The following is a 115,343-nucleotide window of genomic DNA, read 5'->3' as shown; positions in this document are numbered from 1 at the left end:
CCGCCGGCCCGCCTTCAAACAGCGGCGCTCACTTCCCCTACGTCTGGAACCGCCGATGTTCACTAAAGATTTCCGAATCCTGCTGGTAGAGGATCATCCGTTTCAGCTGATCGCCTTGCAGATCCTGCTGAACAACCATGGCCTGTACCGCGTCACGCCGGCGCTCAATGCCAGCGAAGCACTCGGCGCCATGGAGCGCAGCGCCGAGCCTTATGACCTGCTGCTCTGCGACCAGCGTCTGCCAGGCATGTGCGGCCTGGAGCTGATACAGACGGCGAACCGGCGCGGATTGATCCAGCGCGCCGTGTTGCTCAGCGGCCTCGATGCGGATCCGCTGGCCAATCTTGAGGCCGAAGCCAGAGCGATGGGCCTGCCTCTGCTGGGATGCCTGAGCAAACCGCTCAACACTCTGGAGCTGATCAGCCTGCTCTCTGCGCCCGCCTGACATCGCCCGCGTGCAACCCTTTCCGGGCATAGCCCGTAATAAGCCGGGCCGCTGCCGAGTATACTTTTCATGAGGCCTGTTGTTATCGGCGCAACCGATGACTTTAAACAGGTAGTCCATGATTCGAAAATGCGTAGGGTTATTCCGATTCGAAATAAACACGCGTTTTCACATAGCGTTAAATCAGCGGTAAACGCTGTTACGTATTAAACATTCATGACCGCCGTGTGCATCCATGTACGCACATACGCTTATTTCTGTAGGAACATTCCTATATAGCCCTTCGGGCATGATCTCTTTATGTGCGCCTTTGAACATCTGGGATAAGGTGCGCGCTTTCTTGCCACCCGTTATGGACTGATCATGAACTCAATTTTTATTATCGACGACCACCCGGTCATACGAATGGCCATACGTATGCTCCTGGAAAACGAAAATTACGAGGTGGTCGGAGAGACCGACAACGGCGTCGACGCGATGCAGATGGTCCGCGAATGCATGCCCGACCTGATCATTCTCGACATCAGTATCCCCAAGCTGGACGGGCTCGAAGTACTCGCCCGCTTCAACGCCATGAACCTGCCCTCCAAGATTCTCGTACTGACCGCCCAGGCGCCGAGCCTGTTCGCCATCCGTTGCATGCAGTCGGGCGCCTCGGGTTATGTGTGCAAGCAGGAAGACCTCAGCGAACTTGTCAGCTCGGTGAAGGCCGTATTATCCGGCTACAATTACTTTCCCAGTCAGGCCCTTGCCGCGACGATCAAAAAAGAAGGTGACCCCAACGAGCTTGAGCGCTTCAAACTCGTCAATGACCGCGAACTGATGGTGTTGCAACTGTTTGCCCAAGGGCGGACAAACAAGGAAATAGCCAAGGGTATGTTTCTCAGCAACAAAACGGTCAGCACTTACAAAACCCGTTTAATGCAAAAACTCAAGGCCAAGACTCTGGTAGAACTTATCGAGATGGCAAAACGCAATTCGCTAGTGTGAGAGACAGGATGCCAAAGGCGTTAAAGGACTATTGCATAGCAGCCGTCATTGTCTGCCTTGGCTTCGATACCCAGGCAGGCCCGCTGACGCCCGAACGCTACACGCTGCTGAGCCGCTCCAACCCGGCGCACATGGACGTGACGCTGGACCGCGCCCAGTGGCAATGGGTGCGCAACAAGCGCGAGCTGGTGGTCGGCACCTCCGCGCCAGACTATCCGCCGTTCGACATGACCCTGACCGGGCGCGACTACGAAGGCTTTACCGCCGATTACGTCGGCATCCTCGGACGCGTGCTTGACCTGCCGGTGAAGGTACTGCGTTTTGCCAGCCGCGACGAAGCGATTCAGGCGCTGAGCAGGGGCGAAATCGACCTGCTGGGCAGCGCCAATGGCTACGAGGCGGCGTCGCGCGGGATCATGCTGTCCACGCCTTACGCCGTTGACCAGCCCGTGCTGGTCACCCGCGCCGGAGAGGCGCGGCCACTGAACGGCGACCTCAACGGTTTGCGCCTGAGCATGGCTTATCACTACCTGCCCCCCGACGAAATCGCCGCGCTCTATCCCAAGGCGCGCCTGCAGACTTTCCCCTCTTTCCAGAGCGCGATCAACGCCGTGGCATTCAACCAGGCTGACGTGTTTCTGGGCGACACGATTTCCACCCATTACGTGATCAACAAGGGCTATCTGAACAACGTGCAGATGGCCAATTTCGGCAAGCATGAGGCGAACGGTTTCAGCTTCGCCGTAGAGGCTACCAACCCCATGCTGCTGGACATCGTCAACCGGGTGCTCAAAGGCATTCCGGTTGAAGAGCGCATCGCCATTTCCAAACGCTGGGGCGCTGGCAGTGACCTGATGCTCACCGACCAGAAGCTGCAGCTCAATCAGCGGGAAGAACGCTGGATCGCTCAGCATCCGACCGTTCGCGTAGTGTTCAACGAGGCCTATGCACCGCTGACCTTTTTTGACGGGGCCGGCAATTTCAGCGGCGTCACCGCCGATTTGCTCGAACTCATTCGTCTGCGCACCGGGCTCAGCTTCCAGGTGAGCCACGCCGCCAGCATGAACGACATGACCAACCAGCTGAGCCAGGGCCAGGCCGACCTGATCGGCGCGATGATCCCCAGCGAGGAGCGGCAGAATCGCTTCAATTTCAGCCGGCCCTATATGGACAACGTGTTCGTACTGGTCACGCGCAAGGAAACCTCGGCGCCCTCCAATCTCGATCAACTGGACGGCAAGCGCGTGGCGCTGGCCCTTAGCAGCCCGATCCTGCCCTTCCTGCGCGAACGGCACCCCGGCATTTATCCGGTGGAGGTCGACAACCCGGCGCAAGCCTTGGACCTGCTCGCCCACGGCCGGACAGAGGGCGCCATCACCTCATTGTTCAGCGCCAGTTATTTCCTTTCCTCCCGGGCGCTGAACGACACGCTGCAGATGCGCGTGACGGTCGGGCAGGAACCGGCACGCATCGCCATGGCCACGTCACGCAACGCGACCGAGCTGACCTCGATCCTCGACAAGGCGCTGTCGAGCATCGCCCCGGAGGACCTGGCGGCCATCAACAACCGCTGGCGCACCTACACGCCGCCGAGCAGCGGCGCCTGGCACGACTACCAATTGTTGATCTACCAGATCATCGGCGGCGCCAGCCTGTTGCTGCTGGGCTCGCTGGCCTGGAATGCCTGGATGCGTCGGCAGATCAAACAGCGCGAGCGCGCCGAGCGGGCGCTCAACGATCAGTTCGAATTCATGAGCGCGCTGGTGAACGGCACGCCGCATCCCATCTATGTCCGCGACCGCGACGGCCTGCTGCAAATGTGCAACGAGAGTTACCTCGCCGCGTTTGCCGCTCGCCGCGAGGACGTGATCGGACAAAGCATTCTCGACGGTGTGCTGAGCGACACCGAAGAGGCCCTGGGCTACGTCGAGGATTACAACCGTGTCATGGCCGAAAACGAACCGCTGATTCTCGACCGCTCGCTGCACATCGGCGGTCGCGAGTTGACGATCTACCACTGGATCCTGCCGTTCCGCGACTCCCTCGGCAAAGTGCAAGGCATCATCGGCGGCTGGATCGACATCAGCGAACGGCGGCAATTGATCGAGCAACTGCAGACGGCCAAGGACCTCGCCGATGATGCCAACCGCGCGAAAAGCACCTTCCTGGCAACCATGAGCCACGAGATCCGCACGCCCATGAACGCGGTCATCGGCATGCTCGAACTGGCCCTGAAGCGCGCCGACCACGGCCACCTGGACCGCCCGGCCATCGAAGTGGCCTACAGCTCGGCGAAGGATCTGCTGGAGCTGATCGGCGACATTCTCGACATCGCCCGCATTGAGTCAGGCCGTTTGAGCCTGAGTCCCGAGCGCGCCAACCTGCGCCAGCTGGTCGAATCCGTGGTGCGGGTGTTCGACGGGCTGGCCCGGCAAAAAAGCCTCACGCTGGCGCTGGATCTGGACGCGCGGACCAACACGGATGTGCTGATCGACCCGCTGCGCTTCAAGCAGATTCTCTCCAATCTCATCAGCAATGCCATCAAGTTCACCGAACTGGGTCAGGTCAAGATCACCCTCCAGACTGAAGCCGGCCGCAACCCGCAGCAAATGCGCGTGCAGGTGGTGATTCACGACAGCGGCATCGGGATCACCGAGCAGGACCAACAGCGGCTGTTTGCGCCCTTTGCCCAGGTGGACCAGTCAGGGCAACTGGCGCGAACCGGCGCCGGCCTTGGCCTGGTGATCTGTCGCAGCCTGTGCGAAATGATGGGCGGACACCTGACGTTGAGCAGCCGTCCCGGGGATGGCACGCGGATCGAGATGAGCTTCGAGTTCACCACCCTCGAGCCGCTGGATGCTAAAAGCATCGCCCGTGAAGCGCCGCCGCACGCGTCAGCCCAGTTGCACATCCTGATCGTCGACGATCACCCGGCGAACCGTTTGTTGCTATTCGAGCAACTGTGCTTTCTCGGGCATCGCTGCGACATGGCGGTACAAGGCGCCGAAGCCCTGGAGCGGTGGCAGGCTGAGCGATTCGATCTGGTCATCGCCGACTGCAACATGCCGGTCATGAACGGCTACGACCTGACCCGGGCGCTCCGCCAGCTGGAGCAAAGCGAGGCACGTCCGCGCTGCACCGTGCTGGGCTACACCGCCAATGCCCAGCCGGAGGAAAAGCAACGCTGCCAGGATGCCGGAATGGATGACTGCCTGTTCAAACCCATCAGCCTGACGGCACTGAACGACCGCCTCAGCAAAGTCATGCCGCTGCGGGCTGCGTCGACGCAAGGCGCGGTGATTACGGTGGCGACTGGGACCGCTAAACCGCCGCAGGAAGTGTTCGACCCGCTCACCATCGAAGCGCTGACCGGTGGCAGGGCCGACATGAATGCGCGGCTGCTCGATCAACTTATCGACAGCATTCGCCAGGATCGCGCCGAGCTGAATGCCAGCACGCTCCCGGAGCAGTTGAAAGACATCGGGCACAAGGTCCGCGGCGCGGCGAATATTATTTCCGCGACGGCTGCCATCGAAGCGTGCGAAGCGCTGGAAGCTGCCTGTGAAGCCGAAGCACCGGACGCCACTCTCGGCGAACGGCAGTCAGCACTTGATGCAGCGATGGGAGTCCTGGAGCAGGCACTGGTGGCTTATCGTGGGAAGACCCCCGCGCCAAAGGCGAGGCCGCTGGCATGAGGCTGATTCCAATGAGCGCTGCCGATTTTCGAGCATTTGCTGCCCGTTCGGTCGCCGGGTATGCCAGGGATATTGTTCGCACCTACGGGCTGCCTGAAGTGCTGGCCTTCGAAAGCGCCAGCGCTGACTTCAATGACCTGGTGGCGGATGGCCTGGAGACAGAGGGGCATTACTTCTACTGCTTATGCACCGATGAAGGCGTTGAGGTGGGCAGCCTGTGGCTAGGCGTGGTGGAGGATCATCCGTTGCCGGCCAAACTGTTCATCTATGACCTGGAGATTCATCAAGCCTTCAGACGTCAGGGCCTGGGCCGGCAAGCACTGCGCGCCGTCGAATCGTGGGGCATCGAGCGCGGCATTCGGCGCCTGGAGTTGAATGTCTTCGCTGACAACCATGGGGCGCGCAAGCTGTACGAGACGTCGGGGCTCGCTGTCAGTGAAGTGACCATGGGCAAGGATTTCTAGGCTGCCAGCATGCGTCGGCGGTCACGCCGGCGCGGTAGCAGAATCAACGCTGCCGTACGGCGCCAAGTGCTCGCTCAGGTATTTCAGTAAAATGCTCACCTTCGGCAGCGCCTCCCTGGTTTTCAACCAGACCAGGTTCATGGGCAGTCCGTCGGTGGCGAGTTCCGGCAGCACTTCCACCAGCCGCCCTTCGTTGAGATGGGTTTGCACCAGCCAGGTTGGCAACTGTGCGATGCCATGCCCGGCCAGCGTGGCCGACACTTCACCCTCGCCGTCCCCCACCGCAATGCGCGGATGAATGACCCGCCGCTCCTGGTCCCCCGGCACGCGCCCGCGAAAGTACCAAGGTTGGACCTGCCCGTCGGACTGGCCGTAGGCGATGCAATGATGATCCTCGAGATCAGCGTCAGTTTCAGGCCGACCGTGTTCGGCGATGTAACTCGGTGCGGCACAGAACACCAGTCGCTGGGCGCCAATGAACCGATGCCCCAGCCCCGCCGCCCAGGCATCGCGTCCGCCGATCCTCACCACAATATCGATGCCTTCATGCACCGGATCGATGAACCGGTCGGAGAAGGAAATGTGCGGTTGCAGCAGCGGGTACTCCCTGACGAAATTGAGAATCAGCGGCAACACATGGAGGCGCCCGTAAGAGGCGGGCAAATCAATTCGAACCCGCCCATGGGGTTCATGCCGCTCCGACGCGAGCGCCAATTCAGCTTCTTCGAGGTCAGCCAGCACGCCGCTGCAGGTGGCGTAGAACTTCACACCGGCCTCGGTGAGGGCCAAGCGGCGTGTGGTGCGATTGAACAGGCGCTGGCCCAATCGCTGCTCCAGCCGGGCGATGCTTTTGCTGACCGCCGACGGCGTCAGGTTCAGCTTCAGCGCGGCGCTGGCGAAGCTGCCGAAATCGGCCACGGCCACAAACACGTCAATGCCCTTGAGCCGCTCGGATGAGAACATTGCGATCACCACTAATGAACTGAATTCGCGATAGTAAGTCATTTATGTCGCGGATGAGAACGCAAATCTCCAATAGGCTATGGCTACGTCTCTTGGAGCTTCCTTTATGCAACCTACACACTCCGCAACGGCGTCCGCGCCGGATGCCACCTCTCGATCAGGGGTTCAGATCCTGATCATGGCGGTCGCTGCTTTCATCATCGTCACTACCGAATTCCTGATCGTCGGACTGCTTCCAGCCATGGCCAAAGACCTCGGCGTATCCATCGCCGTCGCTGGCCAGGTGGTGACACTGTTCGCCTTTACCGTGATGTTGTTCGGGCCGTTCCTCACCGCAAAACTCGCCGGTGTGGAACGCAAAAAACTGTTCACCATCATCCTGCTGGTGTTCGCGGCCTCCAACGTGCTGGCAGCGCTTTCCACCAACATCTGGGTCATGGCCCTCGCCCGCTTCATCCCGGCGCTCGGTTTGCCCGTCTTCTGGGGCACCGCCAGCGAAACCGCCGGGCAGCTGGCAGCGCCCGGCAAATCGGGTCAGGCCGTGTCGCGGGTGTACCTGGGCATCTCCGCCGCCCTCGTATTCGGCGTGCCGTTGGGCACCGTCGCCGCCGACACCCTCGGCTGGCGCGGCAGCTTCTGGGTGTTGGCCGTCATCTCGCTGGTGATCGCCATCCTGATGCAACTGTGCATGCCCACCTTGCCTTCCTCGCCTGCCAAGCACGGCGCAAAGCAGACTGACATCCTGAAACAGCCGCGCTTTCTCGCCCACGTGTTGCTGTCAGTGCTGGCGTTCACCGCCATGTTCACGGCCTACACCTACCTGGCCGATATCCTCCAGACCCTAGCTGACGTTCCGACCAATCAAGTGGGCTGGTGGCTGATGGGCTTCGGCGCCGTGGGCATGATCGGCAACCAATGGGGCGGCGCGTTGGTTGATCGCAGCCCGCTGGGGGCCATGGTCCTGTTTTTGGTGATCTTGAGTGTCGGCATGGCCGCAGCCATTCCCCTTGCCACCAACCACGTTTGGCTGATTGCCGCGCTGGTACTGTGGGGCGTCGCGTACACCGCGCTGTTCCCGGTGTGCCAGGTGCGGGTCATGCAAGCCGGCGCCAAGGCACAGGCATTGGCCGCTACCATGAACATCTCGGCGGCGAACGCCGGGATCGGTCTGGGTGCGATTTTTGGCGGCCTGGGGATTGGACACCTCGGACTCGGGTCGTTGGGATGGATTGCGACCGGGATTGCGGCCCTGGCGATTGTGGTTGCGCTGCTGATGATGCGCAAACGCTGAGTGCTGATAGGGGACTGATTCGTTGACACGCTTCATCGTGAATTAATCTGTCCCCTTTCTCGGATTATCGTCGTTCATCCCGGGCAGCGACGAAGCAGGCACCGTCAGGACGAAGCTGGTAGACTGCGCCCCGAAATTACTTAAGAGGAACGCTTCATGGCCACTAACCGCTCCCGCCGTCTGCGCAAAAAACTCTGTGTCGACGAGTTCCAGGAATTGGGCTTCGAGCTGAAGCTGGGCTTCAAAGAAGACCTGGATGACGAGGCCATCGACGCCTTCCTCGACGCTTTCCTGACCGAGGCCATGGACGCTAACGGTCTGGACTACGTCGGCGGCGACGATTTCGGCCTGGTTTGCCTGGCGAACCGTGGTTCGGTCAGCGAAGAGCAACGTGCTGCTGTCGAAGCATGGCTCAAAGGCCGTAGCGAGCTGACTGAAGTTGAAGTCAGCCCTCTGCAGGACGCCTGGTACCCGGAAAAGCCGATCAACGCGGCTGTCTGATCAGCGGGCGGGCCTTCCCGCCAAGCTGATACCCTCAAAAAGCCATCCTCAGGGATGGTTTTTTTGTGTCTGAAATTCAAGGTTTGGCGTTTCTCGCCCCAGCAAACCTCAGCCAGATCTGCGGAATTACACCGCCGAGTATCGTTTAGCGTCCGGCCCAACCGTAAAAATCACGTTTTAACGTGACTTTGAAGGAACAAGCGCAAAAAATAGCGCCGTTTGACGGCAGTGCCCCGGCGCAAGTCACGAAAGCTTGGGGCATAATGCCGCTTTACCGAAACGCCAGTGTCACGCCCTGCCATCGGGCATTTCTGGTGGTTCGTTCACCGTGCGAGGGAATTCACCCCCTCTTCATCTCCGCATTTGCTGCAGTAGGGTTTATTGAATGATCAAGTCTTTGCGTCCGCTATTTATCGCCACCCTGCTTTTGCCCCTCTCGTTCTCCATCGCCGCCGCCCCTATCAACACCGCCCTGCCGCCCAAGGTTCAGGAAGCACTCAAAGCCAGCAAGCTGCAGAACGATGCGCTGTCGCTGGTGATGCTGCCGGTCAGCGGCCCCGGCACCCCTACGGTTTTCAACGCTGACGTGTCGGTCAACCCGGCCTCGACCATGAAGCTGGTGACCACCTACGCCGCTTTGGAAATGCTCGGCCCGACCCACCAATGGAAAACCGAGTTTTATACCGACGGCACCCTCAGCAACGGCGTTCTGCGTGGCAACCTGTACCTCAAGGGCGGCGGCGATCCCAAGCTGAACATGGAACGCCTGTGGCTGCTGATGCGCGATCTGCGGGCCAACGGCGTGCAGCAGGTGACCGGCGATCTGGTGCTGGATCGCAGCCATTTCGTGCAACCGCAACTGCCCGTGTTCGACGACGACGGCAACGACAAGAACAAGCCGTTCCTGGTGCGCCCCGACTCCTTGATGGTCAACCTCAAGGCCCTGCGTTTCGTCACCCGCAACGACGGCGGCAGGATTCTGGTTTCGGTGGAGCCGCCCATCGCCGCCATCCACATCAACAACCAGGTGAAGGCGCTGTCGTCCAGCAAGTGCACCGGTGACGTGCTGTACAACCCGGTGCCGGCAGCCGATGGCGGCATCACCGTCACGGTGTCCGGTCAGTTGGGCGACGGCTGTAATTCCCAGACGTATCTGTCGCTGCTCGACCACCCGACCTACACCGCCGGCGCCGTGCGCGCCATCTGGCAGGAACTGGGCGGGACGATTCTCGGCAAAGACCGTCTGGACGTGACGCCAGGCAGCGCCAAGCTGCTGGCCAAGGCCTTTTCGCCGGACCTGGCGGAAATCATCCGCGACATCAACAAATTCAGTAACAACACCATGGCCCAGCAACTGTTCCTGAGCCTGGGGTCGGAGTTCCGTAACGAGGCAGACGGTGACGACGCCAAGGCCGCACAGCGTGTCGTGCGCCAATGGCTGGCGAAGAAAGGCATCATCGCGACGCACCTGGTGATGGAAAACGGTTCAGGCCTGTCCCGCGCCGAACGGGTCAGCGCGCGGGAAATGGCGCAGATGCTCCAGGCCGCGTGGAACAGCCCGTTTCAAGCCGAGTTCATGAGTTCGCTGCCGCTGGCGGGCATGGACGGCACGATGCGCAAACGGCTGAAACGTACGGCGCTGCGCGGTGAAGCCCACATCAAAACCGGCACCTTGAACACCGTACGGGCTATTTCCGGATTCAGCCGTGACAGCAACGGTAACACCTGGGTGGTGGTCGCGATCCTCAACGACCCGCGTCCGTGGGGTGCGTCTTCGGTACTGGATGAAGTGCTGGTCAGCCTGTACAACCAGCCAAAACTGGCAAACACGTCCATTTCGCTTCAGCAGTAATGGCCTGCGCCGGGCTGTGCGAAATCGTTCGACGACATGCCCACAGCCCGGCCGCCAACCCTTGCATAGCCGTTCTGCCTACCAGCTCTGGCCCAACCCCAACAAACCGAGAATCTGCTTGCGCAGGTCGACCAGATACGGGTCGTCACGGTGCCGTGGATAGGCACGATCAATGGTCAGTTCGGCCTTGATCTGCGCGGGCCGGTCGCTGAAGACAATGACGCGGTTGGCGACCAGCAATGCCTCTTCGACATCGTGGGTGACCAGCAGCGCCGTGTAACCCTGGCGCTGCCACAGATCGATCAACTCCTGCTGCATGGCGATCCGGGTCAGCGAATCAAGCTTGCCCAGCGGCTCATCGAGAATCAGCAGCCGCGGCTCGTTGACCAGCGCCCGGGCCAGCGCGACTCGCTGCGCCATGCCGCCCGACAACTGTCGCGGATAGGCCCGCGCGAATTGACTCAAGCCGACCTTCGCGAGCGCCTCATCAACTTTGCCCTTGGTGGTTTTGAGCAGGCCCTGGGCTTCCAGCCCGAGGGCAACGTTGTCCCACACCCGACGCCACGGGTAGAGCGTCGGGTCCTGAAACACCATCACCCGAGTGGGATCCGGCCCGGTGATCGCAGCGCCGTCCGCAGTAAGGCTCCCGCTGTCTGCACCTTCCAACCCCGCGACCAGCCGCAGGAGGGTAGATTTGCCGCAACCGGAAGGGCCCAGCAGGGCAACAAATTCCCCCGGTTCAATCTCCAGCGACACCCGCTCCAGCACCGGCAATTTGTGCCCTTCGAGGGAGAAACCGTGGCTCAGATTATCAATGCGCAGCGCCAGGCCACGACTCGGCTCTGCGCTTGCCGCTCTGGCTGCATTCACCATTTCATTGCTCCTTCCTGCCAGGCCAGCAGACGGTCACGAATCAGAAACAGCGCCGAGATAAGACCTGAACAGGCCAGCGCCATGATCAACAACGCCGCGTACATGTTCGCGTACGCCGCCCAGCCTTGGGCCCATTGCAGGTACCAGCCGATGCCGGACTTCACGCCCATCATTTCGGCCACTACCAACGTCGAGAACGAGGCGCCGAGGCCCATGAACAAGCCGACGAAAACGTGAGGCAGCGCTGCTGGAATCGCCACCTTGAAAATCAGAAACCCCTGCTTTGCACCCAAGGTACGGGCCACGTCGTAGTAGGCCTTGTCCACACTCGACACCCCTGACCAGGTCAGCACCGTCACCGGGAACCAGGTCGCCAGAGCAATGAGAAACACACTGGCGCTCCAGCTGCTGGGAAACAGGAAGAAGCACAGCGGCAACAACGCGGTGGACGGGACCGGGCCGAGAATTCTCAACACCGGGTGCAGCCAGTAGCCGATGCTGCGCGACCAGCCGATGGCGACGCCGGCGATGAACCCCGTCAGCGCACCCACTGCAACACCGCTCCCCAACAGAATGGCCGAATGAAACAGACTGTCGGCCAGGCGCGGCCAGTCTTCGACATAGACGTCCAGTAACGCCTGGGGCGGCGCGAAAAACGGCACCGGCAACACGCCGAATTTAGCGGTAAGCAGCTCCCAGATCGTGAGCAGAATCGGCAGCGCGATCAGCCAGGGCCCGAGTGTGTGCGTACGCGTGACAACGCGCCGAGACCAGCGCCCCGTCACCACCGCCAACAGGATCAGCCCGGTCATGATCAGGCACAGATTCGCCAGGCCCTGGGTCATCGGCCAGAGACGAGTGGCGTTGGGCAGATACACGATCAACAGCGCCGCCACGAACCAGACCACAGCCGCCACCACACCCTGCAGCCAAAATATTCTTGCAGGGAGTTTCGACCGTTCGAGGTCAACAACCAGATCAACTGAAGACATCGGCCGTAATCTCCGCAGCAAAGGCATTGGCATCGGTGCTTTGACGGATGACCTCGACGGTTTTCAGATCACGCACGTAGGTGGCGATCTCCGCAGTCAACGCCGCGCCGACGGCGTGGTGGCCATGGGTATGATCGTGAAGGATGGCGACAACTTCCTCGGTCGTGGTGTTCAGCGCATACGCCTGGAATCCCTTGGCCACCTCCTCCGGATGCTTGACCGAGTAATCGTGGGCTTCAAGAATCGCCTGCGTCAGCGCGGCCACCACGCGTCTGTCGTCCCGCGCCAGTTTGCCGGTCACGCCCACCACGCAGCAGCTCAGGTTGGCGTAGTCCTCCACCAGGTTGGACGACAGCTCGCGGGCCTTGCCGGCGTTGATCAATCGGTACATGAACGGGTCGCTGCCGCTGACCGCCTGCACCTCCCCGCGCTCCAGGGCCGTGCCCAGCAGGTCGGCCGGATACAGGCGCTACTCGACGTCGCGCACCGGGTCGACGCCATGTTTCTTGAGCAGGATGGAAAAGAAGTTGCGGTCAGGGCTGGCCATGTCGGTCACGCCGATGGCCTTGCCTTTGAGGTCTTCGAGGGTCTTCACGTTGCCACTGGCCGCCGTGAGCAAACGCAGGCAACCGCCGTGGGTTCCGGCCGTCAACTTGACATCAAAACCTTGCTCCAGCGCTTTCAGCCATCGCAATGCCATGCCGATCCCGGCGTCGGCCTTCCCCGTTGCGATGGCTTCCAGCAGCACCTCTGTTGAATTCCCGAAATTGACCAGCTCGACGTCCAGATTGTGCTTCTTGAAAAAGCCCTGCCCGTGGGCGATGACCACGGGGGCCAGGCACACGGCGTTCAAGTTGATCGCGAGCTTCAGTGCCCTGGGCTGATCGAGCTTGATGAACTCCCCCGTGCCCGCGGGCTCTATGGCCCCGCCACTGGCGTCGGTGCCATGCCCGGCATGCTCTGCGTGTTCGTCGGCAGCCCAGACGCCGCGCGGCAATGACAGCAGAAGTGGTGACGCCAGCGCGGCGCCGGCAAGGCCCAGCACCCGCCGACGGCTCAGTTGATCGAAAACGGCCATGGTGTTCCCTTACCCGGTGAGTGAAATGGTCGTCGCCGAACAAGAATTTTAATAACCAAATCCTGGGGTTTCGCCGACTGCTTAAAACATTAGCACCGACCTTTTAATTAATTAAATTCATTTTTGTTCTAGATGACTATGCAAATAGTCTATCTATCGAAGTGACTGAAATGCATCCCCGGCAACGTCAACGCCTCTAGTGGGTGCGTGCTGACGGCAATGTCATCCACCCTCTCGGGGACTCACGCTATGCTCCCTGTTCGAGCCATCACAGGATTCACGCCGCCCATGAAGACCTCCAGATCCCAGACCGTCCGCCACGCCCTCCTCCTATCGGGATTGCTCAGCGCACTGCTATCGGCAGCCGTGCCAGCCCACGCCGAAGACGGCAAACCCACCCGAGTGCGCGGCGCCATCACCGCGGTCGAGGGCGATGCGTTGAAGATTCACAGCAATCGCGGAGAGGACTTTCAAGTCGTGCTGACCCCCGACACTCAGATTCGCGGAGTGACATTGGCGCAGGTGTCGGAAATCAAACCAGGGAGCTACATCGGCTCCGCGGCGGTGCCGCTGCCGGACGGCTCGTTGAAGGCGCTCGAGGTGCACGTTTTCCCGCCGGAAATGGCGGGCACGGGGGATGGCCATCGGGCTTTTGACCTGACGCCAGAGAGCACGATGACCAACGGATCGGTCGGCGATCTGGTCGCCAGCAATGGACGCACCATCACCGTGAATTACAAAGGTGGACAGAAGAAGATCGTCATCCCTGATGACGTGCCCATCGTCAATCTGGTGCCAGGCGATCGCGGCCTGCTCAAGCCCGGTGTGAAGGTGGTGCTGCAGGCGCAGAAAGGCTCTGATAACACGCTGACCGCGCTGTCGATCTCTGCTGGGGAAAATGGCGTTGCTCCGCCGATGTGAAGCAGCCGATGTGAAGCGGGCCACCATGAAGCGGCCGATGTGGAGGGGCTGTCGCGATCAAACCTGGCGCGGGGCCGGCCGATGATCGGGCCGGACAGCACGCACAGGTCAGTGAATGGAGGCCTGACTCAAAGACAGGTCGCGAGCACCGCGCCACGCTGCTCAATGACCTTCGCGCCGGGCTTGGCGTAGAAATTGACCTTGGTTATGCCCGCCTTGCCAGCGACGTCGGCGAAATACTCGCCTTCGGTGGTATAGACCGTGAACGCGCCAGGGTCACCTTTGGCCATGAACACGTCGGCCACGTCACCGAACAGCTGCACGTTGGCCCACGTGACCTTGATGCACTCGGCAACGGCGACAGCAGGTTTCTGACTGGTGTAAACCTGCACCGGCCCGGCCGAGCGCGTCTGATTCAAGCTCATGCAGCCCGTCAACCCACCCGATAACATGATCAGCGCCACAGCGCCCGCCCAACGTTTCATGCCAGTCCCGTTCATCAAGCGCCCTCTTCCTTAAAAAAGGAGCGATGTTACCAGCTACGTCAAGCGAGCCCCATGGCAAAGCCGTCTGAGCGCTTAATCATCCAGCCCGGCGGGTGGTGCAGCGGGAGCGGCCTTGCCGGGCTTGGCCGGTTTGCCCGACTGGGTGGCGGCCTTCGGCTCGGCGACCGGCGCAGGCGGAGCAGCGGCGGCCGCTTCTTTCTCGGCCATCGGCATCTGGTCGATGGTGCTGAAGATGTCCTTCGGATCGATGGGACCGTTGTGAGTCATTTTCTTCTCACCGTCCTTGCCCACCAGAATCACCTGCGCCTGCTTTTCTGTCTGAGCGCCAAGCTTGAGTTCGCGGATCAGGGCCATGGTGGCCTGGGCATCGAGGTCCTTGCCGTTACGCTGCCCTACTGTGTTGATGATGGTGTAGAGCACCATGTCGCGCTTGGCGAATCCTTCCTTGTTGGCGGGTTCGTCCAGATTTTTCTTCAGACTCACCAGAGTCGGGTCCACCGAACTCGACGCGATAACGATCAATGGACGGGTCTTGCCGCGCTCCTGAGAAAGTGGGCCATCACCGTCGGCAGCCAGCAAGGGGCTCGACACGGCGAACAAAACGGCAAGGGTCAACGACCGGCTAAACATACACACCTCCTCTGGATTTCCATGCAGTCATGATCGCGCATCATGGGAAAAGGTCCAGACGGCAGCAGGAAAAAAACGGAATTTATTTCGCGGTGTGCGATGGCTCGAGGGGAAGAATCGGCCCGAGTTGTCCGGCCATAGGGGCTGTGGCTGACTTGAGGCAGGCTGGCGTGACATCGATATTTAAGGCAATAAAAAAGGGCGAATCTTCCGATTCGCCCTTTTTAGTTACCGCCCAGCAGAGCGGATTTGTTTGGTAGGCGCGATTGGACTCGAACCAACGACCCCCACCATGTCAAGGTGGTGCTCTAACCAACTGAGCTACGTGCCTGCTGTGGGTCGGCATTCTACGGATATTCAAATGACTGTCAACGTCTTTTTGCCCAGTAAGCCTATGAATATGCAAATTATTTAGGCCCGGCGCGAACACCCGCTGATCGACGTCAAAGGCGGCGCGTTAGCCCTCCTGTGCCGCCGCACGACCTCGGCCTGACGGGTCCCCATTACTGCAAACTGAATGGCACGTGCCGCTTGTCGCCGTAATGGCACTACTGCCGAACTCCAGATGCCGAATGAGTAAGGACTAACGACACGGAGATCACCCGATGAACAGATCACTTGCTGCACTCATGCTCGGCTGCGCCCTGACCTGCACCTCCCTCGCAGCGCTGGCGGGCGCCACTTCACCGGACATGGGGCCGCCCCCGTCACAGACGGGCATCGACCCGCGGGTCCAGGGCAGTGACGCCGCTCGCCAGGGCGCCGATGTGGACACGCAAACCAAGAAAGGCATCAGCATTGGCGGCGGCACGTCCATGAGCAACGGCACCGGCAATAATAACGATGCCGACCTGCCCGGTGGCGACACCACCAATGGCGGCGGCAGCAAAGGCTCGGGTTCGTCGAGCGCCGGCGGCGCAGGCGGTTGAAGCCTGTCGTACACCTGAGAAATGAAAGGGCGCTTGAACAGCGCCCTTTTCGTGCCTGGTTGTCGTGGCTGGCCGTCGTGTTTTGATATAGTGCGCCGCCGCCGCGCCTGAACCAGGGTCTCGGGCCCGGGCGTCATCAATCAGTGGAGAGCGGCACCGTGGGCATGAAGAAATCAGCGCTGGAACTCAAGCGTGACCTGAGTACGATTGCGGCGAATCTGGAAAGTACTGCAGGCGAAATCAGCCGGTTGGCCGAGCGGGTCAATGACGTCGATGTGGTCGCGGTACTGCACCTCATGAATCAGCAGTACAAGGACGCTGACCGGCTGCGCGCCTACGTGGACGAGATCAGAGCGGGCCGCATTACTCGTGCCAAAGCCGAGTGACGAGGGCAGCAGATGACCAAACGCCTAAGGTGATTCCGGCTTGAACAAACGAAAAAAGGGTGACCCTCTCGGGCCACCCTTTTTCGTTACCGCCCAGCAGAGCGGATTTGTCTGGTAGGCGCGATTGGACTCGAACCAACGACCCCCACCATGTCAAGGTGGTGCTCTAACCAACTGAGCTACGTGCCTGCTGTGGGGCGGCATTCTACCGGGAATCGAATCGCTGTCAACGTCGATTCACCCCTAAGCCCCTGAATGCCCGAGCTATTTGCGCCGACCGGAGCGAATCGGGTTGGGTGCATGCCCCAGCAACCGGCGCCGCGCCAGCACCTGTGGAGCTTCCAACCTGCGACCTCGGCTGGTCGGCCAATTTCATCTCAGGTAGGATCCGTCCATTCGTAAAAAATATAAAACAGGGCTTCCAGGATGACGAACACGGCATACCCCCACTCCTACTACGCCGCTTCCGCCAATCCGGTTCCGGTTCGGCCTCGGCTTCAAGGGGACGTCGAAACCGACGTGGTCATCATCGGTGCAGGCTACACCGGCCTGTCGAGCGCGCTGTTTCTCCTCGAACAGGGCTTCAAGGTCACGGTACTGGAAGCCGCCAAAGTCGGTTTCGGCGCCTCGGGCCGTAACGGCGGGCAGATCGTCAACAGTTACAGCCGCGACATCGACACCATCGAAAAGACCGTCGGGCCCAGGGAAGCACAACTGCTCGGCCACATGGCCTTCGAAGGCGCGCAGATCATCCGCGACCGCGTCGCCAAGTACCAGATCCAATGCGACCTCAAAGACGGCGGCGTTTTCGCCGCGATCACCCCTAAGCAGATGAGCCATCTGGAATCGCAAAAACGTCTCTGGGAGCGCTACGGCCATACGCAGCTTGAGCTGATGGACCAGCGCCGCATCCGTGAGGTGGTGGCCTGCGACCAATACATCGGCGGCCTGCTCGACATGAGCGGCGGTCACATCCACCCGCTGAACCTGGCGCTGGGCGAAGCGGCGGCAGTCGAGTCGCTGGGTGGGGTCATTTACGAACAGTCCGCAGCAACCCGCATTGATCGCGGTGCCAGCCCGATGGTGCACACCGCCGAGGGCAAGGTTCGGGCGAAGTTCGTCATCGTCGCAGGCAATGCCTATCTGGGCAATCTGGTGCCGGAACTGGCGGCCAAGTCGATGCCCTGCGGCACTCAGGTCATCACCACCGAACCTCTGAGCGAAGAACTGGCGAGCACGTTGCTGCCCCAGGATTACTGCGTCGAGGACTGTAACTACTTGCTGGACTACTACCGGCTTTCGGCCGACAAACGTTTGATCTTCGGCGGCGGCGTGGTGTACGGCGCGCGCGATCCAGCCAACATCGAAGCCATCATCCGGCCGAAGATGCTCAAGGCGTTTCCGCAACTGAAGGACGTGAAGATTGATTACGCCTGGACCGGAAACTTCCTGCTGACCTTGTCGCGGTTGCCGCAAGTCGGGCGACTGGGGGACAACATCTACTATTCCCAAGGGTGCAGCGGCCACGGTGTGACCTACACCCACCTGGCGGGCAAAGTGCTGGCCGAAGCGTTGCGCGGACAGGCTGAACGATTCGATGCCTTCGCTGGCCTGCCCCATTACCCGTTCCCCGGCGGGCAACTATTGCGCACGCCGCTGACGGCATTGGGTGCCTGGTATTACAGCCTGCGGGACAAGCTGGGATTCTGAATCAGAGGCGATGAACGGCCAACCGTTAACGAGCAGCCGAATTGTTCAGCGCCTTAACCGCCTCCCCCGCCGCCTGCTCCTGCCCGGCCTGGGCCAAATCATTGGCGGCTTTCAACCAGCGCTCACGGTCCACCGGCACCGGCACTTGTCGCGGACCCTGGATCAATACGGCCCAGTTGCCGGCGTCATTCCAGTCCGAAGTAAACGAATCGAAGCTCGTCGTCACGCGCCCCGGCCCGGTGTAGATCAGCACTGTGCGCTTATTCTGATCGAACCCGACCAGCACGCCGTAGCGCTGCTCTTTCCAGAACATGGAGCCGTCCGAGAACCGCACCATGACCGGATAACCCGCCGACACCTGGGCCAGCAGATCAGGCAGACCAGGGTCGACGGGGTACACCACAAACCCGTATTCCCGGGCCAGGTCCAACATGCTGCGGTCGAGCCTGTCTTCGGCGCCCGGCAGTTTCAGCGGTTTTTCCAGAAGGCCCGGCGTCGTCTGTACGCCATGCACGGTCAGCATACTGGCCAGTGCGAACGGCGCGCTTTGATAATCCTTGCCCCGGAACGACGGCACTGCGTTGATTTCCACCCGGTCAGGCAGCGTCTTGTACATCGGCGGGTAGCCCGGTTTCCAGTTGTGGGCATTCGAGCAGCCTGCCAAGACCAGCACGGCGGCGAGCGCCAGCCATTTGCGTCGACCTGCAACGCTATCCAATCGCGTCAATGCCCGCACGTTCTTCACTCACTTGACTGATGGCGAGGGATCACGAGATCCGGCCGGAACGCGGATGATAGAGCCGCCAATGGTTGCGGTATAGCCCGAAACGCTGTCAACGCGAGTGGATAGAACAAAACGGTCACGAGATTCCTACCACCGGTCAATTTTTGGCAACAACAGGGAGACTAGACTGTCGGTTACTAAGAGACGAAGAGAAGAGCCGGAGGAAGCCATGAGCCTCGGAATGACCATTGTGATGTTGATCGCTGCCTGGATGGCCGTTGCGGCCGCCATGTTGTGGGGGGTGATGCGGATCTCGCGTCGCCATCATCCGCATTATCGGGAAACCGAAGCCGCGAAGTCCGTAGAGCGTGCACAACGCAAGATCCGTCATGCCGCAGCGCACTGATACCGCCGTGGACTGATCAATCACCGTACAAATGAAAACGGTCGGTAATGGCATCCCATTCCCGACCGTTTTTTATTGACCTGCCTTTTACTGCTTCGCGGTTCCTGCCCCGCCCTCAACGCCAGGCGGAGCCTACTTCAGTGTCAGACCTTCTGGCCCTGCGCTTCAGCGTCCAGGCGGCGCTGGCGGGACCGACGAACCAGCATGTTCAGCACTTCGATCAGAGCCGAGAACGCCATGGCGGTGTATACGTAGCCTTTAGGGACGTGGGCGCCGAAGCCTTCGGCGATCAGCGTCATGCCGATCATGATCAGGAAGCCCAGGGCCAGCATCACCACGGTGGGGTTATCGTTGATGAACTTGGCGAGGGGTTCCGACGCCACCAGCATGACGACCACGGCAGCAATCACGGCGATCACCATGATCGGCAAGTGCTCGGTCATGCCAACGGCGGTGACGATACTGTCGATGGAGAACACCAGGTCGAGCATGAGGATCTGCCCGATAGCGGCAGCCATGCCCAGAGTGACGGTGCTGGACGCGGCTTTCTCGGCTTCGCTTTTGATGTCGACGCTGTGATGGATCTCGGTGGTAGCTTTCCAGACCAGGAACAGGCCGCCGGCGATCAGGATCATGTCCTTCCAGGAGAACGTCTGGCCGAACACCTCGACCACCGGCGCGGTCAGCTGGACAATCCACGCCACGGTGGTCAGCAGGCCCAGACGCAGGATCAGCGCCATGCTGATGCCGATCCGGCGCGCCTTGGTGCGCTGATGAACCGGCAGTTTGTTGGTAAGAATCGAGATGAAGATGAGGTTGTCGATACCGAGCACGATTTCCATGACGACCAGTGTCGCCAGAGCGATCCACGCCGTTGGGCTTGCGGCCAGTTCCAGAAGGTATTCCATATAACGAGTGTCCAGGATCAGTTCAGGGGATAGGGCGGCATTCTAGGGACGGAAACACTTCAGTAAAATTCGTATTTTCCAGGCGTATACTTCGGTTTTCGCGAAGTGACGTCCCCCATGCTCAATTATCGACAGCTGCATTATTTCTGGGTGGTGGCCAAGACCGGCAGTATTGTCCGGGCCTGCGAGCAATTGAACCTCACGCCACAGACCATCAGCGGGCAAATCAGCCTGCTGGAGCAGACCTACGGCGTCGAGCTGTTCAAGCGTGTCGGCCGCCAACTGGAACTGACCGAAACCGGCCGCGTCGCTCTCCCCTACGCCGAACAGATGTTCCAGCTGGGTGGCGAGCTCGAAGCGGTTCTGCGCGCGCAACCGGACGAACAGCAAATCCTCTTTCGCGTCGGCGTCGCCGACGTCGTGCCCAAGTCCATTGTCTATCGACTGATCGCGCCGAGCATGGCCCTCAACGAGCTGGTGCGCATCAGTTGCCGGGAAGACCAGCTCGAACGCCTGTTGGCAGACCTCGCGATTCAGCGCCTGGACCTGGTGATTTCCGACAGCCCGATGCCCTCTCATCTGGACATTAAAGGCTATAGCCAGAAGCTGGGCGAATGCGGCGTGAGTTTTTTTGCCACCCGCGCCCTCGCCGCCCTGTACGGCGAGAACTTCCCCCACGGCATGCAAGGGGCGCCGCTACTGGTGCCCGGCCAGCAAACGGTGGTGCGCAGCCGCCTGATGCGCTGGTTCGCCGAGCAGGATATCCAGCCGAAGATCGTCGGGGAGTTCGACGACAGCGCCCTGATGAAGGCCTTCGGCAAGTCCGGCAGCGGGATTTTCATTGCGCCGAGCGTGATCGCCGATGAAGTGATCGAGCAATATGACGTCGAGCTGATCGGCCATACCGACGCCGTGACCGAGTCGTTCTACGCGATCTCGGTCGAACGCAAGGTCAAGCACCCCGGCATCGTTGCGATCACCGAGGGGGCACGCCGCCAGTTGTTTCCGGATTAGGCGTCGCAGGTTGCCGGGTGTGGGCGGACTGTCATCAGCAGCAGGGCCAGCAGGATCGACAGCAGGATAATCCCGGCCGCCGCGAAGCCCAGGCTGCCAAGGCCCAGATGATCGATCACCCGGCCGCCAATGATCGCGCCAATGCCGATGCCCAGATTGGCCCCGGCGATGTTCAGCGATGCGGCAAAGGCCGGCGCCTGGGGCGCGGCTTTCATCAGCCGCACGTGGCTGACCAGAAACAGCGCCGCCTGGGTCGCGCCCCACACGGCCAGCGCCAGAGCCAGAGCAGGCAGGGAGTGCATGCTCGGCACCACCATGACCATGCCGCCGATCATGAACGTGCAGAAGGTCAGGCTGGCGATCAGCGGATGGCGATCCACCAGCCGCCCGCCCAGTGAATTGCCCAACAGGCCCACCGCACCGAAGCCCATCAGGCACCAGCCGACCACTGTGCCGTCGAAACCGGCGAGGCGCTCGAGCATGTCCGCCAGGTAGGTGTAAGCCGTAAACATGCCGCTGAACACCAGCACCGACAGCAGCACATGACCCTGCATCAACGGGCTGCGCAAAATACGGAACTGGCTGCGGAACGAGGCCTGATCCTTGTGCACGCTACGGGGCAAATAAATGAACAGCAGCAGCGCCTTGGCGAAAGCCACCACCGAGAGAATGGCGAAGGCACTGCGCCAGCCGATGGCGTCCGAGATCAAGGTGCCAACGGGGATGCCGAATACCGTGGCGCAGACGATGCCGAAGCCGATCTTGGCGATCGCACGGCCGGCATGATCAGGGCCGACGATGTCCACGGCGGTTTCGCTGGCCAGCGCCCAGAACACCGGCAACCCGAGTGCCGGGATCAGCCGCGCCGCCGCCATGACCCAGATATTAGGCGCCAGCGCTGCAGCGGCGTTGGAGACGCCGAACATGATCAGCACCGCAATGAACAGGCGCTTGCGCTCGAAGCGCGAAAAATACGCGGTCAGAAACGGCCCGAAGCAGGCCACCGTAAAGGCGAACAGCGTGACCAGCAGGCCGGCCTGAGGAATGGTGACGGCCAGGTCGCGAGCGATGGCCGGCAGCAAACCGACGATGACGAACTCTGTGGTCAGCACGGTAAACCCGGCGGCCGACAGCAGGTAGATGGGGAAAAACATGAAATCTCCAGAACGACGAAACGACCGGTCCTTGCGGAGCGGTCGATCGGATGTGGCTTGAATCAGGACGCGGAGGGTATCAGAACCAGGCGCTTGGGAGCCAGGCGCCGGACGAGCCAGGTGTCGCTGCCCGAGCAGAGCCGGGCAGCGAGGCCTGTCAGTAAGTGCCCATGTAGTCGCGCTTGCCGACTTCCACACCGTTGTGGCGCAGCAGGTCATAGGCCGTGGTGACGTGGAAGAAGAACTGCGGCAGCGAGTAATGCAGCAGGTAGGTCTGGGTGTTCAGACGCTTTTCCTTCTCGGTACCAGGGCGAAGGACGATTTCGCGCGCCTCGTTGCCATCGACCTGTTCGGCCTTGATCGTATCGAGGAACGCCAGCACCTTGGTCAGCAGCGCCTGCAGGTCGGCGAAAGTGGTTTCGGTGTCTTCATACTTCGGCGGCTCAAGGCCTGCCAGTCGTGCGCCGGCGCCTTTGGCGAAATCGACGGCGATCTGCACCTGACGCACCAGCTGAAACATGTCGGGGAACAGGCGGGCCTGCAGCAGGGCATCCGGCTGAATGTTTTTGGCGTTGGCATGGGCTTCGCCTTTGGCCAGAACGGCGCTAAGGGCGGTGAGCATTTGCTTGAAGACAGGAATCGAGGCAGCGTAAAGAGAAAGTGTCATGGCAGTTCCTGGGGGAAATGAGTCGCACGGAGGCGGACGCGAACGCGGCTTGTCTTTTACCTCATCCAGCCCCTACCCTCATAGCCTTTTCAACGTCTGGGAAATGGGTCATGTCTGACGAGCTGGATTCCGAAAACACCGTTGAAGCCTCGGGTGCGCTGCAGCTGAACAGCACCGAAGTGCGCATTCTGGGCTGCCTGATCGAAAAGCAGGCGACCCATCCCGAGACCTATCCCCTCACCCTCAACGCGCTGGTGCTGGCTTGCAACCAGAAAACCAGCCGCGAGCCGGTGATGAACCTGACGCCCGGCCAGGTCGGCCAGAGCCTGCGCGCGCTGGAAAGCCTGCAACTGACGCGCCTGGTGATGGGCAGCCGGGCGGACCGCTGGGAACACCGCGTCGACAAAACCCTGGAGCTGGTGCCGGCGCAACTCATCCTCACCGGCCTGCTGTTGCTGCGCGGCCCGCAAACCGCCAACGAGCTGCTGACCCGCAGCCACCGCATGCACGACTTCGAAGATACTGACGCAGTCGTGCATCAGCTGGACCGGCTGATCGGGCGCAGGCTGGCGGTGCTGATCCCGAAACAGGCAGGCCAGCGCGAAGACCGCTATATGCACGCGCTGGGTGATCCGGCCGACATGGAGAGCATCCTCGCCGCCCGCGCGAATCCGGCGGAGCGCAGCGGTAGCGCCGGCAATTCGGCCAATGCGGGCAATTCAGCGCTGGCCGAGCGGGTCGAAGCCCTCGAAGCCCGCATCGCCGCCCTGGAAGAGCGGCTGGCATTGCTGGAGGGTTAAGCGCGTTAACCCCGGGCGAATGCAGCCGCTGCCTGATACTGCGCCTCGGTGGGCGTCACGCCGGTATAGAGAATGAACTGCTCCAGGGCCTGTATCGCCGCCACCTGGTCGCCGGTGATCAGGCGCTTGCCGAGCCGTTCGGCCTCGACAACGAACGGCGTTCGCGCCGGCGTGGCGACGACGTCAAACGCGGTATCGGCCCGATCGATGGCGGACACGTCGAAGGCCAGCGTTTCGGCTTGATCACCTGCCATCCCCAACGGCGTGACGTTCACCAGCAGCGGCGGACGCTCACTGCCCAGTTCGGCTTGCCACTCGAAGCCGCAAGTCTGTGCAAGCGCCCTGCCGGCCTGCTCGTTGCGGGCCACGATCAGCCCGTCAGTAAACCCGGCGTCGCGCAGGGCACAGGCGACAGCCTTGGCCATGCCACCGCTGCCGCGCAGGGCGAAGCGGGTGCGCGGCACTTCATGGGTGTCGACCAGTTGGGCGATGGCGATGTAATCGGTGTTGTACGCTTTCAAGTGGCCATCGGTATTGACGATGGTATTGATGGATTGAATGGCGGCGGCGGACGCGTCCAGTTCATCGACGAGTGCAATGCAAGCCTCTTTAAACGGCATCGACACGCCGCACCCGCGAATGCCCAAAGAACGCATGCCGACGATGGCCGCAGGCAGGTCGTTCGGCGAGAAGGCCTTGTAATAGAAGTTAAGACCCAACTGTTGATAAAGGTGGTTATGGAAGCGCACGCCGAAGTTGCCCGGACGTCCGGCCAGCGACATGCACAACAGCGTTTCCTTACTGGCAGTGACCAACATGAAATCTCCCGAGTGGTATTAGAAGACGCCTGGGGAAAGGCGTAGAATCGCGGCGTTCTGGCGCTACACGTTTATAACCGCGTTACAACAGCGCCAGCCCTTGTCATGAAAGTTGTCGAATACCTTACACAAAATTTACCCAACGGCCTCGCAGATAATTCCGAAACCGTTGTCTGAGAAGTTATCCCGTGGCAGTGCCTGAGCGTAACGCAGGCTCGCGACAACGGGAATGAACACCGAGGAACAGTCATGATTCGTCAGATCCCCAAAGTTGCCTTGTTGTTAGGCGCCCTCGCCCTCGCAGGCCAGGCTGAAGCCCATGGCGGCGGCCCGGGCTGGGGTGGAGCCGCCGTGATCGGTGCGGTCGTCGGCGGTGTCGTCGGCGCGGCAGTGGCGTCCGGTCCGGTTTACGCATCGCCCGCGCCGGTGTACTACTCGGCCCCGGCGCCTGTTTATTACGCGCCACCGCCGCCACCGCCGGTTTACTACCAGCCGGCTTATGTCGTTGAACGCCCGGTTGTCTACGCACCGCGTTACTACGGTCCACCACGTTATTACGGCCCACCACCGGGCTACTACCACGGATACCACGGTGGCGGTCGCTGGTAACGGCGGTCTGCTCCGGCCAGCAGGGCTGTCGATCAGTGGTCGTCAGCCCTTACCCACTACTGACCCCGCCTCCCTGGCGGGGTTTTTGTTTCCGGGGCGTTTAGGCCGGAACGCACGGTGTGCGCACATCCCCCCATCAGCGTCCCTACCCGCTCATCAATGACAACTATCGAGAGCGGTGATTTTTGCCTCAAGCGATCGCGCCGTACAGTAGCGCCATAGATTGATGGAGGCACTTATGACCAAGGTTCAAATCATGTCGGTTGTCGGCAGCGCAGTTCCCCCTCAGCTTCGTGAGCGCGGGCTGTTGGCGTGCTGGTACCTGATGCAGAACGGCGAGCCCGTGAGTGGTCCTTTGCCTTCACTGCCCGCGGCGCAGGCCCTGTCCCAGCAACTTGAATGCCGCTCGCTCAACAGCTGAAATCCTATTCGCTCTTCCCTGTGAATCGTGCGTTGCTCCGCACACCCCTTTAGTCCGCCTCTTTAATGACGCGGGCTTTTTTTTGCGCGGTGATCCGGTTTTGATGCGAAACCCTGTTCGACAGGCGCGCCATGTAAGGCAATTTGACCCTTTTAAATACAGGCTTTTTGGATCCGCCACCTGAACCTGAGCTATACAATCGCTGTTTATTACCGAAACCCCGCACCACCCCATCGACAACTTCAGAAACTTGCTCCTAAAATGCGCCGAACTTGTTGTCGTGCTTGAAGAAAGTCCGACGTTCCACGCTATTTCCATCATTTAGTGAGCTTGGCTCTTGAAAATTCGCCCAACCGTCATCGGCCTATTATTTGCACTTACAGGCTGCGCACTTTCCACTGTCGCATTCTCCGCGACGGCGCTGGCCAATGAGCCGGCGGCGTTCAAGCGCGACCCGGCCAATCTGCATCTGGCCTCCGGCAGTTCCATGATCACCGACCTGCAAACCGGTCAGGTTCTGTATGCGAGCAACCCCGACATCGTCGTGCCGATCGCCTCGGTGACCAAGCTGATGACTGCGATGGTCACCCTCGACGCCAAGTTGCCCATGGACGAGATGATCAAGGTCGATATCTCGCAAACGCCCGAAATGAAAGGCGTGTTCTCCCGGGTCAAACTGGGCAGTGAGCTGAATCGCCATGACATGATGCTCATCACCCTTATGTCGTCGGAAAACCGCGCCGCGGCCAGCCTGGCTCACAGCTATCCGGGCGGCTATCCGGCGTTTATCCGGGCGATGAACGCCAAGGCCAAGTCGCTGGGCATGAACCATACCGTGTACATGGAGCCCACCGGGCTGTCGGTGTACAACGTTTCCACCGCACGTGACCTGACCAAGCTGGCCCTCGCCGCCCGCAATTACCCGATGTTGCGCGAGCTGAGCACAACGCCGGAGAAGACCGTCACCTTCCGCAAGCCGAATTACATCCTCGGTTTCAGCAACACCGACCATCTGGTGCGTAAATCCAACTGGGACATCAAGCTGACCAAGACCGGCTTCACCAACCAGGCCGGGCACTGTCTGGTGCTGCTGACCAGCATGGCCAATCGTCCGGTGTCCGTAGTCATTCTCGACGCCTTCGGCAAATACACCCACTTTGCCGATGCCAGCCGCATGCGCTTGTGGATGGAAACCGGCAAGAGCGGTCCGGCGCCGGAAGTCGCGCTGCAGTATAAGAAAGAGAAGAACCAGGTGATGAGGCAGAAGGGTTTGCAGGCGTCGGAATAAGCCTTCGCGCCGCATTCAGTGGGCACCCGCCGGGCGCCCACTGATCAATGACTTGCCCTCGCCATGCGCTTGAGTATCACCACCATCCCCACGCCCAGCCCGGCCATGCCCACCAGCAACGCCGGGTAGCTGATCCACCACGGGATCGGCGTGGTCATCATGCTGTATTCCGACATCCCGCCAATCCCCGCCACCAGATTCAACGGCAGGAACACCACGTTGATCAGCGTCAGCTTGCGCAGCAGGTTATTGGTGTTGTTGTTGACCAGATTGCCCCGCGCATCCATCAGGCTGGCGAACACCGTGGAATAAATGTTCGCCTGTTTGTGGCACTGCTCGTTCTCGATGATCATGTCTTCGATCAAGGCCAGGCTGTCGCCGGAAAACTGATGCTTGTGGGCGTGATTGCGCAGGCGGGTCAGCACCGAGCCGTTGCTGTCGATGGCGTTGATGTAATAGACCAGGCTTTCGCTGAGGTTGAACATCTGCACCAGATGGCGGCTGTCCATCGACGCATTGAACTGCTGCTGCAATTCCCGGGCGATCATCTTGATCACCTTCAGGTGACCCAGATAATGATGGATGTTGTGGAACAGCACCTCCAGCAACACGTCCAGCAGCGTGTGCATCGGCCGATGCTGTCCCAGGTCGCCGAACTGTCTCTCGTCGGCGCAGATCAGCACCATGTGATGGGGGCTGAGCAGCACCCCGAACGACGACACGTCAAAGGAAAAGGTGTCTTTGCCCGAGTAGTTCTCCGGCCGCTTCCAGATCATGAACAGCGCGTCCGGATGAAACTCGATGCGCGACACCTCGTCGGGGTCCAGCGCCGAGGCCAAGGCGTGGTCGTCCAGATTGAAGCGCTCCAGCAGCAGCGTCTTCTCCGCCGCGTCCGGGTCGCTGAACCACAGTACGCTCGCCTCGGCGTCAGAGCATTCCCATAACCTGCCCGCCTCCAGGCGGTGGCCTTTGATCACCGGCCTAACCGGCCAGACCGCGACGTTTGATGTCGAGGCGGCGAATGAATTCCTCCAGCACCAGCGCATACAGATCGTCCTGCAGCCAGGCGTCTTCGATGCCAGCGTCGAGGTTGGGGTTGTCGTTGACTTCGATGACCACCACGCGGTCGCCGGACTGCTTCAGATCGACGCCATACAGGCCGTCGCCGATCAGGTTGGCGGTCTTCACCGCCAGGTCCACCACGGCCCGCGGCGCATCATGAACCGACAGGGTCCGGCACTCGCCATTGACCTCCGCGTCGATGGCCTTGTGGTTGTAAATCTGCCAGTGCCCCTTGGACATGAAGTACTGGCAGGCGAACACCGGCTTGCGATTGAGCACGCCAATGCGCCAGTCGTATTCGGTGTAGAGGTATTCCTGGGCCAGCAGCAGCACCGAGTGCTCGAACAGCTCCCGCGCCGCGTCCTGCAACTGCTGCGCGTCCTGGACCTTGATCACCCCCTTGGAAAAACACCCGTCGGGAATTTTCAGCACCAGCGGAAAGCCCAGTCGTGCCGCGACGTACTCCAGGTCATCCGGTCGCTCCTTGTAGAGGATTTCGGTAGCCGGCATGCCGAGCTTGTGGCTTTTGAGCAGGTCGGTCAGGTAGACCTTGTTGGTGCAGCGCAGGATCGACGCGGGGTCATCCATCACCACCAGCCCTTCGCTCTCGGCTTTCTTGGCGAAGCGGTAGGTGTGGTTGTCGACGCTGGTGGTCTCGCGGATCAGCAGCGCGTCGTATTCGGCCAGCCGCGAGTAATCCTTCTTCTCGATCAGCTCCACATCAACGCCCAGTTGCTGGCCGACGCGGATGAAGTTGTCCAGCGCCTTGCGGTTAGACGGCGGCAACGCTTCCTGGGGATCGTGCAGAATCGCCAGGTCGTAGCGGTAGGTGCGGCGCGAGCGCGGCTGGCGCCAGATCTTGCGGCTGAAACTGTCGAGGGATTGAGCGAACTGGTCCTGCTGGTGATCGCGCAGGCGGGTCAAGGCGCCGGTCTTGATGCCGACGATGTGCCAATTGTCGCGCTTGCGAAACTCCACCAGCAGGATCGGCGCCGGAAACGCTTCGAACAGCTGACGAGCCAGATCCTGCAACGGCGCGAGATCGGTCTGACCGAAATACAGGCTCAGGGTGAAGCCTTCGGTTTCGTCATACGGATGGTCACGCAGCGCATGTTCGAGGCGCTTGTCGAGGTCATCCAACGCCAGGCCGTAAAGGGACTTGCGGGTCAGCTCGCTGATGGTTTTCACCGACGGGATCACATGGTGACCCCGGGCTTCGGCCAGCAGCGAGCAGTAATACCCGTGGCCCAGATAGCGGTAACTGCGGCACAGGTTGATCACCTGCACCCGTTGCCCAGCATTGTCCTGGGGCGGGTTTTCCAGATAATCCTGGGCGCTGATCAAATGTTCGCTGGGCAAGTAAGACGACCAGTCTTCGAGCCGCTCCACAACAATCAACAGTTGGCTTCGGGTTGAAACAGGTTTCAGCGGATTGACAATAAAAGTTGCCGAACGCTGAGGTTGTGCTGATACTTCGTCGGTCTTCACCGGCACCGCATTCATGAGTTGATCCTTCGGGAAACAGTCCTTTCTATAAAACATGGCTTTGTAGAAATGTCCCGTTTCGTTACTCACTCTTTACGGTGTCGGACATGAACTTTATATATCGCCTCGCCCAGCCTGCCGATGTGGATGAACTGTTGGTGCTGGAAAACCAGTGCTTCGAATCCGACCGCCTGAACGCGCGCAGCTTTCACTGGATGGTCACGCGGGCCAATGCGCGATTGATCGTGGCGCTGGGCGATCAGCCCGAACAACGCCTGGCCGGTTACGCGCTGGTGCTGTTTCATCGCGGCACGTCTCTGGGTCGGCTTTACTCCCTGGCGATCAGCGACGCTGCCCGGGGCCAGGGCCTCGGGCAGCAACTGCTGGCCCAGGCCGAACAGCATGCCCTTGAGCGTGAGTGTGCCTATTTGCGGCTCGAAGTCCGGCCGGACAACGCCCCGGCGATTCGCTTGTACGAGCGCAACGGCTATCGCCTGTTCGATCGCATCGATGATTACTACGAAGACCACGCGCCGGCGCTGCGCTACGAAAAACGCATCCGCGAACACGCCACCGGCGTCGCCCGCCATGTGCCCTACTACCCGCAAACCCTGGACTTCAGCTGTGGCCCGGCGTGCCTGCTGATGGCGATGAAAGCGCTGCAACCGCCACGCGCCATGCAGCGCCACGAAGAACTGCAGATCTGGCGCGAGGCGACCACGGTGTTCATGACCTCCGGCCATGGCGGTTGCAGCCCGCAGGGCCTGGCGCTGGCGGCGTTACGCCGCGGGTTCGTAGTCGGCCTGCAAGTGTCGGTGCGCGGGCCCTTGTTTCTTGCCGGTGTGCGCAGCGAAGAAAAGCGCGAAGTCATGCGCCTGGTGCATGAGGAATTCAGCCGCGAACTGGCCGGCAGCACGGTCCGGCAGCTGGGCAGTGCGCCGCTCAATCTTCGGCAACTGCAACAGGACAACGGCCTGGCACTGGTGTTGATCAGTAGCTACCGACTGACTCGTTCCAAAGCACCGCACTGGGTGTTGGTCACCGGTTGCGATGACGACTTCGTGTACTTGCACGACCCAGATATCGATCACAGCCAACAGCGTCAGGCCATGGATTGCCAATACATGCCGGTCAGTCATAAAGAGTTCGCCGGCATGAGTTGCTTTGGCGCCGACAAACTTCGCGCGGCCGTTGTTTTATATCGACACGGTCAGTCGCTTATATAAACGGCGTCAGGCAAAGCGCTGTTGGCGTAAAGATCCCGTCGTATTAACAGCAACTGCACAGGCACTTTCAACCCGTCAACTTACCCAGAAAAACATCAGGGTCAGGTTCGCGCCCGAGATCAGTCCGAACAGCCCCCAGGCCAGGGTTTTGGTCAGGCGGCTGTTGACGAAGGGGCCCATCAATTGTTTGTCACTGGTGAAGCGAATCAACGGCCACAGGGCGAACGGCAGCTGCAGGCTGAGGACGACCTGGCTGAGCACCAGCATCTTGCCCACCGCGCCATCGCCGAACCAGATCACGCCGATGAGCGCCGGAATCAGCGCCAACCCCCGGGTCGCCAGGCGCCGTTGCCAGCACGGGATCTTCGCTTTCAGGAACCCTTCCAGCACGACCTGGCCGGCGATGGTCCCGGTGAACGTTGAACTCTGCCCTGCCGCGAGCAGCGCGACGCCAAACAGCACGCTGGCCACGGCGCCGCCTACCAGCGGATCGAGCAAATGGTACGCGTCCTGAATTTCCACGACGTCGGTGTGACCGGTGCCGTGGAACGCGGCGGCGGCCAGGATGAGGATGGCGGCGTTGATCACCAGCGCCAGGCTCAGGGAGGCAATAGTGTCGACCCGGGCGTAGCGAATGGCACTGGCCTTGCTTTCGACTGACGTGCCGTTGACGCGGGTCTGCACCACCGATGAATGCAGGTACAGGTTATGGGGCATCACCGTCGCGCCAAGAATGCCGATGGCGATGTACAGCGGCTCTTGGTTGCTGAGCATCTCCCACGACGGCTTGAGCCCCGCGACGACGTCTGGCCAGAACGGTTTGATCAGCACCAGCTCGATAAAGAAGCACGTCGCGATGGTCGCGATCAGTCCCAGCACGATGGCTTCGAGACGCCGGAAATTGGCGCCCTGTAACGCGAGCACGATGACCGTATCGAACGCCGTCAGCGCCACGCCGGTGGTGATCGACACGCCCAGCAGCAAGTGGAACGCCAACGCCGCACCCAGCACTTCCGCCAGGTCGGTGGCGAGGATCGACAGCTCGGCAAGAACCCACTGCCCCATGCCGACCCGGTGGCTGTAGCGCTCGGAGGACAGCTGGGCCAAATCGCGGCCGGTGGCAATGCCCAGGCGCGAGCACAAATTCTGCAGCACCATGCCCGACAGACTGGCCAGCACAACCACGAACAACAACGCATACCCAAAGCGCGAACCGGCTTCGATGGCGGTGGCCCAGTTGCCGGGGTCCATGTAGCCGATGGAAATTAACAGGCCGGGACCGACGAACAACATCAGCTTGCGCAGGAAAGACGCATTGGCGGGAATGGTGACGCTGTCGGTGGTCGCCGACGGGCAGAATGGCGCGGTGGCGGTGGTCGGGAGTTTGTACTTCACGGGAATCCGAAACGTGGTGGCGGTCAGCCCCGGAGCTTAAACGCGCAGAAATGTTTTGTCTTGAATCTCTGGGGCACTAACATGCTGCGTCTCACCGATTCGGAAAAAACAATAATGCATGCCGCTTCTGATAGCCCCGATAACGCCCGCCCGACCCAGGACGGAATCGACCCGATACGCGCTGCGCAAATTTCCGCCCGCATCGACCGACTGCCCGCCGTCGCCACGATCTGGAAGCTGGTGGCGCTGCTGTCCATTGGTGGTTTCTTCGAACTCTACGATCTGTTCCAGACCGCTTACATCAGCCCCGGCCTGATTCGCGACGGGCTGTTTGCCACCGGCGCGCAGGGTGTCTTCGGCTTTTCCGATCAAGCGGCGTTTGCGTCGGCGACGTTTCTGGGGCTGTTCCTCGGCGCCAGCCTGCTGAGCCCGATCGCGGATCGCTATGGTCGCCGCGCGATCTTCACCTTCGCGTTGATCTGGTACACCGTCGCCACCGTTTTGATGGGTATTCAGACGTCCGCCCTCGGCATCATCTGCATGCGCTTTTTGGTGGGCATCGGGCTTGGCATCGAGCTGGTGACCATCGACGCGTACCTGTCGGAACTGGTGCCCAAGCGCATGCGCAGCTCGGCGTTCGCCTTCGCGTTTTTCGTGCAGTTCCTGTCAGTGCCGTCGGTGGCATTGATGTCCTGGTGGCTGGTGCCCCAGGATCCCTTCGGCGTCGCCGGCTGGCGCTGGGTGGTGCTCGCCAGTGCGGTGTTCGCGCTGTTCATCTGGTGGCTGCGCTCGCGCCTGCCCGAATCGCCGCGCTGGCTGGCGCAACACGGCCGCTTTAGCGAGGCGGAAAAGATCATGGATGCCCTCGAAGCCCGGTGCGTCAAGGACCACGGCCAGGCGCTGGACGAACCGGAAACCCACAATGTGGCCGTCGAAGGCCGAGGTCGCTTCGCCGACATCTGGCAACCGCCGTATCGTCGCCGCGCGCTGATGCTGATTGTGTTTCATGTGTTCCAGGCGATCGGTTTTTTCGGCTTCGGTAACTGGCTGCCTGCGCTGCTCTCGGGTCAAGGCGTGAGCGTGACCCACAGTCTGGCGTATGCGTTCGTGATTACCCTCGCCTATCCGCTTGGGCCGCTGCTGTTCGTGAAGTTTGCCAACCGTTTCGAGAACAAGTGGCAAATTGTGGGCTCGGCCCTGGGCTCGATGATTTTCGGCACGCTGTTCGCGCAGCAGACGACGGCGGCCGGTCTGATCTTTTGCGGGGTGATGATTACGTTCTGCAATGCGTGGTTGAGTTTCAGTTATCACTCGTACCAGAGTGAGTTGTTCCCGACCAATATTCGCGCCCGGGCGGTAGGGTTCTGTTATTCGTTCAGTCGTCTGTCGACGGTGTTCAGCAGTCTGTTGATCGGGTTGTTTCTGGATCACTTCGGCACGCCGGGGGTGTTGACGTTTATTGTGATGAGTATGTTGATTGTGATCATTACGATTGGCGGGTTTGGGCCGAAGACGCGGAATCTGGCGTTGGAAGATATTGCTCATCGCTAGGGTTCGCGGTGCGGCTGAGAGAACACCAAGATCTTTAGGATCAAGATCAAGAGCGTCTGCCTAACGGCAGACCGTTTCGCCTTCGGCGAGTTACTTGGAAAAGCACCCCAAGTAACCAAGGGTGCCTGCTCTCGGTTGGGCCCGACTTCGTCGGGTTCCTTCACTCCGGTCTCGCTCCGTGGGCCCGCCGCCATCCGCCATCCATGGCGGGGGGCGGCTCTCGCGGCATCCATGCCGCTCGGCCCACTCCACGAGACCTGCGTTCAGCCTGCACCAAAGTCGCGATTGGTGGTGTCTGGACTTTTTGGGTATGAAGATCAAAAGCAGATCAGGAGCAGATCAGGAACAGATCAAGGGCAGATCAAGGGCAGATCAGGCGCGGAGGACTTGTGGGAGTGAGCTTGCTCACGAAGAGGGCAGGACATCCACCGGATATCTGGTGTTTGAAATTGATCGTTCCCCCGCTCTGCGTGGGAATGCATCCCGTGACGCTCCGCGTCACCTCCACCGGCCTGAATGCGCGTCAAATGCGGGACGCGGAGCGTCCGGGGCGGCGTTGCCACGCGGAGCGTGGGAACGATCACACGGATATCTGGTGTTTGAGATAAAGCATTCGCGAGCAAGCTCGCTCCCACAGGAAGTGTGGCGGATCAGCAGTACTGTCGGCGCCTGGGCTGGCCTCTTCCCGGCTAAAGCCGGTCCCACTAAAAGCAGCGCGTGCATTCTGTGGGACCGGCTTCAGCCGGGAAGCTTTTGATCTTGATCGTTCCCCCGCTCTGCGTGGGAATGCATCCCGTGACGCTCCGCGTCACCTCCCCGGGCCTGAATGCGCGTCAAATGCGGGACGCGGAGCGTCCGGGGCGGCGTTACCACGCGGAGCGTGGGAACGATCAGAAATAAGTTTGAGATAAAGCATTCGCGAGCAAGCTCGCTCCCGCAGGAAGTGTGGCTGATCAGCAATACTGTCGGCGCCTGGGCTGACCTCTTCCCGGCTAAAGCCGGTCCCACTAAAAGCAGCGCGTGCATTCAGTGAGATTGGCTCCGACTGTAGGACCGGCTTTAGCCGGGAAGCTTTCGCTCTGCATCTGCATCTGCATCTGCATTTGCCTTTGATCTTGATCTTCAAACACAGGAAGTTCAGTCACCGCCAATCGCGACTTGGGTGCAGGCTGAACGCAGGTCTCGTGGAGTAGGCCGAGCCGCATGGATGCGGCGAGAGCGCCGTCAGGGCATGGATGCCCGTTCGGCGCGGGCCCACGGAGCGGGACCGGAGTGAGGGTACTCCGACGAAGGAGGAGCCCAACCAGGAGCACAAGCCCTTGGTTACTTGGGGCTTTATCAAGTAACTCGCCGAAGGCGAAACAGTCTGCCCCCAGGCAGACGCTCTTGACGTTAAGGATCTTGATCTTAAGGATCTTGATCTGAAAAAACCTACCGAATCCCCAATCGCCTGGCGAGCCGACTCAAATTCGCACGATCGACATCCAGCTCCCGCGCCACATCCGCCCATTTCCCGCCATGCCGCTCCAACGCCTCACCAATCAACCGCCTCTGAAACCCGTCCACCGCCCCCTTCAGCCCCTCGCCCGGCTCAATCGCCGGCAGGTCCTCGCTCACCTGCAACACAGCAGGCGCAGCCACCCGCAACTCATCCAGCCCCAAGGCATCTGCCTCGATCGTCAGAATCCGCGGCCGCTCGCGATGCACCGACAGCGCCTTGAGCACTGCCCGGCTGATCAAATGCTCCAGCTCCCGCACGTTCCCCGGCCATGAGTACGCCAACAGCACCCCCTGCGCCTGCGGACTCATGCGCAAACTGCGCAGCCCCATCCGTGCCCGGTTCTCCTCCAGGAAATAGCCCGCCAGCAGCAACACATCGCGACCCCGCTCGCGCAACGGCGGGACTACCAACGGGTAAACGCTCAGGCGGTGATAGAGATCCGCGCGGAAGCGCCCGGCGCGCACCTCCTCCGCCAGATCACGGTTGGTCGCAGCGATGATGCGCACGTCCACGCGATGCTCCTGATCGGACCCGACGCGCTGCAACTGGCCGCTCTGCAGCACCCGCAGCAACTTCGACTGGACTGGCAGCGGCAGCTCGCCCACCTCGTCGAGGAACAGCGAACCGCCATGGGCCAGCTCGAATTTGCCGCTGCGGCCGCTGACCGCCCCGGAAAACGCGCCTTTGACGTGACCGAACAACTCGCTTTCCACCAACAGCTCCGGCAGCGCGGCGCAGTTGAGGCTGATCAGCGGCTTCTGCGACCGGGGCGACTGCACGTGAATGGCCTCCGCGACCAGTTCCTTGCCAACGCCGGTTTCGCCGGTGATCAGCACCGTCAGCGGGCTGTTGCCCACCAACTGGATTTCCTGCTGCAAACGCTTGTGCACCGGACTCTGCCCGATCAACTCCCGGGGCCCGCGTCCGCCTGCGGCACGTTTGTAAATCTCGGCCAATTGGCGTTGATCCTCAAAACCGCGCGCCAGTTGGCTGATCCGTTCGCTGGCCATCACCGTGGCCGCCGCCAAGCTGGAAAACGCTTGAAGGTCTCTCAGATCGACCCGGCCAAAGCGCGCAGGATCGAGGGAGTCCAGCGTAATCACCCCCCACAGCGTGTTCTGCACATAGAGCGGGCAGCCGAGGCAATCGTGCACTTCCAGATCGCCATGCACGCCCTCGACCAGCCCGTCGTACGGGTCTGGCAAATCGCAGTCGGTGGAAAACCGCGTGGGTTCGCGGTTTTGCAGAATGATGTCCAGCCGCGGGTGCTCCCCCAGCCGGAATCGTCGCCCCAGCGTGTCCGGGCTCAGGCCCTCGACGGACAACGGCACCAGCGCCTCATCCTCCAGCTTGAGCAACGCCACCGCGTCGCAGGGGAATAACTGTCGCAACGAGCGCAGCAGCCGGCGATAGCGCTCATCGTCCGGCAGGTCCCGGGACAGGTCGGCGACCAGCGGAATCAGCGCCAATAGTAGAGGATGAGTCATCAAAGCTCCCGGTCAAGTCATGGGAAGGAGGCGCGGTGGGCGGGTCATTATGACGTCGGTGCGAGTCTAAACGACAACGCCCTGGCCGATCTTACCCCTGCCGACGCAATGGAGGGCGGTCTGAACACCGCCACGCAGAGATCGCCGGATTAAAGACGGCATTAAACCGTCAGTCTCTAGACGTCATTCGTTGGTCGCCAACGCTACGGCGGCGCCAGTCACAACAATCAAAAGCAACCCCCGCAGACTTTTGTAAAAGAAGCCCCCTGTCATTCTGACGCCACCCTACCGACGTATTGAACGAGGCCCTTTAATTTAAATGAAAGTGGTGAAAATCTTATTTTGTTTATAGTCCGTTGACCCTAAAGGAGCACTCACTATGGCCAGAATTCAGGGACGAGTTCTTGAAACTTCCCCTCCCTTGGTAGTTGATCTCGACGGCACGTTATTGCGCTCGGATCTGCTCATGGAAACGGCCATGGCGTTTATTCGAGGCCAGCCGCTGAAAGCCCTGAACATGCTCGGCTGGCTGTTCAAAGGCAAAGCCGCGCTGAAAGAAGGCCTGGCCCTCAACACCGAAATAGACGTCTCCGTGCTGCCCTACGATCCGCAGATCATCGAGATGATCCAGCGCGAACGAGACACCGGCCGCATGGTGGTGCTGGCGACAGCGAGTCATGTAAGCCTGGCCGAGCGCATCGCCGATCATCTTCAGTTATTCGATCTGGTGCTGGCGTCCAACACCAACCGCAACTTGTCCGGCCACAACAAGCGCGACCTGTTGGTGGCGCACTTCGGCGAGGGTGGTTTCGACTACATCGGCAACTCCAAAGATGACTTGCCGATATGGAACGTGTCTCGGCAGGCCTATGTGGTCAATCCCGACCGCGGGGTGGAAGCCAACGTAAAAGCGCAAGTCCGCGTCGAGCCAACCATTCGCAGCAACACGCCGAGCTTGAGAGACTGGCGCAGGGCGCTGCGCATGCACCAGTGGCTGAAAAACGCGCTGATCTTCGTGCCGCTGCTGGCGTCCCACCGGCTGGCCCAGTTCGAATTGATGCGGGACGGCGTCATTGCGTTTCTGTGCTTCGGCCTGTGCGCCTCCAGCGTCTACATCCTCAACGACCTGCTGGACCTGTGCGACGACCGCCATCACAAAAGCAAATGCAATCGGCCGTTCGCCAGCGGGCGTCTGTCGATCAAGGCCGGTCTGGTGATGGTGCCGACGCTGCTGGCGATGGCCTTCGGCGCCGCGCTGTTGCTCTTGCCGTGGCAATTTTCGGCGGTGATGGCCGCCTATTACGGCCTGACCCTGACCTACTCGCTGAGGCTCAAACGCCTGATGGCCTGGGACGTGATCGCCCTGGCGATGCTGTATACCGCGCGGATCATCGCCGGCGTGGCGGCGTTCAGCCTGACGTTGACCTTCTGGATCCTCGCGTTCTCGATGTTCATATTCCTCAGCCTGGCGATGGTTAAACGCTACGCCGAGCTGCGTGACGCCCGCGCCAGGGAGGTCAATACCTTCGCTCGCGGCCGTGGTTACCACCCGGGCGATCTGGACATGATCGCTTCGTTGGGGGCGTCTTCGGGCTACCTCGCGGTAATGGTGCTGGCGCTGTACATCCAGGACGCGAAAACCACCGAACTGTACGTCACGCCACACATCATCTGGCTGGCCTGCCCGCTGCTGCTGTTCTGGGTGACGCGGGTGTGGATGCTGACCCATCGCGGGCAGATGAATGAAGACCCGGTGGTGTTCGCCATCCGCGACCGCACCAGCCAGCTGATCGGCGCTGCGTTTCTGATGATGTTCTGGATCGCCGCATGAGCACGCCGTTGTATTCCTGGGGACGTTTCCCCCATCGACCGCAACGCGGTCACGGCTGCGTGTGGCTGGACGAACTGCCGGCGCAGATGGACCGCGTGATCGGCGCCCACCGCAGCAGCCTGCCCTACGGCAACGGCCGCAGCTACGGCGACAGTTGCCTGGCCGCCAGCGACGAAGTGCTGCACATGCGCTCGCTGGACCGGCTGATCGAGGCCGACTGGACAACCGGCGTGATCAAGGCCGAAGCCGGCATCACCCTGGCGGAAGTGCTGGCCGTGGCCATCCCCCAAGGCTGGTTTTTGCCGGTGACGCCCGGGACTCAGTTCGCCACGCTGGGCGGCGCCATCGCCAATGACGTTCACGGCAAGAACCATCACGTGCGCGGCACCTTTGGCCGTCATGTGCTGGGCTTCGGCCTGTTGCGCCATGGCGAGCCGGAAGTGACGTGCTCGCCTGATGCCCACCCCGACCTGTTCGCCGCCAGCATCGGCGGCCTCGGCCTGACCGGGGTCATTCACTGGGCGCAGATTCAGCTGATGCCGATCCGCGCCAGCCAGATCGACACCACCACCGTGCGCTTCGCCAATCTGGCCGAGTTTTTTGCGCTGTCGACCGAGCTCGACGCGCGTCATGAGTACAGCGTTGCCTGGGTCGACTGCCTGGCCAAGGGCGCCGAGACCGGACGCGGGGTGTTCATCGTTGGTGATCACGCGCAGTACGGCTCCCTCGACGTCGGTCAGCGCAAGAAGCTCAGCGTGCCGCTGACGCCGCCGGTGTCGCTGATCAACAAAATCTCCCTCAGCGCCTTCAACAGCCTGTACTGGCGCCTGCACCCCAGCCAGCGCAAACCCGGCCGCAGCGCCTACGAACCCTTCTTTTACCCCCTCGACCGGATTCTGCACTGGAACCGGATTTACGGTCGTCGCGGCTTTCAGCAATACCAATGCGTGGTGCCCGCAGCGAATGCCGAAGCGGCCATGGGCGAACTGCTGCGCACCATCGCTGAAGCCGGTCAGGGTTCGTTTCTCGCCGTGCTCAAGCGCTGCGGCGATATGGCCTCGCCAGGCCTGCTGTCGTTCCCCATGGAGGGCACTTCCCTGGCCCTGGATTTTGCCCAGAGCGAGGCACTGGAAAAGGTGCTGTTCCCGCGTCTGGACGACATCGTTCGCGCCGCCGGCGGGCGCTTGTATCCGGCCAAGGACGCCCACATGACTGGCGCCGATTTCCGCCGCGCCTACCCCGCCTGGGAGCAGTTGGAAACGCTGCGCGATCCCTCTTTGATGTCCCGTTTCTGGAGCCGTGTGATCCTATGAAAACTGCCGTGAAGAAAGTCCTGATCATCGGCGCCACCTCCGCCATCGCCAGTGCCTGCGCGCGTTTGTGGGCCACGGAAGGCAGCGATTTTTTCCTCGTGGCGCGCAACGTCGAGAAGCTGCAGCAGACCGCCGCTGACCTCAAGGCGCGCGGCGCCACCAACGTCACGCTGCACGAGATGGACGCCAACGACATCGAGGCGCACCCGCTGATGATGGGGCGCTGCCTGACCGCTCTGGGACAGATCGACATCGCCCTGATCGCCCACGGCACGCTGCCGGACCAGAAGGCCTGCGAGCGCGACGTGCACATGGCCCTGAAGGAATTTGCCAATAACTGCACCTCGGTGATCGCCCTGCTCACCGTGCTGGCGATGCAGTTCGAGACCCAGCGCTGCGGCAGCCTGGCGATCATTTCTTCGGTGGCGGCTGACCGAGGCCGCCCTTCCAATTACCTCTACGGCAGCGCCAAGGCGGCGGTGTCGACCTACTGCGAAGGCTTGCAGGCGCGGCTGTTCAAGGTCGGTGTGCACGTCACCACCATCAAGCCGGGATTTGTCGACACGCCGATGACCCAGGGCCTGTCGTTGCCGGCAGCCTTGCTGGCGCAACCGGCGCAGGTCGCCCAGCGCATCGTCAAGGGCATCGCCAACAAAGTGCCGACGCTCTACGCACCGGGTTTCTGGGCGCTGATCATGCTGGTCATTCGTTCGATCCCGCAGCCGGTGTTCAAGAGGCTGAATCTATGAGCGAAGCCGTGACAGAGCCTTCGCACCTGTCTGGCTGGCGCTACCGCGCGGTGGTGCTGTCGGTGGTCGGTTCGGCGCTGGGGTATCTGGGCTTTTCGCTGTGGGGCGGCTGGCAGGCGGTGGGCGCCGCGGTGAGTGAGGTCGGATTGGTCGGCATCGTCATCGCGCTGCTCATGTCGTCTGTGAATTACGGGCTGCGCTTTGTCCGCTGGCAGACCTACCTGAAGGTGCTCGGCCATCCGATGCCGTGGCGGCCGAGCCTGAACATTTACCTGGCCGGCTTTGCCCTGACCACCACGCCGGGTAAGGCCGGTGAAGCCTTGCGCGGCGTGCTGCTGAAACGCTGGGGCGTGCCGTACCCGCAGAGCTTCGCGGCGTTTTTCAGCGAACGGCTTTCGGACCTGTTTGCGGTGGTGTTGCTGACCCTGTTCGGCCTGTCGCTGTACCCCCAGGCGTGGCCGATGATCGTGGTCGGCGTGGCGCTGGTGGCGGTCGGGCTGGTGGTGCTGTCGCAACGTCGCCTGCTTGAGCGGATCACCAAAAACGTGCCAGCCGGTGGCGGCAAGGTGCTCGGGCTGCTGCGCCATCTGCTGCAGGTGCTGGTGCATGCGCAGCAATGCCATCGCCTGCGCCTGATGCTCGGCCTGACCGCCTTGAGCGTCGTCGCCTGGAGCGCCGAGGCCCTGGCGTTCGACTGGATTCTGAAATGGATGGGCGCCGACATCCCGCTGACCTTCGCGGTGTTCGTCTACGCCCTGGCAATGCTGGCCGGCGCAGTGAGCTTCATGCCCGGCGGGCTAGGCGGCGCGGAGGCGGTGATGGTCGGGCTGCTGGTCTGGAAAGGCATGAACAGCGCCGACGCCGTGGCCGCCACCGTGCTGATTCGGCTGGCGACGCTGTGGTTCGCCGTGGCCATCGGCGCGGTGATGCTGATCAGGCTCAAAGGCGAGGCATCGGCGCCTCAGGCTCAACCGATTCAATAACGCTTTTCGACGGGATTAAGGGACAGGAGTGCAAGTCATGGTGGCAGCAGTACGTTATCGAGCGTTGTTTGGCATTCCCCTGTTGCTGGCGGTAGCCGCCGTCCTCTGGAGTTTTCTGGCATCCAGCGGACCGATTCAGTGGATGGACAATGGCATCTTCATCGCCGATGCCTCGGAAGGCCGTTACTTCAGCGAAACCCTCGGGCCGCTGGATCACCCGCTGTACCTGTTCGTCACCACGGCGCTGTTCGCGAATTTCGGTCCGTTGGTGCTGAGTTTCATGAACTCGATGCTGCTGATCCCGCTGGGCTGGGCGATCTTCCGTCTGGCCAAGGGCGTCGGCGCCACGTCGCAGCAGGCCTTGCTGGCGATTGCCGCTGCGGTGTTGTGCCATTGCGTGTTCTGGGTCTCGACCAAGGCCGAGGTTTACCTGCTGCACACGCTGCTGGTGACCCTGGCGTACATGGTGCATTTTCGCGATAAATCGCGTCTGGGCCTGCTCACCGCGTTGTTCGTCATCGGCATCCTCACCGGGCTGGCTGCGGCCATTCATCAACTGACGTTCATCGTGTTGTTCCCGCTGTATGTGCAACTGGTGTGGCAGCACAGGGCGCGGGTTTTGCTGACGATTCCGGGCTTTGTGCTGGGCCTTGCGGTGGCGATTCCCGGCATCTTGCAGGAGTTGCAGAACGGCCTGAGCCTGATCGATATCGGTCATCGTTACCTGATTGGCATCCCCGACAAAACCACCGAGCAGAGCTGGCAGGGTTCGCTGTTTCGCTTCGACGACATGTGGCACGAGAAAAACTCGGTGGCGCTGCTGATGCTGTCGCTGCTCGGCCCGCAGCTGGTGGCGCTGGTGCTGTTTCCCAAAAGCCGGCGCCTGCGACTGTTGTGGTGCGCGGCGGTGCTGAACTTCCTCTTTGCGGTGTCTTACAACGTCACCGACCGCTTCACGTTTTTCCTCCCGGGGGCGGTGCTGTTGAGCATCATCGGCGTGATTCATGTGCAGGCGTGGCTGGCCCGACACAACGCCTCGGTTGTCGCTTACGCCCTGCCCTTCAGCGGCCCGGCGACGATTCTGGCGGTGTACGCGATTTACGCCGGCGGCGTCGTCACGCTGCCGACCCACAAGGAAGCGCTGCCTTTCCGTGACGATATCCATTACTTCATGGCGCCGTACCTGCGTGATCGGTCGGCGGAGGCCTTCGTCCAGAGTTACGAACAATCGGCCCCGCCAGGCGCGCTGATCGTTGCCGACTGGACGCCCAACGGCGCATTGCGTTCCGCGCAAGCCAGCGGGCTGCTCAAGGGGCGAACGATTGCGCTGTGCGAAGGCGCGCAGGACATCGAGTCCTATCTCAGCGGGCCTGGCGCCTTCCTGGCGCGGACCAGTTATTGCTCAAGCATCTCGGACCGCTTCGATCTGCAGACGCTGGCGGTGGGATACGAGCTGCACGCGAAATAGTCAAACAGAGGGTAGAAAGCCCCTGCGACGAGCCAATCGTTGCAGGGGCTTTTTGTATTTATGGCGGCGTGGGATTCGGCGGGAGGAGAGTCCTGCAGCGTTCGCCGCCCTAGAACCTCGTTGAGCTTGGAATAACCGTCCGTCGGGTGGAATGCACCTCTTGCGTTGCGCGATTGACCAATAGGTATCCATGACAACAAAGGGATTCACATCATGATCAAGACAAAATTGACTGCGCTGACCCTCGCTGGCCTGATGGCTGTTGCCACTGGCTCTGCATTCGCCGGCTCCACAGGCCCGACCGATCCGGTCGACAAAAACGGCCCTAAGCCAAGCACGTCTACCAGCGGTCAGAATAACGACGGCAGCTCCCCAGGCACGTCAACTCCAGGCACCAAAGGCATGGGCAGCACTAACGGGACCACCCGTGGCGACGCTGACGGCGGTGGCATGACCAACGGCAGCGGCATGGGCGGCAGCGGCGGCGGCACTGGTGGTGGCGCGAGCGGCTCCAGCGGTAGCAAATAACGCGATGTGATGACCGTGTTTGCCTGAGCCCGAGAGCGCCGGGGCGCCGGGGCAGCACTGAACACGATGAAGGGCCGAATCTGATTCGGCCCTTTTTTCGTTTCGGGCGTTTTATAGACCCAACGCATTTAAAAGCCGTCGCGCGGGCGGCCATTGGCCCCCTCATCTTCCGGGCGATTGGACGTAGCCCCCGTACCTCTGCGGCCTTAGCGTAGCAGTCATCAATCGCTGCCGGATGACCCGCCTATGAAACCGCTCAATCACTTCCCCTCCCTGCTCTGCTGGCTGGCCTTCGCTGGCCTTATCTCTGTCGGCAGCGCCCAGGCCCATGATGCGGAACAGGAAAAGGTGACCGTTCTGGAACAGCACCCGATGCTCAATGCGCCCGGGAAAAAAGCCATGGTGCTGACCGTCGATTACCTGCCGGGCCAAGCCTCCATTGCCCACAGTCACAGCGGCAGCGCGATTGCCTATGTTCTGGAAGGCGAGGTGATTTCGAGAGTCAACGACGGCAAGGCGATTACGTACAAGACGGGCCAGACATGGTACGAGCCGGCCGGATCAAAGCACTACGAATCGCGAAACGCCAGCGCGACAAAGCCTGCGAAATTGCTGGTGTTCATCCTGCTGGACGACAAGGCCGACATCCTCACGCCGCTGCCGAAGTGACATCGAGGGTGATCACACCGGCCTCTTCCCGGCTAAAGCCGGTCCTACAGTGGGATCGCGGTGATCCGTACGACCGGCTTTAGCCGGGAAAGCGTCGGGCAACGCACTGCAAAACCGGGCAGACAAACCCGAGGCTAAATTTTCCACCGCTGCTGTCGATACGCTATTCGTAGAGCCCGAAATGTCGGGTCGGACCGGATCAGTGATAGGCAAAAGTATGTACACAAACATTTTTCTGCTGGTAGAGCATGGCCGCGATCAAGGTGAAGTGTCTGTGTTGGGCTGGTTCGATGACGAACGCGCCGCACAGGACACAGCCGAAGCCATGGAGTGGAAAGCGTATCGCGATGAAGCCAAGCGTCATCATCAGTGGTCGAGCGAGCCACCGCTGCCACCGGACCAGACGGCCCATCGTCGTTTCTGGGTCAAAGGGATCTCCAAGTTCAGCCACACCCCTGCACCCCGTTCGTGGGCGGTGCATTGATTCGGCGCGTGTGAATTCTCAGCGCAGCGGACGCACTGCAACAGTGGCCCGCAACGGCGCAGCCTCGGTCATTTGCTGACACCGGCATGCGCGACCGCTTGCCCATGGCAGGCGTGGGTGAACTCGCACAGACCCAGAGCGCAGTGGGGTCGCCAGCAACCCTCAAGCTTGAGACCCCAAACGCCACGCTCAGGCTGGACCGACATCAGTCACCTGAGATAGCGTGCTGAGCTGACCAGATCAAAGGCCCTACCGTCATGACCGACCGTCAACTCATTGTCCCGGACGAAATGCGTTTGCTCGCCGAGCGCGCGGGCTATGCCCCTGCCGTCAAGGTCGGTAAAACGATCTACTGTGCCGGTCAGGTCGGGCGCACCCATGAATTGGCCGTCATCGAAGACCCGGAGCAGCAATTCCTCGCGGCATGGGAAAACCTGCGACTCGTCTTGACCGCTGGGGGATGCACCTTCGAAGACGTCGTCGACCTGACGACCTACCACGTCGATCTGCACCGTCACATGCCGGTGTTCAGGGCGGTAAAAGACAACGTCTTCCCCAGGGGCACCTGCGCCTGGACCTGCCTCGGCGTCAGCGAACTGGCCAGGCCCGGCCTGCTGGTGGAAATCAAGTGCGTGGCGGTGCAGCGCTGATGTTCGGATTGCCCGGTTCCTGCCCAAGGCATCCAGGCACGTCCGTTTTCAGTAATACCGCTTCTCCTGCAATACCCTGTCTGATCATCCAGCGAATCATGCGCGTCACCCGTTACGGGGTTATGCGGACGCCGGACCCGTCCGTGTCCGGGTCGCCGCAGCATTCGACATAACGGCTGAGCGTCGACCCTCGTCGGTCAGTCACCGGACAACACCTGACAAGCTAATGCGCCGCCCAATGGGAGACTTGCCGCCGCACGTCAGCGGCGCCTGTCAGGCACTGGGCAGCCGTAGCGTCCGGATCCTTGCGCTCCAGGGTGGTCACCGGTTTGCCGGGAGGCGAGTAGATCGTGATGCGCTGGGCGCCGACGGGGCGAAACTCGATTCGGGTACCGTCCTCCAGGTGCAGCGCCTGGTCCGTGTATTTTCCCTCCATCGCCTGGTAATAGGGCGGCGCGCTCAAGCAGGTGCGCAAGTTGCCATCTTCGAAAATCTCGACAAAGAACACGCCACCCGCATGGGGGCCGGCCCACAGACCTGTATGTCTGGCCGGCGGCGGCGAGGCGCTCACCGACGGGTAATCCACCAGCGACACGTTGCTCGTGTTCTTGCTCGCGCAGCCAGACGCGCACGAGACAGCAGCAGCCACGATAAGCAACGCCGTGGCTCGCGTTACGCTAATTCCATTTTGCATAGTGAACCTACACTTCCAGCGCGTGGTTGACCGGCAGACCGATGCGCAAAAGCGCCTGCATGTCCTTGCCTGACGCGACGTCGAACAGGGTGGGTTTGACTCTAGTACGCAGCCATTGCCCTCGCAACCTTCAAAAACAGCCGCAGCCCGCACGGGCGCTTCCCCCCTCCCTTCCCGTCATTTGCCCAAGGCAGGAACGGGTCGAACGTCGCATCGTTGGCCCTGTGTATGCATTTCCCTCGGGATCAGATCATAAACACGACCTATGCTTGGAAAGAGCGGGTGGCAGTGGTGCCGAAAAATTTCATCCAAACGGCACGTCCGAGGGTTGAACCCCCTATACCGCGCATAGTCCATGCACTACATCCCAAGGGGGAACATCGATGAATGACTTATCAAAAGCTTCAGGGTTGAGGCGTTTCACTTCCATCATTGCAGGCATCTTTGCCCTGTTTCTGTTGGCAGGCGGTATCTGGCTGCTCTCACTGGGCGGCTCTTTTTATTATCTGTTCCTGGGCGTCGCGCTGCTGGTGTTCGCCGTCCTGTTGTGGCGACGTTCCGCGGCATCGCTCTGGCTCTATGGCGCGCTGATGCTGATCACTGTGGTCTGGGGCCTGTGGGAAGCAGGCACGGACTTCTGGGCGTTGGTGCCGCGTTTCGACATCCTCGGGGTGTTGGGTCTGTGGCTGCTGATCCCGGGGGTCACCCGTGATATCCCTGAGCGTCTGAAGCCGGGCAAAACCTTTTTATCCGCGACATTGGCGCTGGCAATCGTGGTGATGGTCTACGCCATCTTCAACGACCCCCAGGAAATCAACGGCAGCATGGCGACGGCGCAACCCACCCAGCATCAGCCTGTCGAGGGCATCGCCAATGGCGACTGGCCTGCTTATGGCCGCACGCAGTCGGGCACGCGCTATTCACCGCTGACCCAGATCAACGAAGGCAACGTCAAAGACCTTCAGGTGGCCTGGACCTTCAACAGTGGCGAATCGAAAAACGCCAATGACTCCGGTGAAACCACCAACGAACTGACGCCGATCAAGGTTGGCGACAACATGTACATCTGCACCACCCACCAGATCCTGGTGGCGCTGGACCCGGCCACCGGTAAAGAGAAGTGGAGATTCGATCCCAAGCTCAAATCCGATCCGTCCTTCCAGCACTTGACCTGCCGTGGCGTCGCCTACTTCGATCAGGCGGACACCACTCAGTTTGCAAAAAGCCTGGAGGGCACTCAGCCGGTCGCCACCAGTTGCCCGCGTAAAGTGTTCCTGCCGGTCAACGATGGTCGCTTGTTCGCCATCAACGCTGACACCGGCGCACCCTGCGCCGACTTCGCCAAAAACGGTGAGCTGGATCTGCTGCACCTGCAGCCCTACCCGTATCCGGGCGGTCTCGAGCCCACCTCCCCGCCTGTCGTGACCGGTACCACCGTGATCATCGGCGGTTCGGTGACCGACAACCTGTCCGTGCACGAGCCTTCCGGCGCAATCCGTGGCTACGACGTCAATACCGGTGCGCTGAAGTGGATCTTCGACACCGGTGCCGAGGACCCGAACGCGATTCCGGGTGATGGCCAGACACTGGTCAACAACTCGCCTAATGCCTGGGCACCGCTGGCTTACGACGCGAAGACCGATGTGGTTTATGTGCCAACCGGCAACCCGACACCGGACATTTGGGGCGGCAACCGTACTCCGGTGATGGAGCGTTATGCGAGCTCGATCGTCGCGATGAACGGTTCCACCGGCAAGCTGGTGTGGAGCTTCCAGACTACCCACCACGATTTGTGGGACATGGACGTACCGGCTCAGCCGACCCTGGCTGACGTGAAAACCGGCAGCGGCGAAGCCGTCCCTGCGGTGTACGTGCCGACCAAGGCCGGCAACCTGTTCGTGCTGGACCGTCGCGATGGCAAGCCGATTGTGCCCGTCCATGAAATGCAGGTGCCTGCCGGTGAAGCCGCGCCAGGCGATCGGGTCAGCCCGACCCAGCCGCGCTCGGACCTCAATCTGACGTCCATTCAGACACTCTCCGACAAAGAGATGTGGGGCGCGACCATGTTCGACCAACTGGTCTGCCGCGTGATCTTCAAGCAGCTGTCCTACAACGGCCAGTACACGCCACCGTCCGAGCAAGGCACGCTGGTGTTCCCGGGCAACCTGGGTGTTTTCGAATGGGGTGGTATCTCGGTGAACGCCGACCGTCAGGTCGCGTTGATGAACCCGATGGCGCTGCCGTTCGTGTCCAAGCTGATCCCACGCGGCCCGAACAACCCGCTGTGGCCTAAAGAAGGTGCCACCGGCTCCGGTACCGAAATGGGCATTCAGCCCCAGTATGGCGTGCCTTATGGCGTCGAAATCAACGCCTTCCTCTCGCCATTGGGCCTGCCGTGCAAAGAGCCGGCCTGGGGTTATGTGGCTGGCGTGGACATGAAGACCCACGATGTGGTGTGGCGCAAACGCATCGGTACCATCCGCGACAGCCTGAAAGGCATTCAACTGCCGCCGCTGAAAATCGGCGTACCGATGCTGGGTGGTCCGATTTCCACGGCCGGTAACCTGATGTTCATCGCGGGTACCCAGGACAACTACCTGCGCGCCTTCAACGTCACCAACGGCGACCTGCTCTGGGAAGCGCGCCTGCCAGCGGGCGGCCAGGCCACGCCGATGACCTACGAGAGCAATGGCAAGCAGTACATTGTGATCATGGCCGGCGGGCATGGCTCGTTTGGCACCAAGATGGGCGACTCGTTGATCGCCTACGCCCTGCCGTCAAAGTAATCAGCGGCTGAGCGACAACAAAAAGCCCGAGTGATCGGGCTTTTTGTTGCCTGCGGTTTTAGTACAACAACCGCCAATGATGGTCGGGCGCCGACGGCTCAGTCCGTCTTGATGACACCCGTCATCGCCGTATAACGAGTCTGAGGGTTCCTGAGCTTGTCGAGCACCTCATCCGGCGTGGACTCACGGAACACCACCATGTGCCCCACCTCTTCACCGCCTTCGGTGACACGCTCGATGTCGTTGATCATCCAGGTTTTCAGCTCTTCCACGCTGATGCCCAGTTGCTCGGCGACCTGACCGTGAAAGCGTTCTGTGTCGTATTGATTAAACTCGTCGTTGTTCATGGCCTTGGCCTCCTTTAGCGGGTGTAAGTCTGAGGCCGCAGGAGGCGCGCACAGTTCAGTCGGTTATGACCCACGGCGCCCAACGCCAGGATCAAAAAGGTCGTTAGCGCGAGCCTGGCCCGGCCATCCAGGGGCTGTACTCGAACGCAACCGCGCCTCTGGACACGCCGGTTTCATCCACGGAGAAACCCGGCATCTGCGCAAGGTCCAAGTGCTTGCATTGCTCGGCCAGTCGGCTTTGCAAGACGTTGTCGTAGGTGAAGGCCTCAGGGCGCTCGCGGTGGCGCTGGAGGTTGACGACGCACGCCTCGACCTTGCCCTGCCTGTTGGCCAGATACTCGAAAGTAACCACGCCGATGCTATCTGGCGGCGCTTTTAGCAGTGTCCGATCGGCAAAATAGCGGCTCTGCGCGTAGTGCTGATAAAGGGGCTGCATGGACAAGCGCTGGATATCATTCATGGGCATATAGATCAAAGGGGCGACGACTTCGACGTTGCCGTCTTTGTCTAACCGATCTGCGGGTACGACCGGGAACACAGCGCTCCAACACACCTTTTTTGAAAGGTCGGCAAGCGGTGCATTCGCCGTGGCAAGGCCCGTGGCCTGGGTTTCGCAGCTGAATACCTGATTGATGCGATTGATCTTGATGCGCAGGCGGACTTCACCCGTCAGGCCCTCGCTGTTGGCCTCAAGGGCTCTGTTTCCGAGAATGGACTGGAAACGTGCGACGAACGTGTGAAATTGCTGCTTTTTGATGTCTTCCGGGCTCGGGGCGGCTGGGGCAGCGGCAGGAGACGTCACCTGCCGGGACTGACAGGCCAGCAGCGCGCAGGCAACGCCGAGGATTGCGGTCAAGCGTAGCCAGGGAGAAATTGGGCGAATCAATGACAGGCGTGACACAGGGAGAGTAGACAACATTGATCATCCTTGAACGACAGAAAATAAAGCGCGCGAAGATACCGTTGCTCAGCGCAGTGCGTCCACAACATGCAGTCAAAATGAGGGCGCTCACACTGACCCCTTCCCGGCTAAAGCCGGTCCCACGAACAGCCATGCAGTCCCACTGGCACACCGCTTACTCATAGTGGGACCAGCTTCAGCCGGGAAAGCGTCGGCAATCACGCTGCAGAATTGATGGTGCTCACACTGGCCTCTTCCCGGCTGAAGCCGGTCCAACGAACAGCCATGCAGTCCCACTGGCACACCGCGTACTCATAGTGGGACCGGCTTTAGCCGGGAAAGCGTCGGCAGTCACGCTGCAGAATTGATGGCGTTCACACTGACCCCTTCCCGGCTAAATCCGGTCCCACGAACAGCCATGCAGTCCCACTGGCACACCGCGTACTCATAGTGGGACCGGCTTCAGCCGGGAAGGCGTCAGATGTCACGCTACAAAACAACGGACAGCCACGCCCAACCGGCAACTGACAAACCGACCTCCGCCTCCAGCCACTGGCATGCGACAATCACGCACCGAACACCGTCGGCCCTTTTACGGTCTGACGTCGAGACACTTGCGCGGATGAACCCGATGATCAATGCCCTCGTATTTTTCGCCACCGTGATCGGCATGGAGGGCTTTGCCGTGTTTGCGCACAAGTACATCATGCACGGCTGGGGCTGGGGCTGGCATAAGTCCCACCATGAGCCGAGAACCGGCTGGTTCGAGAAGAACGATCTGTATGCCGTGGTGTTCGCCGGTTTCGCCATCGTGCTGATCGCGCTCGGCACCCAGGGCGCGCACCCGCTGGAATGGATTGGCGCCGGGATGACCGCTTACGGCTTCCTGTATTTCATTGCCCACGACGGCCTGGTGCACAAGCGCTGGCCGTTCAAATACGTGCCGCGCAATGGCTACCTCAAGCGCCTGTACCAGGCGCATCTGATGCACCACGCGGTGTCGGGCAAAGAGCGTTGCGTGTCGTTCGGCTTTCTGTATGCGCCAAGCGTCACTCGATTGCGTGCCCAGCTTCGACGGCTGCACGACGGTCCGTTGCAGAAATCCGACGCGGACGTTGCCACAGGCTCGCAGGCCGCGCGGGCCACTGCCGACCACGAGTCACGCTAGCCTTCCACGCCCCCACCAACACCAGTCGCAGCTTGTCCAGCTTGCTGGTCGACACCCGCGAGTCCCACGCCCGTGCACCGCGCTGCCGGACCTTCACGCCGATCTCGCGATAGACGCAGCCCGCCGTCGCCACCGCCCAGGCCGATCGCCACGGCAACGCGGTCAGGCCCGCGTTGGCACTTTCGTAATACGGCTCTGCCATGTCCACCAACCGCTGGGCAAGCACGGCCACTTGCGGTCGATACTGCGGATCCGCGAGCCGAGCCCTGGGAATCCCCAACTCATCCAGCCAGTCACCCGGCAGATAGCAGCGGCCCACCGAGGCGTCTTCGACAATGTCCCGCGCGATGTTGGTCAGCTGAAACGCCAGACCCAGATCGCAGGCACGGTCGAGGGTTGCTTCGTCGCTCACACCCATGATCTGCGCCATCATCAAGCCGACGACGCCCGCAACGTGGTAGCAGTACTCCAGCGTGTCGTCGATGCGCCGATATTCGCGCTGACTGACGTCCATCGCAAAACCGTCCAGATGCTGCAGGGCATAACGCTGCTCGATGCCATGCCGCAGCACAACCTCCCTGAACGCCTCGAACGCCGGGCTGTGGGTGGGCGTGCCGGCGTACACGGCGTGGGTCTGGGCGATCAGCCGTTGCAGCCGCTCGGTGACCTCCTGCTGACTGACCACCTTCGCCGAATGCCCCGCTTCCTGTCCGTCAATGACGTCGTCGCAATGCCGACACCACGCATAGAGCATCACCGCGCTGCGCCGCGTGACCGGGTCAAACAGGCGTGACGCGGCCGCGAAGCTTTTCGAGCCGACTTCGATGCTCTGGGTGGCGTGGTCGAGCAGCGCCTGATCGGCCACGCTCATGAGTGCAGCTCCTCCAGCATCAGCCCGGCCGTGGCTTTGGCCGAACCGATGACGCCCGGCACGCCAGCGCCCGGGTGCGTGCCAGCGCCGACCAGATACAGATTGCTCAGGTTCGCGTCGCGGTTGTGGGGGCGGAACCACGCGCTCTGGCGCAGAATCGGCTCAAGGGAAAACGCCGAACCGAGGTGCGCGTTGAGCTCGCCCTTGAAGTCCTGCGGGGTGAAGATGCGGCTGGTGACCAGGTCCTCGCGCAGACCGGGCATGTAGTGCTTCTCCAGGTACTCGAAAATGCGATCGCGGTAACGCGGCCCCTCCACTTCCCAGTCGATATCGGCGTTGCCCAGGTGCGGCACCGGCGACAGCACGTAATGGCTGGAACAGCCCGGCGGCGCGAGGCTCGGGTCAGTGATGCAGGGCGCGTGCAGGTACAACGAGAAATCTTCGGCCAGCGCCGCGCCCTTGAAAATCTCCTGAATCAGCGCCTTGTAGCGGGGCCCGAAGCACACCGTGTGGTGCTGCAACTGAGGCTGCGGACGCTTGAGTCCGAAGTGGATGACGAACAGCGAATTGCTGAAGCGCTTGCCCTTCAATCGCGCCCCTTCCTTGACCCCGCGCGGATGGCCGCCGAGCAGTTCGGCGTAGGTGTGCATGACGTCGGCGTTGGAGGCCACGCAATCGGCGTTGATCTGCCGACCGTCCTTGAGCCGCACGCCGGTCACTCTCTGGCCACTGGTCTCAATACTGGCGACATCGGCGTTCAGCTCGAACTGCCCGCCGATGTCTTGGAACAGCTTGACCATGCCCTGCACCAGCGCGCCGGTCCCGCCCTTAGGAAACCACACGCCCCACTGACGTTCGAGAGCATGAATCAGTGTGTAAATGGAGGACGTCGCGAACGGGTTGCCGCCCACCAGCAGCGAGTGAAAGGAAAACGCCTGACGCAGTTTGTCGTTCTCGATGAACTGCGACACCATCGAATACACGCTGCGCCATGCCTGCAACTTCGCCAACTGCGGCCCGGCCTGAACCATGTCGCGGAAGGACAGAAACGGCACGGCGCCGAGCTTCAGGTAACCCTCTTGAAACACCGCTTTGGAGTACGCCAGGAAGCGCTGATAACCGGCGACGTCCTTGGGGTTCAGTGCGGCGATCTGAGTGTCCAGAGACTGCTGATCGTTGGCGTAATCGAACTTCGTCCCGTCTTCCCAGCACAGGCGATAGAACGGCGACACCGGCAGCAACTCGACGTAATCCTTGATGGATTTGCCGGCGGCGGTGAACAGCTCTTCGATGGCCGTCGGGTCGGTGATCACCGTCGGCCCCGCATCGAAGGTGAAACCCTCGTCTTCGTAGACGTAGGCGCGGCCGCCGGGCTTGTCGCGTTTCTCCAGCAGCGTCGTCTGCACGCCCGCCGCCTGAAGCCGGATGGCCAGGGCCAGGCCGCCAAAACCGGCGCCAATCACAATTGCGCTTTTTGCTTGAGTCATTTCAATTCTCGTTGTGCTTAGGCAGGTGATGCCTGGCCTGGTAATGCTTGGGCAGGTAACGGACAGCGGCTTTGACCGCCTCGTTGACCGGTACGGGCGGCTTGCCGGTCAGCACGCGCAGCTTGTCGGCCAGGGTGCTGCGGCCTGCGTAGAAACGGCTGATCAGGCCTTCGGACAGGCCATAGAACCGCTGCATCACTTGCCAGCGATTGGACGGTCGTCCGGCCAGAAACAGCATGCGGTTGAGCAGCCGATAGAAACGCTGGGATTGCCAGGCGTGCTGCGCGATGGCGCGAATGCCGACGTCCAGTGAGTCGGAATGGAGCGTTGGCTGAGCAGCAATCCACTCCGCCAGCCGCACGGCATGGGGCAGTGAATAGCCGGTAGTGCAATGAAACAGCCCGGCGCGCAAACCCGATCGCGGCTGGCCTGCAGCTTCGCGCCAGAACCCGGCAAAATCCCCGGCCAGGGTGATCGGCAACACGCCCTGCTCTTCGCGCAGGCACTCGGCGATTTCCCAGCCGTGAGCCCCGGCGTAATCAGTGATGTGCTGACGAAGCTGGTCAGAAGTAAATGAATGTTGGTCGACGTAATGGGTGTCCTCGATCAGCAAGGTGTCGGCTGAGAATGGCAGCACGTAGACGAAGCGGTAGCCCTCACTTTGCGCGACCCGGGCGTCCATGATGATCGGCGCGGTCAGGCCATGGGGCGCCTGCAAGCGCAGCAACTGTCCCAGGAACGCCTGCTGGCCCAACACCATGTGCGGCGTGGCCTGCACGCCGCGACCATCGATCACCGCGCGGGCCTCAAGCCGCTCGCCGCTGTCCAGCACGACGCCGTTCGGGGTGAGTTCGGTGATGCGTCGGCCGGTCAGCAGCGCGTCGCCCAATGCGGGCTCGATGACCTCGGCAAAGCGTTCCGACGTGATGCTGGCATAGCCACTGTTCAACCGTCGCGAGCGTTGCGGGAAGTGCACGTCATAGGTCGCCCAGCGCTGCACCACCAACGGCTGCAGCCATTGATGCTGCTCGGTGGTGAGGTCGCCTTCGTGAAAGGACCAGGTGTGGTTGCCGCCGAGGTGCGTCTGCTCTTCGATGCACAGCACGCGCAGCTCCGGCCGCTGCTGTTTGAGACGCCAGGCGATCAGCCCGTTGGCCAGCCCACCGCCGGCGAGAATCAGGTCATAGGTCATGGCACCAACCCCGCCAGCACCGGCTCACCCGTGCGCACCACGGCTTCGACAATGTCGGCAGCGCGGGACGTGCCGCCGGCCCGGGCCAGTTCCGTTGCGAGGCGATCAAAAGGCTCGGTGGACAACCCGCGCAGCTGCGTCAGCCTTTCGCGGATCTGCCCTGCCCCGGCGCCGCGACGCAGTTGCAGGCCAATCCCGGCGTGGGTAACCCGCGAAGCGACGCCCGGCTGATCAAACGCGATGGGCATGACCAGCATCGGCGTGCGCGCGACGATCGCGTCCATCACCGTATTCAGGCCGCCGTGGGTGACCACCGCATCAGCATGTTGCAGCGCCCATTGTTGCGGCGCGAAATCGGTCACCCAGGTCGCGCCGGCCTTGACCAGTCGCTGCTCTTGCCGGCGGTCGAGCCCACCGCAATGGGCGACTAGCAGTTGCGCATTCAGCTGTCGGCTGGCCGTGGCGATGCGCTTGAACATGTCATAGCGACTGCCCTGCAGCGTGCCGAGGCTGGCAAAGATGAAGGGCCGGCTCGGGTCAATCGGCCATTCGCCCCGTTGTTCGGTTTGAGCCTCCCGCAGTGGCCCGACCGCGTGAAAATTCGCGGGCGGATGCTGTCGGGGGAAATCGAAACCCGGGATGGTCTGACTGATCTGCGCATAGGGCGAGAGGCATTCATGCAGCCCGTCGCGGGGCTCGATGGCCAGGCGGCGTGAAGCCTCGCGCAGCACCTTGCTCAACGGTCCCATCAACCAGTCGTACACCTTGCGGCTGCCTTCGAAGATATGCAGACTGCGCTCATCGGTGGCGTAGGCAAAGGGCATCACCGGCAGCGGCAGTTGTGGCTCGCGGTTGACCGGCAAGGCGCAGGCCACCGAGACGTACGGCAAGCCCAGCCCTTCGGCGACCATCCCGCCGGCCGCCTCCATTTGATCGCAAAGCAGGGCCTCAATCTGCCGCAGCGCCAGCGCCGACGGCAGCTCGGCGCAGAGCATGCGCGTGGTGTCGCACAGGTCGCGGATCACCCGGCGCAGGCGCAACGGATTGTTCGAACAGGCAGCACGGCGCAACGCTGCTTCGAGGCTGCCCGGCGGATGACTAAGGGCGCCGAGGGCATGGAAGCCGAGGCGCGGATCGGTCAGCCAGCGGCGTGCATCGGCCTGCTGGAAAAACGTGACCTGATGACCCCGGTCGATCAACGTTCCGGCCAGGGCCTGAAACGCCTGAAAGTGGCTGTAGAACGCCGGTGCCACGACGGCGAAATGCGTCATGACAGCAACGACTGCAGAGTGTTGGGCGCCAGCAAACGGGCACTGCGCAACGCGCGAAGATCAGCCGAACCGGTGCAGAAACAGGCGATACGCAGCTGGCGGATAACGATGTCGAAATGTTCGATGACGGCAGCGGTGGACAGCGTTGCGTTACGCAGCACGCCCGCCGCCTGACCCACAACATCCGCGCCCAGCCGAATCGCCTTGGCCACGTCGATGCCATTATGAATGCCGCCGGAGGCAATCAGCGGCGTGTCCGGCAACGCCTGACGAACCATGGCCAGGCTGACGGCGGTCGGGATGCCCCACTGAGCGAAGGCCATGGCGACTTCACGATCCGCCGGGTTCTCTGCGCGCTCGGCCTCGACGGCGGCCCAACTGGTGCCGCCAAGGCCGGCGATGTCCAGCACCTGCACACCGGCATTCACCAGCGCCAGCGCAACATCGGCAGACAGGCCCGCGCCCACTTCCTTGACCACCACCGGCACGCCGACACTGAGCACCACACGGTGGATGGCGTCGAGAATGCCCTCCCAGCGCCGGTCGCCGCCGGCCTGAACCGCTTCCTGCAAGGGGTTCAAATGAATGATCAACGCATTGGCCTGAAGCATGTCAACCGCTCGGCGGGCCATGTCCAGGCCGTCAGGCTCGATCAGCTGCGCTGCCCCGATATTGCCCAGCAGCGCGATGTCCGGCGCCAGACGCCGCAGTTCGCGAGTCAGGCCCTGATCACCGCCGCTCTGCAGGGCTACCCGCTGGGAGCCGACGCCCATGGCGATGCCCAACTCCTGGGCAGCTTCGGCCAGATGACGGTTGATCGCGGTGGCCCGGTCGGCCCCGCCGGTCATGGAACTGATGAGCAGCGGCGCGCGCAACGCAATGCCCAGCAGCGAGCCGCTCACGTCAACGTCGTCCAGATTCAACTCTGGCAGCGCGCAGTGTTCGAAGCGGATGTCGTCCAGTCCGGAGAAGGAAGAACGCACGCTGGCGCGCCTGTCCAGCACGATATCGAGGTGATCGTCTTTTCGACGACCCATATCGCTGTGAGTCATACTCGCTCCATGCAGCTGAATTATTGAACCGGCTATACGGTCTTCTGCAGACGCAATCTTGTACAAAACCGATTTTCCTGTACAACTTTGCCGTATCTTGAGGCATTTAGAAACAGCAGTCGTTCCGTGACGACCGGTCTCGCAAGCCGAACCGCTCCGCGATGAACAGTATTACCGCTAAAGCATAGGGAAAGACCGATGGCAGGTAACGTCGACACAACAATCAAATCGGGCTTTGCCGGGCGACTGGGAGACGTCCGGGCGGCCATCGAAGCGCGGCTCTCGGAGCTTCTGCCCGAATCCGGCAACGAGCGTGATCTGGTGGCGCTGGCCATGCGCGAATCGACGTTGGCGCCGGGCAAGCGCATGCGCCCGGTGCTGTTGGTGCTTGCTGCCGAGGGGCTGGTCGAGGACGGCCGTGAAAACAGCCGCACGATCAGGCGCCAGGCCGTGGACCTGGGCTGCGCTGTCGAAATGATCCACGCCGCGTCGCTGGTGCTTGACGACATGCCCTGCATGGACAACGCAGCGCTGCGGCGCGGTCAGCCCACGGTCCACCTGAAGTTTGGTGAAGACGTGGCGGTTCTGACTGCCATCGCCCTGCTCAGCCGGGCGTTCGGTGTCGTTGCCACCATCAGTGATCTGGCCGCCACTACTCGTACCGAGTTGGTCGAAGTGCTGGCCAACACCGTTGGCATGCAAGGTCTGGTGCGCGGACAGTTCCAGGACTTGCGCGACGGCCAGCGCAGCCGTAACGCGGACGAGATCGCTTTAACCAATAACTTGAAAACCGGCGTGCTGTTCGGCGCGATCATGGACATGGTCTGGCTGATCAGCGGCGCGCGGGAGGATCAGCGGCCGCTGTTGCAGAACTTCGCCATGGAGCTGGGCCAGGCCTTCCAGATGTACGACGATCTGCGCGACCGCTGCGCCGACAGTGACAAGGATCAAGGCAAGGACGACGGCAAATCCACCTTCGTTTCGCTGTACGGCGAGGACAAGGTCAAGCGGCAACTGGCCCTGCACCTGTCCAGCGCCGAGCAGGCCCTGCGTGAGGTCTACGGCGACGACTCGACCATCGCCGGCTACCTGCGGCTGATCTTCGAGAAAGCCGCGCTCAACGGCTAGCGGACTGCGAACCCAGTTTTGCAATGGCCTGCTTGAGTTGTTCGCCGTCGGAAAAGCGCTCCTGACGCACGACCGCGCCGTTTTTCAGCGTCAGCCACTGCACCGTGTCGCGGTCGCCGTCGTAGGCCGAGGCGACCCGGGCGTCGCGGTCGAGCAGGATGCGGTATTTGGCCGAACGCATGGCGGGCACTGCCACCATTTTCACCAGCGAGGGCATCTTCTCGATGTCCGCCACATAAACGACGTGGCGCTGCTCCAGATACCCCTCGGGACCCTCTTCGAGGGCGGCGTTGACCATCTTCGCCGCCGACATGCTGCGGGCGATCAACAACACCTGGGCCTGGTCGTCCAGCGTGTAGGCCTTGTCGAATTGATCCAGCAGCGTCCACCTGGCTACCGGCTGGGGTGCGTCCTGGGCGAAGGCGTTGAGACTGAGAAACAGAGCGAGGGCCGCAAATTGCCGCATGGTTTAAATCCCTTTAGCAGGAGAGTTTGGACAAAAACAAGCGTCGAGGATAAGGGCTGGAGTGCCTGCCCGAATCTGCCTTTCTGGCGCCCATGATGGCTCAACACATGAAGCGTGCGCCAATTTACCAGCAAGCGGTTAAAGCGGTTCGCCTGTTATGGGTTTTGCAGGTGATTTATCCCCTGTAACCCTATAGGCTCGGCACCTTTCGCGCCCATCGCTATTTTCCGGACACTCAATGAACCTTCAGCAGCGCAACAACGTGCACGTCATGGGTGAAGGCCGGGCGACCCTGATTTTTTCCCATGGCTTTGGTTGCGATCAGGCCATGTGGCGCTTGCTCACCCCCCATTACGCTGACCGCTTCAACGTCGTGCTCTACGATCTTGTGGGGGCGGGCAATTCGGCGATCGAGGCTTACGACCGGGACAAATACGCCACGCTGAACGGGTACGCCCACGACCTCACCGAACTCATCCACGAATTTGCCACCGGGCCGGTGATCATCGTCGGCCATTCGGTCAGCGCAATGATTGGCGTATTGGCGGACCGCCAGACCCCGGGGCTCATCGCCGCCCACGTGATGATCGGCCCCTCCCCTTGCTACGTTGACTCCGGCGACTACATCGGCGGTTTTTCCGAAGAGGACGTGCATTCGCTGCTCGATACGCTGGACAGCAATTACCTCGGCTGGTCGAGCACCATGGCCCCGGTGATCATGGGCGCACCGGGTCAACCGGCGCTTGGCGAAGAACTGACCAACAGCTTTTGCCGCACCGATCCGGAGATCGCCAAGCAGTTTGCCCGGGTCACGTTCCTCTCGGACAACCGCAGGGACGTTGACGGCCTGACCACGCCGACGCTGATCCTGCAATCCACCGATGACATGATCGCCCCCGTTGCCGTGGGTGAATACCTGCGTGCTGCGTTGCCGAACAGCACGCTGAGTCTGGTGGACAACGTCGGGCACTGTCCGCACCTGAGTGCGCCGGCGGCCTGTTCAGACTCGATGGATGACTTCCTCAGGCCGTGGGCGACCGTCCGTGGCGAGTGACGTCGTCGCAGCGCCGGACCTCGTCGAGCTGTTCGAAGGCGCCCCTTGCGGGCTGGTCGTCACCGACGAAGACGGGCGCATTCTGCGCGCCAATCGCACCTTCTGTGACTGGCTGGGCTACACCGACGCCGAGTTGAGCGGCATGCCTTTCCAGAATCTGCTCACGGTCGGCGGGCGCATTTTCCACCAGACCCACTGGGCGCCATTGATGCGCTTGCAGGGCTCGGTGGCGGAGGTGAAATTAAGCATCGTTCACCGCGACCGTCGCCAGATCATCATGCTGCTCAATGGCGTGCGCCGGGAGCATGAAGGCAAGGTCTACAACGAGCTGGCCTTTTTCGGCACCGCTGACCGAGACAAATACGAGCGCGAATTGCTCAAGGCGCGCAAGGCGGCGGAGGACCTGCTGCAGGAAAAAATCGCCGCCGAGGCCGCGTTGCGTCTGGCTCAGGCGGAACTCAGCGAGGCTTACGAAACCGCTCAACGGCGCGCGACGTTTGCCGAGCAGATGGTGGCGATCGTCAGTCACGACCTGAAAAACCCCCTCACCGGGATCAAAATGGCCACCGACCTGCTCGCTCGTGGTCAACGCACGGCGCAGGAAAGCCGACTGTTGCAGCACGTCGGGGATTCGGTGCAGCGCGCCACCCGGATGATCGCCGACCTGCTCGATCTGACAGTCATTCGGGTCGGGCGCGGCATCAGCGTCAACCCTATAGAGGTCGACCTGCGCACCTTCATCGGCCATTGCGTTGATGAACTGCGCGTCGCCTTCCCGGGTGCTGAGCTGGGGCACCGCTCCAACGGCAGCGGGCTGGTGGCCCTGGATAACGACCGTCTGTTTCAGGTGATCGGCAATCTCACGGCAAACAGCGTGGCGTATGGGGACAATGCCAGACCCGTGACCATTACCTCTGCGCTGGACGTCGGGACGGTGTCGATTAGCGTGCACAACTTCGGCCCGGTCATTCCCGAGGCTCAACGCACCCGCCTCTTCGAGCCGCTGACCCGCGGCGCGGACGTCCATGCGGACCTGCGCAGCGTGGGTCTGGGGCTGTTCATCGTCCGCGAAATCGCCCGGGCCCATGGTGGTGATGTATCCGTGGTGTCCGACGCGGTGGAAGGCACGACCTTCACGGTGAGGCTGCCGCGGCGTGCAGGTGAAGCGTCTCTTCCCGGCTGAAGCCAGTCCCACTAATCGATCGCGTACCCCCAGTGGGACTGGCAAACCTCGACTGTAGGACTGGCTTCAGCCGGGAAGGCGTCGGCTCACACTGCAGAATTGATAGTGTTCACACTGGCCTCTTCCCGGCTGAAGCCGGTCCCACTAATCGACCGCGTACCCCCAGTGGGACTGGCGAACCTCTCTTCCCGGCTGAAGCCGGTCCCGCTGAAAACCAATCAGTGCCTGGGCATGAGTGCCGCAACCGCTTCGATCTCGATCAACATTCCGTCCAGCGCCAGGCGCGGGACCGGGATCAGTGTGCACACCGGCTTCATATTGCCGGCCCATGCGAGATCGGCCTGCTCGACCCACGCGCGCAGCCGTTCTTCTGAGTGATCAACCATCAGCAGCGTCAGCTTGAAGAGATGGTGAAGGTCGGCCCCGCGAGATTGCAGGGCGGTGCGGACGTTGGCGATGGCTTGCGCTGCCTGATTGGCAAAGACAGGTGACAGTTGGCCTTGAGCATCCTCCCCGCCTTGCCCCGCGATGAACAGCCACTCGGCGCCTGGGGCAACGACGGCGAGGTGGGAATACGCATTAGGGGCGGGATCGTACAAGCCTTGTGGGTTGTACAACGTGAAGGGAGCAGCGGGGGTTTGCGTCATGGCGGTGATCCTGAACGTGAGGGCGCCCAGTCTCGAACCTCCACCTAAGTGGAGGTCAAGCAGGCGCTGACGTTTGAATCAATTCTCCAGCGCATACCGCCGGCAATGCTCCAGATAGCCCTGCTCGTGGCTGCCGACCAAATGCACGACGTTGCTCCACAGCCAAGACGGCGCATCCAGGGTCTGCGAGCGGTTGAGCTGCAGGTCGCGCATCCACGAGGTGCGCGTGGCGAGGTCCATCTGCCGGGCGTGTGCCAGACCGACGACGCGGGCCAGGTAACCGGCCGCTTTCATGGCTTCGCGTTCGCTCAGTTGATCGAGCTCAAGCTTCATGTCCTGGGGCAGGAGCTCGCGAACGAAGAAGCCATGATCGAGCATGCGCGTCGCAAGCATGCGGTTGCCGAGGCCCGGAGACAGATGCCGGGCGCCTTCCACCACGCGTTTGCCGTTGTCCCGGGGCATGCCCGCGCGAGGGGTGCGCGGTGCGGCGGCAGCGACGGCTTCCTTGACGTCGAGCAGGCAATATTCCTGATCTTCGTCATCGCCCACGCTCAACAGGACCGCATAACGCAGCAGGCCCAGCGAGCTACAGCCCTTGACCCAGTAAGCGCAGTCGAGCATCTCCACGCGATCATCCTTCGAACGGCCTTTGAGCGAAGTGACCAGCGCATGAATCTCCGGCGTCGAGCACAGGTCTTTCAGGCCATGACGCTCGTCGCGGGACAACGACCAGAAATGCTTGCCCAGGGGAATGGTCGGCCGCGTGTCTTCAATGCGCTCCTGAGCAAGGTGCTTCCAGGTCCGCTGCACCGCGCTGCGCATGCCCGCCTTCACCTGCGCCGGGCGCGCGGGCTCCTCATCGGCGCCGTCTTCGAACGCCAGCTCATAACCCTGCATCATCTCTTCGAGCATTCTCGCGGTGGCGACGCCCGGCAGGTCGGAACCCCGGGCAGCGGTGGCCAGAGACAGCGCCAGCCGAACCAGGTCATGGGCCGGATTGCCAATCACCGTCTGATCCAGATCGCGGATGTGAATGTCGATGCGACCCTTCGAATCGCCGGTCGGGCCGAGGTTGCCCGCATGACAGTCGCCACAGATCCACACCGGCGGACCGCTGGGCAGACGCCGGCCCGATTGACTGTGCAGCCATTCGTAAAACTGCACCGTGCTGCCGCGTACATACGCATGGGCCGAGCGGGCCATCTTCAGATTACGTAATTCATTGAGCGGCTTGATACGGGCGGTGGGTCGAGGGGTCTTCATGAAGAATTCTTTGCAGGGAGATGTAGCGTTGACTCACCACGAAGGGAAATGTTGCGGAATGTTTCACGATTTGGGATGACGCGTTGTGATGACAGAAATGATCCACCTCCGCCGACTGCCCCTTAGAACACAAACCCATGCCCCAACTCGCCCTCCATCCACTCGAGAAAGCGCCGCACCCGGGGAAATCCGGAGTGCGCTTTCGGGAATACCAGATGATGAGCCGCGACCGGGGCTGACAGCGCTTCGGGCGCCACCTCGACCAGCGCTCCGCTTGCCAGGTATTTCTGCGCCAGCAACGTGCTTTCGAGTGCAAAACCCAGGCCGTGGCTGGCGGCCTCGAGCGTCATGTACGAGCGGTCAAAACTCAGCGCGTAAGGTTTTTCCGGGCGCGCCAGACCATGCTGGGCAAACCAGGCGGGCCAGCGCAGCAGCGTGGCTTCCGAGAGAATCAAATCGCGGTCCAGCAAGTCGGAGGCCTGAGCGACCGCACGCTGGCCGACGAGCTTGGGTGAAGCCAGTACGGCGAAGGTTTCGTTGCGCACCGTCCGCACTTCGAAGCTCGGCCAGTTGGGCTCGCCGTGGCGAATGTCGACGTCGATTTTGTCGCGACTGAAATGCAGCGACTCATAGGAACACGACAGATTGATCTGAATGTCGGGGTGGCTCAGGCGGAAGGCCTCCAGTCGCGGCATCAACCAGAGCAGCCCGAAGCTGGGCGAGGAATGCAGCCGCAGGCAGTCGAGGCTGACGTCGCTGCCCGCCCGCTCCGTGGCGATGGCCAGGCTGTGCAGCAACCCGGAAATATCCTTCAGGTACTGCTCGCCCACCGGCGTCAGCGTGACCCCGCGCGCCGCACGCACAAACAGCTGGCGGCCAATCATCGCTTCCAGCCTGGCGAGTTGATGGCTGACTGCCGAGGGCGTCAGGTCCAGCACTTCCGCCGCCCGGGCGACGTTGCCAAAGCGCGCGGTCTGCTCGAAGGCCTGAATGGCTTTCAGCGGTGGCACGCTGGCAGGTGCTTCGTCGATACGCCTCATGGGCCGGCTCCGGGTGAGTTCTTGTTATGTCGGGAGCCGACATTCAATCACCCCGAACGAGGCGTGACGAGTGCTGAATTTTTTTCAGCATCCAATGACTTTTGCGTCATTGCTCGACCCTTGCACGGAGCACAAGCTGATCCGGCCAGAGACTTCGGACAGCGAAAAGGTTCGCTTCCCGCTGATCCAGCCCATAACAATAATCACACGAGATCACGCCCATGCTCCTTCAAGGCAAAATCGCAATCATCACCGGCGCCGCCTCCGCTCGCGGTATCGGTCGCGCCACCGCTGCCACCTTCGCTCAACACGGCGCCCGCGTGGTCATCTTCGACCTCGACGAATCCGCCGCCCGCGACGCCGCCGCTTCCCTGGGCGAAGGTCACCTGGGCCTCGCCGCCAACGTCGCCGACGAAGCGCAGGTCAAACAAGCCGTCGCGCGGGTCATCGAACACTTCGGCCGCATCGACGTGTTGATCAACAACGCCGGCATCACCCAGCCCCTCAAGACCCTCGACATTCGCCCCGGCGACTACGACAAAGTGCTCGACGTCAGCCTGCGCGGCACCTTGCAGATGTCCCAGGCGGTGATTCCGCTGATGCGCGAGCAAAAGGCTGGCAGCATCGTCTGCATGTCGTCAGTGTCGGCGCAACGTGGCGGCGGCATTTTCGGCGGGCCACACTACAGCGCAGCAAAAGCCGGCGTACTGGGCCTGGCCAAAGCGATGGCGCGGGAGCTGGGGCCGGACAACGTGCGCGTGAACTCCATCGCGCCGGGCCTGATTCACACCGACATCACCGGCGGCCTGATGCAGGACGAGCGCCGCCACGCGATCATCGACGGCATTCCTCTGGGTCGCCTGGGCGCGGCGCAGGATGTCGCCAACGCCGCACTGTTTCTGGCCAGCGACCTGTCGTCCTACCTGACCGGCATCACCCTGGACGTGAACGGCGGCATGCTCATCCATTGATGCCTTCTGCGCCGGCCAAGGCCGCCGGCGCTGTTCTGAATCGACGTTTCAGCCGCAGCTGACCATAAAAACAAGAGATCAGACCATCATGACTACCCTCTCACTGGATGCGGTCGTTTCCGTCCGCACCAATGCCTACCGCAAAACCGCGTGGCGGCTGATGCCGTTTCTGATGCTGTGCTACCTGTGCGCTTACCTGGACCGGGTGAATGTCGGCTTCGCCAAGCTGCAGATGATGAACGATCTGGCCCTGAGCGAAGCGGTGTACGGGCTCGGCGCCGGCATGTTCTTCCTCGGCTATTTTCTGTGCGAGGTGCCGAGCAACCTGATCCTGCATCGGGTCGGCGCTCGCCGCTGGATCGCCCGCATCATGATTTCCTGGGGCATCATCTCCGCCCTCTTCGCTTTCGTTGAAACCGCCTGGCAGTTTTATGGCCTGCGCTTTCTGCTGGGCATCGCCGAAGCCGGTCTCGCACCGGGCCTGCTGCTCTATCTGACCTACTGGTTTCCGTCTTACCGCCGGGCGCGAATGACTGTGCTGTGGTTCATCGCCATCCCGCTGTCGGGAATGATCGGCGGGCCGCTGTCCGGGCTCATCATGACCCAGTTCGCCGGCGTGCATGGCTGGGCCGGCTGGCAGTGGATGTTTGTCATCGAAGCCATTCCCACCCTGATCGTCGGGCTGCTGGTGCTGAGTTACCTCAAGGACGGCGTGCACCAGGCTACCTGGCTCAACGATGAGGAAAAGGAGCTGGTCAACAAGGAGCTTGCCGAGGACAACAGCCAGAAAGTCACCCACGCGTCAGTCGGGGAGTTCATTCGTGATCGGCGCCTGTGGCTGCTGGCGTGCATCTATTTCTGCGTGGTCATGGGTCAGTACGCGATCACCTTCTGGCTGCCGACGCTGATCCGCAACGCCGGCGTCGCCGACCCGCTGCACATCGGCCTGCTGACCAGCCTGCCGTACATGTGCGCCATCGCGGCCATGCTGTTGATGGGCCGCAGCGGCGACAAGCACCGCGAGCGGCGCTGGCACCTGGTGGCCCCGATGATCGCCGGCGCCATTGGCCTGTCGCTGGCGGCGTTGCTGGGGGGCAATTTGCTGCTGTCGGTGCTCAGCCTGTGCCTCGCCGCCTCCGGTGTGCTCTCGGCATCGTCACTGTTCTGGATGCTCCCGACCACGCTGCTGGGCGGGGTTTCCGCCGCCGCAGGGATCGCCGGCATCAACAGCTTCGCCAACCTCGCCGGCTTCTGCTCGCCGTACCTGATCGGCTGGATCACCACCGCAACTGGCTCAAGCGCCATCGGCATGTACCTGATCACCGGCGTGTTGTGCATCGGCGCCCTGCTGGTGCTGCGCATCCCCGCCGCGTCCGTCAATCGCTAATTAAAGGAGCCACTCACATGAACATCAGTCCATCAGGTCACGCCGCTTTGTCGCTGGCCCAGCGCGCCTTCAACATTCGCCGCCACGCCCTGCGCATGGGGCAGGTTCAGGGCCAGGGTTATGTCGGTCAGGCGCTGGGCGCGGCCGATCTGCTCGCGGTGTCCTATTTCCATGCCTTGCGCTATCAGCCGCAGGACCCCGAATGGGAAGATCGCGACCGTTTTTACCTGTCCATCGGTCACTACGCCATCGCGCTTTACGCCGCGTTGATCGAAGCCGAGATCATTCCGCTCGACGAGCTGGAAACCTACGGCTCCGATGACAGCCGTCTGCCCATGTCGGGCATGGCTGCTTACACACCGGGCATGGAAATCACCGGCGGCTCGCTGGGACACGGACTGGGCATTGCCGTCGGCGCGTGTCTGGGCCTCAAGCGCAAGCACTCCGCCTCGTTCGTTTACAACTTGCTCTCGGACGGCGAGCTGAACGAAGGCTCGACCTGGGAAGCGGCGATGTCGGCTTCCCACTGGAAGCTGGACAACCTCATCGCGATCATCGACGTGAACAACCAGCAGGCCGACGGCCATTCCAGCGAAGTGCTGGCGTTCGAACCCATCGTTGACCGCTGGCAGGCCTTCGGCTGGTTCACCCAGCGTGTCGACGGCAATGACATCGACGCCCTGGTCAGCGCCTTTGACGCCGCGCGCAACCACACCGGGGCGCAACCTCGGGTGATCATCTGCGACACCAAAATGGGCAAAGGCGTCGACTTTCTGGAGACCCGCGAGAAAACCCACTTCATTCGCGTCGATGAGAACGAGTGGGATCTGGCACTGGACAATTTGCAACTCGGGAGAACGGCATGAGCGCACTGACCCACAACGAGCCCGGCAAGAAACGTCTGACGACGTCGGCGATGATTGCTTCCATTGCGTCCGAAGGCCAGGCCACACGCCCGGCGCCATTCGGCCACGCGCTGGCGGCCCTCGCCGAGCAACGCGCGGACATCGTCGGGCTCTCCGCCGACCTGTCGAAATACACCGATCTGCACATTTTCGCCAAGGCTCACCCGGAGCGCTTCTACCAGATGGGCATGGCCGAGCAGTTGCTGATGAGCGCAGCGGCCGGCATGGCCCGCGAAGGCTTCGTCCCCTTCGCCACCACCTACGCGGTGTTCGCGTCCCGTCGGGCCTATGACTTTATCTGCATGGCCATCGCCGAAGAAAACCTCAACGTCAAGATCGTCTGCGGATTGCCCGGCCTGACCACTGGATATGGCCCGAGCCATCAGGCGACCGATGATCTGGCGATCTTCCGCGCCATGCCCAACCTGATGATCGTCGACCCTTGCGACGCGCTGGAAATCGAACAGGCGGTGCCGGCCATCGCCGCCCATCAAGGCCCGGTGTACATGCGCCTGTTGCGCGGTAATGTCCCGCTGGTGCTCGACGAATACGGCTACACCTTCGAGATCGGCAAGGCCAAGACCCTGCGCACCGGCAACGATGTGCTGATCATCTCCACGGGACTGATGACCATGCGCGCGCTGGAAGCGGCGAAGGCACTGCAAGCCGACGGCGTGGACGTGGCAGTGCTGCACGTGCCGACCATCAAGCCGCTGGACGAGCAGACCCTTCTCGCCGAAGCGCGCAAACCCGGGCGGTTGGTGGTGACGGCGGAAAACCATTCCATCATCGGTGGGCTGGGTGAAGCGGTGGCGACGGTGCTCTTGCGCAACGGCGTGACGCCGACGTTCCGGCAGATCGCCCTGCCCGACGCCTTCCTCGACGCCGGCGCACTGCCGACACTGCATGATCGCTACGGGATTTCCACCCCGGCGGTGTGCGCGCGTATCAAGGCGTGGTTGTAAGCGCAGAACAGGGGGGCTCTTCGAGTCCCCCCTCTTCGCCAAGGAGATTATGGGTGGACCCCGACCAACTGCTGGATCCCGAGTACCACTTCTTTCGCGACGAGGTGTCCAGCGAATGGACGCTGAGCCATCTCGCCGACATTCGCACACGTATCCACGCCACCTTCAAACCCGCCGGACTTGCTCGCGGTGAACAGCACTGGGTCAGTCAGCCCGCAGCCGCCCACAAACTGCGGCTCTGTGTCTACCGCCCCGAGCGGGAGGCCGAGACCCAGGACCTCCCGGCGATCCTCTATGTGCACGGTGGAGGTTTTGTGCTGGGTTGCCCGGAAATGGCCGACGACTACGTGGCGGATCTGGCGATTGAGTTGGGCGCTGTGATCGTCGCCGTCGATTATCGGCTCGCGCCCGAGCATCCGTTTCCCGCGCCGCTGGAGGACTGCTATCGCGGACTTGAATGGCTTCACCGAGATCATGCTGCGCTGAGGGTCGATCCTGGCCGCATCGCAATCATGGGCCACAGCGCGGGCGGCGGACTTGCTGCGGCGCTGACCCTGCTCGCCCGGGACCGTGGCGAGATTTCCGTCGCCGGCTCGGTGCTCATTTATCCCATGCTCGACCCTCGCACCGGCACCGCCGATGCACCCGTGCAAAACCCCGGCACCGGTACGTTCAGCTGGTCACGGGAGGCCAACCAATTCTGCTGGCAGTGCTACCGCGGCGAGTACCTCTGCAACGATGAGCGGGCGGCGCTGTTTTCTCCCGCGCTGGCCACTGACCTCAGCCACCTGCCGCCGAGCTTCATCGCTGTCGGTGCGTTGGACCTGTTTGTGGATGAAGACATGGCCTACGCGGGCCATCTCTCTCGCAGCGGCGTGCCCGTCGAGCTGCACGTTTATCCCGGCGTGCCGCACATGTTCGATCTGCACCCGGGCGGCGTGACAGAGCAGTGCAAGACGGATGTCGTGCGCGCGCTGGGGAAAATGCTGGGGCGATGATCCGTCCTGCGGGGCGGTTTTCTAAAGCAACGCGCTCAAATCCAGCTCGTCCTGGGGCACCGGCATCGAGAAGTAGTAGCCCTGGGCCTGGCCCGCGCCCATGTCCCGCAACAGTTCCAGGGTCGCGGCGTCTTCCACGCCCTCCGCCACCACCGTCAGCCCCAGGGACTCCGCCATGCGCACAATGGCGCGAACGATGGCCCGGCTGCGGGAACTGGTGGTCAGTTCGAGGGTGAACGACTTGTCGATTTTCAGGCCGCTGAAGTGGTACTGGTGCACGTAACTGAGGGATGAAAAACCTGCACCGAAGTCATCCAGGACCACCGACACGCCGTTGTCGGCCAGATGCTTCATGGCCTGACGCGCCAGCTCGGGCTCGGCCACCAGCGCGCCTTCGGTGAGTTCCAGGCAAATGCGCGACGGCGCCACGCCGTGCTGGCTCAGCAAACCCAGGACTTCGCTGGAAAATTCCGGGCGGGTGATGCTGTAGCTGGAACAATTGACGTGGACCGTGGGCCAGTGCGCGTGGTCGGGATTGGCGAGGATCACCACCACTTGCTGCAGCATGTAGAGGTCCAGCCGGCCGATCAGGCGCAGGCCTTCCAGCGCCGGCAGAAACTGCCCCGGCGCGACGATCCGGCCATCGGCCTGACGCCAGCGGATCAACGCTTCAAGGGCCAGTATCCGGCCGCTGGCCACGTCGATGATCGGCTGGAAATACGGCAGCAGTTCGTCGGTGCGCTTGAGGGCGTTGCGCAGCGCGGTCTCCTGCTCCATCTGGTCGGACACCTCGCGGCGCACTTCCTGGTTGAATACCGCGTAACTGTCGCGCCCGGCATTCTTGACCCGGTACATGGCCGTATCGGCATCCCGCAACAGGTCGGCCGGCTCGCTGTGAAACTGCAGGTCGGCGCCGACAACGCCGATACTGCACGACGAAAATACTGCGTGGCCGTCGATGAAGAACGGCACGTCGAAGGCCAGCAGAATGCGCTCGGCGATGGCCACGGTGACGTCCGGCGGCGCCGCGTAGGCCAGCACCGCGAATTCATCGCCGCCCAGCCGCGCCAGCAAATCGTTGTCGCGCATGCAATGGCGCAACCGTTCGGCGGCCTGCACCAGCAACAGATCCCCAGAGTGATGACCAAGGCTGTCGTTGACCATCTTGAAGCGGTCAAGGTCAATGAACATCACCGCCAGATCCTCGCCCCGCTCGCAGAAATCCTGCCACGCGCCTTTGAGCCGCTGCTGCAGATAGCTGCGGTTGGGCAGCCCGGTCAGCGCGTCGTGGGCGTTTTCGTGTTGCAGCTTGGCGTTGGCGTAGTCCAGCTCCCGGGTACGGTCCTGAACCCGCGCTTCCAGGCGCAGATTGGCCGTGTGAATGGCCTCGGCGGCACTGCGCCGGGACAACGCGGTGTCGATGTGGCGAGAAACGAAGGTCAGCAGTTCCTGATCCCGCAGGGAATAGCTGACGTGGGAAGAATAGCTCTGCACCGCCAGTACACCGCGCACCACGTCGCCATCGAACAACGGAATGCCCAGCCATGAGCTGGAGCGGTTGACCTCGTTCTGCAGGGTGATCTCGCCGATGCTTTCCAGCCAGCGCGCCTCGGCACCGTCGATCAGGCACGGCCGGCGCTGGCGGATGACGTATTCGGTAAAGCCGCGCTCGCCACGGCGCGGGTCGGGGCGTCGGGTCAGGCGCTCGTCCACGTAATACGGGAAGGTCACCTCGGCGGTGGCATCGTCGAACAGCGCAATGTAGAAGTTAAGAGCAAACAGCAGCTCGCCGACGATGCCGTGCAGGCTTTTGAACAGGTCGGCCATGTCGCCGGGCTGGCTCGACAGCTCGGTGATCTGGAACAGCGCACTCTGCAAGTGCTCGGCGCGTTCACGATCGGCCACTTCATTGCGCAGGGCGTCATTGAGGCGAGACAGCTCAAGGGTTCGGCGGGCGACGGTTTCTTCCAGTTGCGCGCGGTGCAGAATACGGTCCAGAGCCATGGCCACATGACGGGCCACCACCAGAAACAGCTCTTGATCCTCGACGCTGTAGACCCGCTCGACGTCATAGACCTGCATCGCCAGCATGCCGAACACGTCGTCGGAAGCGTTTTTCAGCGGCGCCCCCATCCAGAATTCCGGGCGATGGCCCACGCAATGAAAGCGGTCCAGCGCCCGCGCCCGCTCGATCCCGGCAGCATCGACGAACAGCGCTTGCTCGGTCGTCAGCACATAACCGGTCATGGACAGCCGCTCGGGATCGAGAAACTCGTAGGTTTCCGCTTCGAGGGCATCGAGGTCGGTGATGTCGATGTAATACGGGTAAGTGATTTTGCCGCTGTGGCTTTCGTACAGCGCCAGGTAGAAGTTTTCCGCGTCGATCAGGGTCGAGAGCTGTTTGTGCACGCCCTGCAAAAATGCCGCGCGGTCACGGGTCGAGCTGGCCAGGTAGGTGATTTCATAGAGCACCCGCTGGGTCGCCTGGGCCCGCGCCAGCGCGTCGGTTTGCAGGCGCAGGCCGAGACGTCCTGCCAGCTCGGCGAAAAATGGATCGTTTGAATAGGCATCCGGCATTAACAGCCAGCCCAGGGCTGACTCGCCATGGCCGGTCACCCAGCGCTGCAGATGATGCTGGCGGCAGTAGCCGTCGAATTCTTCACGGGGTATCAAGGTCGGCCAGTCCGTGGCGGAACAGCCTTGCCCCAGCAAGTGCATTTGCTGGCCGGCACGATAAGCGGCCCAGCTCAACGTCGGCGCGGTCTGCCGGGCGGTGCGCAGCAAGGCGTCCAGCGAACTCTCCCCGGTCAACCCACCCATGGCCAGCGCACTATTATCGTCGGGTGCAGAGATCCGCTCGTCGGCAATCGGCGTGTACCCGCTGGGGGTAAGAAGTGGGGAATTCATAGGCGCTCCATTGCCAGCGTCGGACTGAGCTATCTTCATGGGGTGTGACGGAAGGTTGCAAGCGGGATATTCGCATTTGCGGTCTATTCGCGACGAAAAATCCGAATTCCACGACATTTGTTGGAATTACCCGCCGTACGGCCCTATAGCGGCCTGCAAATTGAAAGATTTAACCCGGCACTCTGTTTAAACAGTCCGCTTCACACAGCGCGTCAAACAGCCCGGCACTGACGGTTTCATGCTTACGCATTGACCTTTGTGCGCCCTCGCCTGTCACTGATTGCTGTTACCTGTCTTTTTGCCCTACTGGAGATGATCACGCAATGATCAAGACTTACAGCTACGCCGCGCAAAAACCCACTGACAGACTGGCTCCGTTTCAGATCGAGCGCCGTGACCCGGGCGCCGATGACGTGCAGATCGATATCCTGTTCTGCGGCGTCTGCCACTCGGACCTGCACACCGCCCGAAACGAATGGAACAACACCCTGTATCCGTCGGTGCCGGGCCACGAGATCGTCGGCAAGGTCACCGCCGTCGGTGCCAACGTCACTCACTTCAAGGTCGGCGACCTCGCCGGCGTCGGCTGCATGGTCGACAGCTGCCAGCACTGCGCGTCCTGCGCGGAAGGCGAAGAGCAATACTGCGAGAACGGCTTCACCGGCACCTACAACGGCCCGGTGTTTGGCGGCGAGAACACTTTCGGTGGCTACTCCGACAAGATCGTGGTGAAAGAGAAGTTCGTCCTGAAGATTTCCCACAGCGATAACCTGGCCGCCGTCGCGCCGTTGCTCTGCGCCGGGATCACCACTTACTCGCCGCTGCACCACTGGAAAGTCGGCCCGGGCAAGAAGGTCGGCGTGGTCGGGCTAGGCGGTCTCGGTCACATGGCGGTGAAGATCGCCCACGCCATGGGCGCCCACGTGGTGCTGTTCACCACCTCGCCGAACAAGCGTGAAGACGGCCTGCGCCTGGGCGCCGATGAAGTGATCGTGTCGAAAAACGCCGATGAAATGGCGACCCAGACCAATCAGCTCGACTTCATCCTCAACACCGTGGCGGCACCGCACAACCTTGACCCGTTCCTGAACCTGCTCAAGCGCGACGGCACCATGACCCTGGTCGGCGCGCCGGATCAGCCGCACCCGTCGCCAGGCGTGTTCAACCTGATCTTCAAGCGCCGCAGCATTGCCGGCTCGCTGATCGGCGGCATTCAGGAAACCCAGGAGATGCTGGATTTCTGTGCCAGGCACGGCATCGTCTCGGACATCGAGATGATTCACATGAAGGACATCAACGAAGCCTACGAACGCATGATCAAGGGCGACGTGAAGTACCGCTTTGTCATCGACATGGCTACCCTGAAAGAAGAAGCGTCAGCCGCCTGATGGCTGGGGTTCCCGGGTGCGGTGTCGCCGCCCCGGGGGCTCGTAACATGCTGTGATTTTTCCGCTCGTGAAATATCCGCAACCATCCCCCGGTGCTTCGGTCACAACCCTTGAGCCATGGCCAGCACCGCCTGCTTTCCTGATCCCGACAAGGCGCCAGCCCTCGCTGCTGACACAAGCGCCACGGATTAGAGAGCACGACTCACAAGTGCATGCACGGATTCAACCAAATGCAGTGCCTGCGCATTGGTTATCGTTAAAGACTGCCGTCTTTTGAAGACTGCCCTTGGCTCCAGCCATACCGGATACCGTTCCACCTGCCGTCCCTGCCCGCGCGTCCGCCCACCGTCGGCCGCCAGGTCTGACCCAACGCTGACGAGGAACCCGCTCATGACCGATCAGCCTGATCGCCCCAACAAAGAAGAACTGTCTTGTGACCTCAAGGCCTTTACCGTCCCGTCCCGCCGCAACTTCCTGAAGTCCATCGGCGTGTCCAGCCTCGCTGCCGCGACGGCGCCGATCTGGACCCAGGCGCTGGCAACCCAGGCCGCCGTCGCCGATGACATCGACCCGCCTGCGGCCGACGAACGGCGCATGACCCTGAAGGTCAACGGCCAGGCCCACACCCTGAACCTGCCGGCCAACGCCGCGCTGCTGGACGTGCTGCGCGATCGTCTGCAACTCACCGGCACCAAGAAAGGCTGCGACCACGGCCAGTGCGGCGCCTGCACCGTCCACGTCAACGGCGTGGCGATCAATTCGTGCCTGTCCCTCGCGGCGATGCACGAAGGCGACGACATCACCACCATTGAAGGTCTGGCGCAGAACGGCAAGCTGCACCCGGTGCAGGAGGCCTTCTGGGAACACGATGCCTACCAGTGCGGCTACTGCACCTCCGGGCAGATCATGAGCGCAGCGGCGTTATTGAAAGACAAAAACATCGGCACCGACGATCACAGCGTGCGCGAAGCCATGAGCGGCAACATTTGCCGTTGCGGCGCGTACAAGAACATCCTCGCGGCGATCCAGTCGGCGCGCATCAAAGTCCAGGAGGTGAGCTGATGAGAGCCTTTGATTATGTGCGCGCCAACAGCGTCGAACAGGCCGTGACGACCCACGCGAAAAGCCCGACGACCTTCTTCCTCGCCGGCGGCACAACGTTGCTCGACCTGGTCAAGCTCGACATCATGCCGGCCGACCAAGTGATCGACGTCAACCACCTCTCCCTCAAGCAGATCGAGGTGCAGAAGGATGGCAGCGTGCGCATCGGTGCCCTGGTCAGCAATACCGAACTGGCCCATCACCCGCACATCGTCGAGCACTATGCCGTGCTGTCCCAGGCGCTGCTGTCCGGCGCCACGACTCAATTGCGTAACAAAGCCACAACGGCTGGCAACGTGATGCAGCGGGTGCGCTGCAACTATTTCCGCGACGGTTATTCGCCCTGCAACAAGCGTGAGCCGGGTTCGGGTTGCGCCGCCATCGACGGCCATAATCGCAGCGTGCATGCGGTGCTGGGCACTAGCGACCAATGCATCGCCACCCATCCTTCGGACATGTGCGTGGCGATGATCGCCATTGGCGCGACGGTCGAGGTGCAGGGTCCGAAGGGCAAGCGCAGTGTCGATTTCGCCGACTTCCACCTGTTGCCTGGGGCGACGCCGTGGAAAGAACACGCGCTGCTGGACGATGAGCTGATCACCCACGTGGTGCTGGCCGCGCCGCTGGCCGGCAATAAGTCCGCTTATCTAAAGCTGCGGGATCGCGCCTCGTATCAGTTCGCCCTGGCGTCCAGCGCGGTGATCGTTGTCATGGACGGCAACACCGTGCGTGACGCGCGGATCGCTCTGGGCGGCGTGGGGACCAAACCCTGGCGCTCGCTCGAAGCCGAGCAGGCGTTGAAGGGCCAGAGCCTGACCCCGCAGACCCTCGATAAAGTCGCCGCCATCGCCCTCAAGGGCGCCAAAGCCTATCGCCACAACGCCTACAAGATCGCCTTGGGGCAGCAGGCCATCGTGCGCAACCTCGGCACCTTGAATGCCTGACCGGAGGATTCACCATGACTGACGCAATGATTGGCTCGGCACCCCGTCGCATCGATGGCCAACGTAAGGTCACCGGCAGCGCGATGTACGCGTCCGACCACCACCTGAAGAATATGGCCTACGGCTACGGCGTGTTCAGCACCGTCGCCAGCGGCAAGATTACCGGCCTGGAACTGGACGCCGCGCGCAAATCGCCGGGCGTTCTGGAGATTCTGCACCACGGCAACTTCCCGGCGCTCTACCACAACTCGACACTGCCGATGTCGTTTGCCCAGATCCTCAAGGCAGCCAAGTCCGACGAAAGCCGCCTGCCGTTCGAAGACGACACCGTGCATTACGCCGGCCAGTTCGTGGCCCTGGTGGTGGCCGATACCTTCGAGCACGCGCGGGCGGCGGCGTACAAGATCAAAGTCAGTTACAGCAAGACCGACGCCGTGGCCAATCTCGAACAAGGCCTGAAAGCTGGCGCGCTGCAGGATGGCAGCCCGAACCATAGCCGGGGTAACGCCGCCGCTGCCTTCGACAGCGCCGCCCACAGCATCGACGCCACCTATTCGACGCCGGTCGAAACCCACAACCCGATGGAAATGCACGCCACCGTTGCCAGTTGGGAAGACGGGCGACTGATCGTTTACGAGGCGACCCAAGGCGTGGTCGCCCACCGCAATTCCCTGGCAAAAATCTTCGGCATGATCCCGGAGAAGGTCGAAGTGCGCGCGCCGTTCATTGGCTCGGGCTTCGGCAGCAAACTGTGGATCTGGCCCCATTCGGTCGCCGCCTGCGGCGCTGCCAAGGTGCTCAAGCGCCCGGTGCAACTGGTGGTGCCGCGTCAGCAGATGTTCACCACCACCGGCCATCGCCCGGAAACCCGTCAGCGCATGCGGCTGGCCACCGACGACAAAGGCAAGCTGGTGTCGGTGAGCCACGAGTCCATCAACACCACCTCGTTTACCGACCCGTACAAGGAAAACTGCGGCACCTCGACCAAGAGCCTCTACAGCTGCGCGAACGTGCTGGTGACCCACAAGATCATCGAGGTCAATCGCGGCACGCCGACGTCCATGCGTGCGCCGGGTGCAGCGCCGGGGCTGTTCGCCCTGGAATCGGCCATGGATGAAATGGCCGAAAAAGTCAGCATGGATCCGCTGGAGTTCCGCAAGCTCAATGTCTCCGAGCGCGACGAAAGCCAGAACCTGCCGTGGTCAAGCAATCATCTGCAGGAGTGCATCGACAAGGCCGCCGAGCGCTTCGGCTGGAGCAAACGCAACCCGGCGCCCGGCTCGATGAAGGACGGTACCGAGATCATCGGCTATGGCATGGCCGCCTGTAACTGGGACGCCTACCGCACACCTGCGGAGGCGCAAGTCGCACTGCGCGCCGACGGCACGGCGTGGGCCATTTGCGGGGTGCAGGACATCGGCACCGGCACCTACACCATCATTGCTCAAGTGGTCAGCAGCATCACCGGCATCCCCTTGGACAAGATCGAGGTCGAGCTGGGCAATTCGTCGTTCCCGCCAGCGCCGGTGTCGGGCGGATCCTGGGCGACCGCAAGCGTACTGCCCGCCATCGCCGAGGCCACCCGCCAGGCCGTCGATCAGTTGAAGGCGTTTGCGACCGCGCCCAAGGGCGTGTTTGCCGGGGCCAAGGCCGATCAGGTGAGCTTCGAGCAGGGTCAGTTGAAAAGCGGCGACAAGACGTTCGCCATCGCCGACGTGCTCAAGGCGCAAAAGCAGGCTAGCGCTTTCGGTGAAGCCAAGACCGGCATGAACGACACCAGCAAGCACTCGTTCCGCTCCTTCGGTGTGCACTTTGTCGAAGTGCGCTGGGACCCGGGCATCTCGCGGCTGCGGGTGTCGCGGGTGGTCAGTGCCATTGACGTGGGCAAGGTGATCAACCAGAAAACCGCCCTCAATCAGGTCGAAGGCGCGATCGTCATGGGCGTCGGCATGGCGCTGTTCGAGGCCACCGATTTCGACGAGCGCAACGGCATGCCGGTTAACAACAACTACGCCGAATACGTAGTGCCGGTGCATGCCGATCAGCCGGAGATCGACGTGATCCTGCTGGACTACCCCGACTTTGAGCTCAATGAGTTCGGCGCGCGCGGGATCGGAGAAATCGGCATCACCGGCCTGGCGGCTGCGGTGGCCAATGCTGTCTCGCACGCCACCGGCAAACGTATCCGCGACCTGCCGATCACCCTGGACAAATTGATGGAGTTGCCGCCGACGATGAAGGTGTGAATCGAAAGCGGCCGCTGCAACACACGCAGCGGCCACTTTCGCGGCGGTACGGCCGATCATCCGGCAATCAGGGAGCCCGCCGGCTCCCTGAACATCAACGCCCTTCCAACAACTCCCCTGCCCGATCCAGCAAGCCTAGCGGGTCGTCCGTCTTGTGAATGTCCACCGAGAGCATCTGCCGAAACTTCCGTGCCCCGGGGAAACCGGTGCCCAGGCCCAGCACATGGCGGGTGATGTGGTGCATGGAGCCGCCGTCGCGAAGGTGCGCTTCCACGTAGGGGCGCATCAGCGCCAGGGTGTCGGCGCGGGTGATCGGCGGGGCGGTGCTGCCGAACAGTTCGCGGTCCACGCCTGCCAGCAGGTACGGGTTGTGATACGCCTCACGGCCGAGCATCACGCCGTCGAAGGTATTCAGATGCTCCTGGCACTGCTCCAAGGTCTTGATGCCGCCGTTGAGGATGATCTCCAGTTCGGGGAAGTCCTGCTTCAACTGCGCGGCGATGTCATAGCGCAGCGGCGGGATGTCCCGGTTTTCCTTTGGCGACAGGCCTTCGAGAATGGCGATGCGGGCATGCACGGTGAAGCTGGTGCAGCCGGCGTCGCGCACGGTGCCGACGAACTCGCAGAGCTGCTCGTAACTGTCGCGGCCGTTGATGCCGATGCGATGCTTAACCGTCACCGGAATCGTCACCGCGTCGCGCATGGCTTTGACGCAATCGGCCACCCGTTGCGGATGCCCCATCAACACGGCGCCGATCATGTTGTTCTGCACGCGATCGCTCGGGCAACCGACGTTGAGATTGACTTCATCGTAGCCGGCCGCCTGGGCCAGACGCGCACTGGCGGCGAGGTCAGCCGGGTTGCTGCCGCCCAATTGCAGGGCCAGCGGATGCTCCGTTTCGTCGTGGCGCAAAAAGCGCTCGGTATCGCCGTGCAGCAACGCGCCGGTGGTGACCATCTCGGTGTACAGCAGCGCGTTTTTCGACAGCAGCCGCAGGAAAAAACGGCAGTGACGATCCGTCCAGTCCATCATCGGTGCCACGGAGAAGCGCCGTGAGGGCTCGGACGGCAGGCGGTCGGTACGGGGTTCTGTGGTAGGCAACATGGCAGCAATGAGCAGGTCGGGCGAAGAGGACGCGCATTCTAACAGCTCGCACGCCCGGCTGAAGCGAGTCATGTTGAAATCACGCGCGCTCTGCAGAGCCGAACTCATACGGTAAGTAATGAAGCAGTCGCTTGAAACTTATAACAACTTCATCACTGCCACAGGGTCATAAACTTCACGACCACCCTAAGCATTAGCCAGCTAACAACCCTCTTTCAAGACGCTCGCTTTATACATATCCATAGACGATGGCTTTATTAAGCCTTTTCCCGAAAAAATATTTGACGCCATAAATTCGCAGCCTTGTTACGGCATTAGTTTTTAAGCAGGACTAATTAAATAAGAATGGAAGTTGACGCCAACAAAATAAATGAACTTTATCTTAATTAAGCACTGGCAAAGCAAGTTTAATGAGATATAACAAGTAACACCCTGTACCCATAATCGTACACACATGAAAACCCTTAACGTTATTGGCCTATGGCTGCTGCCTCTGTGCGCCGCAACCACGGCGCTTGCTCAGCCCAGCGTGAACACTTCCGCGACAGTTGAGCAGCACCGGACGCTCAACCACCGTGACGTCGGCGGTATTGTGATCGGGCAGACCATGACCCTGGCAGGCCGGACGTTTTATGACAGTTTCGCCAATACCTGGCGCGAGAAAGATGAAGCGGAAACGTTTACCGTCACCATTACCGAGCGCCCCACTGCGCGTTTAGGCAGTCAGGTCTTCGTGGATTACGGCAATCGCCGTTTGTTTCAAATGTTCCTCCCGCCCAACCGCACGCTTATTCCGGCCATTGCCGCCGACGCTGCCGGTCAGGTGTACCAGGCCATTCTTGATTATCAATTGGCACAATTCTTTGGCGACCCGGACATGGGACGAGACGAGCTATGAAAGCACCCACTATTGACCGCTGCGTGTTGGTCGCCAGCTTCGCCTTGATGGCCGGCATGTGTTCAGGCGTCCAGGCCAGCGAACTGGCCTATGTCCCGAACAACCCGTCGTTTGGCGGCAACCCGTTGAACGGCCCGGTGCTGCTGAATCAGGCCCAGGCGCAAAACCATTACGTCGAAAAGTCCTCATCGTCCGGCGCCTACTCCGGGCAGACCGCGCTGACCCAGTTCAACAGCATGTTGCAGAGCGCCATCCTCAGCCGGGTGTCGTCGGCGGTGACGTCCAGCATCGTTGGCGCCAACGGCCAACTGGTTCCGGGCACCGTCGAAACCACTGACTTCCGCATCGCAATCACCAACCTGCAAGGCGGCCTGCTGCAGATCGTCACGACCGACAAAAACACCGGCCAGACCACCCAGTTCCAAGTGAATCAACCGTAAGACCCGTCGCATCCGGTATCCGCAATACCCCACAACAACACTGAATAAGGAAGATCATCATGCAAGCACGCAAATCATTACTGTCTCTGGCTATCCTGTTTGCGGTATCCGGTGCGGCCATGGCCGACTCAAGCACCGTCAACACCACCCAGGCCGGTACTGACAACAAATTGGGCGTCGAGCAGCAAGGCGCCACCCAGTCGACAGTCACGATCAATCAGAACGGCGGCCGTAACGCCGCTGGCGCCAGCCTCAATGGCAGCCCTGTCAGCCAGAGCGCGACCTACAGCAACCTGACGATCAATCAGACCGGCTACTACAACATCGCCGGCGCCAAACAGGCCGGGAACAACAACACCGGCTCGATCACGCAGAATGCCGGCGGCCCTCAACCGCAGATCGCCAGCCTGAATCAGTCCGGCGCTAATAGCAAAGCGACCATTGATCAACAGGGCAACTACAGCACCAGCGCCTACGTCACCCAGGGCGGCGGTAACAACAACACCGCCAGCGTCTCGCAAACCGCTAACTCGAGCTCCAGCGGGACCATCTCCCAGGCCGGCAGCTACAACCTGGCGAGCGTCTCGCAGCAAGGCAACAGCAACAGCGTGGGCGGTAAAGTCATACAAGCGGGCAACAGCAACACCGGCACCGTTTCGCAACAGCGTAACCAGGCGCAGACCGTCGCCACTCTGCAACAGAACGGCAACAACAACCTTGGCTCGATACAGCAGACCGGCTCCATCTTCACCAGCGCCAACGTGCAACAGCGCGGCGACTTCAACACCGTCAGCGCTTCCCAGAACGGCACTTCACTGACCGCAGACGTTCAGCAGGTCGGCAACAACAACTACGCGTCCAGCACCCAGACCAGCGTCAATAACGAAGAAACCCTGCTCCAGACCGGCAACAACAACCGCGCGGTCGTCAGCCAGACCGGCACCGGCACTTACACATCCTCCAACATCGTCGGCCTGACCCAGTCCGGCAACAACATGGTCGCCAACGTCAGCCAGACCGGCGGCAGCGGCAACGTGGCAACGATCTACCAACACTAAGATGATGTACCCCGCCAGGGTCTGGCGGGGTTTTCTTGCGGGAAGAGAAAGTATGCGCGTCCGTCCCCTCATGTTGATGTTCACTGCCGTCATGCTGATTGCCGGCTGTACCACGTCTCGCCCTGCGGCGACCATTTCCCCGGCCACGCTGTCGCCTGCCACCCAGAGCCTGCGTGACCTGACCCACCTGCCGCCGCCCGCGGGTCCCATCAGCGTCGCGGTCTACGGCCTGCGCGACCAGACCGGGCAGTACAAACCGTCCCCCGACAGCTCGTTTTCCACCTCGGTGACCCAGGGCGCCGCGTCGCTGCTGATCAGCGCCCTGCGCGACTCACGCTGGTTCAAGCCGGTGGAGCGGGAAAACCTTCAAGACCTGCTCACCGAGCGCAAGATCATCCGCGCGCTGGAGCAGCCCCAGGATCAGGCTCAGGTGCAACTGCCTGCGCTGCGGCCGGCGAACATGATCATCGAAGGCGCCATCGTCGCCTACGAAAGCAACGTGCGCACCGGCGGCATCGGCGTTCGCTATCTCGGTGTCGGGCCATCCGAGCTTTACCGCCAGGATCAGGTGACCGTCAACCTGAGGGCGGTGGACATCCGCACCGGCGACATCATCCAGAGCATCACGACCACCAAGACCATTTTCTCGATTCAAGTCGATTTCGGCATCTTCCGCTTCGTCTCCCTCAAGCATCTGCTGGAGGTTGAGACCGGCGTGTCGCGCAACGAACCCGTGCAGCAATGCGTGCGCGAAGCCATTGAAACGGCGCTGATCCACATGATTGCCCAAGGCGCCCGGGACGGTAGCTGGAACCTGAAAGACCCCGCTGACCTGAACAAGCCGCTGCTGCAGAGTTACCTGCAGAGCTACGACGAACAAATGACCACCTTGCCGCTGGCTGAGGCGGACCAGGACATTGTTACGACAGGAGAAAAGAATGGAACGCAACGCTAAAGGATTCGCCTGGGTCGCCGCCGCACTGCTGCTCACCGGCACGCTTGCCCAGGCACAGGCCCAGGATCTGGTGCGCGAGGCACGCTATGCGGACATCACTGTCGGCAACAGCGTCGCCACCATCTTGCAGATCGGCGCCTACAACCAGGCGCGCGTCGATCAAAGCGGGGCCCGACTGAATCAGGCCGTGAGTCAGACCGGCAGTCGCAACCAGGCGGTGGTCAACCAGAGCGGGGTGAACAACGCGGTCACCGCGCAGCAGAACGGCACGGCGAACACCGCGCAGGTCAGCCAATCGGGCACCAACAACCAGACCGGCGTGACGCAGCACGGCACTGACAACGCCGCGAGCGTGGTGCAGACCGGCGCCTACAATCAGGCCTTCGTCGGGCAATACGGTCAGGCCAACCAGGCCAGCGTCACTCAGGCCGGATTCGGCGGTGCCGTGTCCATCAAGCAGTTCGGCGACAACATGAAAGCCAGCGCGACCCAACGGTGATCACGATGATGGACTTCACGCAGCTCGTTGTGACGGTTGACGCTCAGCGCAGCGGCTCGACGGTGGTGATCCGCCCGCACCTCGAAAATCCTGCGCCGCTGACGCTGCACTACCGAATGACCGTCAGGCAGACCAGCGCCCAGGGCACGTCGGCCATCGACCAGCAGGGCGATCTGCAGAGCGGGGTCGCGGCGAGCAGCGTTAGCTTGAGCCTTCCGGCCGAGGCGACGTGTCAGGTTCATCTGGAAGTCTTCGATCGGACCACGCTGATCAAATCAGTCGACAGCGACTGCGGCGAGACGCCCGCTCGTTGAGTGTGGCCACGCCACTGAGCGCGGATTCACGTATTGGGCACATGCCTGCGGGGCCGTCGCAGACCGTCGGCGGATAAGATGTCAGCGCCCGGGAACATCCCAGCCGGTCCGGGCTCCAACCAGTCTGGATCGAGTATCCGCCTTCCTCGGGAACCGACAGACCATGCATCCGCGCCGCTCTTTTTAAAAAGCACGCATCGCCCGGATCATGGCTGACACGCAGGCACGCCGTTTGCGCAAACGCAGGCGTCTAAACCGGTGCGCGTGTCGCGGTGTACACCCTTGAGTGACCGGCGGCGCTCGGGTAATGTCAGCACAACCACAGGACAGAGCACGCTCATGACTTCCAAGCTGGAACAACTCAAGCAATTCACCACCGTCGTTGCCGACACCGGCGATTTCGCTGCCATCGAAAAACTCAAGCCCGTCGACGCCACCACCAACCCTTCCCTCTTGCTCAAGGCCGCTTCCAGCGACAGCAACAGCGACCGGTTGAAAGAGGCGTTCACCGGCAGCAACAACGACATCAACGTCGCCAGCGACCGTTTCGCCGTCGCCATCGGCCGCGAGATTCTGAAAGTGGTCCCGGGCCGCGTCTCCACCGAAGTGGACGCACGCCTGTCGTTCGACACCCAGGCCTGCATCGATCGCGCTGACCGCATCGTCGGTCTGTACGAAGATTTCGGCATCGGCCGCGACCGCATCCTGATCAAGCTGGCGTCGACCTGGGAGGGCATCAAGGCCGCTGAAGCGCTGGAAAAGAAAGGCATCCAGTGCAATCTGACCCTGCTGTTCTCTTTCGCTCAGGCTCAGGCCTGTGCCGACGCCGGCGTGTTTCTGATCTCGCCATTCGTGGGCCGCATCTACGACTGGTACAAGAAAGCCGAAGGCAAAGACTACGTCGGTGCAGAAGATCCGGGCGTGCAGTCGGTGACCCGCATCTACAACTACTACAAGGCCAACGACTACAAGACCGTGGTCATGGGCGCCAGCTTCCGTAACCTCAGCCAGATCGAAGAACTGGCCGGCTGCGACCGTCTGACCATCAGCCCTGACCTGCTGCATAAGCTGTCGGAAGACACCGGCACGCTTGAGCAGAAACTCAAGCCAGGCAATGGCGGCGAGCCGCGCGTGACCCTCAACGAAAGCCAGTTCCGCTGGGCTTCCAACGAGGACGCCATGGCCACCGAGAAACTGGCCGAAGGCATTCGTCAGTTCGCCCGTGACCAGGTTGCACTGGAAAAGATGCTGTCGGCCAAAGCCTGACGCGTCAGGCACGTAAAAAGGGCGGCACCTGTGAGGGTGCCGCCCTTTTTTATTGCCTCGGTTCAGGACCGGGGCGTGTTACTGATCTTGCTGGTGGCGTTGCTACTGGTGTTCGAGGGCGTTGACCAGATCACGGAAGGCTTCGCGGTTCGAATCGTTCAAGCCCATGAGAATCTTGTGGGCCTCCAGTACCTTGGCCTTGACCACGTCTTCGCACTGATCCTGGGTCGGCAGATCGCTCAAGGCTTCGGGACGCGGAACAGGACGCCCGACGATGTTGAAGACCTGATCGAAGCCCATGGACTGCAGCAGCCGCGTTATGTCTTCATGGGTGGTGACGACCGTCGGCAACAACCCGGCCTTCTGGCGCGAGAGGATCGACAGCTTGGCCAGCAGACCCAGGGTCGTGCTGTCGATGCTGCGGGTTTCGGTCAGATCGATAACCACCGTCGAGAAATTCATCGAGGTGAAGATCCGTTCAATTGTCGCATCCAACGCCGAGCACAGCGTCAGACGCACTTCACCCACAAACTTGAGGACGAATGTGCCGTCTTGCTCGGCGAACTGGATTCTACCGGTACTCATTAAAGGTTCCTGCTCAACACTAACAAGGCGATATCATCCGGCATCTCCCCTAGCGTGGCCAATCCAAACGTCTGGCGCAGACCATCCAGGCTGCCCCCCGCCGCCTTGACCAGTTCGGGCAAGTTGGCTTCTTTCTCTTTGAGTGTATCACCTGGGAGAAGGTCCAGAATGCCGTCGGACAGCAGGGTGAGACTAAAGGACGCAGGCAGATCGATAACGTGATCCGTGTAAGTCGCTTCATTGAACAGCCCGACAGGCAGACCACGGCCTTCAAGGTAATGCGTGTCCCCCGGGGTGTAGAACACCGGCAGCGGCAAATGGCCGCCGACGCTGTAGGTCAACTGCCCGGTGACCTCGTCGATCACGCCACCCACCATCGTTACGTGCTTGCCCAGCTTGCAGCTGATCAGCCCGCGATTGATGTGGCCCAGCACATCTGACGGCTTGAACTCCGGCAGACTGCCGCCTCGCTTGGATTCAAACAGCAGGCGCGTGGTCATGAATTTCAACAGCACGGTGATGAACGCAGACGACGCGCCATGGCCGGACACGTCCGCCAGGTAAAAGGCGACGCGTCGCTCATCGACCCGAAAATAATCAACGAAATCGCCCGACAGGTACAGCGACGGGATGATCTCATGTTCGAATTCGAACGCGTCGATGGCCCAGGGGCTGATGGGCAGCATGTTCATCTGCACCTGACGGCCCGCGTCCTGGTCTTCCTGCAGCAAGTGCAGGCTGGCCTCGAGCTCGCGATTGGCGGTCTCCAGCTTCTGCCGGTATTCCTGGTTTTCGTGGAGCAGGCGCGCCCGGTCCAGCGCTCGTCGGACCGAGTGCTCAAGCACTGCAAGGTCTTCGAGGGGTTTGATCAGGTAATCGGCAGCGCCAAGGCGCAGTGCTTCGACGGCATCGCTCATCACACCCGCGCCAGACACCACGATGACCGGCGTCTCCGGCGCAAGACTGGTGACCTGACGGATCAGCTCGAGACCGCCCACCTGCGGCATGCGCAGGTCGCAGATCAGCAGATCGGGCTTTTCCCGCTCGAAAGTCTGTAGACCCTGCAGGCCATTACCGGCTTGCAGAACACTGAACCCGCTGTCTTCCAAATAGGCCGCGAGACTCGCGCGCACGACTTCGTCGTCATCGATGATCAGCAGCGTGGCACTGGTTTTTTGCATGTGGGCAAACGGCGCCAGATTAGGTTGGCGTAGGCGGCTGGTTGCAGTCAGCCCGCGTACTGGATTCGCTTCTAGCCTCTCTGGCTCAGGTAGCGGACTTTTGGTCAAACGCTTCACATGACAGAGCTGTCCTTCAAGGCGCAGACGGTACTCCCATCCGCCTGGCGTTTCAAGCGCAGCCCCGCTGCCGAACGGCGTCTTTACATCGCAAATCGCCCGGAGTTATAAGAACCGTTAAATCAGCAATCAAAACGAAGGATGCGTCATGGGCCAGCTCGATCGCGATTACGAAGAAAAACGGGATTACATTCGCATGCGGGTCGATGCGGACATCAGCCTGATCTACGCCGGCCAGATTATCCCGGCCGTCTGCGTGGATTTATCCAGCTCTGGCATGCAGATACAAGCGCCCCGCTCGTTCCAGGTGGGCGACAAGATCAGCGTGACGATTGATTCCGAGCACGCCGCGCTCAAGGGCCTGGAGGCGGACACCGAGGTGGTGTGGATTGCCGACATCGAGGGCGGTGAGCAAAAACTGGGGCTGACGATCCTGGCGATGAAGTGACGTCAGTCCGGAACTCCATCACATTTTCGAAAAATAGCGAAAATAAAAAGGCGACCCTCAGGTCGCCTTTTTTTGCATCGCTTTCGAGCGCAGCGGGATCAGAAGTCGTCGACAACCTTGCCGTCTTTGACTTTGAACTCGCGGTTCTGCAGGTAAGCGTTGCGGATGAAAATGTACTTGTCGCCATTGATCAGCTTTTCGGCTGAGAGCAGGCTGGCACGGGTGTCGACAACGCTCACGGCCAGCGCAGTGTTACGCGTCGGGACGTGATCGATGTAACGCCAAGGCTGGGTGTAGGTGTCCGGGTATTTGGCGAACGTGTCACGCACGGTGCTCGGACCAAATAGCGGCAGCATCACGAACGGGCCGCTTGGGACGCCCCAATGACCGAGGGTCTGGCCGAAATCTTCGTCGTTGCGTTGCAGGCCCATCTTGGTGCCGACATCGAAAAAGCCCAGCAGGCCGAAGGTGGTGTTGAAGATCAGGCGTGCGGTATCGACGCCCGCGGCTTCAGGTTTGACCTGAAGCACATCGTTGGCAAGGTTGGTGACTTCGCCGACGTTTTTGAACATGTTGTGGATGCCGTCTTCAAGGAACTGCGGCGTGATGAACTCATAGCCTTGGGCGATGGGTTTCAGCGCGTAGGTGTCGACGGTGTCATTGAAACGGAAAATCGCACGGTTGACGCCTTCCCACGGATCTTCGTCCGCCGCATTTGCAGCCATCGGCGCCACGGCCAGACTGGCCCACACGCACGTTCGAACCAGACGATTGATAATGCCAGCACCGTTCTCGGGCATAGCTGAGACTCCCAGTCAAAGTAATCAAGCGGGCGCTACGCCCCAAACCAAAGGCCGGAGTATAAAGCGTTCTGTGACTATTTACGTCGCTGAAATGGTGGGTGATTTGTAGGGCCTTAAACATCGGGAACCACTGTCATCGTTCGGTCATCGATTTGTCATGGCAATCCCTTAGCGTCAACGGCTTTGAGAGGGAATGCCATGCTCGCCCCGGTCGCCGTCGCTGCTCCATCGTTCACCGCTGTTTTGTTCGGACTGAGCGGTTGCCTTGTCGACTTCGGCGCCCAGGCGCGCACGCTGCTGGGCAGCGATGGAAGGTCACTGGTATCCCGGGACGCCCAGCCATTCGCAGCGCTCGCGCCCGGTGCAATCAACGCCCTGAAGCATCTCAAACAGCACGGCATTCCCTGCGCCTGGCTCGATGAATACCCCTCCTCGATTACCGATCAGCTGGCGGCACCGCTCAGCACTCTGGTTCTACCCACTCCCGCGCCGACCCATCGTTGGCCTGCACCTGATGCATGCTGGCAAGCGCTGATGACCCTGGGCGTGAAGCAACTGGACGGCTGCGTGTTGGTGAGCGGCGATCCGCGTCTGCTCATGGCGGGCATCAACGCAGGGCTGTGGACGGTCGGGCTGGCGTCTTGCGGCCCGCTGTGCGGTTTGTCGCCTCAGCAATGGGAGGCATTGAGCGATCTGGATCGCGAGCGCCGTCGCGGCCGAGCCACCCTCGAGCTGTATGCGGCCGGCGCACATTCAGTCATCGATCACTTGGGCGAGCTGGAGTCGTGTCTGGCGGATATCACCCTGCGCCGGCAGAAGTCGGAGAAGCCTTGAGCTGACTGAGGTCATGCACAGTGGCCTGGAGTGGATTAGTCTAGGGCGGTGAAGGACCTTTGCCTGCGCATTGCGGTCCATCGTGAGACCAATCAGATTAAGGAAGACCCCATGTCCGTCAGTGACTTGCAACTACAACTCGACAGCCTGAACCAGCAGCTGGAGCATAATCCTGATCTGACCGCAGAGGATCGCTCGAACCTGACCGAGGTCATGGAGCAAATCCAGGCGCAGATCGAACTCGAGACCGTCTCCCAAGACCCGAGCATTGCCGATGGCGTCAACCTGGCGGTCGAGCGTTTTGAGGTCGATCACCCGACCATCGCCGGTACGCTGCGCAATGTCCTGGTAACGCTGGGGAGCATGGGGATCTGATTCAGGCGTCTGCTGGCCCACCTCATTGAGGCGGGCCGGCTCGATTCTGCAGGAGCTGGCTTGCCGGCGAACGCAGTGAGTGCGTCAGTCACCCCTATCGTCTGAACATTCGGGCTCACCTGCAAGCTGGCTCCTACAGATGGGGGCAGTAACGCCTTACTGCCGCGCGAGACGCCCGTTTTCCAGCGTCAGCGCTTCCGTGCTGCGGTATGGGTTGATGTCCAGCCCGCCGCGGCGCACATAACGCGCATACACCGTCAGCTTCTCCGGCTTCAGCAAACGCTGCAGGTCCATGAAGATGCGCTCCACGCACTGCTCGTGGAAATCAGAATGCTGGCGGAAGCTGACGATGTAGGCCAGAAAACTGGCGTGATCCAGCGCCGCGCCACGGTATTCAACCGCGACGCTGCCCCAGTCCGGCTGGCTCGTCACCGGGCAGTTGGATTTGAGAAGATGGCTGTGCAGTGCATCGTCCACCACTCGCGACTCATCGCAGCGAAGCAGTTCGGGCTGAGGGCGGTCGTAGCTTGAAATAGTCACGTCGAGGTCATCGACGCACACACCCGGCACCGAAACAATTCCCTCGGCCTCGATGTCCTTCAGGCTGCGAATGCGGACGCCAACCGGCTTGCCAGCAGCGGCCGACAGGTCCTTCTCCAGGGTGGCGATCAGCTCGGCTTCAGACGCAAAGGCGGTCTGATTGAGCGAGTTCAGGTACAGCTTGAACGACTTGGATTCGATGATATTGGCCGAGTCTGCCGCAATGCTGAACTCACCAATGGCCACCACCGGCTTGCCCGATGGCAGCAGCCAGGACAACTCATAGCAATTCCAGAAATCGACACCCTGATAAGGCAACGTCTCGGCCGTCAGGCCCAGTTCTGCCCATTTGGCAGCACGGGGAATCGGGAACAGCAGAGACGGGGTGTACGTGGCGATGTATTCGCTGGACTTGCCCAGCGGCGAGTGTTCGGCTGCGGGATGCATGGCGGGACCTGGACCTGAAAAAAGCGGCTGTTAAAAACCAAGGCCGCGAAGTTTATCGGGTTCGCTCCGGGTTTTCAGCGTTTACTGACTGATCGCCACCTTGCCGACCATGCCCGGTTCGAACAGCCCGCTATTGGGAGCGTCGTGCTTCATGGCCGCGGTGTCGTGCTCCGGGCCGTGCGTCCCCACCGCGCGTCGGCCCCTGATCCATCTGCTACTCGTAACGCAAGGCGTGGGCCGGCTGGATCTGCGCGGCGCGGTAAGCCGGGTAGATCGTTGCCAGAAAGCTGAGGATAAAGCCGGCACTGCAGATCAGCGCCACATCGCTGCCTTCGAGCTTCGACGGAAGATTGCTGATGAAATACACGTCCGAGGTGAAAATGTGCTGGCCTGTCACGCGCTCGACCCAGCCGACGATCTGACTGACGTTGATCGCCGCGATCACCCCCAACACGCCGCCGATCACGGTACCCACGATGCCGATGACGGTCCCCTGCACCATGAAGATGGTCATGATCTGACTTGGGGTGGCGCCGATGGTGCGCAAGATCGCGATGTCGGCGCCCTTGTCATTCACCACCATGATCAGCGTGGCGATGATGTTGAACGCCGCCACGGCGACAATCATCAACAGCAAAAGGCCGATCATGGTCTTTTCCATCTTCATCGCGCTGAACAGACTGCCCTGCGTGTGGGTCCAGTCATCCGCCTTGTAGTCCGCACCGAGTCCGGCGGCAATGGCCGTTGAAACCTGCGGCGCAGCGTACAAATCCGTCAGCGCCAGGCGCACGCCCTGCACCTGATTGGGCTGCCAGCGCTGGATGACGGCGGCATCGGCGACGTTGACCAGCGCCATTGAACCGTCCAGTTCGGCGCCGACCTTGAACACACCCACCACCGTCAAGCGCTGCAGGCGCGGGGTGATGCCACCGGGCGCACTGCTGATTTCCGGAACGATCAGCGTCAGTTTATCGCCGACGTTCAGACGAAAGCGCCGGGCGGTGATTTCGCCGATCACCACACCAAATTCGCCCGCCTTCAAGTCCTGCAGGCGGCCCTGCACGATGTGCTGGGTGACGATGGAGACCTTGGACTCCAGGGCCGGATCGACGCCGTTGATCTGTATCGGCTGCATCGAGCCCTTGTACGACAGCATGCCGTCCATTTCAGTGAATGGCACGGCGGCCGTGACCTGTGGGTCTTTGAGCGATGCCCTGGCCGCCGGCTGCCAGTCGTCGAGCGGCTTGACGCCAGAGATCACCGCATGGGGGACCATGCCGAGGATCCGCGAACTCATTTCCTGCTGGAAACCGTTCATCACGGACAGCACCACGATCATCGCCAGCACGCCCAGCGCCAGCCCGATCATCGAGGTCATGGAAATGAACGAGATGAAGTGGTTGCGACGCTTGGCCCGCGTGTAGCGCGTACCGATAAATATGGATAACGGTCTGAACATTCGTGGAGCACCGTAACTGAGCAGCTAAAAGTAAAAAGCCGATGCCCGAATGGCATCGGTTGTGCGGGTCAGGCTTCGACCAGACGGCCTTCTTCAAGACGCCACACGCGGTCCATCTGTCGGGCCAGCGTCATGTCGTGGGTCACCACCAGAAAGGCGGTGCGCGACAACGTGCTCAGCTCCAGCATCAGGTCCTGAATCCCTTGCGCCGTGTGAGAGTCAAGGTTGCCGGTGGGCTCGTCGAGCATGACCAGACCCGGCTGGTTGACCAGCGCGCGGGCGATCGCCACCCGCTGACGTTCGCCGCCGGACAGCTCCGACGGCTTGTGCGCCAGTCGATGCTTGAGCCCTACCCGCTCCAGCAGCGCGGTTGCACGCTGACGGGCTTCCGGAATCGGCGTCTTGCCGATCAGCAATGGCATGCAGACGTTTTCCAGTGCGGTGAACTCGGGCAGCAAGTGGTGGAACTGATAGACGAAGCCAAGGGCACGGTTGCGCAGCAGCCCGCGGGCCTTCTCGTTGAGCGCCGAAAGCTCTTCGCCCGCCAGCCAGACACTGCCTTCAGTGGGCGTGTCGAGGCCGCCAAGCAGGTTGAGCAAGGTACTTTTGCCCGAGCCCGAGCTGCCGACGATCGCTACGCGTTCGCCCGGGTGCAGCTCCAGTTGCAGGCCCGACAGGACGACCACGGATTCCGGACCTTCCTCGTAGGATTTGCCCAGGTTGCGGCAGCTCAGTACAGCTTTATCACTCATGCCCGACTCACTCATAACGTAGCGCCTCCGCCGGCTGGGTGCGCGCAGCACGCCAGGCTGGATACAGGGTGGCGAGAAAACTCAGGACCAGCGCCGCGCCGCATACGAGCAGCACGTCCTGGGCCATCAATTGCGAAGGCAGATAGTCGATGAAGTAGACATCCGCGTTGAGAAACTTGTGACCGATCAGACCTTCCAGCGCCGAAATCGCCGAACTGACGTTGAGTGCCGCAAGAATGCCGACACCGGCGCCGATCAACGTCCCGACCACACCGATGACCGTGCCCTGGACCATGAAGATCGCCATGATCTGGCCCGGGGTCGCGCCCAGGGTACGCAGAATGGCGATATCACCGCGCTTGTCGTTGACCACCATCACCAGCGTGGAAATGATGTTGAACGCCGCGACCGCCACGATCAGCAACAGCAACAGGCCGATGATGGATTTCTCCATGCCGATCGCCTGATACAGGTTGCCGTGAGTGCGGGTCCAGTCGCGGGAGTAATACTGGTGCTCGCCGAGGTTCTGGGCGATGTCGTATGCCGTGCGCGGCGCCTTGAACAGATCGGTGAATTTCAGGCGCAAGCCCTGCACCTGATCCGGCTTCCAGCGGTGCAGCCGCGCCAGGTCCTGCAGATTGGTGACGCCCAGGTAGCCGTCCAGCTCGCCGGCGCCGACATGAAAGATGCCGACCACGGTAAAGCGCTTCATGCGCGGGAACATGCCGGCAGGGGTCACGGTGACTTCGGGGGACACGAACGTGACTTTGTCGCCCATGCCGACACCGAGCTTGGTCGCGGCCTTGTCGCCGATCACCACGCCAAAGCCGCCCGCGACCAGGTCGTCAAGGCTGCCCTGCTTCATGAAACCGTCGATGATCGACACCTTGCGCTCCTGCGCCGGGTCGATGGCATTGAGCAGGATCTTCTGCACATTGCCGTTGTTGGTCAGCAGGCCTTGCATCTGAGTGAACGGCGCAACGGCCTCGACCTGTTTGTTCTGTTTGACCCGGGAGGCCAGGGCCTGCCAGTCATTGATCGGCTCGCCGGACTCGATGGTAGCGTGGGGCACCATGCCCAGCACGCGGGTGCGCATCTCGTGGTCGAAGCCGTTCATGACCGAGAGCACGACGATCATCACGACCACGCCCAGGGCGAGGCCGATCATCGACGTCAGGGAAATGAAGGAGACAAAGTGATTACGGCGCTTTGCACGGGTGTAGCGCGTGCCGATGAATACAAAAAGAGGTCTGAACATTTAGGGGCTTGTTCGGAGGAATGGGAACGTCCTTGTGGCGGGCCTGGGCAAGCGGCTTTACACTCGGATCACCACCGGATCACGCTCGAAAAGCTGAGCTATGATTTTGAGCAATCACTCTGACAACCGCCGCTACCATGGGTTCGCCATGCCGACACTAGATGAAGAAGAACGCCGCGAATACTACCGTATCGAGGACAGCGTCGCACTGGAAATTAACCGCATCGCCGGGCCTGGCACGGGAGAGGAACCTGGCCATCACGACACGTCCACGCTCTTCGATCTGCTGAGCGAATTGCACGTCGCCGAGTTTGAATCCCAGCACCTGCTGCGCCAGCTGGATGATCGAGACCGCACTACCAACAGCTTCCTTCGAGCGATGAGCAAGCGCATCGATCTGCTCGGCCAAGTGGTGGCGCACACCGCACTGGGCAAGCTGGGCGCGCCGCAGCGCGTGATCATGTCCGAGGGTGGCCTGCAATTCGAAACCCCTCAACCCTTCCAGCCCGGCACCGTGTTGTCGGTGAAAATGGTACTGATGCCCCAGGCGTCGGGGATGATGCTGCGGGCCCGGGTGACACATTGCGATACGTTGGCCATCGGCGATTTTGACGTCGGCGCGGAGTGGATCGACCTCACTGACGCCCAGCGCCAATTGCTCGCCCGACACATCCTGCAACGACAAGCCGCGCAGCGACGGCTGGCCCGTGAGCAGGCAGACCCCGACACCAAGCCTACCTGACCCCGGCACCCCTTATTCCAGCCCGACCTATTCCCGCGCCATGCGTACCAAGGAGTGATTGTGACCATTATTTACGGCCACCGCGGCGCCAAGGGCGAAGCACCGGAAAACACCCTGACCAGCTTTCAGGAATGCCTCAAACACGGCGTCAAACGCTGCGAACTGGATCTGCACCTGTCCCGCGATGGCGAGCTGATGGTGATCCATGACCCGACCCTCAAGCGCACCACCGACCGCCGCGGCAAGGTCGTCGAGCACGACGCCGCCGATCTCATGACCTACGACGCGCGCAAGGGCGGACCCGGCTGGGTGCAGCCCTGCCCCATTCCCCGCCTGGAAGAACTGTTCGAGAAATGCGCCTTCGATCACTGGCAGCTTGAGGTCAAAAGCGCGTCACGCACCCGCGCGGCAACCACCGTGCTGGCCATTCGTGAAATGGCTCAGCGCCACGGACTGCTGGATAAAGTGACAATCACGTCGAGTTCCCGGGAAGTACTGCGCGCGGCGCTGGAGCTGACACCGGATATTTCGCGCGGGCTGGTGGCGGAATACGCCTGGCTTGACCCGCTGAAAGTGGCTCAAGGGTATGGCTGCGAGATCCTCGCGCTGAACTGGACGCTGTGCACGCCCGAGCGCTTGAAGAAAGCCCAGAACCAAGGGCTGCATGTGTCGGTGTGGACAGTCAACGAGCCCGCGCTCATGCGCAGACTCGCCGACTTCGGCGTTGACAGCCTGATTACAGACTTTCCCGGTTTGGCCAGCGCCACCCTTGGGAAGTACTGAAATCGGTCTCCCCGGCCGGCTCAGGCCACCGGCCGGAGCCGCTCAAAAAAGCCGGTTCAGACCGTCATATGCCGCTACCCGATAGGCCTCGGCCATGGTCGGGTAGTTAAACGTGGTGTTGACGAAGTACTTGATCGTGTTCGCCTCGCCGGGCTGGTTCATGATCGCCTGACCGATGTGCACGATCTCCGATGCCTGGTCGCCGAAGCAGTGCACGCCGAGGATCTGCAGCGTTTCGCGGTGAAACAGGATTTTCAGCATGCCAACCGGCTCGTGGGAAATCTGCGCGCGAGCCATGCTCTTGAAAAACGCCTTGCCCACTTCGTACGGGACTTTGGCCACGGTCAGGTCATGCTCGTTCTGACCGATGGAACTGATCTCGGGGATGGTGTAGATCCCGGTCGGCACGTCGTTGACGAAGCGCCACGCGCCGTTGTCGACCGCACTGCCCGACGCCGAACGACCCTGGTCATAGGCCGCGCTGGCCAGACTCGGCCAGCCGATCACGTCGCCAGCGCCATAAATGTTCGGCTGGCTGGTGCGATAGGCTTCGTCGACATCGATCTGCCCGCGACCGTTGGCCTTGATGCCGACGTTTTCCAGACCCAGCTTGTCGGTGTTGCCGGTACGGCCGTTACACCACAGCAAGGCGTCGGCCTTGACCTTTTTGCCGGACTTGAGGTGAAGGATCACCCCGTTGTCCAGCCCTTCAACGCGCTCGTATTCCTCGTTGTGGCGCACCATCACGTTGTTGTTGCTAAAGTGATAGCTCAGGCCTTGGGAGATTTCCGAGTCAAGGAAGCTCAGCAACTGGTCACGGTTGTCGATCAGTTCGATTTCTACACCGAGACCGCTGAAGATCGACGCGTATTCGCAACCAATAACCCCCGCGCCGTAGATGATCAGTTTGCGCGGGGTGTGACCCAGACTGAGGATGGTGTCGCTGTCGTAGATGCGCTTGTGGGAGAAGTCGATATCAGCTGGGCGATAAGGCCGCGAGCCGGTGGCGATGATGATCTGGTTGGCAACCAGTTTTTCCACGACGCCGGTGTTGCATACCACGTCGATGCTGCGCTCGTCGGCGAAGCTGCCGGTGCCGAAGAACACGTCGACACGGTTGCGGGCGTAATAAGCGGTGCGTGATGCGACTTGCTTGTTGATGACCCTCTCGGCGTTCTTCAGGACGTCCGGGAAGGAAAACCAGCGTGGCTCACCGATGGCGCGAAACATCGGGTTGGTGTTGAACTGGATGATCTGTTTAACCGAGTGACGCAGGGCCTTCGACGGGATCGTGCCCAGGTGGGTGCAGTTGCCGCCGACCTGCCGACGGCTGTCGACCATTGCCACCTTACGCCCGGCCTTGGCAGCGTTCATCGCCGCGCCCTCACCCGCCGGGCCCGAACCCAGCACTACCACGTCGTAGTTGTAGACAGCCATGCGTACTCCTCAGAACTGGCCGAGACACCACTCTGGTGTCTCCGGCTGAATCATGCCGCCCGGGCGGCATGAAGGATCGAAACTCGCGGCGCAGTCTAGTCTCACCGAGGGCAAACGACCATTAACCCTTGGTCGCGTCCCTCGGCAGACCTCTCTGCGGTGCCGCAGGTCGAGCGCTGGAAACCTCACTCGACTGCAGAATTGCTGCGGATGATAAATCCCTTGCGTGACGATTCCTAAAAAAATCGCACGCCCAGGCATCTGTCCCTACGGCGACCCGAGGAATTCACTCGGCCAGATGCAGAAACAGACGGTGCGCCAGTTCCTTGCCGATGGCGCTGCGATAAATGCTCACCACTTCCTTGTTGTCCTTGGCCGCCTTGAGCATCGCCCTGTAACCCATCAGCCGCTGGTCCGGCAGTTTAAGGTGGGCGGCGGTGAAGGCATCCGAGGCCGCGTCCTCGCTGGCGTAGTGAAAATGCGCCCACCACAGCAGGTGGTCATCCTTGTCTCGGATCGCATATTCCTGCACGAAATCGTTGCGACGACTGCCCGACATGTTTTTTCGGCCGTCGACACGGGCAATGCGCACCTCATGTTGTCGATCCAGATAACTGACGCGACTGGCCGTCGGCGGCTGGCGCTTTATCATCTCGATACGCAGCTGACGTCCCTGCTCGCGAAATCGCTGTTCGGCGACACGCATTTCGTCCAGCAGGGGCTGTACTGATTCACCCTTGCCGTCTACCGCATGGGGATCTTCAAGATGAATCTGCAGCTTCTCCGCCAGCTCACCTAATTTGTCGGCCTTTTGCACCAGGATGTCTTCCATGTCCTCGGGCTCATTGGCACGGCGAGACTGGCGCACCGCGCTGGCAATCTCGGGCTCCACCCGATCCAGCAGGGCGCGGCTTCGACGCATGAGCTCTGCCAGTGGGACGATGCTGTCGCGATTGCCCAGCTTGCGTGGCTGTTCCTCGATTTCGACCCATTCCCCCTCCGCGTGCTGGTGGTACGCGCCGACCACCCGATCACCGGTGGCCGCCTTGACCTCCACGACTTCACCCAGTGAAGGCTCCTCGCCTTCACGCAATCGGCCGATCAACGTGCGGTGCCCTCGGGTTTTGATTACCCGCTTGCGTGTCTGCTTGAGCCTCGGGACATATTCCGCAGGCGTCTCGGCGGGCTCCTCGCTCTCGCGGATCAGGTCCGAAAGCCGGTGCTCGGCACGGTCGGAAATCGCCGACAGGTCCTCGAAGAATCGGTGGAAGTGCGGGGGATCGACCAGCTCGGGCTCGCTCTCGAAGGCGGCCAGGGCGACGATCGAGGCCCGGTCATATTCCCTGAGGGAGCTTTCCAGCACAGCGATCTGTTCGGCGATCGTGTAATCGTGTGGCCTTTCCAGCTCGGCCTGAGAGCTCAGCGCCGAGTGCAGCGAGTCGTCGTTGAGCATGCGCTTGAGCGTCACCGCCCTGTGGGTGTCCAGAATGGTCTCGGCGCTGAAACACAGTTCGAGGGACGACCACATGCGACTGGCGCGCCAATCAACGAGGGAGAACATCCTGTTGTTGTAAAACTCCAGCGCTTCCGTGCGCCAGTATGCCTCGCCGACTTTCGGCACCTCGCGCAACCGCTGCCACAGCCCTTCCCTGACCAGCGCCCAGTGCACTCCGCTCTCTTGCAGCACCAGCGACTTCTCGAACAGCCCCAGATAGATCCCGACATTCTCGAGAGAGAGAATCCCGGACACGGCGCGCATCCGGGCCAATTCTTCTTTGGCGACGATGAGCATGTCGCTGAGCAGCACGCCTTCCAGCAGACAGATCCGCCTGACGATGCCCTGCAGGTCCTTGGCATAGGTTTTGTCAGGGGTGCGATCGGCAGGACGCAATGACTGGTCGATAGCATTTTTGCGGTCGATGATCTCCATCACGGCGCGGATGTCTGTTTCCAGCAACGAAGTGATCTCATGGTGCCTTTCGAGCGGCAGGGCATCGATACGGTTGTCGTTCTCCACAATCCTGATGTAAAGATCGTTCTGGCGCTTGAGCAGCTCGGACTTTTCCGCGATGGCCAGCTTGAGTCGGGCGGCGTTTTCCAGCGCGAGTTGCCGGGCGCTGCGCTTGGGGCCGCCGCCGCGAAGGCGCAGCCCAAGGTCGAGACGCCAGACCTCACTCTCACGCGCAAGCCAGGGCCCGGTGAGTTCATCGTTTCGCGGGTCGATAATCTGCACGTGGTCGCTCACCTGAACCCTGTACACCGCACCATCAATGCGCGCGTACCACGCGCCATTCAGCTTATACAGCCCTTGGGTGCCAGCGGCGCCTGATGGCTCCGGCAGCAAAGGCGCTGGCCGGACTTCAAACGCCTGCAGCGCAACCTGCTGGGCAGCCGTGAGGCTCAGATCGGCGCGCGACCAGGAAAAATCCAGTTGGGTTCTCACTGTGCCGGGCAGCGGGTCGGGCTCTGCTACAGGCGTTGGCTCCGGGGCAAGGGTCGGACTGGGTGCAGCCAGCAGGTCTGCCAGATTCGGCCGAGCTACCCCTGCTGATCGCCCGCGCGCCGGGAGGACACGATTAGCCTGGGTGCTATGCAGCAGCAACATCGCCACGGTGAGCAGTAAATTGCCCATGGATTCTTCACGATCACGGTCAGTGGCATTGCGCTCAGAGGCCAGGGCCCCTTGCGCCTCGTTCATCATCTGCACCAGCCACAGCGCATTGCCGACGGGGCCGGAGACAAACGGCATGAGGGTCTCCAGCGCCAGCCAGCCACCGCGCTTGAGCAAGGCCCAGCGACTTTCTGCGTTGGAGGTGGACTGCCTGTCCGCCAGCTCGACCAGCGCTGCTGCATTGGCCTTGAACAGTGCAACCAGCGGGTCGCCGACGACCTCGTCGACGGCCAGCTGTGCAGGCGGTGGTGTCTCCAGCGGCGCGAACTCCGAACCCTGGCCGAAGCGCACGATGTGCGGCTGATCGAAGCCGCCATTGGCGTACACCTGCCGCGCGTGATCGTCCATCCAGGTCAGTACGTCGTCCTGAAGCTCTCCGGGTTCGACGATGGCCGCGCGCAGGGCGCCCCAGGATTCGAATTCGATCAGCGACTGACGGGAAAACGGTCGATACAGCACCACCGGGCCCGCGGCCGTATCGCGGTCACTGATCACGAAGGTGTTTGCGACCACATCGGCCGTCCTGCCAACCGTTGCGAGGAAGGCCAGCGGACGCAGGGTCGTGTCGCGCAGCGCTGAAGGGCGTTGCTCCGGAGGCTGCACGAGGGCGGCCACACGCTGATAGGCGCTGTCACAAAAATGCGCCTCGTGACGGATTTTCAGCTCCAGCGCCTGCAGGGGCAGTTGAGCACGAAGCGGGTCGATGTACGCCGCCTGGCGCCTGGCGGACTCGTCGGGGTCAGTGACCAGCACCCGTTTCAGCAGCGCTGGGTAGTGGCGGCCGATGTCCACCTGACACACCAGCAGCCGCAGATAATCGGCGCTGAACCAGTCAGGCGCTGGGGTGCCGTCCCTGTGCACCACCTGCAGTGCACCGGCCGGCTCGCCGGAAAGATTCTCCAGCGCAAACTCGGCGAGGCTCATGCGGACCGGTTCGACCAGGCCTGCGGTGACCACCTGACCACCGCCGGGAATCGCGGCGGCGACCACTTTGCGGATAACGACGTCCAGATCGGCGATCAGCAGATCTGCGGCCTCCGGGTGATCGGCGAGCATTTCGCGCTGCAGTTGCTGACTGGCGTAATCGAGCAACGGCGGAATGTCTTCGTTGAACGTGCTTGCTGCGCCCGCTGGAGCGCTCGCCAACGCAATCATTCGACGGCTGAAATCCATGCGGTCGGCGACGCTGGCCTTGCGCAACCAGTCTGGAAGCGTTTCGGGGCTTTCCAGGCCCGGAACGACGGGGAGCAGAAAAGGCGTGATGTCGGTAGCGGCGGCCATACGGCGATCGAGCTCGGCAAAATCCTCAGCGTCGGGGTGGTCAAGTCGGGCAACCTGCTGCAGCTGGAGGGCCAGCATCGACTGGGCCAGCGCACTGAACAGGTCACCCTCAACCTCGCGCAGCGTCCAGGCCTCGGCCTGGGTGGCTGACGGAGACCTACCGAGGCTGGCCATCAGATCAGCCAGCGAACCATGCCTGACGATGACACCCGGCGACTGCCAAGTGAAAAACATCTCCGTGCCGCCCCACACGCCGGTCGCTGCCAGCACGGGCAGCACTGACGCCGGTGAGGAAGCATCCACTGCCTGGGGGATGCAGGCACGAACGACATCGTCCGCATGGACCTTGTCGATACTCAGCATGAAATTGCGTTGGGTCTGGTCGGGAAAATAAGCGATGGGACGAAGGAAATCGCCCTCGTTTTTGTGCAGCGCCGGGGTGTCGTTCAACGCTCGCAGATAGCCCTTCTTCAGTGCATCAGACAGCCCCGCCCAAGGGCTCTGCCCATCGGCAGTCGGCGCTTCCCAGAAATCCATCAGCGCCTGCTGGAACTGTTCGTTCAGCGCCAGAGCAACCGTATCGACCAGAATATTCAGCTGATCGAAATCGATGGGCGTCGGGGTCGCGTCCTGTACGGCGGGATCGATGACAAGTGTGTTGGTCTCGGAGCGCCAGAGTGGAGTCTTGCCCGTCAGGAATGCCTGCTGCAGATTTCTGAACAGCGTTTCCGTGCGCTGACTGCCATCGGAGGCGGTTCGGGTGATGACGCAAATCTCGGGATCGATTTCAAGGTTCGGGAATTGTCGTTGCAGTGCGGCATGCAGCTGCCGAAGCGCGACGTCATGCAACGTCGGGCGCTGTGAAACCACAGCGATCAGGTCAAAGGTTGGGCTCATTTGCCAGTTAACTCGTGCAAGGGATGAAGAAGCGCTCAGCGGCCTGTGGGCACTGAGCAGATTTGCGGGGAGTTAAACCGGCAACGAGTCCGTAGGTGGAATACATAGATATTGTTTTTTGCGCGGGTGCAGCGGGACGTCCGTGGTCGATGCGCAGGGCGTTCTGATTGCCAACCGCCAGCTTTACACATATCGTTACAAATCTGGGGCGCCCAAGGCCAAGCGCGGGCGCCGCAGCAGAGGACGCATAAATATAACGGATCCCCCCAGCTAGACAGCTTAAGCGAGTAATTCCAGATGGCCTCGAACACGGGCAAAGGCAAGGCGATATTTCGCGTTGTCAGCGGCAACTTCCTTGAAATGTTTGACTTCATGGTCTACGGCTTCTACGCCACGGCCATCGCCAAAACCTTCTTCCCCGCCGACAGTGAATTCGCATCCTTGATGCTGTCGCTGGCGACCTTCGGCGCCGGCTTCCTCATGCGCCCGCTGGGTGCCATCTTCCTCGGTGCATACATCGACCACCACGGCCGGAAAAAAGGCCTGGTGATTACCTTGGCGATGATGGCCATGGGTACGGTATTGATCGCCTGCGTGCCGGGCTACGCGACCTTGGGCGTCGCCGCGCCGCTGCTGGTGCTGATCGGGCGTCTCCTGCAAGGCTTCTCGGCCGGGGTTGAGCTGGGCGGTGTGTCGGTGTACCTGGCGGAGATTTCCACGCCGGGCCGCAAGGGCTTCTTCGTTAGCTGGCAGTCGGCTAGCCAACAGGCGGCAGTGGTTTTCGCCGGTCTTTTGGGTGTTGGCCTGAACCACTGGCTGAGCCCGGAAGACATGGGTCAATGGGGCTGGCGTGTGCCGTTCCTGATCGGCTGCCTGATCGTTCCGGCGATCTTCGTGATTCGCCGTTCGCTGGAAGAAACCCCCGAGTTCGAAGCTCGTGCCCAACACCACCGCCCAAGCCTGGGCGAAGTGGTCAAGTCGATCGGTCAGAACTTCGGTCTGGTCATCGCCGGCATGGCGCTGGTGGTCATGACCACCGTGTCGTTTTACCTGATTACCGCTTACACCCCGACGTTCGGCAAAAACGAGCTGCACCTGTCTGATCTGGACAGCCTGCTGGTAACGGTCTGCGTGGGTATTTCCAACTTCATCTGGCTGCCGGTGATGGGCGCACTGTCGGACCGGATCGGCCGCAAGCCTCTGCTGCTGGCGGCGACCATTCTGGCAATCATCACGGCGTACCCTGCCCTGTCCTGGCTGACCGCCAACCCGAGTTTTGGCAACCTGCTGATGGTCGAGCTGTGGCTGTCCTTCCTGTACGGGTCGTACAACGGCGCGATGGTGGTTTCACTGACCGAAATCATGCCGGTCGAAGTGCGTACCACCGGCTTCTCCCTGGCTTACAGCCTGGCGACCGCGACGTTCGGCGGTTTCACGCCGGCGGCCTGTACGTACCTGATTCACGTGCTGGACAACAAAGCCGCACCGGGCATCTGGCTAAGCGGCGCGGCAGTGCTGGGCCTGATCGCCACGCTCGTGCTGTTCCGCAAGGGTCAGACGCGGATTCAAGGCGTGACGGCGGTCGGCTGATCGCCGAGAGCAGTAAGCGGCAAGCTTCAAGCTTCAAGCCATAAGCTCAAGCAAAAAAACGCCCCGATTAATTCGGGGCGTTTTTGTTTCCAGATGACACGGCCACTTTCTCTGGTGATTGACAGTCAGCCTTCGCGAGCAAGCTCGCTCCCACAGGATCGTGGGTCGCCTCGGGATTTCTGCCAGTTCGCTGGATTTGCTCACACATGAAAACGCCCCGAACCAGTCGGGGCGTTTTTTTACTTCGCAGTTCGGCTTGCAGCTTGCAGCTTGAGGCTTACCGCTTACCGCTGCTTTCAACCTACTTCGGGAAAGCTGGCGGGTTGACCCCGGTCATTTCTTCCATCACGCGGACCACCTGGCAGCTATAGCCAAACTCGTTGTCGTACCAGACGTAGAGCACAACGCGGTTATCCATGGCGATAGTCGCTTCAGCATCGACGACGCCGGCGTAACGCGAGCCGACGAAGTCGGTGGAGACCACTTCCAGGGAGTTCACGAAGTCGATCTGTTTGTGCAGATCGGAATACAGCGCGGTGTGGCGCAGGTACTCGTTCATCTCTTCGCGGGTGGTGGCCGTCCCCAGGTTCAGGTTGAGGATGGCCATCGAGACGTTCGGCGTTGGAACGCGGATCGCGTTACCGGTCAGCTTGCCAGCCAGCTCAGGCAGCGCCTTCGCTGCAGCGGTGGCCGCGCCGGTTTCGGTGATAACCATGTTCAGCGCGGCGCTGCGGCCACGGCGATCGCCCTTGTGGAAGTTGTCGATCAGGTTCTGGTCGTTGGTATACGAGTGAACCGTTTCAACGTGACCGTTGACGATGCCGAACTTGTCGTTGACTGCCTTGAGCACTGGCACGATGGCGTTGGTGGTGCAGGATGCCGCGGAGATGATCTTGTCATCGGCGGTGATCTGCTGGTGGTTGATGCCGTGCACGATGTTCTTCAACTTGCCCTTGCCCGGTGCGGTCAGGACCACGCGATCAATACCCGGGCATTGCAGGTGCTGGCCCAGGCCGTCGGCGTCACGCCATACGCCGGTGTTGTCGACCAGCAGCGCGTCCTTGATACCGTATTGGGTGTAATCCACCTCGGCCGGGTTCTTGGCGTAGATCACCTGAATCAGGTTGCCGTTGGCGCAGATGGTGTTGTTGGCTTCATCGATGGTGATGGTGCCGTCGAAAGGACCGTGGACCGAGTCACGGCGCAGCAGGCTTGCGCGCTTGACCAGATCGTTTTCAGCGCCCTTGCGGACCACGATGGCGCGCAGACGCAGGCCGTCGCCGCCACCGGTTTTTTCGATCAGGATGCGTGCCAGCAGACGACCGATGCGACCGAAGCCGTACAGCACGACGTCAGTGCCTTTGCGCTCGCCGGAGTTCTGCTGACCGATGATTTCGGCCATTTCTTCGCGGACGAACTCTTCAGGGGTGCGGCCATTGGCCTCGGCCTTGTACTTAACCGCCAGCTTGCCCAGGTCCACCGAAGCGGCGCCCAGTTTGAGCTCGCTCATGGCTTTGACGAGGGGGAATGTCTCGTGTACGGACAACTCGCTGGCGTCGGCCTGGCGGTGACGCGCAAAGCGGTGTGCTTTGAGAATCGCGATGACTGAACGGTTGATCAGGCTGCGGCCATAGATCGAACTCACCACATTATTATTGCGGTAGAGCTGACCGATAAGCGGGATCATCGCCTCGGCGAGGGCTTCACGATCGATCCATTCACCAAGACACTGGTCGGGCTTCTGAGTCACGGGAACCTTCCACATGTAGGGGCTGAAAAAAGGGACTACATTATGCACAGGCCTTTGTTTATGAGCAATCCAGACTTTCCACGACCTGGAGCACTACATAATTGCGAGCGCACAAAACTGACAGCGTCTCTGCGGATTAGTTACACTCCCCGGCTTTGCCGCAACGCCTGGAGCTTTAACTTCCGTGCCCGTTCTGCGCCTACCGATTCTGCCTGCTGCAGCAGGCAAACAACATTGGGGTAACCTCCCCGGTGCCGCCCTGAGTCTCGCCATTGCCGAGGCTGCCAGCGCCGCTAAACGCTTCACTCTGCTGCTCACCGCAGACAGCCAGAGCGCCGAGCGCCTGGAACAGGAACTGAAGTTTTTCGCCCCCGAGCTCCCGGTCCTGCATTTTCCCGATTGGGAAACCCTGCCCTACGACCTGTTTTCGCCCCATCAGGACATCATCTCCCAGCGCATCGCCAGCCTTTACCGGCTGCCGGAACTGGTGCACGGCGTGCTGGTGGTGCCGATCACTACCGCCCTGCACCGTCTGGCGCCGACCAGTTTCCTGCTGGGCAGCAGCCTGGTCCTCGACGTGGGCCAGAAGCTCGACGTCGACGCCATGCGCACCCGCCTTGAAGCCAGCGGTTATCGTTACGTTGACACGGTGTATGAGCACGGTGAGTTCACCGTCCGTGGCGCGCTGATCGACCTGTTTCCGATGGGCAGCAAACTGCCTTACCGCATCGACCTGTTCGATGACGAGATCGAAACCCTGCGCACCTTCGAGCCGGAAACCCAGCGCTCCATCGACAAGGTCGATTCGGTGCGTCTGTTGCCGGCGAAAGAATTCCCGCTGCAGAAGGAAGCGGTGACGCGTTTCAAGGCGCGTTTCCGCGAACGCTTTGACGTGGACTTCCGGCGCAGCCCGATCTTTCAGGACTTGAACAGCGGCATCACGCCGGCCGGTATCGAGTACTACATTCCGTTGTTTTTCGAAGAAACCTCCACGCTGTTCGATTACCTGCCCCAGGACACCCAGGTGTTCTCGATGCCAGGGATCGAAGCGGCGGCCGAGACCTTCTGGAAGGACGTGCGCAACCGCTATGAAGAACGCCGGGTCGATCCCGAGCGGCCGTTGCTGCCGCCGGCCGAGCTGTTCCTGCCGGTGGACGATTGCTTTGCCCGCCTGAAAAACTGGCCCCGTGTGGTCGCGAGCCAGGACGACGTCGAAAGCGGCGTCGGTCGCGAGCGTTTTCCGGCGCAGGTTCTGCCGGATCTGGCCATCGAAGCCAAGGCAAATCAACCGCTGGCGGCGCTGTCGAAGTTCCTCGGCGAGTTCCCGGGACGCGTGCTGTTTACTGCCGAATCCGCCGGTCGCCGTGAAGTGTTGCTGGAGCTGCTCGAACGCCTGAAGCTGCGCCCGAAAACCCTGGACAGCTGGCAGGAGTTCGTCGACAGCAAGGAGCGTCTGGCGATCACCATCGCGCCGCTGGACGAAGGTCTGGTGCTGGAAGAGCCGGCGCTGGCGCTGGTAGCGGAAAGCCCGTTGTTCGGCCAGCGGGTGATGCAGCGTCGTCGCCGCGACAAGCGCGCCGACAGTCACGCCAGCGATGCCGTGATCAAGAACCTCGCCGAGCTGCGTGAAGGCGCCCCGGTGGTGCACATCGACCACGGGGTCGGCCGTTACCTGGGGCTGGCAACGCTGGAGGTAGAGAACCAGGTCGCCGAGTTCCTCATGCTGGCCTACGCCGAGGAAGCCAAGCTGTACGTGCCGGTGGCCAACCTGCACCTGATCGCTCGCTACACCGGCAGCGATGACGAGCTTGCGCCCCTGCACCGTCTGGGTTCGGAAGCCTGGCAGAAAGCCAAGCGCAAGGCCGCCGAACAGGTGCGCGATGTGGCCGCCGAGCTCCTCGATATCTATGCCCGCCGCGCGGCACGCGAAGGGTATGCCTTCGCCGATCCGAAGCTGGACTACGACACCTTCAGCGCCGGCTTCCCGTTCGAAGAAACCCCGGACCAGCAGACCACCATCGAGGCCGTGCGCGCCGACATGCTCGCGCCCAAGCCCATGGACCGTCTGGTCTGCGGCGACGTCGGTTTCGGCAAGACCGAAGTGGCCATGCGCGCGGCGTTCATCGCCGTGCACGGCGGCCGCCAGGTGGCGATTCTGGTGCCGACCACCCTTCTCGCCCAGCAGCACTACAACAGTTTCCGCGACCGCTTCGCTGACTGGCCGGTGACGGTCGAAGTCATGAGCCGCTTCAAATCGGCGAAAGAAATCAATGCGGCCGTGGCCGATCTGGCTGAGGGCAAGATTGACATCGTCATCGGCACCCACAAGTTGCTGCAGGACGACGTCAAGATCAAAAACCTAGGGCTGGTGATCATCGACGAAGAGCACCGCTTCGGTGTGCGTCAGAAGGAACAGCTCAAGGCCCTGCGCAGCGAAGTCGACATTTTGACCCTCACCGCGACGCCGATCCCGCGCACCTTGAACATGGCCGTGGCCGGCATGCGTGACCTGTCGATCATCGCCACCCCGCCGGCGCGTCGTCTGTCGGTGCGCACCTTCGTCATGGAGCAGAACAAGCCGACTGTCAAAGAGGCGTTGCTGCGTGAGTTGCTGCGCGGCGGTCAGGTGTACTACCTGCACAACGACGTGAAGACCATCGAAAAATGCGCGGCCGATCTGGCCGAACTGGTGCCGGAAGCGCGCATCGGCATCGGCCACGGGCAGATGCACGAGCGCGATCTCGAACAGGTGATGAGCGACTTCTACCACAAGCGGTTCAACGTGCTGATCGCCTCGACCATCATCGAGACCGGCATCGACGTGCCGAGCGCCAACACCATCATCATTGAGCGCGCCGACAAATTCGGTCTGGCCCAGCTGCACCAGTTGCGCGGCCGGGTCGGGCGCAGTCACCACCAGGCGTACGCCTACCTGCTGACGCCGCCGCGCAAGCAGATCACCCCGGATGCCGAAAAGCGTCTGGAGGCGATCGCCAACACCCAGGACCTCGGCGCAGGCTTCGTGCTCGCCACCAACGACCTGGAAATCCGGGGCGCCGGCGAGCTGCTCGGCGACGGCCAGAGCGGGCAGATTCAGGCGGTGGGCTTCACCCTCTATATGGAAATGCTCGAACGCGCGGTGAAGTCGATCCGCAAGGGCGAGCAGCCGAACCTCGACCAGCCGCTGGGTGGCGGTCCGGAGGTCAATCTGCGGGTGCCGGGGCTGATTCCCGAGGCCTATTTGCCGGACGTTCATACGCGCCTGATTCTGTACAAGCGCATTGCCAACGCCGCCGACGAAGAGGGTCTCAAGGACCTGCAGGTCGAGATGATCGACCGCTTCGGTCTGTTGCCCGAGCCCACCAAGAATCTGGTGCGCCTGACGTCGCTGAAGTTGAAGGCCGAGCAACTGGGCATCAAGAAAGTCGACGCCGGTCCCCAGGGTGGGCGCATCGAATTCGCGGCGGAAACCCCGGTCGACCCGCTGACACTGATCAAGCTGATCCAGAGCCAGCCCAAACGCTACAAGTTCGAAGGCGCCACGCTGTTCAAATTCATGGTGCCGATGGAGCGCCCCGAGGAGCGCTTCGCCACGCTGGAGGCGCTGTTCGAACGCTTGACCCCACCGCCATCCAAAAAATCGGCTTAAGGATTCACCATGGGTTTGATCCGCTCCTTCACCCTGCTGCTGGTGCTGTTTGCCCCGGCGGCCTTCGCCGATGGCACCTATCAGGTGGAACTGATCCTGTTCCGCCAGAACGGCGAACCGGCGGCGACCAATCAACCCGCGCCGGAAGACTGGGCCGCCGGGGCGCAACCACTGGGCGCGGACAACCAGACGCCCACAGCGCTCGACACGCTAGCGAACAAGCTGGAATCAAGCGACGGCTATAAAGTGCTGCTGCACACCGCCTGGCAACAGGACCTCAGCGCCACCCCGAGCAAGGTGGCGATCAGCGACGGTCAGGAACAGTTCGGCCACTTCCCCATTGAGGGCACCGTAAGCCTGGGTCTGGCGCGCTTTACCGACATCGATGCGAACTTCTGGGTCAACCAGTTGGACAGCCACGGCGTGCTGGTGACCAGCGAGCGCATGCGTCAGGCGACCCGGGTCAGAAACGGAGAACTCACCTATATGGACAACGGAAGCCTCGCCCTGCTGATCAAGGTTTCTCCTGTCCAGCCATCGCGTTGACGCAGGCCTAGACGTGGCGTCCAACCTGGAAAAAGCCCTCGCCCTGCCGTGGGAACCGCTGTTCAAAACCCAGGCGGTCGAGCGTGGCCTGGAGTACGCGCGGCAGAAGCGCGTCATCCTCGAACACCTGAGCGCAGACATCGTGCGCACGGTGTGCCGAGGCTCAAGCCTGGAGAACTACACCCAAACGCTGCTGTTCAAGGACCCCGAGCGCACGCGCAATTTCATCGTCGGGAAATGCACCTGCCCGGTCAGGAACAACTGCAAGCATTGTGCAGCGGCGCTGTTCTTTATGCAGGACCCGGAAAACAGCCCCGGGATTCTGGCAGCGGTCGACGGCGAATCGGTTGCGCGCAGGCCGAAAGTCGTCGAGCAAAAACCCAAGCTGCCCGAGCGTCTGGAAAAGAACATCAAGCCCGAGCCGCGGCTGATTCTCGCCAGCTTCGAGTACAGCGCCTACGAGCCGCGCAACGGCAAGATGCAGCGGCACATCCAGCACCGCGCCGCCCTGGCGTTTCGCTACCGCGAGTCCTATGTGTCCGGCGTGCCCGCCCCTGGTCGTGGCGGCGACATCCTCTGGAACCTGCCGGACGAAACGCTGCGTATGCGCCGGCATCCGGCGCGTGAAGGCGAATACCGCAAGCAGCTTCAGGAACTGGGCTTTCGCATCGCCACCCGGCAGAGCAAGGCGCTGCCGGACAGTGCCGGCGAAATGTTCGAGCTGCCCACCGACAAGGCCTGGCTGAGCTTCATTCTCGACGAGTTGCCCCGGCTGCGCGCCGAAGGCTGGCAGATCGAAATGAGCGAAGACTTCGGCTTCGACGTGACCCCGGTGGACGACTGGTACGCCGTGGTCGACGACGAGCCGGAGCGCGACTGGTTCGATCTGGAGCTGGGGATCATCGTCAACGGCGAGCGGCTGAGCCTGCTGCCGATCCTGATAAACCTGCTGCGCACCCACCCCGAGTTGATGACCCCCAGCGGCATTGCCAAGCGTCGGGACGACGAGCAGTTGCTGGTTCAGCTCAACCATTTCACCCAGCGTGGCGGCGTGCCGATTCAGGTGGCGCTGCCTTATGGCCGGCTGAAACCGGTGCTGGCGACCCTCGGCGATTTCTATTGGCGGGAGGACGGCAACAACGCCATTCGCCTGAGCACCGCCGACGCCACGCGGCTCCGGCAGCTGGATGACCTGCCGCTGGTGTGGCAAGGCGGCGACCGGCTGCGGCAGTTCTCCGAGCGACTGGTGAACATCAAGGATGTGCGCGGCGAGGTGCCGGAAGGCCTGAATGCGACGTTGCGGCCTTATCAGCTGGAGGGCTTGAGCTGGATGCAGGCAGTGCGCGAGCTGGAAGTCGGCGGCGTGCTCGCCGATGACATGGGCCTGGGCAAGACCCTGCAAACCCTGGCGCACCTGCTGCTGGAGAAACAGGCCGGGCGACTGGACCGGCCGGCGCTGGTGGTGATGCCCACCAGTCTTATTCCCAACTGGATGGACGAGGCGAAGCACTTCACGCCGCAACTCAACGTGCTGGCGCTATTCGGCACCCAGCGGCATCAGGATTTCAAGCACCTGCAGGAGTACGACCTGATCCTGACCACTTACGCGCTGCTGCCCCGCGACGTCGACGTGCTCAGCCAGCAACTGCTGCATGTGCTGGTGCTCGATGAAGCGCAATACATCAAGAACCCCAACAGCAAAGCGGCCCAGGCGGCGCGGCAGTTGAATGCGCGGCAGCGTCTGTGCCTGAGTGGCACGCCGCTGGAAAACCACCTGGGCGAGCTGTGGTCGCTGTTCCATTTCCTGATGCCCGGCTGGTTGGGCGATGCCAAGCAGTTCAACAGCAATTACCGCACGCCGATCGAGAAGCTGGGCAACGAGCAGCGCCTGGAGCACCTCAACGCTCGGATCAAGCCGTTCCTGCTGCGCCGGACCAAGGAGCAGGTGGCGACCGAGCTGCCGCCGAAGACCGAGATCGTGCATTGGGTCGAGCTCAATGACACCCAGCGCGATGTGTACGAGACCATGCGCCTGGCGATGGACAAGAAGGTCCGCGACGAGATCACCCGAAAAGGCGTGGGGCGCAGTCAGATCATCATTCTTGAAGCGTTGCTCAAGCTGCGTCAGGTCTGCTGCGACTTGCGGCTGGTCAACAGCGAGCCGGTCAATCCGCGGCAGTCCAGTTCGGGCAAGCTCGATAGCCTGATGGAGATGCTGGAGGAGTTGTTTGCGGAGAACCGCAAGATTCTGTTGTTCTCGCAGTTCACCTCGATGCTGGAGTTGATCGAGGCGGAGTTGAAGCAACGCGGCATTGCGTATTCGCTGTTGACCGGGAAGACCAGGGATCGGCGGGTGCCGGTGCAGGATTTCCAGAGCGGCAAGCATTCGATTTTTCTGATCAGTCTGAAGGCGGGTGGCACGGGGTTGAATCTGACGGCGGCCGATACGGTGATTCACTACGATCCGTGGTGGAACCCTGCGGCGGAGAATCAGGCGACGGATCGGGCGTATCGGATTGGTCAGGATAAGCCGGTGTTCGTGTACAAGATGATTGCGCGGGGGACGGTGGAGGAGAAGATTCAGCATTTGCAGCAGGAGAAGGCGGCGCTGGCGGCCGGTGTGCTGGATGGGCGCCAGGCCGGGGACTGGAAGTTGCAGGATGAGGATATTGCGGCGTTGTTTGCGCCGTTGCCGGTGGTGGCCAAAAAGGTCAAGCGCTAAGGCAGCTTATTTTTTGGATCAAGAGCGTCTGCCTGGGGGCAGACTGTTTCGCCTTCGGCGAGTTACTTGGAAAAGCACCCCAAGTAACCAAAGGTGCTTGCTCTCGGTTTGGCCCCTCGTTCCTCGGGATTCCTTCACTCCGGTCTCGCTCCGTGGGCCCGCGCCGAACGGACATCCATGTCCTGACGGCGCTCTCGCCGCATCCATGCGGCTCGGCCCACTCCGCGAAACCTGCGTTCAGCCTGCACCAAAGTCGCGATTGGCGGTGACTGGTCTTCTTCCGTACGAAGATCAAAAGCGCGCTTACGCTTAGTAGGACCGGCTTTAGCCGGGAAGCCTTTGATTTGATCGTTCCCACGCTCTGCGTGGGAATGCATCCTCTGACGCTCCGCGTCCATTCCGGCTGACGCCGCCGCCCCCCGGGGTATACGCGGAGCTTTTAGTGGGACCGGCTTTAGCCGGGAAGAGGCCGGTGTGGGTGCTGGAAATGTTGCGGATGTACAGGATCGGGGAAACCGGTTTCACCCCGCCGCCCGTACCTCTTCTTCAGCCCATTTCACGTAACACACCACTACAGGCATGTCGTGTTCGGCGCAGAAGTCGATCCAGCGCAGTTGGTTGTCCTGCAGGCGGTCGCCGGGGCCTTTGACTTCGATCATTCGGTAGCGGCGTTGTTCGGGGTAGAACTGGATGAGGTCGGGCATGCCGGTGCGGTTGGCTTTGATGTCTTGCAGCAGGCGGCGGAACCAGCGTTTGAGGTGCTGCGCCGGGAGGCAGTGCAGCGCCTGGTCCAGCAGCTCCGGGGTGAGGGTGCCCCAGAACACGAAGGGTGATTGCAGGCCGAATTTGCTGGCGTAGGTGTCGCGGATCACCGTTTCGTAGCGCTGGTCGTCGAGTTGCGCCAGGCATTCGTCGAACAGGGCCGCGCGGCGCTGGTAGAAGTCCGGGCTGTAGAGGTCGCTCGGTGCGCTGTGGAAGGGGTGGAAAAACGCCCCCGGCAGCGGCGCGAAGATTGCCCGCCAACAGAGCAGACCGAACAGCGAATTGACCAGCGCATTCTCGACGTAATGCACCTCGCTGCCCTCTTCCGCCAGGTGCTGCTGAATCAGCCGTTCGACGCTGTGATCGGGCAGCGGCAGCACGCTCAGATCAAGCCGGCTGACTGTACGCTTCATTCTCTTCTGCACACTGCCGTCGCCCAGCTTGCGCATCAGACGCGGCTGAATGCGCAGCAGGTGCTGGGTTTCCTCGTCGTTTTCCGGTGCCGATTGCGCTTGCAGCAGCAACGTCATTGCGTCGAGGAATTGCTCGCTACGTTCGAGCACGCGAATCCTGCGCACACGGGCGCCGGGGTAGCTGGACTGCGCGTAGACGCTCAATGCCAGCGGCCAGTCCTGTTCGCGTTCGGCCTGCTGACCGATCTTGAACAACAACTTGGCGCGACGCATGGCCAGCCAGGGATTGTCGGTCGTGACCGCCAGCGCCTGCGGCGCCAGGTCGGCCAGTGCCATACCGTCGTCCAGCGCCTGTCGGCAGTTGTGCAGGTGCAGGCAGATGTCGATGTCGGCGCGTTGATTGATGCCGCGGGACTCGACGGAAAATTCGACTTTCTCGTAGCGATAGATGCCCAGGTCCGCGAGGACAAACTCCGACCATTCCTGGTACAGATTGCCGAAGTACAGCAAGCGCAGCCGGTCGCACAGGGGCATGACCTGGAGGGCGAAGATCACTTCTTCGAAGCCGGCAAACCAGTGTTCCAGTCGTTGGGGAGCTTCGTAGATCGGCAACAGGCGCTGCAAGAGGTCGGATTTTTTCTCGGCGCTTTTGACGCCATGGGCTTTGAAACACTGGCCCAGTTCGTCTTTGCGCAGCAGCGCGAACAGGGCGTGGAGATCCAGATGGGGTTGGCCGTCGACCCAGCCTGTTTCCAGCAACGGCGCGGCGGCCAGTCGGACATCGCCGATTTCTGCGTAATCCAGCTTGCTGGCGCGAAACAGCGTGCCTTTGCGCATGACCATGCGCACCAGCAACGCCTGTGCCGATTGCGGCAGCAAGGCAAAATCGTCGATGAAACGCCGCTCGTCTTCATCGAGCAGGTCGTCGTAGCGCTGGGCGATCCAGTTCAGCACCTGGCGGAAGTTTTCCAGGTAGTAAAACGGATTGTCGAGGGGAGAAAGGCTCACGGCGAGGTCACGTAAAGGCTGACGGAAGAGCGTCAGGATACTGGTTATCCGTACAGATTCCAGCCCTGCCTGCTGTAGGATGGCGCCCGCCCGATCAACGGCGCAGAGCAAAGGGCGCTGCCCACCCGCTACACTTCCTCAACGTATTTTCAGGAGATCGCCATGCCTTCCACCGGCAAACCCCTTGTTTATCTCGCGGGCTTCGACGTGTTTCGTGCTGATGCCATCGAGCACGGCCGCGCGTTGAAAGCGTTGTGCGATCAGCACGGTCTGGAGGGGTTGTACCCTTTCGATAACGACGTGCCCGAAGGGCTTACGCCTGAAGAAGCGGCCGCGGTCATTTGCAACGCCAATATCGCAATGATCAAACGCTGCGACGGGGTGCTGGCGAATCTAAACGCATTTCGTGGTGCCGAGCCGGATTCAGGCACCGCCTTCGAAGTGGGCATGGCCGTTGCGCTGGGCAAGCCGGTCTGGGCGTATTTTGAAGCAAGCGGGTCGCTGCGCGAACAGATCGAACATGACGCGGCGGGCTTCGACGCGCAGGGGTTTCAGGTGGAAGATTTCGGTCTGCCGCGCAATTTAATGCTGGCGTGTACGTGGGCCGGCAGTAGCGATACGGCCGAAGAAGCGATTGAGGCATTGGCTGCGCATCTGGCTGGCTGAACCCAACCCCTGTAGGAGTGAGCTTGCTCGCGATGGCGTCGTATTTACCACTGAATATCCAGCGGATGTACTGGCCTCTTCGCGAGCAAGCTCGCTCCCACAAGGTTTGCATCTGCTGCGAGACCGCGGAGCGGTTCACGACTGGAGATATCCGACAATCTAGCGCTGACGCCCTCTTCTATTCCAGGTTCGACGAACTGATGTCCAGCTTGTCAGTGTCCGCAAACTCGTCCAGGTCCAGTTCGCTTAAATCCAGCTCGCCCTCGGGATCGCGGTCTTCATCGGAATCGGCGTCGTTGAGGGGCGATTGATCACCGCCGAAATGATCGCCATCGTGTGCCAGATAGGCCACTGATTGGGTGTCTGGCTGGCGGGTCTGTAGCTGCATCTGTACCTGCATCATTGAGGCTCCGAAAGTGAATGGCTCCACGCAGGCTAACCCAATCGGCGGGGTAAAAGCACAGCTCAGGACCAATTGCGGAAAGATCCGCCGTCATCGCGCAGCATCTGCACCATGGCGTGGGCGGCAGGCGACAGATAGCCCTCGCGGCGCAGCATCACGCAAATGGTCCGGGTCATGGTGGTCTGTTCCAGCGGCACCTCGCGCAGGTCCTGCATGTTCTTGCCGAACTCCAGCGTCTCCCGGGCGATGAAACTCAGCAGGCTGGTCTGCGCGATCAGCCGAGGCAGCAGGGAAATCGAGTTGGACTCGATCTGCACTTCCGGCAGCGGCAGGTCGTGGCGGGCGAAGGCGTCGTCGACCCAGATCCGCGACGACACCCCCGCAGGCGGCAACACCCAACGGTACCGACTCAAGTCGCGCATCTCGAATGGCGCAGTGAAGATCGGATGATTGCGGCTGGCGATCACCACCGCTTCGTCGGTGAGGATCGGGTAGTAGGTGAATTCCTCTTCGGCGCTGCGCTGGGCGCAGATGATCATGTCCAGGTGCCCGGAGCGCAGTTGCTCGCGGAGCATGTCGTCCTGGCCGATCACCAGCTTGAGCGTGACCTGCGGCGAGCGTTTGAGCAGCGCACTGGTCAGTTCCGGCAGCAGGTACTCGGCCATGGTCGCCGCACAGCCCAAACGGATATCCCCTACCGCGCCACTGGCAAAATCCCGCACCTCGCGCTGGGTCTGGGCGATGCTTTGCTGCAACACCTTGCCCCGCGCCTGCAGCAGTTCGCCCACGGGGGTGAGCTTGATTCTGCGGCCGTCGCGCTGGAACAGTTTGGTACCGAAAGATTCCTCCAGCCGCTGGATGCTTTTGGTCAAGGCCGGCTGGCTGCGATTGAGCTTTTCCGCCGCGCGCC

The 115,343-nt window shown here is 61.7% G+C and carries 100 protein-coding genes, 2 tRNA genes and 2 pseudogenes (1 of these 104 running past the window's edge); 60 read left to right on the top strand and 44 right to left on the bottom strand.

Annotation, left to right across the window (positions count from 1 at the left end):
* Positions 1–55 precede the first annotated feature (55 nt).
* The 4 genes from FX982_RS16790 to FX982_RS16775 all read left to right on the top strand — a co-directional run bounded on the left by FX982_RS16790 (position 56) and on the right by FX982_RS16775 (position 5,594).
* Complete coding sequence (locus FX982_RS16790; protein ID WP_172611707.1) at positions 56–445, top strand: response regulator; 390 nt, start codon at positions 56–58, stop codon at positions 443–445.
* A 363-nt stretch (positions 446–808) separates the two neighbouring features.
* Positions 809–1,435: a response regulator transcription factor gene (locus FX982_RS16785; RefSeq protein WP_122624200.1), complete on the top strand. Its 627-nt coding sequence runs from the start codon at positions 809–811 to the stop codon at positions 1,433–1,435.
* A gap of 8 nt (positions 1,436–1,443) precedes the next feature.
* Positions 1,444–5,130: a transporter substrate-binding domain-containing protein gene (locus FX982_RS16780; protein WP_172611706.1), complete on the top strand. Its 3,687-nt coding sequence runs from the start codon at positions 1,444–1,446 to the stop codon at positions 5,128–5,130.
* Positions 5,131–5,141: 11 nt separating this feature from the next.
* Entirely contained in the window at positions 5,142–5,594 is a 453-nt protein-coding gene (locus FX982_RS16775; protein ID WP_172611705.1) for a GNAT family N-acetyltransferase, read from the top strand.
* A gap of 21 nt (positions 5,595–5,615) precedes the next feature.
* Here FX982_RS16775 and FX982_RS16770 read toward each other — a convergent pair whose 3' ends face one another.
* A complete protein-coding gene (locus FX982_RS16770; protein ID WP_122538683.1) occupies positions 5,616–6,557 on the bottom strand; it encodes a LysR substrate-binding domain-containing protein in 942 nt (313 codons plus the stop codon).
* 106 nt (positions 6,558–6,663) lie between these two features.
* Here FX982_RS16770 and FX982_RS16765 point away from each other — a divergent pair, with 106 nt between their 5' ends.
* From FX982_RS16765 to dacB, 3 genes are all read left to right on the top strand, one after another.
* Positions 6,664–7,848: an MFS transporter gene (locus tag FX982_RS16765; RefSeq protein ID WP_122538179.1), complete on the top strand. Its 1,185-nt coding sequence runs from the start codon at positions 6,664–6,666 to the stop codon at positions 7,846–7,848.
* A 156-nt stretch (positions 7,849–8,004) separates the two neighbouring features.
* Positions 8,005–8,349, top strand: a complete 345-nt coding sequence (locus tag FX982_RS16760) for a YggL family protein (RefSeq protein ID WP_065988787.1) — start codon at positions 8,005–8,007, stop codon at positions 8,347–8,349.
* 385 nt (positions 8,350–8,734) lie between these two features.
* Entirely contained in the window at positions 8,735–10,201 is a 1,467-nt protein-coding gene (gene dacB, locus FX982_RS16755) for a D-alanyl-D-alanine carboxypeptidase/D-alanyl-D-alanine endopeptidase (RefSeq protein WP_122624197.1), read from the top strand.
* A gap of 78 nt (positions 10,202–10,279) precedes the next feature.
* Here the strand turns inward: dacB and FX982_RS16750 are convergent, their stop codons facing one another.
* The 3 genes and pseudogenes from FX982_RS16750 to FX982_RS16740 form a co-directional block, all read right to left on the bottom strand.
* On the bottom strand, positions 10,280–11,074 hold the full coding sequence (locus FX982_RS16750; protein ID WP_172611704.1) for an ABC transporter ATP-binding protein: 795 nt from the start codon (positions 11,072–11,074) through the stop codon (positions 10,280–10,282).
* On the bottom strand, positions 11,068–12,066 hold the full coding sequence (locus FX982_RS16745; RefSeq protein ID WP_172611703.1) for an ABC transporter permease: 999 nt from the start codon (positions 12,064–12,066) through the stop codon (positions 11,068–11,070). The genes FX982_RS16750 and FX982_RS16745 overlap by 7 nt, the downstream gene beginning before the upstream one ends.
* Positions 12,053–13,144, bottom strand: a pseudogene (locus tag FX982_RS16740) (ABC transporter substrate-binding protein). The gene FX982_RS16745 and the pseudogene FX982_RS16740 overlap by 14 nt, the downstream one beginning before the upstream one ends.
* A 288-nt stretch (positions 13,145–13,432) precedes the next feature.
* Between FX982_RS16740 and FX982_RS16735 the strand changes: the two are divergent.
* A complete protein-coding gene (locus FX982_RS16735) occupies positions 13,433–14,065 on the top strand; it encodes a DUF5666 domain-containing protein (protein ID WP_172611702.1) in 633 nt (210 codons plus the stop codon).
* A gap of 128 nt (positions 14,066–14,193) precedes the next feature.
* Here FX982_RS16735 and FX982_RS16730 read toward each other — a convergent pair whose 3' ends face one another.
* The 3 genes from FX982_RS16730 to FX982_RS16720 all read right to left on the bottom strand — a co-directional run bounded on the left by FX982_RS16730 (position 14,194) and on the right by FX982_RS16720 (position 15,532).
* Positions 14,194–14,550 (bottom strand): 2-oxoacid ferredoxin oxidoreductase, encoded by a 357-nt coding sequence (locus FX982_RS16730; RefSeq protein WP_172611701.1) that lies wholly within the window; start codon positions 14,548–14,550, stop codon positions 14,194–14,196.
* A 93-nt stretch (positions 14,551–14,643) separates the two neighbouring features.
* Positions 14,644–15,201: a DUF4174 domain-containing protein gene (locus FX982_RS16725; protein WP_172611700.1), complete on the bottom strand. Its 558-nt coding sequence runs from the start codon at positions 15,199–15,201 to the stop codon at positions 14,644–14,646.
* Between the two features lie 254 nt (positions 15,202–15,455).
* Positions 15,456–15,532, bottom strand: a tRNA-Val gene (locus tag FX982_RS16720).
* A gap of 274 nt (positions 15,533–15,806) precedes the next feature.
* Here FX982_RS16720 and FX982_RS16715 point away from each other — a divergent pair.
* Positions 15,807–16,130, top strand: a complete 324-nt coding sequence (locus FX982_RS16715) for a hypothetical protein (protein WP_254074811.1) — start codon at positions 15,807–15,809, stop codon at positions 16,128–16,130.
* Positions 16,131–16,294: 164 nt separating this feature from the next.
* Positions 16,295–16,516, top strand: a complete 222-nt coding sequence (locus FX982_RS16710) for a hypothetical protein (RefSeq protein ID WP_241043642.1) — start codon at positions 16,295–16,297, stop codon at positions 16,514–16,516.
* A 112-nt stretch (positions 16,517–16,628) separates the two neighbouring features.
* Here FX982_RS16710 and FX982_RS16705 read toward each other — a convergent pair.
* A tRNA-Val gene (locus FX982_RS16705) sits at positions 16,629–16,705 on the bottom strand.
* A gap of 237 nt (positions 16,706–16,942) precedes the next feature.
* On the opposite strand from FX982_RS16705, the gene FX982_RS16700 reads away from it, so the two are divergent.
* A complete protein-coding gene (locus FX982_RS16700; protein WP_172611699.1) occupies positions 16,943–18,226 on the top strand; it encodes an NAD(P)/FAD-dependent oxidoreductase in 1,284 nt (427 codons plus the stop codon).
* 25 nt (positions 18,227–18,251) lie between these two features.
* Here the strand turns inward: FX982_RS16700 and FX982_RS16695 are convergent, their stop codons facing one another.
* Entirely contained in the window at positions 18,252–18,953 is a 702-nt protein-coding gene (locus FX982_RS16695; RefSeq protein ID WP_254074810.1) for a peptidase C39 family protein, read from the bottom strand.
* Between the two features lie 226 nt (positions 18,954–19,179).
* Here FX982_RS16695 and FX982_RS16690 point away from each other — a divergent pair, with 226 nt between their 5' ends.
* Positions 19,180–19,356 carry a hypothetical protein gene (locus tag FX982_RS16690; RefSeq protein WP_172611697.1) on the top strand — a complete coding sequence of 59 codons (177 nt, stop codon included), beginning with the start codon at positions 19,180–19,182 and terminating at the stop codon, positions 19,354–19,356.
* Between the two features lie 143 nt (positions 19,357–19,499).
* Here FX982_RS16690 and FX982_RS16685 read toward each other — a convergent pair whose 3' ends face one another.
* Positions 19,500–20,264: a TerC family protein gene (locus tag FX982_RS16685; protein WP_172611696.1), complete on the bottom strand. Its 765-nt coding sequence runs from the start codon at positions 20,262–20,264 to the stop codon at positions 19,500–19,502.
* A 117-nt stretch (positions 20,265–20,381) separates the two neighbouring features.
* On the opposite strand from FX982_RS16685, the gene nhaR reads away from it, so the two are divergent.
* Positions 20,382–21,278 (top strand): transcriptional activator NhaR, encoded by an 897-nt coding sequence (gene nhaR / locus FX982_RS16680; protein ID WP_172611695.1) that lies wholly within the window; start codon positions 20,382–20,384, stop codon positions 21,276–21,278.
* Here the strand turns inward: nhaR and FX982_RS16675 are convergent.
* Both FX982_RS16675 and FX982_RS16670 read right to left on the bottom strand, forming a co-directional pair.
* On the bottom strand, positions 21,275–22,432 hold the full coding sequence (locus FX982_RS16675; protein ID WP_172611694.1) for an MFS transporter: 1,158 nt from the start codon (positions 22,430–22,432) through the stop codon (positions 21,275–21,277). The genes nhaR and FX982_RS16675 overlap by 4 nt on opposite strands.
* Before the next feature lie 157 nt (positions 22,433–22,589).
* A complete protein-coding gene (locus FX982_RS16670; RefSeq protein ID WP_172611693.1) occupies positions 22,590–23,099 on the bottom strand; it encodes a DUF1993 domain-containing protein in 510 nt (169 codons plus the stop codon).
* Between the two features lie 110 nt (positions 23,100–23,209).
* Between FX982_RS16670 and FX982_RS16665 the strand changes: the two genes are divergently transcribed.
* Positions 23,210–23,899, top strand: coding sequence for a YceH family protein (locus tag FX982_RS16665; RefSeq protein WP_172611692.1), 690 nt, complete (start codon positions 23,210–23,212; stop codon positions 23,897–23,899).
* Between the two features lie 5 nt (positions 23,900–23,904).
* Here FX982_RS16665 and FX982_RS16660 read toward each other — a convergent pair whose 3' ends face one another.
* On the bottom strand, positions 23,905–24,717 hold the full coding sequence (locus FX982_RS16660; protein ID WP_172611691.1) for a shikimate 5-dehydrogenase: 813 nt from the start codon (positions 24,715–24,717) through the stop codon (positions 23,905–23,907).
* A 249-nt stretch (positions 24,718–24,966) separates the two neighbouring features.
* Between FX982_RS16660 and FX982_RS16655 the strand changes: the two genes are divergently transcribed.
* From FX982_RS16655 to pbpG, 3 genes are all read left to right on the top strand, one after another.
* Positions 24,967–25,326 (top strand): hypothetical protein, encoded by a 360-nt coding sequence (locus FX982_RS16655; RefSeq protein WP_122538147.1) that lies wholly within the window; start codon positions 24,967–24,969, stop codon positions 25,324–25,326.
* Between the two features lie 238 nt (positions 25,327–25,564).
* Positions 25,565–25,747 carry a hypothetical protein gene (locus FX982_RS16650; RefSeq protein WP_122538145.1) on the top strand — a complete coding sequence of 61 codons (183 nt, stop codon included), beginning with the start codon at positions 25,565–25,567 and terminating at the stop codon, positions 25,745–25,747.
* A 337-nt stretch (positions 25,748–26,084) separates the two neighbouring features.
* Positions 26,085–27,035, top strand: a complete 951-nt coding sequence (gene pbpG, locus FX982_RS16645) for a D-alanyl-D-alanine endopeptidase (RefSeq protein WP_122624185.1) — start codon at positions 26,085–26,087, stop codon at positions 27,033–27,035.
* A 44-nt stretch (positions 27,036–27,079) separates the two neighbouring features.
* Here pbpG and FX982_RS16640 read toward each other — a convergent pair whose 3' ends face one another.
* Positions 27,080–28,012: a magnesium transporter CorA family protein gene (locus FX982_RS16640; RefSeq protein ID WP_172611690.1), complete on the bottom strand. Its 933-nt coding sequence runs from the start codon at positions 28,010–28,012 to the stop codon at positions 27,080–27,082.
* 4 nt (positions 28,013–28,016) lie between these two features.
* Positions 28,017–29,600, bottom strand: a complete 1,584-nt coding sequence (locus FX982_RS16635) for a RimK family protein (protein WP_172611689.1) — start codon at positions 29,598–29,600, stop codon at positions 28,017–28,019.
* 89 nt (positions 29,601–29,689) lie between these two features.
* On the opposite strand from FX982_RS16635, the gene FX982_RS16630 reads away from it, so the two are divergent.
* Entirely contained in the window at positions 29,690–30,808 is a 1,119-nt protein-coding gene (locus FX982_RS16630; protein ID WP_172611688.1) for a GNAT family N-acetyltransferase/peptidase C39 family protein, read from the top strand.
* A 75-nt stretch (positions 30,809–30,883) separates the two neighbouring features.
* On the opposite strand, the gene FX982_RS16625 is transcribed toward FX982_RS16630, so the two are convergent.
* Positions 30,884–32,134, bottom strand: coding sequence for an Nramp family divalent metal transporter (locus FX982_RS16625; RefSeq protein WP_254074932.1), 1,251 nt, complete (start codon positions 32,132–32,134; stop codon positions 30,884–30,886).
* A gap of 183 nt (positions 32,135–32,317) precedes the next feature.
* On the opposite strand from FX982_RS16625, the gene FX982_RS16620 reads away from it, so the two are divergent.
* The gene (locus FX982_RS16620) at positions 32,318–33,754 is read left to right on the top strand and encodes an MFS transporter (RefSeq protein WP_172611686.1); all 1,437 of its coding nucleotides are present in this window, start codon (positions 32,318–32,320) and stop codon (positions 33,752–33,754) included.
* Between the two features lie 1,431 nt (positions 33,755–35,185).
* On the opposite strand, the gene norR is transcribed toward FX982_RS16620, so the two are convergent.
* The gene (gene norR, locus FX982_RS16605; RefSeq protein WP_172611684.1) at positions 35,186–36,742 is read right to left on the bottom strand and encodes a nitric oxide reductase transcriptional regulator NorR; all 1,557 of its coding nucleotides are present in this window, start codon (positions 36,740–36,742) and stop codon (positions 35,186–35,188) included.
* Positions 36,743–37,121: 379 nt separating this feature from the next.
* Here norR and FX982_RS16600 point away from each other — a divergent pair, with 379 nt between their 5' ends.
* The 9 genes from FX982_RS16600 (at position 37,122) to FX982_RS16560 (ending at position 45,417) form a co-directional block, all read left to right on the top strand.
* The gene (locus FX982_RS16600) at positions 37,122–38,573 is read left to right on the top strand and encodes a UbiA family prenyltransferase (RefSeq protein ID WP_172611683.1); all 1,452 of its coding nucleotides are present in this window, start codon (positions 37,122–37,124) and stop codon (positions 38,571–38,573) included.
* Positions 38,570–39,886, top strand: a complete 1,317-nt coding sequence (locus FX982_RS16595; protein ID WP_172611682.1) for an FAD-binding oxidoreductase — start codon at positions 38,570–38,572, stop codon at positions 39,884–39,886. Before FX982_RS16600 ends, FX982_RS16595 begins: the two co-directional genes overlap by 4 nt.
* Before the next feature lie 8 nt (positions 39,887–39,894).
* Entirely contained in the window at positions 39,895–40,635 is a 741-nt protein-coding gene (locus FX982_RS16590; RefSeq protein WP_122538674.1) for an SDR family oxidoreductase, read from the top strand.
* An 8-nt stretch (positions 40,636–40,643) separates the two neighbouring features.
* Entirely contained in the window at positions 40,644–41,618 is a 975-nt protein-coding gene (locus tag FX982_RS16585; RefSeq protein WP_438826334.1) for a lysylphosphatidylglycerol synthase transmembrane domain-containing protein, read from the top strand.
* A 37-nt stretch (positions 41,619–41,655) separates the two neighbouring features.
* Entirely contained in the window at positions 41,656–43,086 is a 1,431-nt protein-coding gene (locus tag FX982_RS16580) for a DUF2723 domain-containing protein (protein ID WP_172611680.1), read from the top strand.
* 213 nt (positions 43,087–43,299) lie between these two features.
* Positions 43,300–43,614 (top strand): hypothetical protein, encoded by a 315-nt coding sequence (locus FX982_RS16575; RefSeq protein ID WP_122624690.1) that lies wholly within the window; start codon positions 43,300–43,302, stop codon positions 43,612–43,614.
* 246 nt (positions 43,615–43,860) lie between these two features.
* Positions 43,861–44,283, top strand: coding sequence for a cupin domain-containing protein (locus FX982_RS16570; RefSeq protein WP_172611679.1), 423 nt, complete (start codon positions 43,861–43,863; stop codon positions 44,281–44,283).
* Positions 44,284–44,500: 217 nt separating this feature from the next.
* Positions 44,501–44,767, top strand: coding sequence for a hypothetical protein (locus FX982_RS16565; RefSeq protein ID WP_172611678.1), 267 nt, complete (start codon positions 44,501–44,503; stop codon positions 44,765–44,767).
* A 257-nt stretch (positions 44,768–45,024) separates the two neighbouring features.
* Positions 45,025–45,417 (top strand): RidA family protein, encoded by a 393-nt coding sequence (locus FX982_RS16560; protein ID WP_172611677.1) that lies wholly within the window; start codon positions 45,025–45,027, stop codon positions 45,415–45,417.
* A 223-nt stretch (positions 45,418–45,640) separates the two neighbouring features.
* On the opposite strand, the gene FX982_RS16555 is transcribed toward FX982_RS16560, so the two are convergent.
* Complete coding sequence (locus FX982_RS16555) at positions 45,641–46,066, bottom strand: hypothetical protein (protein WP_172611676.1); 426 nt, start codon at positions 46,064–46,066, stop codon at positions 45,641–45,643.
* Positions 46,067–46,494: 428 nt separating this feature from the next.
* Here FX982_RS16555 and FX982_RS16550 point away from each other — a divergent pair, with 428 nt between their 5' ends.
* Positions 46,495–48,897: a glucose/quinate/shikimate family membrane-bound PQQ-dependent dehydrogenase gene (locus FX982_RS16550; protein WP_172611675.1), complete on the top strand. Its 2,403-nt coding sequence runs from the start codon at positions 46,495–46,497 to the stop codon at positions 48,895–48,897.
* A gap of 98 nt (positions 48,898–48,995) precedes the next feature.
* On the opposite strand, the gene FX982_RS16545 is transcribed toward FX982_RS16550, so the two are convergent.
* Together FX982_RS16545 and FX982_RS16540 are read right to left on the bottom strand one after the other, a co-directional pair.
* The gene (locus tag FX982_RS16545; RefSeq protein WP_172611674.1) at positions 48,996–49,244 is read right to left on the bottom strand and encodes a hypothetical protein; all 249 of its coding nucleotides are present in this window, start codon (positions 49,242–49,244) and stop codon (positions 48,996–48,998) included.
* A 103-nt stretch (positions 49,245–49,347) separates the two neighbouring features.
* Positions 49,348–50,163: a hypothetical protein gene (locus FX982_RS16540; RefSeq protein ID WP_172611673.1), complete on the bottom strand. Its 816-nt coding sequence runs from the start codon at positions 50,161–50,163 to the stop codon at positions 49,348–49,350.
* Between the two features lie 604 nt (positions 50,164–50,767).
* Between FX982_RS16540 and FX982_RS16535 the strand changes: the two genes are divergently transcribed.
* Positions 50,768–51,313: a sterol desaturase family protein gene (locus tag FX982_RS16535; protein ID WP_172613080.1), complete on the top strand. Its 546-nt coding sequence runs from the start codon at positions 50,768–50,770 to the stop codon at positions 51,311–51,313.
* On the opposite strand, the gene crtB is transcribed toward FX982_RS16535, so the two are convergent.
* From crtB to fni, 5 genes are read right to left on the bottom strand one after another with little or no spacing between them, the layout of a single operon-like run.
* Positions 51,195–52,184 carry a 15-cis-phytoene synthase CrtB gene (gene crtB, locus FX982_RS16530; RefSeq protein ID WP_172611672.1) on the bottom strand — a complete coding sequence of 330 codons (990 nt, stop codon included), beginning with the start codon at positions 52,182–52,184 and terminating at the stop codon, positions 51,195–51,197. The genes FX982_RS16535 and crtB overlap by 119 nt on opposite strands.
* Positions 52,181–53,671 (bottom strand): phytoene desaturase, encoded by a 1,491-nt coding sequence (locus FX982_RS16525; protein WP_172611671.1) that lies wholly within the window; start codon positions 53,669–53,671, stop codon positions 52,181–52,183. The genes crtB and FX982_RS16525 overlap by 4 nt, the downstream gene beginning before the upstream one ends.
* Before the next feature lies 1 nt (position 53,672).
* Positions 53,673–54,863: a lycopene beta-cyclase CrtY gene (gene crtY, locus FX982_RS16520; protein WP_172611670.1), complete on the bottom strand. Its 1,191-nt coding sequence runs from the start codon at positions 54,861–54,863 to the stop codon at positions 53,673–53,675.
* Positions 54,860–56,134 (bottom strand): glycosyltransferase, encoded by a 1,275-nt coding sequence (locus tag FX982_RS16515; protein WP_172611669.1) that lies wholly within the window; start codon positions 56,132–56,134, stop codon positions 54,860–54,862. Before FX982_RS16515 ends, crtY begins: the two co-directional genes overlap by 4 nt.
* On the bottom strand, positions 56,131–57,186 hold the full coding sequence (fni, locus tag FX982_RS16510) for a type 2 isopentenyl-diphosphate Delta-isomerase (RefSeq protein WP_172611668.1): 1,056 nt from the start codon (positions 57,184–57,186) through the stop codon (positions 56,131–56,133). The genes FX982_RS16515 and fni overlap by 4 nt, the downstream gene beginning before the upstream one ends.
* A gap of 198 nt (positions 57,187–57,384) precedes the next feature.
* Between fni and FX982_RS16505 the strand changes: the two genes are divergently transcribed.
* Positions 57,385–58,314, top strand: a complete 930-nt coding sequence (locus FX982_RS16505; protein ID WP_172611667.1) for a polyprenyl synthetase family protein — start codon at positions 57,385–57,387, stop codon at positions 58,312–58,314.
* On the opposite strand, the gene FX982_RS16500 is transcribed toward FX982_RS16505, so the two are convergent.
* Entirely contained in the window at positions 58,304–58,780 is a 477-nt protein-coding gene (locus tag FX982_RS16500) for a hypothetical protein (protein WP_172611666.1), read from the bottom strand. The two genes, FX982_RS16505 and FX982_RS16500, sit on opposite strands and share 11 nt — an antisense overlap.
* Positions 58,781–59,018: 238 nt before the next feature.
* Here FX982_RS16500 and FX982_RS16495 point away from each other — a divergent pair, with 238 nt between their 5' ends.
* The gene (locus FX982_RS16495) at positions 59,019–59,834 is read left to right on the top strand and encodes an alpha/beta fold hydrolase (RefSeq protein WP_172611665.1); all 816 of its coding nucleotides are present in this window, start codon (positions 59,019–59,021) and stop codon (positions 59,832–59,834) included.
* Positions 59,824–61,017, top strand: coding sequence for a PAS domain-containing sensor histidine kinase (locus FX982_RS16490; protein WP_254074809.1), 1,194 nt, complete (start codon positions 59,824–59,826; stop codon positions 61,015–61,017). The genes FX982_RS16495 and FX982_RS16490 overlap by 11 nt, the downstream gene beginning before the upstream one ends.
* A 218-nt stretch (positions 61,018–61,235) precedes the next feature.
* Here FX982_RS16490 and FX982_RS16485 read toward each other — a convergent pair whose 3' ends face one another.
* From FX982_RS16485 to FX982_RS16475, 3 genes are all read right to left on the bottom strand, one after another.
* Complete coding sequence (locus FX982_RS16485) at positions 61,236–61,664, bottom strand: RidA family protein (RefSeq protein ID WP_172611663.1); 429 nt, start codon at positions 61,662–61,664, stop codon at positions 61,236–61,238.
* 78 nt (positions 61,665–61,742) lie between these two features.
* Positions 61,743–62,927: a DUF2252 domain-containing protein gene (locus tag FX982_RS16480; RefSeq protein WP_172611662.1), complete on the bottom strand. Its 1,185-nt coding sequence runs from the start codon at positions 62,925–62,927 to the stop codon at positions 61,743–61,745.
* A gap of 122 nt (positions 62,928–63,049) precedes the next feature.
* Positions 63,050–63,967, bottom strand: coding sequence for a LysR substrate-binding domain-containing protein (locus FX982_RS16475; RefSeq protein ID WP_172611661.1), 918 nt, complete (start codon positions 63,965–63,967; stop codon positions 63,050–63,052).
* Between the two features lie 221 nt (positions 63,968–64,188).
* Here FX982_RS16475 and FX982_RS16470 point away from each other — a divergent pair, with 221 nt between their 5' ends.
* From FX982_RS16470 to FX982_RS16450, 5 genes are all read left to right on the top strand, one after another.
* Complete coding sequence (locus tag FX982_RS16470; protein ID WP_172611660.1) at positions 64,189–64,938, top strand: SDR family NAD(P)-dependent oxidoreductase; 750 nt, start codon at positions 64,189–64,191, stop codon at positions 64,936–64,938.
* Between the two features lie 88 nt (positions 64,939–65,026).
* Positions 65,027–66,325, top strand: coding sequence for an MFS transporter (locus FX982_RS16465; RefSeq protein ID WP_205902615.1), 1,299 nt, complete (start codon positions 65,027–65,029; stop codon positions 66,323–66,325).
* A 17-nt stretch (positions 66,326–66,342) separates the two neighbouring features.
* A complete protein-coding gene (locus tag FX982_RS16460) occupies positions 66,343–67,191 on the top strand; it encodes a transketolase (protein WP_108121776.1) in 849 nt (282 codons plus the stop codon).
* A complete protein-coding gene (locus tag FX982_RS16455; RefSeq protein ID WP_074884811.1) occupies positions 67,188–68,195 on the top strand; it encodes a transketolase family protein in 1,008 nt (335 codons plus the stop codon). The genes FX982_RS16460 and FX982_RS16455 overlap by 4 nt, the downstream gene beginning before the upstream one ends.
* A 53-nt stretch (positions 68,196–68,248) precedes the next feature.
* Positions 68,249–69,193 (top strand): alpha/beta hydrolase, encoded by a 945-nt coding sequence (locus tag FX982_RS16450; protein WP_172611659.1) that lies wholly within the window; start codon positions 68,249–68,251, stop codon positions 69,191–69,193.
* Between the two features lie 21 nt (positions 69,194–69,214).
* On the opposite strand, the gene FX982_RS16445 is transcribed toward FX982_RS16450, so the two are convergent.
* Complete coding sequence (locus FX982_RS16445) at positions 69,215–72,100, bottom strand: sensor domain-containing phosphodiesterase (RefSeq protein WP_172611658.1); 2,886 nt, start codon at positions 72,098–72,100, stop codon at positions 69,215–69,217.
* 323 nt (positions 72,101–72,423) lie between these two features.
* Between FX982_RS16445 and FX982_RS16440 the strand changes: the two genes are divergently transcribed.
* The 4 genes from FX982_RS16440 to FX982_RS16425 all read left to right on the top strand — a co-directional run bounded on the left by FX982_RS16440 (position 72,424) and on the right by FX982_RS16425 (position 77,779).
* Entirely contained in the window at positions 72,424–73,488 is a 1,065-nt protein-coding gene (locus FX982_RS16440) for an NAD(P)-dependent alcohol dehydrogenase (protein WP_172611657.1), read from the top strand.
* A 390-nt stretch (positions 73,489–73,878) separates the two neighbouring features.
* The gene (locus FX982_RS16435) at positions 73,879–74,550 is read left to right on the top strand and encodes a (2Fe-2S)-binding protein (protein WP_172611656.1); all 672 of its coding nucleotides are present in this window, start codon (positions 73,879–73,881) and stop codon (positions 74,548–74,550) included.
* Complete coding sequence (locus tag FX982_RS16430; RefSeq protein ID WP_172611655.1) at positions 74,550–75,533, top strand: FAD binding domain-containing protein; 984 nt, start codon at positions 74,550–74,552, stop codon at positions 75,531–75,533. Before FX982_RS16435 ends, FX982_RS16430 begins: the two co-directional genes overlap by 1 nt.
* Before the next feature lie 14 nt (positions 75,534–75,547).
* The gene (locus FX982_RS16425) at positions 75,548–77,779 is read left to right on the top strand and encodes a xanthine dehydrogenase family protein molybdopterin-binding subunit (RefSeq protein ID WP_172611654.1); all 2,232 of its coding nucleotides are present in this window, start codon (positions 75,548–75,550) and stop codon (positions 77,777–77,779) included.
* Between the two features lie 94 nt (positions 77,780–77,873).
* Here FX982_RS16425 and dusA read toward each other — a convergent pair whose 3' ends face one another.
* Positions 77,874–78,884, bottom strand: a complete 1,011-nt coding sequence (gene dusA, locus FX982_RS16420) for a tRNA dihydrouridine(20/20a) synthase DusA (RefSeq protein WP_172613079.1) — start codon at positions 78,882–78,884, stop codon at positions 77,874–77,876.
* 454 nt (positions 78,885–79,338) lie between these two features.
* Here dusA and FX982_RS16415 point away from each other — a divergent pair, with 454 nt between their 5' ends.
* From FX982_RS16415 to tal, 7 genes are all read left to right on the top strand, one after another.
* On the top strand, positions 79,339–79,782 hold the full coding sequence (locus FX982_RS16415) for a CsgE family curli-type amyloid fiber assembly protein (RefSeq protein WP_172611653.1): 444 nt from the start codon (positions 79,339–79,341) through the stop codon (positions 79,780–79,782).
* Positions 79,779–80,222 carry a curli assembly protein CsgF gene (locus FX982_RS16410; RefSeq protein ID WP_172611652.1) on the top strand — a complete coding sequence of 148 codons (444 nt, stop codon included), beginning with the start codon at positions 79,779–79,781 and terminating at the stop codon, positions 80,220–80,222. The genes FX982_RS16415 and FX982_RS16410 overlap by 4 nt, the downstream gene beginning before the upstream one ends.
* A gap of 59 nt (positions 80,223–80,281) precedes the next feature.
* Positions 80,282–81,280 carry a hypothetical protein gene (locus FX982_RS16405; protein ID WP_172611651.1) on the top strand — a complete coding sequence of 333 codons (999 nt, stop codon included), beginning with the start codon at positions 80,282–80,284 and terminating at the stop codon, positions 81,278–81,280.
* Between the two features lie 52 nt (positions 81,281–81,332).
* Positions 81,333–82,235, top strand: a complete 903-nt coding sequence (locus FX982_RS16400; RefSeq protein ID WP_172611650.1) for a CsgG/HfaB family protein — start codon at positions 81,333–81,335, stop codon at positions 82,233–82,235.
* Entirely contained in the window at positions 82,219–82,734 is a 516-nt protein-coding gene (locus FX982_RS16395; RefSeq protein ID WP_172611649.1) for a curlin-associated protein, read from the top strand. The genes FX982_RS16400 and FX982_RS16395 overlap by 17 nt, the downstream gene beginning before the upstream one ends.
* Before the next feature lie 5 nt (positions 82,735–82,739).
* Complete coding sequence (gene csgH / locus FX982_RS16390; protein ID WP_172611648.1) at positions 82,740–83,048, top strand: curli-like amyloid fiber formation chaperone CsgH; 309 nt, start codon at positions 82,740–82,742, stop codon at positions 83,046–83,048.
* A gap of 339 nt (positions 83,049–83,387) precedes the next feature.
* On the top strand, positions 83,388–84,314 hold the full coding sequence (gene tal, locus FX982_RS16385; RefSeq protein ID WP_172611647.1) for a transaldolase: 927 nt from the start codon (positions 83,388–83,390) through the stop codon (positions 84,312–84,314).
* Between the two features lie 102 nt (positions 84,315–84,416).
* Here the strand turns inward: tal and rssC are convergent, their stop codons facing one another.
* Entirely contained in the window at positions 84,417–84,899 is a 483-nt protein-coding gene (gene rssC, locus FX982_RS16380) for an anti-sigma factor antagonist RssC (protein ID WP_122538051.1), read from the bottom strand.
* Positions 84,899–86,080 carry a two-component system response regulator RssB gene (rssB, locus tag FX982_RS16375; protein ID WP_122538049.1) on the bottom strand — a complete coding sequence of 394 codons (1,182 nt, stop codon included), beginning with the start codon at positions 86,078–86,080 and terminating at the stop codon, positions 84,899–84,901. The genes rssC and rssB overlap by 1 nt, the downstream gene beginning before the upstream one ends.
* A gap of 265 nt (positions 86,081–86,345) precedes the next feature.
* Here rssB and FX982_RS16370 point away from each other — a divergent pair, with 265 nt between their 5' ends.
* Positions 86,346–86,645 (top strand): PilZ domain-containing protein, encoded by a 300-nt coding sequence (locus tag FX982_RS16370; RefSeq protein ID WP_122538047.1) that lies wholly within the window; start codon positions 86,346–86,348, stop codon positions 86,643–86,645.
* Between the two features lie 98 nt (positions 86,646–86,743).
* On the opposite strand, the gene FX982_RS16365 is transcribed toward FX982_RS16370, so the two are convergent.
* On the bottom strand, positions 86,744–87,445 hold the full coding sequence (locus FX982_RS16365; RefSeq protein WP_172611646.1) for an MlaA family lipoprotein: 702 nt from the start codon (positions 87,443–87,445) through the stop codon (positions 86,744–86,746).
* Between the two features lie 201 nt (positions 87,446–87,646).
* Here FX982_RS16365 and FX982_RS16360 point away from each other — a divergent pair, with 201 nt between their 5' ends.
* Positions 87,647–88,282, top strand: coding sequence for an HAD family phosphatase (locus FX982_RS16360; RefSeq protein ID WP_172611645.1), 636 nt, complete (start codon positions 87,647–87,649; stop codon positions 88,280–88,282).
* Positions 88,283–88,393: 111 nt separating this feature from the next.
* The gene (locus FX982_RS16355) at positions 88,394–88,657 is read left to right on the top strand and encodes a DUF4404 family protein (protein ID WP_122538041.1); all 264 of its coding nucleotides are present in this window, start codon (positions 88,394–88,396) and stop codon (positions 88,655–88,657) included.
* 156 nt (positions 88,658–88,813) lie between these two features.
* On the opposite strand, the gene queF is transcribed toward FX982_RS16355, so the two are convergent.
* From queF to FX982_RS16335, 4 genes are all read right to left on the bottom strand, one after another.
* Positions 88,814–89,644 carry an NADPH-dependent 7-cyano-7-deazaguanine reductase QueF gene (queF, locus tag FX982_RS16350; RefSeq protein ID WP_122624660.1) on the bottom strand — a complete coding sequence of 277 codons (831 nt, stop codon included), beginning with the start codon at positions 89,642–89,644 and terminating at the stop codon, positions 88,814–88,816.
* Positions 89,645–89,858: 214 nt separating this feature from the next.
* Positions 89,859–91,103 (bottom strand): lipoprotein-releasing ABC transporter permease subunit, encoded by a 1,245-nt coding sequence (locus tag FX982_RS16345; RefSeq protein ID WP_122538037.1) that lies wholly within the window; start codon positions 91,101–91,103, stop codon positions 89,859–89,861.
* Positions 91,104–91,171: 68 nt separating this feature from the next.
* On the bottom strand, positions 91,172–91,855 hold the full coding sequence (gene lolD, locus FX982_RS16340) for a lipoprotein-releasing ABC transporter ATP-binding protein LolD (RefSeq protein WP_172611644.1): 684 nt from the start codon (positions 91,853–91,855) through the stop codon (positions 91,172–91,174).
* Between the two features lie 7 nt (positions 91,856–91,862).
* Positions 91,863–93,113 carry a lipoprotein-releasing ABC transporter permease subunit gene (locus FX982_RS16335; protein WP_122538033.1) on the bottom strand — a complete coding sequence of 417 codons (1,251 nt, stop codon included), beginning with the start codon at positions 93,111–93,113 and terminating at the stop codon, positions 91,863–91,865.
* A gap of 148 nt (positions 93,114–93,261) precedes the next feature.
* Here FX982_RS16335 and FX982_RS16330 point away from each other — a divergent pair, with 148 nt between their 5' ends.
* Both FX982_RS16330 and FX982_RS16325 read left to right on the top strand, forming a co-directional pair.
* A complete protein-coding gene (locus FX982_RS16330; RefSeq protein ID WP_172611643.1) occupies positions 93,262–93,855 on the top strand; it encodes a PilZ domain-containing protein in 594 nt (197 codons plus the stop codon).
* 60 nt (positions 93,856–93,915) lie between these two features.
* Positions 93,916–94,638 carry a glycerophosphodiester phosphodiesterase gene (locus FX982_RS16325; protein WP_122538031.1) on the top strand — a complete coding sequence of 241 codons (723 nt, stop codon included), beginning with the start codon at positions 93,916–93,918 and terminating at the stop codon, positions 94,636–94,638.
* A gap of 42 nt (positions 94,639–94,680) precedes the next feature.
* On the opposite strand, the gene sthA is transcribed toward FX982_RS16325, so the two are convergent.
* Entirely contained in the window at positions 94,681–96,075 is a 1,395-nt protein-coding gene (gene sthA, locus FX982_RS16320) for a Si-specific NAD(P)(+) transhydrogenase (RefSeq protein ID WP_172611642.1), read from the bottom strand.
* A gap of 286 nt (positions 96,076–96,361) precedes the next feature.
* The gene (locus tag FX982_RS16315) at positions 96,362–100,924 is read right to left on the bottom strand and encodes a dermonecrotic toxin domain-containing protein (RefSeq protein ID WP_172611641.1); all 4,563 of its coding nucleotides are present in this window, start codon (positions 100,922–100,924) and stop codon (positions 96,362–96,364) included.
* 297 nt (positions 100,925–101,221) lie between these two features.
* Here FX982_RS16315 and FX982_RS16310 point away from each other — a divergent pair, with 297 nt between their 5' ends.
* Positions 101,222–102,514, top strand: coding sequence for an MFS transporter (locus tag FX982_RS16310; protein ID WP_172611640.1), 1,293 nt, complete (start codon positions 101,222–101,224; stop codon positions 102,512–102,514).
* A 301-nt stretch (positions 102,515–102,815) separates the two neighbouring features.
* Here FX982_RS16310 and FX982_RS16305 read toward each other — a convergent pair whose 3' ends face one another.
* Entirely contained in the window at positions 102,816–104,279 is a 1,464-nt protein-coding gene (locus tag FX982_RS16305) for a glyceraldehyde-3-phosphate dehydrogenase (RefSeq protein WP_172611639.1), read from the bottom strand.
* A 169-nt stretch (positions 104,280–104,448) separates the two neighbouring features.
* Here FX982_RS16305 and mfd point away from each other — a divergent pair, with 169 nt between their 5' ends.
* The 4 genes and pseudogenes from mfd to FX982_RS16290 all read left to right on the top strand — a co-directional run bounded on the left by mfd (position 104,449) and on the right by FX982_RS16290 (position 111,181).
* The gene (gene mfd, locus FX982_RS16300) at positions 104,449–107,913 is read left to right on the top strand and encodes a transcription-repair coupling factor (RefSeq protein ID WP_172611638.1); all 3,465 of its coding nucleotides are present in this window, start codon (positions 104,449–104,451) and stop codon (positions 107,911–107,913) included.
* 9 nt (positions 107,914–107,922) lie between these two features.
* Entirely contained in the window at positions 107,923–108,459 is a 537-nt protein-coding gene (locus FX982_RS16295) for a CsiV family protein (protein ID WP_172611637.1), read from the top strand.
* Between the two features lie 13 nt (positions 108,460–108,472).
* Positions 108,473–108,986, top strand: a pseudogene (locus tag FX982_RS24855) (SWIM zinc finger family protein); the annotation flags it as partial.
* Between the two features lie 77 nt (positions 108,987–109,063).
* The gene (locus FX982_RS16290) at positions 109,064–111,181 is read left to right on the top strand and encodes a DEAD/DEAH box helicase (RefSeq protein WP_438826333.1); all 2,118 of its coding nucleotides are present in this window, start codon (positions 109,064–109,066) and stop codon (positions 111,179–111,181) included.
* A gap of 521 nt (positions 111,182–111,702) precedes the next feature.
* Here FX982_RS16290 and FX982_RS16285 read toward each other — a convergent pair.
* Positions 111,703–113,364 carry a VRR-NUC domain-containing protein gene (locus tag FX982_RS16285; RefSeq protein WP_172611635.1) on the bottom strand — a complete coding sequence of 554 codons (1,662 nt, stop codon included), beginning with the start codon at positions 113,362–113,364 and terminating at the stop codon, positions 111,703–111,705.
* Between the two features lie 162 nt (positions 113,365–113,526).
* On the opposite strand from FX982_RS16285, the gene FX982_RS16280 reads away from it, so the two are divergent.
* Positions 113,527–114,030, top strand: a complete 504-nt coding sequence (locus FX982_RS16280) for a nucleoside 2-deoxyribosyltransferase (protein WP_172611634.1) — start codon at positions 113,527–113,529, stop codon at positions 114,028–114,030.
* 178 nt (positions 114,031–114,208) lie between these two features.
* Here the strand turns inward: FX982_RS16280 and FX982_RS16275 are convergent, their stop codons facing one another.
* Both FX982_RS16275 and FX982_RS16270 read right to left on the bottom strand, forming a co-directional pair.
* Positions 114,209–114,433: a hypothetical protein gene (locus FX982_RS16275; protein WP_172611633.1), complete on the bottom strand. Its 225-nt coding sequence runs from the start codon at positions 114,431–114,433 to the stop codon at positions 114,209–114,211.
* A 62-nt stretch (positions 114,434–114,495) separates the two neighbouring features.
* Positions 114,496–115,343, bottom strand: partial view of a LysR substrate-binding domain-containing protein gene (locus FX982_RS16270; RefSeq protein WP_172611632.1) — the 3' portion only. It continues 55 nt past the right edge of the window; 848 of the gene's 903 nt are visible here — the last part of the coding sequence; the start codon falls outside the window, past its right edge; its stop codon occupies positions 114,496–114,498.

The sequence above is a fragment of the Pseudomonas graminis genome, assembly GCF_013201545.1.
Lineage (GTDB): Bacteria > Pseudomonadota > Gammaproteobacteria > Pseudomonadales > Pseudomonadaceae > Aquipseudomonas.
The sequence above is the reverse complement of the archived record's forward strand: the minus strand, read 5'-3'. Positions and strand labels throughout refer to the sequence as shown.

Excerpts from the sequence above, each read along its gene's own strand:
- FX982_RS16790 (WP_172611707.1), top strand. The coding sequence starts at position 56 with ATGTTCACTAAAGATTTCCGAATCCTGCTGGTAGAGGATCATCCGTTT.
- FX982_RS16785 (WP_122624200.1), top strand. The coding sequence starts at position 809 with ATGAACTCAATTTTTATTATCGACGACCACCCGGTCATACGAATGGCC.
- FX982_RS16780 (WP_172611706.1), top strand. The coding sequence starts at position 1,444 with ATGCCAAAGGCGTTAAAGGACTATTGCATAGCAGCCGTCATTGTCTGC.
- FX982_RS16775 (WP_172611705.1), top strand. The coding sequence starts at position 5,142 with ATGAGCGCTGCCGATTTTCGAGCATTTGCTGCCCGTTCGGTCGCCGGG.
- FX982_RS16770 (WP_122538683.1), bottom strand. The coding sequence starts at position 6,557 with ATGTTCTCATCCGAGCGGCTCAAGGGCATTGACGTGTTTGTGGCCGTG.
- FX982_RS16765 (WP_122538179.1), top strand. The coding sequence starts at position 6,664 with ATGCAACCTACACACTCCGCAACGGCGTCCGCGCCGGATGCCACCTCT.
- FX982_RS16760 (WP_065988787.1), top strand. The coding sequence starts at position 8,005 with ATGGCCACTAACCGCTCCCGCCGTCTGCGCAAAAAACTCTGTGTCGAC.
- dacB (WP_122624197.1), top strand. The coding sequence starts at position 8,735 with ATGATCAAGTCTTTGCGTCCGCTATTTATCGCCACCCTGCTTTTGCCC.
- FX982_RS16750 (WP_172611704.1), bottom strand. The coding sequence starts at position 11,074 with ATGGTGAATGCAGCCAGAGCGGCAAGCGCAGAGCCGAGTCGTGGCCTG.
- FX982_RS16745 (WP_172611703.1), bottom strand. The coding sequence starts at position 12,066 with ATGTCTTCAGTTGATCTGGTTGTTGACCTCGAACGGTCGAAACTCCCT.
- FX982_RS16735 (WP_172611702.1), top strand. The coding sequence starts at position 13,433 with ATGAAGACCTCCAGATCCCAGACCGTCCGCCACGCCCTCCTCCTATCG.
- FX982_RS16730 (WP_172611701.1), bottom strand. The coding sequence starts at position 14,550 with ATGAAACGTTGGGCGGGCGCTGTGGCGCTGATCATGTTATCGGGTGGG.
- FX982_RS16725 (WP_172611700.1), bottom strand. The coding sequence starts at position 15,201 with ATGTTTAGCCGGTCGTTGACCCTTGCCGTTTTGTTCGCCGTGTCGAGC.
- FX982_RS16715 (WP_254074811.1), top strand. The coding sequence starts at position 15,807 with ATGAACAGATCACTTGCTGCACTCATGCTCGGCTGCGCCCTGACCTGC.
- FX982_RS16710 (WP_241043642.1), top strand. The coding sequence starts at position 16,295 with ATGAAGAAATCAGCGCTGGAACTCAAGCGTGACCTGAGTACGATTGCG.
- FX982_RS16700 (WP_172611699.1), top strand. The coding sequence starts at position 16,943 with ATGACGAACACGGCATACCCCCACTCCTACTACGCCGCTTCCGCCAAT.
- FX982_RS16690 (WP_172611697.1), top strand. The coding sequence starts at position 19,180 with ATGAGCCTCGGAATGACCATTGTGATGTTGATCGCTGCCTGGATGGCC.
- FX982_RS16685 (WP_172611696.1), bottom strand. The coding sequence starts at position 20,264 with ATGGAATACCTTCTGGAACTGGCCGCAAGCCCAACGGCGTGGATCGCT.
- nhaR (WP_172611695.1), top strand. The coding sequence starts at position 20,382 with ATGCTCAATTATCGACAGCTGCATTATTTCTGGGTGGTGGCCAAGACC.
- FX982_RS16675 (WP_172611694.1), bottom strand. The coding sequence starts at position 22,432 with ATGTTTTTCCCCATCTACCTGCTGTCGGCCGCCGGGTTTACCGTGCTG.
- FX982_RS16670 (WP_172611693.1), bottom strand. The coding sequence starts at position 23,099 with ATGACACTTTCTCTTTACGCTGCCTCGATTCCTGTCTTCAAGCAAATG.
- FX982_RS16665 (WP_172611692.1), top strand. The coding sequence starts at position 23,210 with ATGTCTGACGAGCTGGATTCCGAAAACACCGTTGAAGCCTCGGGTGCG.
- FX982_RS16660 (WP_172611691.1), bottom strand. The coding sequence starts at position 24,717 with ATGTTGGTCACTGCCAGTAAGGAAACGCTGTTGTGCATGTCGCTGGCC.
- FX982_RS16655 (WP_122538147.1), top strand. The coding sequence starts at position 24,967 with ATGATTCGTCAGATCCCCAAAGTTGCCTTGTTGTTAGGCGCCCTCGCC.
- FX982_RS16650 (WP_122538145.1), top strand. The coding sequence starts at position 25,565 with ATGACCAAGGTTCAAATCATGTCGGTTGTCGGCAGCGCAGTTCCCCCT.
- FX982_RS16635 (WP_172611689.1), bottom strand. The coding sequence starts at position 29,600 with ATGAATGCGGTGCCGGTGAAGACCGACGAAGTATCAGCACAACCTCAG.
- FX982_RS16630 (WP_172611688.1), top strand. The coding sequence starts at position 29,690 with ATGAACTTTATATATCGCCTCGCCCAGCCTGCCGATGTGGATGAACTG.
- FX982_RS16620 (WP_172611686.1), top strand. The coding sequence starts at position 32,318 with ATGCATGCCGCTTCTGATAGCCCCGATAACGCCCGCCCGACCCAGGAC.
- norR (WP_172611684.1), bottom strand. The coding sequence starts at position 36,742 with ATGACTCATCCTCTACTATTGGCGCTGATTCCGCTGGTCGCCGACCTG.
- FX982_RS16600 (WP_172611683.1), top strand. The coding sequence starts at position 37,122 with ATGGCCAGAATTCAGGGACGAGTTCTTGAAACTTCCCCTCCCTTGGTA.
- FX982_RS16595 (WP_172611682.1), top strand. The coding sequence starts at position 38,570 with ATGAGCACGCCGTTGTATTCCTGGGGACGTTTCCCCCATCGACCGCAA.
- FX982_RS16580 (WP_172611680.1), top strand. The coding sequence starts at position 41,656 with ATGGTGGCAGCAGTACGTTATCGAGCGTTGTTTGGCATTCCCCTGTTG.
- FX982_RS16575 (WP_122624690.1), top strand. The coding sequence starts at position 43,300 with ATGATCAAGACAAAATTGACTGCGCTGACCCTCGCTGGCCTGATGGCT.
- FX982_RS16570 (WP_172611679.1), top strand. The coding sequence starts at position 43,861 with ATGAAACCGCTCAATCACTTCCCCTCCCTGCTCTGCTGGCTGGCCTTC.
- FX982_RS16565 (WP_172611678.1), top strand. The coding sequence starts at position 44,501 with ATGTACACAAACATTTTTCTGCTGGTAGAGCATGGCCGCGATCAAGGT.
- FX982_RS16560 (WP_172611677.1), top strand. The coding sequence starts at position 45,025 with ATGACCGACCGTCAACTCATTGTCCCGGACGAAATGCGTTTGCTCGCC.
- FX982_RS16550 (WP_172611675.1), top strand. The coding sequence starts at position 46,495 with ATGAATGACTTATCAAAAGCTTCAGGGTTGAGGCGTTTCACTTCCATC.
- FX982_RS16545 (WP_172611674.1), bottom strand. The coding sequence starts at position 49,244 with ATGAACAACGACGAGTTTAATCAATACGACACAGAACGCTTTCACGGT.
- FX982_RS16540 (WP_172611673.1), bottom strand. The coding sequence starts at position 50,163 with ATGTTGTCTACTCTCCCTGTGTCACGCCTGTCATTGATTCGCCCAATT.
- FX982_RS16535 (WP_172613080.1), top strand. The coding sequence starts at position 50,768 with ATGAACCCGATGATCAATGCCCTCGTATTTTTCGCCACCGTGATCGGC.
- crtB (WP_172611672.1), bottom strand. The coding sequence starts at position 52,184 with ATGAGCGTGGCCGATCAGGCGCTGCTCGACCACGCCACCCAGAGCATC.
- FX982_RS16525 (WP_172611671.1), bottom strand. The coding sequence starts at position 53,671 with ATGACTCAAGCAAAAAGCGCAATTGTGATTGGCGCCGGTTTTGGCGGC.
- crtY (WP_172611670.1), bottom strand. The coding sequence starts at position 54,863 with ATGACCTATGACCTGATTCTCGCCGGCGGTGGGCTGGCCAACGGGCTG.
- FX982_RS16515 (WP_172611669.1), bottom strand. The coding sequence starts at position 56,134 with ATGACGCATTTCGCCGTCGTGGCACCGGCGTTCTACAGCCACTTTCAG.
- fni (WP_172611668.1), bottom strand. The coding sequence starts at position 57,186 with ATGACTCACAGCGATATGGGTCGTCGAAAAGACGATCACCTCGATATC.
- FX982_RS16505 (WP_172611667.1), top strand. The coding sequence starts at position 57,385 with ATGGCAGGTAACGTCGACACAACAATCAAATCGGGCTTTGCCGGGCGA.
- FX982_RS16500 (WP_172611666.1), bottom strand. The coding sequence starts at position 58,780 with ATGCGGCAATTTGCGGCCCTCGCTCTGTTTCTCAGTCTCAACGCCTTC.
- FX982_RS16495 (WP_172611665.1), top strand. The coding sequence starts at position 59,019 with ATGAACCTTCAGCAGCGCAACAACGTGCACGTCATGGGTGAAGGCCGG.
- FX982_RS16485 (WP_172611663.1), bottom strand. The coding sequence starts at position 61,664 with ATGACGCAAACCCCCGCTGCTCCCTTCACGTTGTACAACCCACAAGGC.
- FX982_RS16480 (WP_172611662.1), bottom strand. The coding sequence starts at position 62,927 with ATGAAGACCCCTCGACCCACCGCCCGTATCAAGCCGCTCAATGAATTA.
- FX982_RS16475 (WP_172611661.1), bottom strand. The coding sequence starts at position 63,967 with ATGAGGCGTATCGACGAAGCACCTGCCAGCGTGCCACCGCTGAAAGCC.
- FX982_RS16470 (WP_172611660.1), top strand. The coding sequence starts at position 64,189 with ATGCTCCTTCAAGGCAAAATCGCAATCATCACCGGCGCCGCCTCCGCT.
- FX982_RS16465 (WP_205902615.1), top strand. The coding sequence starts at position 65,027 with ATGACTACCCTCTCACTGGATGCGGTCGTTTCCGTCCGCACCAATGCC.
- FX982_RS16460 (WP_108121776.1), top strand. The coding sequence starts at position 66,343 with ATGAACATCAGTCCATCAGGTCACGCCGCTTTGTCGCTGGCCCAGCGC.
- FX982_RS16455 (WP_074884811.1), top strand. The coding sequence starts at position 67,188 with ATGAGCGCACTGACCCACAACGAGCCCGGCAAGAAACGTCTGACGACG.
- FX982_RS16445 (WP_172611658.1), bottom strand. The coding sequence starts at position 72,100 with ATGAATTCCCCACTTCTTACCCCCAGCGGGTACACGCCGATTGCCGAC.
- FX982_RS16440 (WP_172611657.1), top strand. The coding sequence starts at position 72,424 with ATGATCAAGACTTACAGCTACGCCGCGCAAAAACCCACTGACAGACTG.
- FX982_RS16435 (WP_172611656.1), top strand. The coding sequence starts at position 73,879 with ATGACCGATCAGCCTGATCGCCCCAACAAAGAAGAACTGTCTTGTGAC.
- FX982_RS16430 (WP_172611655.1), top strand. The coding sequence starts at position 74,550 with ATGAGAGCCTTTGATTATGTGCGCGCCAACAGCGTCGAACAGGCCGTG.
- FX982_RS16425 (WP_172611654.1), top strand. The coding sequence starts at position 75,548 with ATGACTGACGCAATGATTGGCTCGGCACCCCGTCGCATCGATGGCCAA.
- dusA (WP_172613079.1), bottom strand. The coding sequence starts at position 78,884 with ATGTTGCCTACCACAGAACCCCGTACCGACCGCCTGCCGTCCGAGCCC.
- FX982_RS16415 (WP_172611653.1), top strand. The coding sequence starts at position 79,339 with ATGAAAACCCTTAACGTTATTGGCCTATGGCTGCTGCCTCTGTGCGCC.
- FX982_RS16410 (WP_172611652.1), top strand. The coding sequence starts at position 79,779 with ATGAAAGCACCCACTATTGACCGCTGCGTGTTGGTCGCCAGCTTCGCC.
- FX982_RS16405 (WP_172611651.1), top strand. The coding sequence starts at position 80,282 with ATGCAAGCACGCAAATCATTACTGTCTCTGGCTATCCTGTTTGCGGTA.
- FX982_RS16400 (WP_172611650.1), top strand. The coding sequence starts at position 81,333 with ATGCGCGTCCGTCCCCTCATGTTGATGTTCACTGCCGTCATGCTGATT.
- FX982_RS16395 (WP_172611649.1), top strand. The coding sequence starts at position 82,219 with ATGGAACGCAACGCTAAAGGATTCGCCTGGGTCGCCGCCGCACTGCTG.
- csgH (WP_172611648.1), top strand. The coding sequence starts at position 82,740 with ATGATGGACTTCACGCAGCTCGTTGTGACGGTTGACGCTCAGCGCAGC.
- tal (WP_172611647.1), top strand. The coding sequence starts at position 83,388 with ATGACTTCCAAGCTGGAACAACTCAAGCAATTCACCACCGTCGTTGCC.
- rssC (WP_122538051.1), bottom strand. The coding sequence starts at position 84,899 with ATGAGTACCGGTAGAATCCAGTTCGCCGAGCAAGACGGCACATTCGTC.
- rssB (WP_122538049.1), bottom strand. The coding sequence starts at position 86,080 with ATGCAAAAAACCAGTGCCACGCTGCTGATCATCGATGACGACGAAGTC.
- FX982_RS16370 (WP_122538047.1), top strand. The coding sequence starts at position 86,346 with ATGGGCCAGCTCGATCGCGATTACGAAGAAAAACGGGATTACATTCGC.
- FX982_RS16365 (WP_172611646.1), bottom strand. The coding sequence starts at position 87,445 with ATGCCCGAGAACGGTGCTGGCATTATCAATCGTCTGGTTCGAACGTGC.
- FX982_RS16360 (WP_172611645.1), top strand. The coding sequence starts at position 87,647 with ATGCTCGCCCCGGTCGCCGTCGCTGCTCCATCGTTCACCGCTGTTTTG.
- FX982_RS16355 (WP_122538041.1), top strand. The coding sequence starts at position 88,394 with ATGTCCGTCAGTGACTTGCAACTACAACTCGACAGCCTGAACCAGCAG.
- queF (WP_122624660.1), bottom strand. The coding sequence starts at position 89,644 with ATGCATCCCGCAGCCGAACACTCGCCGCTGGGCAAGTCCAGCGAATAC.
- FX982_RS16345 (WP_122538037.1), bottom strand. The coding sequence starts at position 91,103 with ATGTTCAGACCGTTATCCATATTTATCGGTACGCGCTACACGCGGGCC.
- lolD (WP_172611644.1), bottom strand. The coding sequence starts at position 91,855 with ATGAGTGATAAAGCTGTACTGAGCTGCCGCAACCTGGGCAAATCCTAC.
- FX982_RS16335 (WP_122538033.1), bottom strand. The coding sequence starts at position 93,113 with ATGTTCAGACCTCTTTTTGTATTCATCGGCACGCGCTACACCCGTGCA.
- FX982_RS16330 (WP_172611643.1), top strand. The coding sequence starts at position 93,262 with ATGCCGACACTAGATGAAGAAGAACGCCGCGAATACTACCGTATCGAG.
- sthA (WP_172611642.1), bottom strand. The coding sequence starts at position 96,075 with ATGGCTGTCTACAACTACGACGTGGTAGTGCTGGGTTCGGGCCCGGCG.
- FX982_RS16315 (WP_172611641.1), bottom strand. The coding sequence starts at position 100,924 with ATGAGCCCAACCTTTGACCTGATCGCTGTGGTTTCACAGCGCCCGACG.
- FX982_RS16310 (WP_172611640.1), top strand. The coding sequence starts at position 101,222 with ATGGCCTCGAACACGGGCAAAGGCAAGGCGATATTTCGCGTTGTCAGC.
- FX982_RS16305 (WP_172611639.1), bottom strand. The coding sequence starts at position 104,279 with ATGTGGAAGGTTCCCGTGACTCAGAAGCCCGACCAGTGTCTTGGTGAA.
- FX982_RS16295 (WP_172611637.1), top strand. The coding sequence starts at position 107,923 with ATGGGTTTGATCCGCTCCTTCACCCTGCTGCTGGTGCTGTTTGCCCCG.
- FX982_RS16290 (WP_438826333.1), top strand. The coding sequence starts at position 109,064 with ATGCGCCGGCATCCGGCGCGTGAAGGCGAATACCGCAAGCAGCTTCAG.
- FX982_RS16280 (WP_172611634.1), top strand. The coding sequence starts at position 113,527 with ATGCCTTCCACCGGCAAACCCCTTGTTTATCTCGCGGGCTTCGACGTG.
- FX982_RS16275 (WP_172611633.1), bottom strand. The coding sequence starts at position 114,433 with ATGATGCAGGTACAGATGCAGCTACAGACCCGCCAGCCAGACACCCAA.